81 protein-coding genes and 2 riboswitches are annotated in these 85,033 nt (G+C 63.2%); of the genes, 31 read left to right on the top strand and 50 right to left on the bottom strand.

Annotated features, from left to right (window positions below; all coding sequences use genetic code 11):
* From JHD59_RS07690 to lysC, 4 genes are all read right to left on the bottom strand, one after another.
* Positions 1-456: phage virion morphogenesis protein (locus JHD59_RS07690; protein ID WP_199153818.1), on the bottom strand; the 456-nt coding region annotated here is incomplete at its 3' end.
* A complete protein-coding gene (locus tag JHD59_RS07685) occupies positions 437-907 on the bottom strand; it encodes a phage tail protein (protein ID WP_199153817.1) in 471 nt (156 codons plus the stop codon). The genes JHD59_RS07690 and JHD59_RS07685, both read right to left, overlap by 20 nt.
* Positions 891-1,097: a TraR/DksA family transcriptional regulator gene (locus tag JHD59_RS07680; RefSeq protein WP_199153816.1), complete on the bottom strand. Its 207-nt coding sequence runs from the start codon at positions 1,095-1,097 to the stop codon at positions 891-893. The genes JHD59_RS07685 and JHD59_RS07680 overlap by 17 nt, the downstream gene beginning before the upstream one ends.
* Positions 1,090-1,350, bottom strand: coding sequence for an Rz1-like lysis system protein LysC (gene lysC / locus JHD59_RS23310; RefSeq protein WP_368671548.1), 261 nt, complete (start codon positions 1,348-1,350; stop codon positions 1,090-1,092). Before lysC ends, JHD59_RS07680 begins: the two co-directional genes overlap by 8 nt.
* Before the next feature lie 85 nt (positions 1,351-1,435).
* On the opposite strand from lysC, the gene JHD59_RS23305 reads away from it, so the two are divergent.
* The gene (locus JHD59_RS23305) at positions 1,436-1,684 is read left to right on the top strand and encodes a hypothetical protein (RefSeq protein WP_368671547.1); all 249 of its coding nucleotides are present in this window, start codon (positions 1,436-1,438) and stop codon (positions 1,682-1,684) included.
* Here the strand turns inward: JHD59_RS23305 and JHD59_RS07670 are convergent.
* The 8 genes from JHD59_RS07670 to JHD59_RS07635 form a co-directional block, all read right to left on the bottom strand.
* Positions 1,654-2,442, bottom strand: coding sequence for an N-acetylmuramidase family protein (locus JHD59_RS07670; protein ID WP_199153814.1), 789 nt, complete (start codon positions 2,440-2,442; stop codon positions 1,654-1,656). The genes JHD59_RS23305 and JHD59_RS07670 overlap by 31 nt on opposite strands.
* Entirely contained in the window at positions 2,433-2,747 is a 315-nt protein-coding gene (locus JHD59_RS07665; protein ID WP_199153813.1) for a phage holin family protein, read from the bottom strand. The genes JHD59_RS07670 and JHD59_RS07665 overlap by 10 nt, the downstream gene beginning before the upstream one ends.
* A complete protein-coding gene (locus tag JHD59_RS07660) occupies positions 2,744-3,112 on the bottom strand; it encodes a putative holin (protein WP_199153812.1) in 369 nt (122 codons plus the stop codon). The genes JHD59_RS07665 and JHD59_RS07660 overlap by 4 nt, the downstream gene beginning before the upstream one ends.
* Before the next feature lie 4 nt (positions 3,113-3,116).
* Positions 3,117-3,329: a tail protein X gene (locus JHD59_RS07655; RefSeq protein WP_103321525.1), complete on the bottom strand. Its 213-nt coding sequence runs from the start codon at positions 3,327-3,329 to the stop codon at positions 3,117-3,119.
* Entirely contained in the window at positions 3,329-3,820 is a 492-nt protein-coding gene (locus JHD59_RS07650) for a head completion/stabilization protein (RefSeq protein ID WP_199153811.1), read from the bottom strand. The genes JHD59_RS07655 and JHD59_RS07650 overlap by 1 nt, the downstream gene beginning before the upstream one ends.
* A gap of 94 nt (positions 3,821-3,914) precedes the next feature.
* Positions 3,915-4,589, bottom strand: a complete 675-nt coding sequence (locus tag JHD59_RS07645; RefSeq protein WP_199153810.1) for a terminase endonuclease subunit — start codon at positions 4,587-4,589, stop codon at positions 3,915-3,917.
* Positions 4,586-5,650 (bottom strand): phage major capsid protein, P2 family, encoded by a 1,065-nt coding sequence (locus tag JHD59_RS07640; RefSeq protein ID WP_199153809.1) that lies wholly within the window; start codon positions 5,648-5,650, stop codon positions 4,586-4,588. The genes JHD59_RS07645 and JHD59_RS07640 overlap by 4 nt, the downstream gene beginning before the upstream one ends.
* 30 nt (positions 5,651-5,680) lie before the next feature.
* A complete protein-coding gene (locus JHD59_RS07635; protein WP_199153808.1) occupies positions 5,681-6,490 on the bottom strand; it encodes a GPO family capsid scaffolding protein in 810 nt (269 codons plus the stop codon).
* 148 nt (positions 6,491-6,638) lie between these two features.
* Between JHD59_RS07635 and JHD59_RS07630 the strand changes: the two genes are divergently transcribed.
* Positions 6,639-8,405: a terminase ATPase subunit family protein gene (locus tag JHD59_RS07630; protein ID WP_199153807.1), complete on the top strand. Its 1,767-nt coding sequence runs from the start codon at positions 6,639-6,641 to the stop codon at positions 8,403-8,405.
* Positions 8,405-9,433, top strand: a complete 1,029-nt coding sequence (locus tag JHD59_RS07625; protein ID WP_199153806.1) for a phage portal protein — start codon at positions 8,405-8,407, stop codon at positions 9,431-9,433. Before JHD59_RS07630 ends, JHD59_RS07625 begins: the two co-directional genes overlap by 1 nt.
* Positions 9,434-9,610: 177 nt before the next feature.
* Here JHD59_RS07625 and JHD59_RS07620 read toward each other — a convergent pair whose 3' ends face one another.
* From JHD59_RS07620 to JHD59_RS07565, 12 genes are all read right to left on the bottom strand, one after another.
* Positions 9,611-10,384: a hypothetical protein gene (locus JHD59_RS07620; RefSeq protein ID WP_199153805.1), complete on the bottom strand. Its 774-nt coding sequence runs from the start codon at positions 10,382-10,384 to the stop codon at positions 9,611-9,613.
* Positions 10,385-10,763: 379 nt separating this feature from the next.
* Entirely contained in the window at positions 10,764-12,020 is a 1,257-nt protein-coding gene (locus JHD59_RS07615) for a tyrosine-type recombinase/integrase (RefSeq protein WP_199153804.1), read from the bottom strand.
* A gap of 157 nt (positions 12,021-12,177) precedes the next feature.
* Complete coding sequence (prmB, locus tag JHD59_RS07610) at positions 12,178-13,080, bottom strand: 50S ribosomal protein L3 N(5)-glutamine methyltransferase (RefSeq protein WP_199153803.1); 903 nt, start codon at positions 13,078-13,080, stop codon at positions 12,178-12,180.
* Between the two features lie 118 nt (positions 13,081-13,198).
* The gene (locus tag JHD59_RS07605; protein ID WP_103321512.1) at positions 13,199-14,575 is read right to left on the bottom strand and encodes a phosphomannomutase/phosphoglucomutase; all 1,377 of its coding nucleotides are present in this window, start codon (positions 14,573-14,575) and stop codon (positions 13,199-13,201) included.
* Positions 14,576-14,649: 74 nt separating this feature from the next.
* The gene (gene trpD, locus JHD59_RS07600; protein ID WP_199153802.1) at positions 14,650-15,678 is read right to left on the bottom strand and encodes an anthranilate phosphoribosyltransferase; all 1,029 of its coding nucleotides are present in this window, start codon (positions 15,676-15,678) and stop codon (positions 14,650-14,652) included.
* 13 nt (positions 15,679-15,691) lie between these two features.
* Positions 15,692-16,078 (bottom strand): lysozyme inhibitor LprI family protein, encoded by a 387-nt coding sequence (locus tag JHD59_RS07595; RefSeq protein ID WP_199153801.1) that lies wholly within the window; start codon positions 16,076-16,078, stop codon positions 15,692-15,694.
* Positions 16,078-16,647 carry an aminodeoxychorismate/anthranilate synthase component II gene (locus JHD59_RS07590; RefSeq protein ID WP_199153800.1) on the bottom strand — a complete coding sequence of 190 codons (570 nt, stop codon included), beginning with the start codon at positions 16,645-16,647 and terminating at the stop codon, positions 16,078-16,080. The genes JHD59_RS07595 and JHD59_RS07590 overlap by 1 nt, the downstream gene beginning before the upstream one ends.
* A gap of 326 nt (positions 16,648-16,973) precedes the next feature.
* Positions 16,974-18,293, bottom strand: a complete 1,320-nt coding sequence (gene brnQ / locus JHD59_RS07585; protein WP_199153799.1) for a branched-chain amino acid transport system II carrier protein — start codon at positions 18,291-18,293, stop codon at positions 16,974-16,976.
* A 97-nt stretch (positions 18,294-18,390) separates the two neighbouring features.
* A complete protein-coding gene (locus tag JHD59_RS07580; protein WP_199153798.1) occupies positions 18,391-18,540 on the bottom strand; it encodes a hypothetical protein in 150 nt (49 codons plus the stop codon).
* A 365-nt stretch (positions 18,541-18,905) separates the two neighbouring features.
* On the bottom strand, positions 18,906-20,198 hold the full coding sequence (locus JHD59_RS07575) for an MFS transporter (protein WP_199153797.1): 1,293 nt from the start codon (positions 20,196-20,198) through the stop codon (positions 18,906-18,908).
* Positions 20,199-20,233: 35 nt separating this feature from the next.
* Positions 20,234-21,403, bottom strand: a complete 1,170-nt coding sequence (locus JHD59_RS07570; RefSeq protein ID WP_199153796.1) for a porin — start codon at positions 21,401-21,403, stop codon at positions 20,234-20,236.
* A gap of 57 nt (positions 21,404-21,460) precedes the next feature.
* Entirely contained in the window at positions 21,461-22,642 is a 1,182-nt protein-coding gene (locus JHD59_RS07565; protein ID WP_103321504.1) for a M20 aminoacylase family protein, read from the bottom strand.
* A 101-nt stretch (positions 22,643-22,743) separates the two neighbouring features.
* On the opposite strand from JHD59_RS07565, the gene JHD59_RS07560 reads away from it, so the two are divergent.
* Together JHD59_RS07560 and modA are read left to right on the top strand one after the other, a co-directional pair.
* A complete protein-coding gene (locus JHD59_RS07560) occupies positions 22,744-23,643 on the top strand; it encodes a LysR substrate-binding domain-containing protein (RefSeq protein WP_199153795.1) in 900 nt (299 codons plus the stop codon).
* Between the two features lie 86 nt (positions 23,644-23,729).
* Complete coding sequence (modA, locus tag JHD59_RS07555) at positions 23,730-24,473, top strand: molybdate ABC transporter substrate-binding protein (protein WP_199153794.1); 744 nt, start codon at positions 23,730-23,732, stop codon at positions 24,471-24,473.
* 67 nt (positions 24,474-24,540) lie between these two features.
* On the opposite strand, the gene JHD59_RS07550 is transcribed toward modA, so the two are convergent.
* From JHD59_RS07550 to JHD59_RS07535, 4 genes are all read right to left on the bottom strand, one after another.
* Complete coding sequence (locus JHD59_RS07550) at positions 24,541-25,155, bottom strand: trimeric intracellular cation channel family protein (protein ID WP_103321501.1); 615 nt, start codon at positions 25,153-25,155, stop codon at positions 24,541-24,543.
* Between the two features lie 139 nt (positions 25,156-25,294).
* Positions 25,295-25,392, bottom strand: a riboswitch (glycine riboswitch).
* A gap of 4 nt (positions 25,393-25,396) precedes the next feature.
* Positions 25,397-25,483, bottom strand: a riboswitch (glycine riboswitch).
* Between the two features lie 430 nt (positions 25,484-25,913).
* On the bottom strand, positions 25,914-28,454 hold the full coding sequence (locus tag JHD59_RS07545) for a DUF3141 domain-containing protein (protein WP_233163945.1): 2,541 nt from the start codon (positions 28,452-28,454) through the stop codon (positions 25,914-25,916).
* 132 nt (positions 28,455-28,586) lie between these two features.
* A complete protein-coding gene (locus JHD59_RS07540; RefSeq protein WP_199153793.1) occupies positions 28,587-29,132 on the bottom strand; it encodes a GNAT family N-acetyltransferase in 546 nt (181 codons plus the stop codon).
* 42 nt (positions 29,133-29,174) lie between these two features.
* A complete protein-coding gene (locus JHD59_RS07535) occupies positions 29,175-30,116 on the bottom strand; it encodes a LysR substrate-binding domain-containing protein (protein WP_043629214.1) in 942 nt (313 codons plus the stop codon).
* A 106-nt stretch (positions 30,117-30,222) separates the two neighbouring features.
* Between JHD59_RS07535 and JHD59_RS07530 the strand changes: the two genes are divergently transcribed.
* Complete coding sequence (locus tag JHD59_RS07530) at positions 30,223-30,831, top strand: FMN-dependent NADH-azoreductase (RefSeq protein WP_103321498.1); 609 nt, start codon at positions 30,223-30,225, stop codon at positions 30,829-30,831.
* A 49-nt stretch (positions 30,832-30,880) separates the two neighbouring features.
* Here the strand turns inward: JHD59_RS07530 and JHD59_RS07525 are convergent, their stop codons facing one another.
* The 4 genes from JHD59_RS07525 to JHD59_RS07510 form a co-directional block, all read right to left on the bottom strand.
* The gene (locus JHD59_RS07525; protein ID WP_103321497.1) at positions 30,881-31,675 is read right to left on the bottom strand and encodes an ABC transporter substrate-binding protein; all 795 of its coding nucleotides are present in this window, start codon (positions 31,673-31,675) and stop codon (positions 30,881-30,883) included.
* A 39-nt stretch (positions 31,676-31,714) separates the two neighbouring features.
* Positions 31,715-32,545, bottom strand: coding sequence for an ABC transporter substrate-binding protein (locus tag JHD59_RS07520; protein ID WP_199153792.1), 831 nt, complete (start codon positions 32,543-32,545; stop codon positions 31,715-31,717).
* 95 nt (positions 32,546-32,640) lie between these two features.
* A complete protein-coding gene (locus JHD59_RS07515) occupies positions 32,641-33,288 on the bottom strand; it encodes an FMN-dependent NADH-azoreductase (RefSeq protein ID WP_199153791.1) in 648 nt (215 codons plus the stop codon).
* A gap of 2 nt (positions 33,289-33,290) precedes the next feature.
* On the bottom strand, positions 33,291-33,728 hold the full coding sequence (locus JHD59_RS07510; RefSeq protein WP_103321494.1) for a GNAT family N-acetyltransferase: 438 nt from the start codon (positions 33,726-33,728) through the stop codon (positions 33,291-33,293).
* 73 nt (positions 33,729-33,801) lie between these two features.
* Here JHD59_RS07510 and JHD59_RS07505 point away from each other — a divergent pair, with 73 nt between their 5' ends.
* Positions 33,802-34,269: a MarR family winged helix-turn-helix transcriptional regulator gene (locus tag JHD59_RS07505; RefSeq protein ID WP_199153790.1), complete on the top strand. Its 468-nt coding sequence runs from the start codon at positions 33,802-33,804 to the stop codon at positions 34,267-34,269.
* A gap of 18 nt (positions 34,270-34,287) precedes the next feature.
* Here JHD59_RS07505 and JHD59_RS07500 read toward each other — a convergent pair whose 3' ends face one another.
* The 3 genes from JHD59_RS07500 to JHD59_RS07490 are packed head-to-tail and all read right to left on the bottom strand — an operon-like array spanning position 34,288 to position 36,789.
* Positions 34,288-35,778, bottom strand: a complete 1,491-nt coding sequence (locus JHD59_RS07500) for an aldehyde dehydrogenase (protein WP_199153789.1) — start codon at positions 35,776-35,778, stop codon at positions 34,288-34,290.
* Between the two features lie 46 nt (positions 35,779-35,824).
* The gene (locus JHD59_RS07495) at positions 35,825-36,217 is read right to left on the bottom strand and encodes a VOC family protein (RefSeq protein ID WP_199153788.1); all 393 of its coding nucleotides are present in this window, start codon (positions 36,215-36,217) and stop codon (positions 35,825-35,827) included.
* 26 nt (positions 36,218-36,243) lie between these two features.
* Complete coding sequence (locus tag JHD59_RS07490; protein ID WP_103321490.1) at positions 36,244-36,789, bottom strand: cupin domain-containing protein; 546 nt, start codon at positions 36,787-36,789, stop codon at positions 36,244-36,246.
* Positions 36,790-37,003: 214 nt separating this feature from the next.
* Here JHD59_RS07490 and ald point away from each other — a divergent pair, with 214 nt between their 5' ends.
* The 9 genes from ald (at position 37,004) to JHD59_RS07445 (ending at position 46,758) form a co-directional block, all read left to right on the top strand.
* A complete protein-coding gene (gene ald, locus JHD59_RS07485; protein ID WP_199153787.1) occupies positions 37,004-38,128 on the top strand; it encodes an alanine dehydrogenase in 1,125 nt (374 codons plus the stop codon).
* A gap of 17 nt (positions 38,129-38,145) precedes the next feature.
* The gene (locus JHD59_RS07480) at positions 38,146-38,901 is read left to right on the top strand and encodes a gamma-glutamyl-gamma-aminobutyrate hydrolase family protein (protein WP_199153786.1); all 756 of its coding nucleotides are present in this window, start codon (positions 38,146-38,148) and stop codon (positions 38,899-38,901) included.
* Positions 38,902-39,017: 116 nt separating this feature from the next.
* Entirely contained in the window at positions 39,018-40,352 is a 1,335-nt protein-coding gene (locus tag JHD59_RS07475; protein WP_103321488.1) for a glutamine synthetase family protein, read from the top strand.
* Between the two features lie 127 nt (positions 40,353-40,479).
* On the top strand, positions 40,480-41,859 hold the full coding sequence (locus JHD59_RS07470) for an aspartate aminotransferase family protein (protein WP_199153785.1): 1,380 nt from the start codon (positions 40,480-40,482) through the stop codon (positions 41,857-41,859).
* Positions 41,860-42,039: 180 nt separating this feature from the next.
* Entirely contained in the window at positions 42,040-42,897 is an 858-nt protein-coding gene (gene motA, locus JHD59_RS07465) for a flagellar motor stator protein MotA (protein ID WP_103321486.1), read from the top strand.
* An 18-nt stretch (positions 42,898-42,915) separates the two neighbouring features.
* Positions 42,916-43,836: a flagellar motor protein MotB gene (gene motB, locus JHD59_RS07460; RefSeq protein WP_103321485.1), complete on the top strand. Its 921-nt coding sequence runs from the start codon at positions 42,916-42,918 to the stop codon at positions 43,834-43,836.
* Between the two features lie 10 nt (positions 43,837-43,846).
* A complete protein-coding gene (locus JHD59_RS07455) occupies positions 43,847-44,587 on the top strand; it encodes an SAM-dependent methyltransferase (RefSeq protein ID WP_199153784.1) in 741 nt (246 codons plus the stop codon).
* The gene (locus JHD59_RS07450; RefSeq protein ID WP_199153783.1) at positions 44,574-45,899 is read left to right on the top strand and encodes a histidine kinase; all 1,326 of its coding nucleotides are present in this window, start codon (positions 44,574-44,576) and stop codon (positions 45,897-45,899) included. The genes JHD59_RS07455 and JHD59_RS07450 overlap by 14 nt, the downstream gene beginning before the upstream one ends.
* Positions 45,900-45,966: 67 nt before the next feature.
* Positions 45,967-46,758 carry an RNA methyltransferase gene (locus tag JHD59_RS07445; protein ID WP_199153782.1) on the top strand — a complete coding sequence of 264 codons (792 nt, stop codon included), beginning with the start codon at positions 45,967-45,969 and terminating at the stop codon, positions 46,756-46,758.
* Between the two features lie 24 nt (positions 46,759-46,782).
* Here JHD59_RS07445 and JHD59_RS07440 read toward each other — a convergent pair whose 3' ends face one another.
* From JHD59_RS07440 to JHD59_RS07420, 5 genes are all read right to left on the bottom strand, one after another.
* Positions 46,783-48,027 carry a multifunctional CCA addition/repair protein gene (locus JHD59_RS07440; protein WP_199153781.1) on the bottom strand — a complete coding sequence of 415 codons (1,245 nt, stop codon included), beginning with the start codon at positions 48,025-48,027 and terminating at the stop codon, positions 46,783-46,785.
* A 2-nt stretch (positions 48,028-48,029) separates the two neighbouring features.
* Positions 48,030-48,965, bottom strand: coding sequence for a complex I NDUFA9 subunit family protein (locus tag JHD59_RS07435; protein WP_199153780.1), 936 nt, complete (start codon positions 48,963-48,965; stop codon positions 48,030-48,032).
* 33 nt (positions 48,966-48,998) lie between these two features.
* The gene (locus JHD59_RS07430; protein ID WP_199153779.1) at positions 48,999-50,888 is read right to left on the bottom strand and encodes a lytic transglycosylase domain-containing protein; all 1,890 of its coding nucleotides are present in this window, start codon (positions 50,886-50,888) and stop codon (positions 48,999-49,001) included.
* An 898-nt stretch (positions 50,889-51,786) separates the two neighbouring features.
* A complete protein-coding gene (locus JHD59_RS07425; RefSeq protein WP_199153778.1) occupies positions 51,787-54,936 on the bottom strand; it encodes an efflux RND transporter permease subunit in 3,150 nt (1,049 codons plus the stop codon).
* Positions 54,937-54,944: 8 nt separating this feature from the next.
* Positions 54,945-56,072 (bottom strand): efflux RND transporter periplasmic adaptor subunit, encoded by a 1,128-nt coding sequence (locus JHD59_RS07420; protein WP_199153777.1) that lies wholly within the window; start codon positions 56,070-56,072, stop codon positions 54,945-54,947.
* A gap of 404 nt (positions 56,073-56,476) precedes the next feature.
* Here JHD59_RS07420 and JHD59_RS07415 point away from each other — a divergent pair, with 404 nt between their 5' ends.
* Complete coding sequence (locus tag JHD59_RS07415; protein ID WP_199153776.1) at positions 56,477-57,379, top strand: LysR family transcriptional regulator; 903 nt, start codon at positions 56,477-56,479, stop codon at positions 57,377-57,379.
* A 7-nt stretch (positions 57,380-57,386) separates the two neighbouring features.
* Here the strand turns inward: JHD59_RS07415 and JHD59_RS07410 are convergent, their stop codons facing one another.
* Positions 57,387-57,830 carry a VOC family protein gene (locus JHD59_RS07410; RefSeq protein WP_233163943.1) on the bottom strand — a complete coding sequence of 148 codons (444 nt, stop codon included), beginning with the start codon at positions 57,828-57,830 and terminating at the stop codon, positions 57,387-57,389.
* Between the two features lie 138 nt (positions 57,831-57,968).
* Between JHD59_RS07410 and JHD59_RS07405 the strand changes: the two genes are divergently transcribed.
* The 3 genes from JHD59_RS07405 to copC all read left to right on the top strand — a co-directional run bounded on the left by JHD59_RS07405 (position 57,969) and on the right by copC (position 61,902).
* Positions 57,969-58,700 (top strand): redoxin family protein, encoded by a 732-nt coding sequence (locus JHD59_RS07405; RefSeq protein ID WP_103316872.1) that lies wholly within the window; start codon positions 57,969-57,971, stop codon positions 58,698-58,700.
* Between the two features lie 152 nt (positions 58,701-58,852).
* Complete coding sequence (locus JHD59_RS07400; protein ID WP_199153775.1) at positions 58,853-60,247, top strand: dihydrolipoyl dehydrogenase; 1,395 nt, start codon at positions 58,853-58,855, stop codon at positions 60,245-60,247.
* A 191-nt stretch (positions 60,248-60,438) separates the two neighbouring features.
* Positions 60,439-61,902, top strand: coding sequence for an arginine ADP-riboxanase CopC (gene copC / locus JHD59_RS07395; protein WP_199153774.1), 1,464 nt, complete (start codon positions 60,439-60,441; stop codon positions 61,900-61,902).
* Positions 61,903-61,972: 70 nt separating this feature from the next.
* Here the strand turns inward: copC and JHD59_RS07390 are convergent, their stop codons facing one another.
* The 4 genes from JHD59_RS07390 to JHD59_RS07375 form a co-directional block, all read right to left on the bottom strand.
* Positions 61,973-63,283: an MFS transporter gene (locus JHD59_RS07390; protein ID WP_199153773.1), complete on the bottom strand. Its 1,311-nt coding sequence runs from the start codon at positions 63,281-63,283 to the stop codon at positions 61,973-61,975.
* Positions 63,284-63,352: 69 nt separating this feature from the next.
* Positions 63,353-64,654 (bottom strand): nucleoside transporter C-terminal domain-containing protein, encoded by a 1,302-nt coding sequence (locus JHD59_RS07385; protein ID WP_199153772.1) that lies wholly within the window; start codon positions 64,652-64,654, stop codon positions 63,353-63,355.
* 133 nt (positions 64,655-64,787) lie between these two features.
* Positions 64,788-64,955 (bottom strand): cbb3-type cytochrome oxidase assembly protein CcoS, encoded by a 168-nt coding sequence (gene ccoS / locus JHD59_RS07380; protein WP_103316864.1) that lies wholly within the window; start codon positions 64,953-64,955, stop codon positions 64,788-64,790.
* Positions 64,955-67,384 carry a heavy metal translocating P-type ATPase gene (locus JHD59_RS07375; protein WP_199153771.1) on the bottom strand — a complete coding sequence of 810 codons (2,430 nt, stop codon included), beginning with the start codon at positions 67,382-67,384 and terminating at the stop codon, positions 64,955-64,957. The genes ccoS and JHD59_RS07375 overlap by 1 nt, the downstream gene beginning before the upstream one ends.
* Before the next feature lie 135 nt (positions 67,385-67,519).
* Here JHD59_RS07375 and JHD59_RS07370 point away from each other — a divergent pair, with 135 nt between their 5' ends.
* On the top strand, positions 67,520-68,515 hold the full coding sequence (locus JHD59_RS07370; RefSeq protein ID WP_233163942.1) for an NAD(P)H-quinone oxidoreductase: 996 nt from the start codon (positions 67,520-67,522) through the stop codon (positions 68,513-68,515).
* An 11-nt stretch (positions 68,516-68,526) separates the two neighbouring features.
* Here the strand turns inward: JHD59_RS07370 and JHD59_RS07365 are convergent, their stop codons facing one another.
* Together JHD59_RS07365 and JHD59_RS07360 are read right to left on the bottom strand one after the other, a co-directional pair.
* A complete protein-coding gene (locus tag JHD59_RS07365; protein ID WP_199153769.1) occupies positions 68,527-69,843 on the bottom strand; it encodes a hypothetical protein in 1,317 nt (438 codons plus the stop codon).
* 157 nt (positions 69,844-70,000) lie between these two features.
* Entirely contained in the window at positions 70,001-70,873 is an 873-nt protein-coding gene (locus tag JHD59_RS07360; RefSeq protein ID WP_103316858.1) for a hypothetical protein, read from the bottom strand.
* A 222-nt stretch (positions 70,874-71,095) separates the two neighbouring features.
* Here JHD59_RS07360 and typA point away from each other — a divergent pair, with 222 nt between their 5' ends.
* Entirely contained in the window at positions 71,096-72,913 is a 1,818-nt protein-coding gene (typA, locus tag JHD59_RS07355) for a translational GTPase TypA (RefSeq protein ID WP_106076415.1), read from the top strand.
* A gap of 55 nt (positions 72,914-72,968) precedes the next feature.
* Here the strand turns inward: typA and JHD59_RS07350 are convergent, their stop codons facing one another.
* Positions 72,969-73,529 (bottom strand): hypothetical protein, encoded by a 561-nt coding sequence (locus JHD59_RS07350; RefSeq protein ID WP_199153768.1) that lies wholly within the window; start codon positions 73,527-73,529, stop codon positions 72,969-72,971.
* A 258-nt stretch (positions 73,530-73,787) separates the two neighbouring features.
* On the opposite strand from JHD59_RS07350, the gene nrdD reads away from it, so the two are divergent.
* Positions 73,788-75,926: an anaerobic ribonucleoside-triphosphate reductase gene (gene nrdD / locus JHD59_RS07345; protein ID WP_199153767.1), complete on the top strand. Its 2,139-nt coding sequence runs from the start codon at positions 73,788-73,790 to the stop codon at positions 75,924-75,926.
* A gap of 7 nt (positions 75,927-75,933) precedes the next feature.
* Positions 75,934-76,380 (top strand): anaerobic ribonucleoside-triphosphate reductase activating protein, encoded by a 447-nt coding sequence (gene nrdG / locus JHD59_RS07340; protein ID WP_199153766.1) that lies wholly within the window; start codon positions 75,934-75,936, stop codon positions 76,378-76,380.
* Here the strand turns inward: nrdG and JHD59_RS07335 are convergent, their stop codons facing one another.
* Positions 76,381-78,219, bottom strand: a complete 1,839-nt coding sequence (locus JHD59_RS07335; RefSeq protein WP_199153765.1) for a hypothetical protein — start codon at positions 78,217-78,219, stop codon at positions 76,381-76,383.
* A gap of 212 nt (positions 78,220-78,431) precedes the next feature.
* On the opposite strand from JHD59_RS07335, the gene JHD59_RS07330 reads away from it, so the two are divergent.
* A complete protein-coding gene (locus tag JHD59_RS07330; protein ID WP_199153764.1) occupies positions 78,432-79,628 on the top strand; it encodes an MFS transporter in 1,197 nt (398 codons plus the stop codon).
* Between the two features lie 21 nt (positions 79,629-79,649).
* Here JHD59_RS07330 and JHD59_RS07325 read toward each other — a convergent pair whose 3' ends face one another.
* Positions 79,650-80,708 carry an NAD(P)H-dependent flavin oxidoreductase gene (locus JHD59_RS07325; RefSeq protein ID WP_368671550.1) on the bottom strand — a complete coding sequence of 353 codons (1,059 nt, stop codon included), beginning with the start codon at positions 80,706-80,708 and terminating at the stop codon, positions 79,650-79,652.
* A 52-nt stretch (positions 80,709-80,760) separates the two neighbouring features.
* Between JHD59_RS07325 and JHD59_RS07320 the strand changes: the two genes are divergently transcribed.
* The 6 genes from JHD59_RS07320 to JHD59_RS07295 all read left to right on the top strand — a co-directional run bounded on the left by JHD59_RS07320 (position 80,761) and on the right by JHD59_RS07295 (position 84,994).
* The gene (locus JHD59_RS07320) at positions 80,761-80,949 is read left to right on the top strand and encodes an ATP synthase subunit I (RefSeq protein ID WP_233163941.1); all 189 of its coding nucleotides are present in this window, start codon (positions 80,761-80,763) and stop codon (positions 80,947-80,949) included.
* A gap of 160 nt (positions 80,950-81,109) precedes the next feature.
* Positions 81,110-81,841, top strand: a complete 732-nt coding sequence (rpsB, locus tag JHD59_RS07315) for a 30S ribosomal protein S2 (protein ID WP_043624984.1) — start codon at positions 81,110-81,112, stop codon at positions 81,839-81,841.
* Positions 81,842-81,915: 74 nt separating this feature from the next.
* The gene (gene tsf / locus JHD59_RS07310) at positions 81,916-82,782 is read left to right on the top strand and encodes a translation elongation factor Ts (protein ID WP_103316842.1); all 867 of its coding nucleotides are present in this window, start codon (positions 81,916-81,918) and stop codon (positions 82,780-82,782) included.
* 91 nt (positions 82,783-82,873) lie between these two features.
* A complete protein-coding gene (gene pyrH, locus JHD59_RS07305; RefSeq protein ID WP_103316840.1) occupies positions 82,874-83,593 on the top strand; it encodes a UMP kinase in 720 nt (239 codons plus the stop codon).
* A gap of 77 nt (positions 83,594-83,670) precedes the next feature.
* Entirely contained in the window at positions 83,671-84,228 is a 558-nt protein-coding gene (frr, locus tag JHD59_RS07300; protein WP_103316838.1) for a ribosome recycling factor, read from the top strand.
* Between the two features lie 10 nt (positions 84,229-84,238).
* Positions 84,239-84,994, top strand: a complete 756-nt coding sequence (locus JHD59_RS07295; RefSeq protein ID WP_233163940.1) for an isoprenyl transferase — start codon at positions 84,239-84,241, stop codon at positions 84,992-84,994.
* The last annotated feature ends 39 nt before the right edge of the window (positions 84,995-85,033 follow it).

Raw genomic sequence — 85,033 nt, 5'->3', positions numbered from 1 at the left:
CCCCCCCCCCCCCCCCCCCCCCCCCCCCCCCCCCCCCCCCCCCCCCCCTTTTGAGTCTCGTGGGCTCGGAGATGTGTATAAGAGACAGGGGTATTGCGCCTCCCGGTGGGTGTGGCGGCTGATGCGGTCGCGCAGGCCGTATTGGTGGACGCGGGCGATGCGTTCCACTTGGCGCAGGAAACCGATCTCGACGCCGCCGGCTGTGGCCTCGATCTTGAGCCAGCGCGCGCTGCGCAGCTTGGCGAACATCTGGCGGCGGATGACGCCCTTTTGCTGGCGGAATTGCGGCCGGCGCGGGGCGTAGCCGCTGCCGTCCGGGTTTTGCTGGGCGGCGATGCGCTTTTGCTGGCTTTGGCGCAGAGCGCGGCCGATGTCGCGGGCCAGGGCGCGGCGGGCGGCCGGCGCCACCTTGTGCAGCAGGCCGGACAGCTCGGACTCAAGCCGGGCGATTGTCATAGACGGTTTCGCCCTTCACGGTGATGGTCCAGTATTCGACGCCGGCGAAAGGTTCCGCCGGCTCGCCGTAGTGGGTGGCGGTGACGTTGCCGTCCTGGCCGACTTCCACGCGGACGCCTTCGGACAGCTGCAGGGTGATCTGCACATCCACCGCCGTGGCGCTGATCCATTCCACTTCAAAGCGGAAACCTTTCTCCAGCCGTTCCGAGTTTTGCACCAGCGGCGGCTCGTTCTGCTCGATCCAGGCGCGCAATGGAATGACGAGCTGGTCCAGATGGCCGGTGAAATCGGTAATGACCAGCTTCAGCGTGTAGCGGTAGCCGAAATGCAGCCGGCCCGGCGCGGTGACGATGCCGCCATCTTCCACCAGCATGATCAGCCGTTCCGGGTTGTCGCGGAGCGCCGGCAAGGCGGCCTCGACAGCGCGGCGCAGGTCAGCGGGTTTGTTCATGGTCTTCCTGGCACTGCACGCAGCGGGTGCAGCCGGCAACGATGCGCTGGCGCGCTTCCGGTATCGGCTCGGCGCAGTCTTCGCAGTGGCTCAGGCTGGCGCCGTGGGTGAGGTGGGCGAACTGGCGGGCGAGGGCTTCTTCGCGCTGGCGTTGCTCCAGTTCCTGGGCGCGGTCGTAGAAATCAGTCATGGCGTTGTTGGCATTGGATGATGTGGTGGATCTGCGCGGCGCACTGCTCAAGCGCCGCCCGGTGTTGCTGCCAGCTGTCCGCCAGCTGGGTGTTGGTGGTCGGCGCCAGCGCCGGCAGCGCGCAGGGCGTCACCGTCGGGCAGCGCTGGATCAGCAGCGGGCGCGAAGGCGGGCTGGCCGGTGGTGTCGAGCAGGCGGGCAACAGGCTCAGGGATAGCAGCGCTAGCCCAGGCAGCAGCGGCAGGCGTGGCATGGATGGCGGTCTCCAGTTTCGTCGCGGCGGCGGCGTGTTGACGGGATAGGGCAGACAGCTGGCTGGCCAGCTCGCGGTTGGCGGCTTGCTGCTGCTGGATGGCGGCGTCCTGGGCGGCCAGCTGTTCGGCCTGGGCGCGGTTGCGTTCGGCCAGCGTGGCGCTGTCGCGCAGCGCGGCGGCCAAGCTGGAGGCCTGGCGCTGGAGCTGGCCGCTTTGCTGCCACAGGGTGTAGCCGGCCAGCAGGGCGGCGGCGAGCAGCAGGTTCAGCAGCAGGCGGCGGATCAGTGGCATCAGCGCGGCGATCATGCGGCCAGCCTTTCCGCGCGCTCGTAGGCGGCCTGCAGCTTGGCGTCGTAGAGGTTTTCTTTGTAGGCCGGGCCGTTGTAGAGCCGGGCCACTTCCGCCCATTTCTTGGCTTGCAGTGCCTTTAGCAAAGCCGGCTCGGCCAGGATGAAGCGCACGAAGGCGTCGAGCTGGGCCGGCTCGCCGGACTCCATCGCTAGGCGCCATTCGCAAGCCCCGACATAGCCCAGGCGTTGCCAGTGATAGCCCATGATCTGAAACGCGCCCCAGCTGCAAGACTCGATGGCCAGCTGTTCGCCGCCGATGATGGCCAAGCTGGCGAAGCGCGCCCACTCGGCCGCGCCGCCGGCGTAGCCGCCGCGCGCCTGGTTGCAGATGGCCGGGTATTGCGCGGCCAGGCTGTCGGCCTGTTTGCCGGCGCGCTGATAAGCGACATGGCGTTCCAGCAGAATGACGGGGCGGCCGTCGGCCAGGAAACCGCTGCCGCGCGACTCCACCGCATTGATGGCCTTGACCACGGACACGCCGACGCCCAGGCGCTCGGCGGCGTCCTGCAGATCGGCTTCGCCCAGCCGACGCGGGCCGGCTTGGCCCGCCAGCGCGGCCAGGGTTTTGCTGCCGGCGATGCCGTCCACCACCAGGCCGGCGCGGCGCTGGAAATCCGCGACGGCCGCTTCGGTGGCGTCGCCATACCAGCCATCGACGGCCAGCCTGGCGCCCAAGGCGGCGAGCCGTTGCTGCAGCGTTTGCACGTCCAGGCCGTGCGCGCCTTTCTTCATCAGAGCCATGTCTCTTTCCTCAGCAGGATGGCCAGCCGCGACTGGCGCGGGCCGCTATTGCGGAACAGCTCCACCACGTTGCCGCGCTGGGCGATCAGCGCCAGCAACAGCGCCAGGTTGATGAACAGCTGCGGCCACTCCACCAGCTCATGCCGGCCAAACAGGCGCAGCACGGCCACCGCACCGGCGGAAACGATGAGCAGATAAGCCGAAAGTGCAGCAAATGGGCGGTATTTGGACGTTCCGCGCTGAAAACCGAGCAAAACCATAGACGAAAGTCCAAGCACCAGGATGTGCAGGGCATTGAGCGTCATGGCTTGCCCCCCTTGATGCCGCGCACGGCGGCGGCCGGGTCGTCGGCCAGCCGGATCAGCCACAGCAGCACCTTGACGGCGAGGGCGGCGGCGAGCAGCGCGCCCACGCCTGGGCTGGCGTCGATGGGCAGCCAGCGCGCCAGCAGGCTGGCCACGCCGGCGGCGGCCACCAGGCCGGCCACAAAGCTGACGATGAAGAATCCCGCTTTCTTGGCCAGGCTCAGGCTGTCCGAACTCAGCACGAACACGGCCGCGCCGGCGAAAGCGCCGAGCACCACGGCGGCGTCGATGCCGGGCAGCATGGCCAAGCCGGCGACGGCGGCCAGCGTGGCGGTGGTGGCGGTACTGCTTACAGGTTCTGCCATGGTGTTAGTCCCATAGGTTGATAAGGGTTTGCGCGGGCGCGGGGTCGGCCGGTAGGTCCGGCAGCTTCACCAGCGTGCCGCTGGGCAGGACCGGGCCATGCTCGGCCAGCCCTGGGTTGTGCTGCAGCAGCTGTTCCACCACGCCGCGGGTTTTGCCGTAGACGCGCCAGGCGATGGCGTCCACGCTGTCGCCCTGCATGGCGCGGAGGGCGCGCATCAGATCAGCTCCACCGTGCAGCGGCCGACGCCCATCAGCGCGCGGAGGGCGGCGCGGGCATCGGCGCGCAGCTGGTCGGCAGTGGCGTCCAAATCCTCCGCGCGTTGGCGGGCCGCGCCGGTGGCGTCAAACGAGCGGTAGCGCTCGGCCAGGTCCGCCGCGGCGGTGGCGTAGACCGCGCGGCGCCAGCGCTGCACCAGCACCGATTCGCCGTCGATCTGTTCCGCCTCGATGTCGGCCAGGCGCAGCGCGCCGCCGGCGATCTTGACCATGCGCCAGCCGGCCAGCTCGCCATTGACGGCGGCGATGGCTTCCACCAGCGCGCCGCGCAGGCGGGCGGTAGTGACGGTGCCGTCGTAACGCATGGCGGCGCGGAAGTGGGCCGGCTCCACCTCCGGCCAGAAGCGGCTGGATGCGATGGCCGCGCCATCGGCCGGCGCGGGCGTGCTGGTGGGCGTGGCGTTGACGGTGTGGATGCTGTTGATCTGCATGGCGCTGTCCTTGTGGGTGACGGTGGAGGGGGCTTCGGCCGTTGGCCTGCGCCTGGCGTCCACCCCCTGCCGTCAGTCGCGCGGGGTCGCTCGGTTACACCTGGCCGCCGGCGGGCGGTTGGGCGCTGTTCTTGATGGCGCGCTCGATGCGCTCGATGTCCTTTTTGACGCCGACCCGGTTGTCTAGCTGCTGGGCGCGGCGCAGATGTTCCAGCGCGGCTGCCGGCGCTTGCTCGGCCAGGATCAGCCCGGCTTCCTTGAGCAGCTTGGCGCGCACTTGGTCTGGCATATCGTGCTTGTCGGTCAGCTCGGCGGCGTAGGTCAGCGTGTGCAGGTCGAATGGCTGCTGGCCATCGCGGGCGCGCTTGGCGGCGTCGGCGATTTCCTCGGCGACGACTGTGGCCGTGGTGCGGCTGAACTGGTCCGGCAGCGGCAGGCCGTGGGCCAGCGCGTATTCGGCAATGTCCAGCGCGCCGCTGTAGTCGCCGGCGTCGATGCGCCACGTCATGACCGTCATCAGCACGTCGTCAGGCTGGCCGCGCCCGCCTTCCAGCGCGCCTTCCACCCAGGGGGCGTAGTCGGGCAGCACTTCGCGTTTGACGGCCGCCTTGCCTTCCATGGACTGGATTTGCTTCAAGCGGCGCTTGTCTTCGGCCAGCTTGACCAGCATCAGCTCGTAGGCGGTGCAGTGGATCGGGCCGTCTTCCACGGCCAGGGCCGAAGCCCTGGCCGCGCTGGCCCGCAGGAAGTGGGCGCGGGCGTGGCTCATTCGGCTTTGCCTTCCTTCTTTTCTTCCTTCGGCGGCGGCAACAGCTCGATGTTTTCCACCAGGCAGCCGGCCTCGTAGCGCTCCACCACATAGGCTTCGTTGTTGCTCTCGTAGTTGGCGACTTGGTTGAATTCCGGTTCTTCGCGCAGATGGCGGCGGCGGCTGCCGTTCTGGTAATAGATGGACAGGTTGGACAGCGGGGTGATCATCATCGCGCCGGCCGGGAAGAAGGGCACGGTGACGGCCGGCAGGTTGCCGACGCGCTTCTGGCTGGTGACGACATCGGCCGCCAGTTGCTCGCTGGGCTTGTTGTCCTGGTTGACGATGGGGAAGTACTTGTCATGCAGCAGGTCGCGGCCCAGGATGACCACCAGCTCCGGGTTGCCGGCCAAGGTCGGGTCGATCATGCCGGCCACGGCGTCCATCACCAGCGCATCGAGGTTGTAGAAGTCGCCGCCCTTTTCTATTGCCCCGATCAGCACCTTGCCCGATCCCTTCTTTACTTCCGCCATCACGCGCTCCGGCGCTCTCTCGCGGTAGTGCTGCAGCCAGCCCTTGTTGACGTCTTGCAGCAGCGGGTATTTCTCGCGGTTGGTCTGTTCCGCCACGCTGATGCCGTTGAAGCCGATCATCATGCGGTCCAGCCCCTGCTGCTTGACGATGACGTCGCGCAGCTTGGTCTGGAAGTCCGGGAACTTGGCCCAGGCATCCAGCTGGACGTAAGGGATGGCGGTGTCGAATTCGGTGAACTCGCAGCGGAATTTGTGGCTGTTCAGATCGGTCAGATTGCGCGGGCGGCGTGGGTTGGTCGGCGTCACCTTGGTGCGGCCGGCGATGGTGCCGAACACGCCCAGGCCCAGCTTTTCGCCTTCCAGTTCATCGACGCCGACGACGTTGATGCGCGACAGGAATTCGCTCGACTCCTGAATGCGGGTTTCCAGCTTCTGCTGGATGGACGGCTGCACGCTGAAGGCGTTTTTCACTGCGTCTGTAGTCACGCCATTCAAGCGGGCGATCTGGTCCAGCAGTTGGGTAAAGACGTTGCGGGTTTCGGTTTTCATGCGGTGTGGCTCCGGGGAATAGGGTAGGGATCAGCAATCGGTGACGATTTCAGCGTTACCGCCGGTGGCGGTGGTGCGCGCCGGGGTGGTGGGCTGGCTGCTCAGCTTGGCTACCAGGGCGTCATGGGCGGTTTTGAGCTGGCCGTATTCCTTGCGCAGCTGCACCACGTCATCGGCGCGGGCCACGCCGCTGAATTGCTCCAGCACCTGGGCCTGGCTTTCGGCGATGGTTTGAACCGCGGCCGACAGTTCGGCGGTATCGGCGGCCTGGCGTTTGGAGAATTTGCCCAGCACGCCCTTGATCTTGTCGCTGAAGCCGGCCAGCGCGCCGGCGCTGTCGTCTTCAAATTCCAGACTGCATTCGATGGCGGCGGTGAACAGGTTGTCCGGCTTTTCCTTGCGGGCGGCCAGCGGGCTGGACTTGGCCTTGGCGCTGAATTCCAGCATCTCGCAGCCCAGGCTGGCCGGGTCGTCGGTGATGGCCAGGCCGACCAGATAGGCTTCGCCGCTGTCGGTGAAGTTGGTGTCCACCTCGATGGAGGTGTAAATCTTCTGGCGCGCTTTGGAGAGTGCGACCAGATCGTCGGTCGGGTCGATGACGGCAAACAGCGCCAACTTGCCGTCTTCTACCTGCTCCGCGCTCAGGGCGGTGACATCGCCGTAGCGCTTGAACGGGCCATCGGGCAACAAGCCCTTGAAGTGTTCCAGGTTGACGCGGGCTCCGTACTTTTTCGGGTTGTAGTTGGCGGCCATTTGCTCAATCCAGCTGCGCTCGATGTTGCGGCCGTCGGTGGTGGCGCCTTCGGTGGCGACACGGAATTTCTTTGCCTTGCTTGCCATGGTTTGCGGTCCTCGGTCGGGTGTCTGTCGTGGCGATGCGCCCATATTCCGGGCCGCGCGGGGCGGGGTCGAGCGCTGGCTGTTGTGTGGCGCGCGGGCACAACCGGCAGGCCAAGAAGTGCGCCGGACAAGCCGGCAGACTGCCGGCATGGATACTCAAACCCTTATCGCCGAGCTGGACCTCGACCCGCGCCGCCTAGCCCGCGCCTTGTATTGGCAGGGCTGGCGCGTGGCGCGCATTGCCGAGCATGTGGGCGTGAAGCCGGCGACGGTGCATAGCTGGAAGCGCCGCGACGCCTGGGACGATTCCGACCCGGCCGACCGCATCGCGTCCACCATCGAAACGCGGATGCAGCAGCTGATCCTGAAGCCGGACAAGGAAGGGAAAGACTTCAAGGAAATCGACTTGCTGGGCCGCCAGGTGGAACGCCTGGCGCGCGTGGGTAAGTACAGTCAGACCGGCCGCGAGTCGGATCTGAACCCGAACCTCGCCAACCGCAACGCCAAGCCTAAGCGCCAGCCGGAACGGAACCCGATTACCGACGAACACCAGGCGCAGTTGGTGGCGGCCTTCCTCGATGGCATGTTCGAGTATCAAAAGCACTGGTACAGGGCAGGGCAGCAAGAGCGCATCCGCGACATCCTGAAAAGCCGGCAGATCGGCGCCACTTACTATTTCGCGCATGAAGCGCTGATTACCGCGCTGGAGACGGGGCGCAATCAGATTTTCTTGTCCGCCTCCAAGGCCCAGGCTTTCCAGTTCCGTTCCTACATCTGCGACTTCGTGAAGGACGTCACCGGGGTGGAGCTGAAAGGGGAGGTGATCAAGCTGCCGAATGGCGCGGAGCTGTCCTTCCTGGGCACGAACAGCCGCACCGCCCAGGGCCGCCATGGCGATTTGTATGTGGACGAGTATTTCTGGATTCCGCGCTTTCTGGAGCTGCGCAAGCTGGCCAGCGGCATGGCCAGCCAGAAGATGTATCGCCAGACGTATTTCTCGACGCCATCCGCCATGTCCCACGAGGGATTCAAGGTATGGACCGGCGAGCATTTCAACCGCGGCCGGCCCAAGGCGGAACACATCAAGCTGGACGTGTCGCACCAGGCGCTGGCCGGCGGCGTGCGCGGCCCGGATGGCCGCTGGCGCCAGATCGTCACCATCATCGACGCGCTGGCCGGCGGCTGCGATCTGTTCGACATCGACCAGTTGCGGCTGGAGTACAGCCCGGAAGAGTTCCTGCAGCTGTTCATGTGCCAGTTCATTGACGACGGCGCCAGCGTGTTTTCGTTTGCCGCGCTGCAGCGGGCGATGGTGGACGCCTGGGCCGAGTGGGACGACTTCAAGCCCTTCGCCGCGCGGCCGTTTGGCCATCGGCCCGTCTGGCTCGGCTATGACCCCAGCCACACTGGCGACAGCGCGGCGCTGGTGGTGCTGGCGCCGCCGGCCGTGCCGGGCGGCAAGTTCCGCATCTTGGAGCGGGCGCAATTCAAAGGCATGGACTTTGCCAAGCAGGCCGATTTCATCCGCCAGCAAACCCAGCGCTACAACGTGGAATACATCGGCATCGACACGTCCGGCCTGGGCACGGGCGTCTATCAGCTGGTGAAGCAGTTCCGGCCGGACGCAGTGGCGATCAGCTACAGCGTGGAAGTGAAAACCCGGCTGGTGCTGAAGGCGCTGGACGTGATCAACAGCGGCCGGCTGGCGTTTGACGCCAGCCACAACGACATCGCCGCCGCCTTCCTGTCGATCAAGAAAACCAGCACCCCCAGCGGGCGCGGCGTTACCTTCGCCGCCGGCCGCTCCGAAGAAACCAGCCACGCCGACCTGGCGTGGGCCACCATGCACGCCCTGGCGCACGAGCCGCTAGAGGGCGCGACTTCCACCAATACCAGTTTCATGGAGATTTTCTAATGGCCAAAGCGCGCAGCCACAACCTTACCCATCAGCCGGCGACGCCGCCGGCGCCAGCCAGCACGCCGCTGGCGTTTTCCTTTGGCGAGCCGGTGCCGGTGCTGGACCGGCGCGAACTGATGGACTATCTGCAATGCGTGGACAATGGCCGCTGGTATGAGCCGCCGGTGAGCTGGGACGGCCTGGCGCGCAGCCTGCGCGCCAACGTCCACCACGCCAGCGCCTTGACGGTGAAGCGCAATGTGCTGGTTTCGACGTTCAAGCCACATCGGCTGCTGAGCCGGTCGGCGTTCAGCGCCTGGCTGATGGATTATCTGGTGTTCGGCAATGCTTACCTGCAGGTCATCACCAACCGGCTGGGCGGGGTGATGGAGCTGAAGCCGGCGCGGGGCAAGTATGTCCGCCGCGCCAAAGACCTGGCCGGGTTCTGGTGGGTGCCGGGTTTCGATCAGGAGCAGCTGCTGGCCGGCCGGGTGCTGCACTTGATGGATGCTGACATCAATCAGGAGGTGTACGGCCTGCCGGAATACCTGGCCGCGCTGCAATCGGCCTGGCTGAATGAGTCCGCTACCCTGTTCCGCCGCAAGTATTACCTGAACGGCTCGCACGCTGGCTTCATCCTCTACATGACCGACCCGGCCAACAACGAGCAGGACATCGACAATCTGCGCAAGGCGCTGCGCGACAGCAAGGGGCCGGGCAACTTCCGCAACCTGTTCATGTACGCGCCCAACGGCAAGAAGGATGGGCTGCAGCTGCTCCCGATCAGCGAAGTGACGGCCAAGGATGAATTCCTCAACATCAAGAACGTGACGCGCGACGACGTGTTGGCGGCGCACCGGGTGCCGCCGCAACTGCTGGGCTTGATGCCGGGCAATGTCGGCGGCTTCGGCGATGCGCCCAAGGCGGCCGGTGTGTTCTACGAAAACGAGATCAAGCCGCTGCAACTGCGGCTGCAGGAGGTCAACGACTGGCTGGGCGAGGAGGTGATCCTGTTTGGGGAGTATGCGCTGGCGGCGGCGGGGTGAGCTTGTGAGTTGTCGCCAACTGATAAAGTAAACCCCGCGGATGCGGGGTTTTTACATTGGACGTCAGGTACTGGAGGTCGATTGTGGGCCGAAGTGGTCTTTGAACTATGGATCGATAATGGCGGCTTCCGACCCAATCGGTCCAAATGTCTTCCCAACTACTTTATCCGGTAGGAGTCATACTGCTTGGGAAGATGCTGCTTTCTGTTTGGCTATGTACAAAAGCCAGTGCGCAAGTTGGTCGTGCAGCGACAATGTAGACTCAGGAAGTTGCCACCCCACAATCCAAAAACCGAAAACTGCGAAGATGATGGCCGTCTTCGGCTGCTGGGGCTCGTAATTGACGGTCCAAGATATCGGTAACTCGTCCTCTTCCCTAGTAAGCGCTGCGGCGGTCTTGGGTTCGATTTTCCATAACACCGGTTCTTTGAGCGAAATCGTCGACGGTTTCCAATCCGGTTGGGTGATGAAGCTGAGCATCTCACGATCTAGCGCTTGTCCATCAGGTGAATGTAGAAATTTTGATAGGTCAGGTGCCTTACCATCCCTTGCTACTGCATGCATCACCTTCCATGCAATTAAAGCAGCGTTACGTTTCAGAAGTGGCTTCACCTTCGGTGGATAGTCCTTGAAAGGGCCGTGATCAAGGGGGATCAAACCGAGTTCATTCCAGCTTTCTGGGCTATCTACGTCAGCGGGCATGAGAAGTTGTGGCAGAGTCTTCTCGAGGTCAGATCCGAACTTGCTATCGCACTCCCGGCACATCAGTTTAGGCTTGGGAAAGTCTTGGGTCGGGAGGTCTGGGCGTCCAACATAGGAGAAGGAAAATTTCTTACTTGCATTTTTCTTCTCGCCATACAGTCGCTTGCGAATAGAGTTAGGAACGACGTGGCTATCGGCATCCGCAGGCTTTGTCAAGCATTTGATACAGTTAGAATGTGTTTTGGTCATTTTCTTTCCAGATTACGAATGGGTGCAATCCTACAGTCAAGTTGACATTGGCAGACGCTCCTGCGTTACGTACCGTCAAAACGTATAGGGAAAAGCTACAAAGCAGGCATTCTTCGATGACAGCTCATGGCCAATTGTAACCATTTTAGTGCATTAGCATGTGTGCGCGGTGGGTGGGATGGGCTCCTGTCTTGCCGATCTTGAGTTGGCTACTCTCGATCTAGGTTTTCAATCCCCAGCGCGCGCCATCGAAGCCCCGCCTCGCCCCCGCGCTTCATGTGCGGGAAATCATGCACACGCACGAATGCCCCGCAAACGCCCCAGGCGTGCCGCTCGCGGCAGCTGGCAGGGTGCCGGCATTCATGCGCTTTTATGCGCGCTATGCATGCATGGCCGCCAGCAGCGTGGTGTCTCCCCCTTGTTCGACTTTGTCGAGGTAGTCGGCCCAGCTTTGTAGCATGGTCCGGCGCTCTTCCATGTATTGAGCGCGATTGTAGGCGGCCCGCACTTGGTTGGGTTCCTTGTGCGACAGCTGCCGTTCGATGGCGTCTGGGTTGAAGCCGGCTTCATTCAGAATGGTTGAGGCGGTTGCACGGAAACCATGAGTGACGACATGCCCATTCTCCGTATTTTTGCCGCTATACCCCATGCGTTCGAAGGCCTTGAGCAGTGTGGTCTTGCTCATGTGCCGGCCGCGATAGAAGAAGCTGGGGAAGACGAAATCATTTCCTTCTACGCGGTGCATATGCAACTGCCTCAGGATATCTACCGCTTGGGATGGAAGAGGGACGATGTGGGGCGCGGCGGCGGCTTTGAGCGCTCGTTTCAGCTTTCGGGTCTCCGGCGGGATGGTCCAAATGGCTTTATCCAGATCGAAGTCATCCCATTTTGCCTGGACCGTTTCACCAATCCGGGTGAAGCAGATCATAACGAGCTTGATCAAGTATTTGGTTTGCAGCGTGATGTGTTCGTTGGTGGCCAAGGCAGCCATGAAGGCTGGCAACTCCTCGCGCGTTAAGGATGGCTGTGGCTTTGTGATGGGTGTGATCAGTTCGCCAGCAAGGTCTGCTGCAGGGTTGGCTGCGGCGCGGCCTGTTTTGACCGCTCTACGCCATATGGCATTGCAGCGTTCACGGAGCCGGTTTGCTGTGTCGTGAAGTCCCTGCTTTTCAACGGACTGCAGGACGAGCAGCAAGTCCATTGCGCTGATGTCACGGATCGGGCGGTCGCCAAGCGTGGGGAAAAGGTGGATTTCCAGTGAGCGCCAGACCCCTGACGCATGAGTGGGTGCCCATTCGGCAGACATCTTGTTCCACCATTCCTGGGCGATGGCTTTGAAAGTAGAGGATGTCTCGATCAGCTGCTTGCGCGCGTTCTTCTTTTTTTGTTCACCAGGGTCTTCGCCCTGAGCCAGCAGGCGGCGTGCTTCATCTCGCTTCAGCCGCGCTTCCTTGAGCGACACTTCGGGATAAACACCCAGGGCAAGAACCTTTTCCTTGCCTGCAAAACGGTATTTCAGGCGCCAGTATTTTGCGCCATTGGGCATGACCAGCAAGTAAAGGCCTAGACCATCCGTGACTTTGACTTGTTTTTCGCCCGGTGTGATTCGGTCTATTTCCAGTTTGGTTAGCGGCATGTGTTCACCTCGGAGGAGCGGGGGTATTTCTTCAGATACCCCCTGTTATCCCCCCAAATGTACCCCGCGACACCCCCGGTTGTCACTGTTCCAGCCCGAACCGGGATGGAATGAAAAAAGCCGCCAAACCCTTGGTTTTGGCGGCTTTGCGGTCTATTTAGATTTTGGCTGAAACCAAATCTTCGCGCGTCAGCAGGAAAACGAAGCCGTCGCCGCTCTGTGTTTCCATCCACATGAAGGGCAGGGTGGGGAAGCATTCTTCCAGCATGTCGCGGTTGTGGCCGATTTCCACCATCAGCACGCCGCGCTCGTTCAGGAAATCCGGCGCGCGGCGCAGGATTTCGCGGGTGGCGTCCAGGCCGTCCTCGCCGGAGCCGAGGGCGATTTCCGGTTCGTGCAGGTACTCTTCCGGCAGCGCGTCCACTGATTCGGCGTCGACATACGGCGGGTTGGAGATGATCAAATCGTACTTGTCTTCCAGCCCTTCGAACATGTCGGTGTGGATCAAGTTGATCCGGTCTTCCTGACCGTAGTGTTCGACGTTGATCGCCGCCACTTCCAGCGCGTCCAGCGAGATGTCGACGGCGTCGATCTCGGCATCCGGATAGTGGTGGGCCAGCTGGATGGCTAGGCAGCCGGAGCCAGTGCACAGGTCCAGCGCGCGGTGCACCAGTTCCGGATGTTCGATCCACGGCTCCAGCGGTTCGCCCAGCAGCTCGTAGATGAAGGAGCGCGGCACCAGGACGCGTTCGTCGACGTAGAAATTGAACTCGCCCTGCCAGGCTTCGTTGGTCAGGTAGGCAACCGGCACTTTGTCTTCAGCGCGGCGGCGGATCAGTTCCAGCGTGCGTTCCACTTCTTCTGGCAGCAGCTTGGCGTCCAGATACGGATCCAGGGTGTCGATCGGCAGCTGCAGCGCGGACAGGATCAGATAGACCGCCTCATCGTGCGCGTTATGGGTGCCGTGGCCATAGGTCAGTCCGGCATCGTTGAAACGCGATACGGCGAAACGCAGCAAGTCGCGCACGGTGGAGAAGTGGCTTGCGGCCAATTGGTACATGACAGTCCTTTCAATACAACGGGGACATGGATGGCCCATGTCCCCTGATAGCTTGGTTCATCGGCCTGGGGCCTTTGACGTGGCTAACAAAATCCGGTGAAGCGCTTGCCGTGCCGAATCAGAATGGCAGCTTGGCGTCGGTGGCGGTGGCCAGCACGCGGCGGAAGTCGCCCTTGATGCGCTCCAGCGCTTCTTCGTTGTCTGCTTCGAAGCGCAGCACGATCACCGGCGTGGTGTTGGAGGCGCGCGCCAGGCCGAAGCCGTCCTTGTATTCGACGCGCAGGCCGTCCAGCGTGTTGACTTCCTCGGCGCCGTCGAACTGCGCCGTTTCCTGCAGCTTGGCGATCAGCGAGTGATTTTCGCCTTCCTTGGCCATCTTCAGGTTCAGCTCCGGCGTGGAGACGGCATTGGGCAGGGCGTTCAGTAGTTCGCTCGGGTTCTCCACTCGCGACAGCACTTCCAGCAGGCGGGCGCCGGTGTAGATGCCGTCGTCGAAGCCGTACCAGCGCTCCTTGAAGAACACATGGCCGCTCATTTCGCCGGCCAGCAGGGCACCGGTTTCCTTGATCTTGGCCTTGATGAAGCTATGGCCAGTGCGCGCCATCACCGGCACGCCGCCGTTCTTCTTGATCCAGGGCTTGAGCAGGCGGGTGGACTTGACGTCGAAAATCACCTTGGCCTTCGGGTTGCGCTCCAGCACGTCGGCGGCGTACAGCATCAGCTGACGGTCAGGCCAGATGATGTTGCCGTCCTTGGTGACCACGCCCAGGCGGTCGCCGTCGCCATCAAAGGCCAGGCCGAGCTCGGCGTCGGTCTTCTGCAGCGCCTCGATCACGTCCTTCAGGTTCTCCGGTTTGGCCGGATCCGGATGGTGGTTCGGGAAGTTGCCGTCTACATCGCAGAACAGCTCGCGGACTTTGCAGCCCAGGCGGCGGTACAGCAGCGGGGCGAAAGCGCCGGCCACGCCGTTGCCGCTGTCCACCACGATATTCAGCGGGCGTTCCAGCTTGATATCCGAGGTGATGCGATCGAAGTAGGCTTCGGCGATGTCTTCGGTGCGGTAGCTGCCTTCGCCTTCGGCGAGATTGCCGTCCGCGATGCGCTGGTAGAGCTTCTGGATGTCTTCGCCGGCTAGCGTGTCGCCTGCCAGCATCATCTTGAAGCCGTTGTAGTCGGGCGGATTGTGGCTGCCGGTGACCATGACGCCGGACAAGGTGCCCAGCTGGTGGGCGGCGAAATACAGCATCGGGGTGGCCACGCGGCCGACGTCGATCACGTCCACGCCGGCGGAGCGGATGCCGGCCGCCAGCGATTCGCTGAGTTCGGGGCCGGACAGGCGGCCGTCGCGGCCGATCACGATGGCCTTGACCTTGCGGGCCTGGGCTTCGGAGCCGATGGCCTGGCCGATTTGCTGGGCCACGGCGGCGGTCAGTGTCTTGCCGACGATGCCGCGGATGTCATAAGCCTTGAAAATGTCTTTGGATAGTTTGTTCATGATGTTCTGACACGGTCCATGTGTTATGTGGAGCGTAAAGCGGCGCCTCGTCTTGGGGCCGTTGCATCCAGGATTCAATGACCGAACTGTTGGGTCATCGCGATCAGTTCATTCAGTTTCTGGCGAGCCTTGCCGCTGTCCAAGGCTTCGCGCGCCATGGTAACACCATCGGCCAGGCTTGGGGCGATGTCGGCGGTGTAAATCGCCGCGCCGGCGTTGTACAGCACGATGTCGCGCGCCGGGCCGGGCTCGCCGTTCAGCACGGACAGCAGACGGTCGCGCGACTGCTCGGCCGTGGTGGCGCGCAGGTCTTTCAGCTCGCAATTCATCAGGCCGAACTCGCCCGGCTCCAGCTCGTATTCAAGAATCTCGCCGTTTTTCAGTTCGGCCACCTGGCTGGGGCCGGACAGCGTCAGCTCATCCAGGCCATCGCAGCCATGCACGATCATCACATGCTTGCTGCCCAGCTGTTTCAAGACGCGGGACTGGATGCCCACCAGGTCCGGGTGGAACACGCCCATCAGCTGGTTGTCGGCATCGGCTGGGTTGGTCAGCGGTCCCAAGATGTTGAAGATGGTGCGCGCGCCCAGTTCCTTGCGGATCGGCGCCACATGCTTCATCGCGCTGTGGTGGTTGGGGGCGAACATGAAGCCCAGGCCGATCTGATCCAGGCATTGGCCCACCTGTTGCGGAGTCAGTTGCAGATTGACGCCAAGCGATTCCAGCACGTCGGCGCTGCCGGAGCTGGACGAGACCGAGCGTCCGCCGTGCTTGGCCACGCGCGCGCCGGCGGCGGCGGCGACGAAGGCCGAGGTGGTGGAGATATTGAAGGTGTGCGATTTGTCGCCGCCGGTGCCGCAGGTATCCACCAGGTGGCGGCGGTCGGCTAGCGGCACATGCGTGGCGAATTCGCGCATCACGGTGGCGGCGGCGGCGATTTCCGAGACCGATTCCACCTTGACGCGCAGGCCGATCAGGATGGCCGCCGTCTGGGCTGGCGTCAGCTCGCCGCGCATGATCTGGCGCATCAGCGCCAGCATCTCGTCGTAAAACAATTCATTGCCGTCGATCAGCCGGTTCAGCGCGGCTTGCGGGGTAATCATGGCGGGATTCCTATCAGCTTTGCCGGCCCAGTTCGGCCAGCCTTTGCGTGTCGAGGTCGATTTCACAGGCGAGGCGGGCGAGACCGGCGCCGTTGCCGCTGGCGTAGCTGGCCTCCACCCAGCCGCAGTGCTGGCGGCGATAGGCCTCGTAAGCCTGGCGGGCGCGGCGCAATTCGCGCGCGGCGTGGAAGCGGCCATCGGTGGCAGCGTCCAGCTTGCGCATCGCGTCCAGGGTCTTGTCTTCCTGGGCTTGCAGCTGCTTGCGGATGTCGGCGTGCCGCTGCTGCAGGCAGGCGGCGATGGCCGGCGTGTCTGGCTGGCTTTGCGTGCAGTCATCCAGCGCGCCCGCCCAGGCCTGCGCCGACAACAAGGCGGCGATCAGCGGCAGCGGCAAGCGCATCAGGCGAATTCCTTCAGGAAGTTGTCCAGCATGCGGTGGCCGTGTTCAGTCAGGATGGATTCCGGGTGGAATTGCACGCCCTCGATGGGCAGGGTTTTGTGACGCACGCCCATGATCTCGCCGTCATCGGTCCAGGCGGTGACTTCCAGGCAGTCCGGCAGTGTTTCGCGCTCGATCACCAGCGAGTGGTAACGGGTGCAGGTGACTGGATTGGGCAGGCCGCGGAACATGCCCTTGTCCAGATGGCTGACCGGCGACACCTTGCCGTGCATCAGCTGTTTGGCGTGCACCACCTTGCCGCCGAAGGCCTGGCCTATGCCCTGGTGGCCCAGACACACGCCCATGATGGGCAGTTTGCCGGCGAAGTGCAGGATGGCCGGCACCGATACCCCGGCCTCGTTGGGGGTGCAGGGGCCGGGAGAGATCACCAGGTATTGCGGTTTCAGCGCTTCGATCTGCTGCAGCGTGATCTCGTCATTGCGGAACACCTTCACGTCCTGGCCCAGTTCGCCGAAGTACTGCACCAGGTTGTACGTGAAGGAATCATAATTATCTATTACGAGTAGCATAATTCGCCCAATCTATTGATTTTTAATGCACTTGCCGCAGCGTGCCCGTTGGCTTGTCCATTGGAGTGGCCGCCAGGGGCGGGCAAGGTACTGCGCCGCCATTTGGCGCATGCCGCTGCTTTGGGTGCGGCGCTGCCCTGATTTTGTGCGGCGCGAGAATTCATTACGCCTGATCTTACGGTAATTTGGCTGCCGCTGGAAACCGGCGGAGTGACGGGGCAGGCGTCAGCGCGTGATGTAGATTGCGCATGGCGGGCAGGGGGAGAAGCATGCCTGCGCGGCGGCCTGTGGGCGTTCAGCCGACCGCGGCAGGCATGGCGTCAGACTCATGGGCGCGAGGGCAGCTCGCTTGCCAGCCAACGCATGCGGCCCAGCATCACGCTGATGGCCAAGGCCAGCAGGCCGGGCAGCAGCCAACCCAGGCTCAGCGAGAAGAGCGGCAATTGTTCCAGACCATCTTGCAGCGCGGCGGGAAGCAGGCCGGCCGCCTTCAGGGCGTCGCCCAGGCTGATCAGGGACACGACGCCCAGCGTCAAGCCATAGCTGAGGGGCAGATTGGGCAAGCGACTGCGCAGCGCTTGCAGCAGCACCAGGCAGATCGCGCTTGGATAAATCAGATACAGGGCGGGCACGGTGACGCGGATCAACACATCCAGGCCAAAATTGGCGATCAGGGTCGATGCCACGGAAATCAGCGCCAGCCAGTAAGGATAAGCCAATCGCCCCGTCTGCTTGGCGAAGTAATCCGCGCAGGTGCTGCCGAGTCCCACCACGGTGGTCAAGCAGGCCAGCAGCACGATGCCCGCCATCAGCCAGCTGCCTGCGTCGCCAAACAGCCAGGCGACATAACGCACCAGGATTTGCCCGCCATTGCTCGCGCCTGCCGCGACGGGCGCGCTGGTGGCGCCCAGATAGAACAGGCACAGATACAGCAAGGACAGCAGCGCGACCGAGATCAAGCCGGCCTTGAAAGTCAAGAGACGAACCATCTTGGGTTGCGTGATGCCTTTGCCGCTTAGCGTGCGCGCAACCAGGCCGCCAAACGCCATGGCTGACAATACGTCCATCGTTTGGTAACCACTCAGCAGGCCTTCGACAAAGGCGCCGTCGACATAACTGGCGCTGGTTGCGCCCACGCCAGACAGCGGCTTCAGCATGACGCCCAGCGCGACTGCCGACAGCAACAGTAACAGCACGGGGGTCATCAAGCGGCCGACGCTGTCTATCATCTGGCCGGGCTTGAGCATGAAATAGAGTCCGATTCCATTGAACGCCAAGGCAAACAAGACGCTGCCCCAGGGCGAGTGGGCGAATCCCAGAGGCAACCATCCCATCTCGTAGGCGACATTGGCCACCCGCGGCATCGCAAACAGCGGGCCCAGAATCAGATACAACAAGCTCCAGAATACGGTCGCGGCCCAGGGCGGCAGGTCGCGCGACAGCGCCTCGCCCCGGCCCAGGCCTGCCACCGTCAGCAGGGTCAGAAAAGGCAGGCCTACGCCGGTCAGCATGAAACCCAGCGCCGCGATGGGCCAGGCCTCTCCGGCCAGATGGCCTGCCATAGGCGGAAAAATGACGTTGCCAGCGCCAAGAAACAGGGCAAACACCATCATGCCCAAGGCGGCTGTGTGGTTGCGGGACAGCATGGAAGTCTCCGGATTGTGATGCCGGCGGACCTGGAGAAGGAGGGGCATTCAGACCGGTCCCTCGCCAGGGACGTCGGCTAAATGAAAATGAGCGGCCTTATCCCTGGCTGGTATTCAGCGGGATAATAATAATCTCAACGACGCTGCGCACGGCAGGGGCCACCTGGCCGCGTTGCGGCGAAGCAGAGTGGGCATAAGCGATGGGCAGCATGGATTTACCGATTGAAAACAGATAGCGAGCACTCATTAAAACGTCTATGGCTACGCTTGGCAAGGCATGATCAGAAGATTAAACGTCTGGCATGGCGCGGCCGCGCTCAAGCCATGCTCAGGGCAGTCTGGCTTATCTCGCCCATCGTGCACAACGGCGCGGGCCTGCCCGCTCGTCATCGGGTGATGCGTCTGTCTGGGCATGGATTGGAGATTCGGCGCTTGTCCGGCAATTTGGCGCGTCGCCGCCAAGTAGCGCCGCGGCGATGTCTATTCTTGGCGGATCGCGCGGTTCAAGGTGTGCGAGCGGGCGCCGGATAGCTTCATCTCCAAGTAGACGGCCTTCCATGCGCCCAGCCCGCGATCAGCGGGCTGGGGCGTTTGGCGGGGCGGCTCATGCCGTCAGTCGGTGGCGGCTTCTTCTTTAAAAGCCAGCAACGCCAGCCAGCTGGCCGCGCTGCACGCCATGATGTACCAGGCCGGGGCGAATGGATTGCCGCTGACGCTGATCAGCCAGGTGACGATGAATTGTGCGAAGCCGCCAAACAGCGTCACGCCGCAGGCATAGATGATGGCAAGTCCGGTGGCGCGGCAGCCGCGCGGGAAGGCCTCCATGATCAGCAGGAAGCCGGCGGGACTACCCAGCGCCAGCAGTGCGGTCAGCGTCAGGGCCAGCATCAACGCGGCAGGCAGCGAGGGTGCCGCGTGCAGCAGCATGAAGCAGGGCAGCGTCAGCAGCACGCACAAAGCATTGACGGCCAGCAGCAGGGGTTTGCGTCTGGTCAGGCGGTCGGCCAGCATGCCGGCCAGCGGCGAGGCCAGCAGCAGAACCAGTCCCGCCGCGCATCCCGCCAGCAGCGCCGATGCCGGCGGTTGATGCAGCACCTTGATCAGATAGGACGGCAGGTAGTGCGCCACCACATACATATTGGCGGTGCCGCCCATGATCAGCATGCAGCCCAACAGCAGCTTGCGACGATGCTGGCGCATCAGGGCCGCCAGGCTTGGCTGCTCAGCCGGTTCGGCTTGGTGGGTTTCGTCCAGATGGCGGCGGATGTACAAGCCTACGGGCCCCACCAGCAAGCCCAGCAGGAAAGGCAGCCGCCAACCCCAGCTTTCCAGCGCTTCATGGCTGAGGAAATAGGTCAACAGCGCGCCGCTGAGCGCGCCGGCCAGCACCGCGCCGCCCTGGGTGGCCATCTGCCAGCTCACCATGAAGCCGCGCCGGTTGCGCGCGCCGGACTCCATCAAAAAGCTGGTGGCGGCGCCGACTTCGCCGCCGGCGGCGAAGCCTTGCAGCAGACGGCCTGCGACGATCAGCAAGGGCGCCAGCAGGCCTATGCTGTCGTAGGTGGGCGCCAGGCCGATCAGGGCGGTGCCGCCGGCCATCAGCCAGATGGTCAGCGTCAGTGCCGGTTTGCGGCCGGCGCGGTCGGCGATGCGGCCTATCACCACGCTGCCCAGCGGACGCATCACGAAGCCGATGCCGAAGGTGGCCAGCGCCATCAGCAGCGAGCCGTACTCGCTGTGCGACGGGAAATACAATTTGCCGATCAACACGGCGAAAAAGCTGAACACGGTGAAGTCGTACAGCTCCAGCCAGTTGCCCAGCGACACCGCGACGATGGTGCGGCGCGACGAGGCGGTGTGCATTGCCGGCGCGTCGGCCGCGGGGGCGGTCAGCGTCTTGTTCATATGAAGTTCCTCGATCTGGATAGTGACAGGCGGCTTCAGAAATAGTTGTGGTACAGGCCCACGGCGGCGCCGACGGGCGTGATCCCGGTCTGCGGCCTGCCCCGCGCGTCGGTAGGCAGCGGCTGGCCGTTCAGTATCAGGGTGGAGCCGCCCAGGTTGCGGATGGCGCCGGCGCGCGCATACAGGCCCGTGCGCTTGGACAGGTTGTAGTCGTAGCCCAGCATCAGGCCGAGGGCGGAGCTGGAGATGGCCTGTCCGTCCGCGTCGCGCGCGCTTGAAGTGTCGCGGTAGACGGCGGACAGGCGGTAGACGTGCCGCTTTTCCGCGACGATGGCGCCGGCGGTGTAGACGCGGGCGATGCCGTTTTCCTGGCGGCGCGGCACAGTGACGGTATGGGAGGCCGACAGCACCAAGCGGCCGATGTCGTAGACCGCCGCCAGGCCGTAAAAGTCATTGCGCACCGCGTCCGCGCCGGACGGCGACAGCGGCTGCCAGCTTTGGTTGAAGCTCGCGGCCAGGAACAAGGGGCCGTCCAGATGGGCCAGCATGGCGCCCCTGCTTCCCGGCGCGCGCCGGTTGGGCGAAGCGGCCTGCAGCAACTCGACGTTGAAGCCCTGGCCGCGCGGCGAAATCCATTTCGCGGCGTGCCCCAGCCGGCTGTCGAGCTGGGCGGCGCCGGGGCCGAGGTCGGCATTGGGCAACACGCCGCGCGGCGTCTGCACCGCGCCCATGCCTGCCCAGCTGTAGACCGAATGGGTGTTGACGGCGCCGAACGGATCGATGAACAGCGGCAGGCCGGCGTTGAGCTGGCGGCCCAGCCGCAGCGCGCCCCAGCGCGTGGACTCCAGGCCCAGCCAGGCCTCGCGGTTGAAGGTGATGCCGGGCGATTGCGGCGTGCCGTCATTGGCGTTGAAGCCGGCCTCCAGATTGAATTCCGTCCGCCAGCCGTCGCTTAACAGCTCGCGGCCGGCCAGGCCGAACTTGGATGTCCATTCGCCGCCGCTCTGCAGCTGCCAGGCGCGCTTGCCGCCTGCTTGCGCGTAGTTGACGCCCAGATCCAGCGTGCCATACGGGGCAACGCCGCCGTTCTTCAGCATGCCGTTGAACAGGGGCAGGCCTTGCAGGCGGGTCAGCAGGAAGGAATCGGCCCAGGCGGGCGGGGCCAGGCAGGCCGCCAGCAGGGGCGGCCAGGTGTGACGCAGCATAGCTTTCTCCTTTGTCTTGCGATGCCGGCTGTGCCGCCGGCTTGATCGCGCCGCGCGTCAGCCGCGCAGATAGCTTTCCGCCAGTCGCGCCCACAGCGAGGCGCCCACCGGCAGGGCCTGGTCGTTGAAGTCGTAGCCAGGGTTGTGGACCATGCAGCCGCCGCGGCTTTCGGTGCCGTTGCCCAGCAGCACGTAGCAGCCGGGTTTCTTTTCCAGCATCCAGGCAAAGTCCTCGCTGCCCATCATCCCTTGCGGCGGCTGGATCAGCCGTTCCGCGCCGGCTTGCTCGCGGATCAGTTCGGCCATGAAGCGGGTTTCATCGGGCGTGTTGACCAGCACCGGCGCGATGGTGCGGTAGTCGATTTCCGCCGCTACGCCGTAACTTTGCGCCTGCAGCTGGACGGTTTCATGCAGCCGCTGTTTCAAGGTGGCGTGGACGTCGCGGCTGAGCGCGCGCACGGTCAGCTTCATTTCCGCGTGTTCCGGAATCACGTTGTGCGCCTTGCCGGCGTGCAGCGCGCCGACGGTGACCACGCCGGCCTCGGTCGCCGGAATATTGCGCGCCACCAGGGTTTGCAGCGCCATCACGATGGACGAGGCGGCGACGATGGGGTCGCGGCCGAAATTGGGCATCGCGCCGTGCGCGCCCACGCCGGTGAGGCGAACATCCACGCTGTCGGACGAGGCCGCCATGGCGCCTTCTTTCAGCGCGAAGCAGCCGACAGGCAGGCCCGGCGCGTTGTGCAGGGCGTAGACGGCATCGCAGGGGAAGCGCTCGAACAGGCCGTCTTCAAGCATGGCCGGCGCGCCGCCCAATCCTTCTTCCGCCGGTTGAAAAATCAGATGCAGCGTGCCGTTGAAGCGCCGGGTTGCGGCCAAGTATTGGGCGGCGGCCAGCAGCATGGCGGTATGGCCGTCGTGGCCGCAGGCGTGCATCTTGCCAGGCTGGGTGCTGGCATAGGAGAGGCCGGTCGCTTCCTGGATGGGCAAGGCGTCCATGTCGGCGCGGATGCCGAGCGCGCGTGATCCTGCGCCTGCGCGCAGCGTGCCCACCACGCCGGTCTTGCCGACGCCGGTTTGCACCTCATAGCCCCATTCGCGCAGCTTGGCCGCGACCAGTTCGCTGGTTTGCTGCTCCTCGAACCCCAGCTCCGGATGAGCGTGTATTTGGCGGCGCAGCGCGATGAACTCGTTTACCTTGCCCAGGATTTCCGGGAGGATGAAGGGATCGTTTGCCATGGTTTGCTTTCCGTTGATGTGAGGGTGCCGAACCATGCTAGGCAAAACTATTTGCGCTGAATAAGCACAAATATTGATAGCCATAACCATGAGTTATCCACGTGAGTCAACTCAAGCAACATCAACTGCGGGCCTTGGTCGCGGTGGCGGATCACGGCAGCATCAATGCGGCCGCGCGCGCGCTGTACGTCACGCAGCCTGCCATCACCAAGGCGCTGCGCGAATTGGAGACGGAGCAGGGCGTGCCCTTGTTGCTGCGCAACTCCTGGGGCGTGACGCTGACAGAGGCCGGACAGACGCTGCTCGGCTATGCGCGTCTGGTGATACGGGAGCTGGAGAGGGCGCAGCAGGAAATGGATCGGCTGCGCTCCGGCCGCGAGAGCAGCCTGCGCATCGGCCTGACCCCGCTGGCCGGTTTCGAGATTTTGCCGCAGTCGTTTGCGGCCTTTCGGCGCGCCATGCCGCAGGTGCGGGTGGATTTCCTGGAGCAGGATGGGAAACAACTGCTTGAGGGCCTGCGCAGCGGGCAGCTGGATTTCGCGCTGGGTGCCTTCTCCGCGCCGCCAGACGATCCATTCGTGCGGGTGGAGCGGCTGTGCGAATCCCCATCCGGCTTTGCCGTCCGCGCGGAAAGCCCGTTGCGGCATGCCACCGCGTTGGCGGAATTGCGGCAGGCGGAGTGGCTGCATACTGATCAGAGCGGCCAGTACGAAAGCTTTGTGCATGGCATGTTTGCGCGCGAAGGACTGGCGCCGCCGGAACGAGTGACTTGCTGCACGTCCAATGTCTTGCTGTGCGGGCTGCTGATGACGATGGATGCCGTGGTGCCGATGTCCAATCAGGCCTTGCAGGCCACTCTGACGGCGCAGCGTTTTGTCGAGCTGCCGCTTAAGCAGCGGCCGCCGAGGCTGAGCCTGTTGCTCTTGGTGCGGGAGGGCGCGCTGCTGAGCCGGGCCGCGGAATGGTTCATCGCCCGCATTCGCGAGGCGCAAACCGTTTGAATCGGTTTCGGCCATGCCGACTTTGGGTCTTTTTTTGTTCGCAACGCATGCCCTATGCTGAATCGTGAAGTTTCAGGGAGCGCATCATGCCGAAGATATTGGCGGGGTGCCTGCTGGCCTGCGCATGGGCCTTTGCCCATGCCGCGCCGGTCACGGTGGCCGCCGCCAGCAATACTGAGCCGGCGCTGAATGAGATCGTCAAAAAATTCACGGCAAAGACTGGCGTAACGGTAAAGGTGGCTTATGGTCCCGCGGTGGCGCTGGCCTCGCAGATTGCCAATGGCGCCGCGTACGAAATCTACATCTCGTCCAGCGACGAATATACCCATAAGCTGCAGATGCAGGGGCGCTGTCTGGAAGAACCGCGCATCTTTGGTTTGGGTTCCCTGGTGCTATGGTCGCTGGCGGCGGATTTTCATGAGAGCGGCTGGCTGGAGTGGCTGCGCCAAGGCAGAGGCAAGATCGCGCTGCCGGATCCCGAGTCCAGCATTTATGGCCAGATGGTTTTATACAGCTTGAATCATTACCAACTAGCGGAACGCCTGCGCCCGCGTTTTGTCAGGGCGCCGGATGTGGCCCATGCCGCCGAAATGGTGGCGTCCGGCAAGGTGGCGGGCGGTTTCGTTTCCAAGTCTCAGGTGCTGGAGCGCTCACGTTTGGGCAAGGGGCATTGGGTAGAGATTCCGCCGGATAGTTACCCGACTATCCGGCAGACGGTGGCGCTGCTGACGCCGGCGGCAGGCCATCCGCAAGCCCGGCAATTGTTCGATTACCTTTTCAGTCCCGAATCGCAGAAAATCTGGCGCGCGTATGGCTATGCCAAGCCGTGAGGCGCGAATCATGAGCCATGGCTTGCGATGCGTGATGCAAAACACCCCGCGAAAGCGGGGCGGGGTGTCAGTGATGATCGTGGCGGTAGGCGAAAACCGGCAACTGCCACTCGCGCCACAGCGCGGTCATTCGCAGCGCCAGGCCGAAGGCGAAGCTGGCGGCGATGTTCCAGTCGTGAGCAACCTCCAGCGCGTTTAATCCCAGGTAGAGAATGGCCACCAAGAGCGATACGCTGGCATACAGCTCGCGACGGAACACGATGGGCACGCGATTGCACAAGACGTCGCGCAGAATGCCGCCGGCAATGCCGGTGATCATGCCGGCCATGACCACGATGACCGGGTGATAGTGCATGCCTAGCGCCACATCGCAGCCGATGATGGTGAAAGCCACCAGGCCCAGCGCATCCAGCACCAGGAATAACCGGTTCAGATGGCGCATGAAGCGCGCGGCCAGCACGGCGGCGATGCCGCCGGCCACCACCAGCAACACGTACTCCGGGTGTTGCGTCCAGCCTATCGGGTAGCGGCCGAGCACGATGTCGCGCACGGTGCCGCCGCCCAGCGCGGTGAGGAAGGCGATGACGGTGACGCCGAAGATGTCCATGTGGCGGCGGCCCGCAGCCAGCGCGCCGGTCATCGCTTCCGCGGTGATGGCGATCAAATAGATCAGGCTCAGCATGGCAAGCTCCCGCGCGCGGTGGCGGCGGATTGGCGTGAAAAAGGGAAAAGAGCGTCTACTGGCGCGGCGGGCAAAAGCGCGCGGCCGATGGCGGGTGCGGACAAGGCAGTCTCCTGGGTGGATTCCGGGTTGCGGAACAGCCTCTCCCCTTGTCCTTTTACCTGAGAGTTGCATGGCCGGCGGCCACTTGCCCCTTCGGTGGACCGCTCGCGGCGGCCTCTCTCCAATCGGCTTGAATCAATGGTGCACTGCGGTACTGCTTGCCTGAGCGATTATGGGAGTTTGCGTCTTCGGCGGGGGCGGCGCCCCTCTCTCCCGCAGCGCGTCAAATATTAGCCATTGCTGTTTTAATAGTCAATATTTAGAACCTATTGATGATCATTTTCCTGCATGGACCAATTGCGGCGGAGGGATGGCGCAGAGTGGATGGGATCAGTAGAAGCGACGCCAGGGGCTGTTGACGTTTGGTGAGTGGATCGCGTTTGAGCCGATTTGGACCGGAGGCAAGGACTGGGCAAAGCGGCCTCCGGCCCAAAGCGGCCAAACCCGCAGGGCCGGGTGCCTTTCGCGCCGACTCTTCGTTGTTCCGCGCTGGCAGAGAATGACTATGCGGCGCGCGAAACGCCTCGATTCGGCGCTAAATGCGCTCCGGCGCGACCGCTCACCAAACGTCAACAGCCCCTAGCCAAACCTGCGAAAGCGTTTGAGGTGGGTTGGCGATAAAACCGGAGCGCCTGTCGGCGCCCCGGCATGGTGCGTCAGGAGTCCTTCTGCTGCTTGGCGGCGGCAGCCGGCTTGACGGTTTTGACTGCGGCAGGCGCTTGGCCGTTGGCCTTGGCCGCGGGCTTGCGGGCTGGCGCAGGCTTGGCTGGCGCGGCAGCTGTTTGAGCCTCGGCTTTTACGGTTGGGGCGGGATGGGCTGCGCCTGGCTTGGTCGCCGGTTTGGCCGCCGCCGGTTTGCGCGTGGAGGTGGTCTTGGCTGGCGCCGGCTGGATTTCAGACTTGGCCGTCGGAACGATAGCTTTGGCGGCAGGGGACTGAGCCGGAGCCGGAGCCGGCTTGACTGCAACCGTTTCCGTCGCGCGAGGGGCGGCCGGCTGAATCGCGGCCTTGTCCAGAATGGCCTGGCGGTCTTGTTCGGACAGACCAAGCACATTCGCCGCCTGTTCCAGCCGTTGCTGTTGCTCCGCAGGAATGTCATGGCGATTCACCAGCAGCAGGTCGCGCACCAGCATCCAGGCCTGGTGGCGGATGTGCTGGTCGGGCAGCAGCGTGCTCAAGCCGTTCAGCGCGCGCTGATGATCGGCACGCACCAGGGCGACCTGTTTGCGGACGGTAGCCTTCAGCTGCATCAGCGTCAGCGGATATTCGCGCTGCACGCCGCGCATGGTGCGGCGGATGGCGTTGAACGGCCGTTCATCGATGACGCCCATGCCGATGCCGACATAGACCAGCAGCCGGATGAAGCCATCAGCCAGCGTGCCTTGTTCGAAGCTCGGGTCCAGCGCCTCGCGCTTCAGGCGCGCCAGCTCGCGGCTTTCCCAGGTGAGCGCCTGCTTGCGCTCTTCGCCGGCGGGCTGCACGCCTATCAGCGTGGCCAGTTGCGGCGATTCGTAAATCCCGCGGAATAGTTGTTCCTGGGCGGCGTCGCGCAGGTCGCGGTAATGATCCAGCGACTGGACGATGAAGTCAGACATCCGCTCCTGCCACTGCCACAGCGGATTGTCCGCGGAAACCGGGCGGCGTTGTTCGCGCACCTTGGCGGCGAGTCCGGGCAGCCACCACAGCCAGGGGTTCTTCGGCGAGATCAGCGTGCGTTCGAAGCGGGCGGGATGCAGCTCGCGCAGCAGGCGGGCGCTGGCCTCGTTGCTGAAGGCGCGCACCACGGGGGACAGATAGCGGTCGTACACGCCCTGGTTGATTTCGGAGACGCGTTTCACCACCTCGAAAGCCTGCTCGTCTTCGCGGCCGTCATCCAGCGCCAGGATGTCGGATACATCGCGGGCTTCGAAACGGATGATGTAGCGGCCTTCGATGTATTCCTGGCCCGGCGCGTCCGGGGCGATGTCTTCGATGATGGCTTCGTACAGGCCGGGCGCCAGCACGTCGATCAGGTCCAGCGCGTTGGCGAACTCGCTGTGCTCCTTGTTGGCCACGCCGGCGGACACGAAGATGCCGAGGTGCCCCACTTTGTTGTGCAGGCAGTAGACGATGGTCTGCTCGTTGTTGCGGATGTCCTCGACGCTGTCGTACAGGTCGGCGATCCAGTTCAGCGCCTGCTGCGGCGGGGTGATGTTGTCGCCCCAGGAGGCGAACACCATGATGGGCGAGCGGATGTTGCGCATGTCCACGCGCATCGTGCCGTCATGGCTGGTGATCTTGCCGTGGACCAGATCGTTGCCGACGAACAGCTTCTGGGTGATCCACTCCATCTCCACCTTGTTCAGCAGGTAGTGGCCGCCCCACCAGCGTTCGAAATCGAGATAGCGTTGCGGCTCGGTATCCACCTTGGAGTACAGATTGTAGGACTTCTTCCAAAGGGTGTTGGCCGGGTCCAGCTTCTCGAAGTTTTCCACCAGATGGGCGCCGTCGAAGTGGCCGTTGCCCAGGTCGCCGGCCAGCGAGGCGCTCCAGGTGCCGCCGTTCAGGCCACCGGCGTAACGCATGGGGTTCTTGCCGCGCACGCCGGCCCAGTAGGACAGCGGCGAGCCGGCCAGCAGGATCGGGCCAACCAGATCCGGCGCCACCGAAGCCAACATGGCCAGCGCCCAGCCGCCCTGGCAGTTGCCGATGACGAAGGGCTTGCCGTCGCTGTTCGGGTGCAGTTCGTTGACGCGCTTGAGGAAATGGCCTTCGGCCTTGGCCACGCTTTCTATGGTTTGGCCCGGCACAGGTTGCGGGAAGAACATCACGAAGTAGCAGGGATGTCCCTGCTGCAGCGCGATGCCGATTTCGCTGTCCATCTTGAAGCCGCCAATGCCGGGGCCGTGGCCGGCGCGCGGGTCGATGACCACGAAGGGGCGCTTGGCCGGATCGGTGGCTGGGCTGCCCTCCGGCGGCTTGATCGCCGCCAGCGCGTAGTTGGCCGGATCGGGCAGCTCGCGCGCGTCCATGATGATGGTGTAGTCGAACACCAGCACCGGCGGCTTGCCGCTTTCACAGTGTTCCAGATAGGTGGCGCCGCGCTGATACAGCGTGTCCCAATACAGAACACCGCGCTGGCAGGCGTCCAGCCAGTAATCAAACAACGGTTGGGCAAACGGGATTTTCCCGTCTCGAACTGCAGTAGTTGACCACATTGCAACCCCTTGCGTTTTGATGAGTGGAAACGGTGTGCGGCCAAGGCAACGGCCTTGGCTGCCACTGTACTCGTTATCTGCTGCAATGCAATAAATGCGAATGGTCTTGAGGCGATGTGTGGCGCGCAGCCATCAGCTTGTTGCACTGCAACTATTGTTTCGAGTGGCAGAGGTCGACAGAGTTTCCAGCGATTTGACCATCACCACGCTGCGATAGGCTTTGTCCGGCCATTGCAGCGGGGCTTCCACGCGGTAGCCGCGCCGCTGATAGCGGCGGACCAGGTGGGTGGCGTCCTGGGCGGTATCCAAGCGAATGGCGGCGCAGCCTTGCGTTCGCGCCCAGTTTTCCGCCGCGTCCAATAGTCGTTCGCCCAGGCCGTGGCCTTGCCATTCCGGCGCGACGGCCAGTTGCGACAGCACGGCGCCGTCGGGTTGTCGGAATTGCAGGCAAGGCGAGTTGAGTCGGGCGCGATGCACCGTGACGGTGCCGGCCAGCTGGTTTTGGTGCCAGGCCAGCAGGCAGTGGCCGCCCTGGATGCGGCGGCGGGTCACGTCGGGGCTTTGATCCACCGCGGTGTAGCGCAGCCCCATCGCGGCCAGTTGGGCGTAGGCGTGGTGCAGCAGATCGGTCAATTGTTCTATCGAATCGGATTCGGTTAAGGGTCGCAGCGTGAACATGGGAAGGTTTCTTCAGGGGGCGAGACCCTCATGAAGCAAGCGTCATGCCTGGTGGAGATGGGGCCGTCCCCAGTCGCCGGCCATTTCCTCGCTGATCAGGTCTTCCGCGATGAAGTCCAGAAAGGCGCGGACGGCCGGCGACAGGCCGCGGCGGGTAGGGAAGGCCGCATGCAGGATGCCCCAGGGAAAGTCGTATTGCGGCAGAATATGGCTAAGCCGTCCATCGGCCAGCGCTTGGTGGCAGACATTGGTGGGCAGCGCGGCGATGCCGATGCCGGCGATGGCGGCCTGCAGCAGCACGATCATGTCGTCGGTCATCAGTCGGGGCGCATCGATGTGAATGGTGTAGGTCTGGCCGACATTGTCCAGCAGCACCCACTGGCCGCGGCCGTCCGGCCGGCTCATCGTCAGCGCGGGCAGCGCGGCCAGCCGCTCTGGCGCTTGCGGTTCGCCGTGCTTTTCCAGGAAGGCGGGGCTGGCCACCAGGATGACCCGGCTCTTGCCCAAGGTGCGCACGACCAGGCTGGCGCTGTCTTCGATGACGTTGCGCACCCGGAGCGCCACGTCCACCCCTTCCTCGATCAGGTCCACCCTGCGGTTGGTGGCCTCCAGCGCCACCCGCACCTGAGGGTGGCGCGCCAGAAAGCGCGGCAGCGCGGCGCTGAGCATGGTCTTGGCCAGCAGTTCCGGGCAGCTGACCCGTATCAGGCCGCGCGGTTCGGCGCTGCTTTGCAGGATGGTCTCATCGGCGGCCTCGGCTTCGGCCAGCATGGCCTGGCAGCGTTGATAATACTGGCTGCCGATTTCCGTCAGCGACAGGCGGCGCGTAGTCCGTTGCAGCAGGCGCACGCCCAGGCGGCTTTCCAGTTCCGCTACCCGCCGCGACAGCGTGGACTTGGGGATGCCCAGCACCCGGGAGGCCGCCATGAAGCCGCCGTGCTCCACCACTTTGGCGAAGTACATCAGATCGTTCAGGTCTCGCATGATTGTCTCGCTGGTGGAACAATGTTTCCGATTTTAGCAGTCTAGTTCGGATTGTTGCTCGTGCTTATCATGCACACATCTCCACCGCACCGCGAAAGACCCGAATATGAAACTGCTGCATCTCGATTCCAGCATCCTGGCCGACAACTCGGTTACCCGCGAATTGTCCGCCGTAGTGGCCAACACGCTGCGTCAGCGTCACGCCAATGTCGAAACCATCTACCGCGATCTGGCGGCCAATCCGATCGCTCACCTGTCCGGCGAAATCGTCGGCGCGCGTTTCGTGCCGGAGACGGACTGGACGCCGCTGCAGCGCAGCGAGGCTGCCTTGACCGATCAACTGATCGAGGAGTTCGTCGCAGCCGACGTGCTGGTGATCGGCGCGCCGATGTACAACTTTTCCATCCCGACTCAGTTGAAGAGCTGGATCGACCGCGTGGCCGCCGCCGGCCGCACCTTTAAGTACACCGAGAACGGCGCGGTGGGTCTGGTGCCCAACAAGAAGGTGATTGTGGTGTCCGCCCGCGGCGGCGTGCACAGCGGCGAGCAGGGCAGCCTGATGGACTTCCAGGAAGATTATCTGGTGAAGGTATTGGGTTTCCTGGGCGTGAGCGACGTCGAAATCATCCGAGCCGAGGCCATCGGCATGGGTCCGGACAAGCGCGCCACGTCGATCCACCTGGCGAAGGAAGCCATCGCCAAGCTGGCGCTGTAACAGCCAATGCAAAGCAGGCCCGGCGCATTGCAGCCGGGCCTGCTTGCGTCTAGTCCAACGGCAACTTCAGCGCCTGCTCCACGCTGGGCTCGGTCAGGTAGCGCCGCATGATGGCGCGCAATGTGCCGTCGCGGTACATCTTGCGCAGCTCGTCCTGCCACAACGCGGCGGCTTGCTGGCTGAAGCGCGCCTTGCTCAGCACGATGCTGCCCGCGGTGATTTCGCTGTCCGGGAAAAAGTCGTGCACCGTCACCTGCTGGGCGGCCTGATGGCTTTGCAGCCAAGGATCGAAGCTGATGGGGTGGCCGAAAGAGGCCGTCACCACGCCGCTGCAGACCATTTTATACAGATCGTCCTCGTTGGCGGCGGTGACAATCTTGTGCTGTTGCGCCAATCCATCCAGAAACTTGTCTTCGGCCGGGCTGTGGCGGTAGCCGCGCACCATGCCCCAGCGCAGGTCCGGCAGCTTGAGCAGCGCATCCAGCGTGGAGACATTCACGCCGCGGTGCAGCAGCACCAGATTCTTGCTGTGATGGTAGACCACCATCCACAAATAGCGTTGTCGCTCCGGCGTCACGGTGGTGGAACTGCCGATGTCGGCCTGGCCTATCTCCAGCAGCTTCAATACGCGCAGCCGCGGATAATCGCCTTCGCTCTGGATGGGGCAATTCAGCCTGCGGGCCAGTTCGTGAAGGATGTCCGGATCATAACCCTTGCCCAAGTGATAGGCGACGCCGAAGTTGTAATAGGCGATGGTCAGCGGACCGCCGGGACAGGCGGGGTTGGGAGTCGATTGAGCGGTAGCCAGCCAAAGCGAAAGCGCGCAGCCTGCAAGCAGTTTCATCGATCACTCCGTGTAGACGAGATGACATTGCCGTTCTTTTCAGTCTAGCGGCAACTGCATCATTTGCTTGGCGGCCCCTTCGCTGAGGTGGCGCCGCAGGATGTTGAGCAGGCTGTCATCCTGATACATTTTCTTTAGCTCCAAATGCCAATGCTCGGCCGCCTCTTGCGAAAACCTTGCCTTGCTCAGGGCCAGGCCGCTGGCGATGGTTTCTCCGGACGGAAACAAATCCACCACGAGGATGCGTTTGGCGACCTGCGGGTCGCGCAGCCAGCGCCCGTAGCTGGTGGGCAGCGAGAACGCGGCGGTCACGATGCCGTCGTCTAGCATGCGGAACAGATCGTCTTCGTCATTCGCCATCACCAGTTTGTTTTCTGCCTTCATCTGCGCCAGCAATTGATCCTGCTGCGCACTGTGTCGGTAGCCGCGTATGGCGCCCCAGCGCAAGGCCGGGTCGCGCAATAGCTCCGGCAGCGCGCGCGCATGGATGGACGGATGCAGCAGCACCATGTTTCGGGTGTGGTTGTAAGGGAAGATCCAGGCGTAGGCCAGCCGATCCGGCGTGGCCAGGGTGGAAGTGCCAAGGTCGATCTGGCCGCTTTCCAGCATCTTCAGCGCGCGCAGCCGCGGCAGCTCCGTTTCGCTGGCTATTGGGCAATGCAGCCGCCGGGCCAGCTCGCGCACCATGTCTACGTCGTAGCCGTTGCCGTCGCGATAGGCGACGCCGAACTTGTAGAACCCCACGCGTAGCGGGCCGTTGGGGCAGGCCGGATTGGGCGCGGCGTGGCTGGGGAGGGCCAGCAGGCACGAGGCCAGCCACGCCACGGCAAGGTTAGAGCGAATGCGATTCAGCGAGGCGATGGCGTGCATGAGTCCCGAACCCGTGCGGCGACCTGTTCCGTGCCCATGGGATGCGGGCACGGCGATGCCGCGTTGTTATTCCTCGCTGATTATAGTCAAGCCGATTACGCTGTCGCGCGATAAGCCGCGGCTGCGTTGTGGTAGCGTCTGGACTGCCGCTCCACCCATTGTTCCGTCGCCTGGGCTGCCGCTAGCAAGGCTTTGTCGCCGCGTTTCAGCGATTCCAGCTGCAAGATGGATACATCGTTCAGGCCCATGGTGGCCAGCGCGCAGCGCAGATACGGCGTCAAAAAGTCGGGCTGCCAATCCGGTTTGGACTGCATCGGCCCGCCGCTGGCCACGATGACGAAAACGGGCCGGTTGTTCAGCAGGCCGTGTTTGCCATCCGGCCCGCCGCGGAAGGTTCGGCCGGGGCGCATCACCAGGTCCAGCCAGACTTTCAGCGCGGCCGGCACGGTAAAATTGTGCATGGGCGTGGACAGGATTAAGCAGTCGCAGGCCTCCAGTTCGGCAATCAGCTGTTCTGATAGCGCTAACGCCTGCCGTTGCGCATGGTTGCGCGCGTCTTCGCGCATCAGACTGGCTTCGACAAACTCCCGGTTGATGGCATGGAGCGGCAGCAAAGAGAGATCGCGCTCGATAAGGGCGGGCGAGCCGGCCTGCGCCAGCCGCGCGGCCAGCAGCTTGCCGGCCTGGAGGCTATGAGAGTCGGCGCCATTTGGGCTGGCGTTGACGTGCAGAATGCTTGGCATGTTCAGTCCTCGCTTAGTGGCTGCATAAAGCGCAAGGCGGTGGCGACCAGGCCCTGGCGATAATAAAAGCGATGGCCCAGGGTGTTGGACATCGGCGTGTCCAGCAACAGCTTGGCGCAACCATGGCTGCGGGCCAGCTGTTTCAAATGGTTCATCAGGGTTTCGCCCAGGCGTTGGCCGCGGCAGCGTTCATCGGTGACGAGGTCGTCCACATACATGTGCCGGCCATGCACCAGGTTTTCCATGGGACGCCAGCCGGCCAGGGCGGCCAGCTCGCCGTCGCGGTATAGTCCAAGCAGCCGGTAGCCTTGACGGGTCTGGCGCTGCCAGCGCGCGACCAGCTCATCGGCATCCATGAGGTGGGGGCGGAATTGCCGCATCAGCGCAAAGCTGGCGCGGACTGTTTCTGCGGTGTCAATGTCACGGATTTCAAGACGCATGGCTGGTGTCCTGTCGGTATCGTGGTTAATATCAGAGTTCTTACATCATGCAAAATATCAGAGCTTTGATATTATGATCAAGTCATCAAGGGCGGCGTTGCCGGAGCCGGGCGAGGGCAAGCGCGGCGAAGACGGGCATATAGGCTATCTATTGCGTCAGGCCGCTGCGGGCCAACATTTGCGGATGGAGCGCGCATTGGCGGATTTGGGCGTGACGCCGCCGCAGTTCGTGGTGCTGACGATGCTGGCGGCCTATCCCGGACATTCCAATGCGGATTTGGCGCGGCTGGCCTTGCTGACGCCGCAAACCGTCAGCGTCATCGTGGCGAATCTGAAAAAAGCCAGCCTGGTGGAGGCCAGACCGCATGCCAGCCATGGCCGCATCGTGCAATTGCAGTTGAGCGCCAAGGGGGAGGATTTGCTGATGCAAAGCAAGGCGCGGGTGCGTGAGCTGGAGGCGCGCATGCTGGAGGGATTGTCGGCAGTGGAGGAGCAGACGATACGACGTTGGTTGGCGAGGCAGGCTGCCGGCCAGGACTGAGCCTGGCCGGCGAGCAGCTTACAGCTTGATCAGGGTGCTCTTCAGTTCGGTGTATTTTTCCAGCGCATGCAGCGATTTGTCGCGGCCGTTGCCGGATTGCTTGTAGCCGCCGAACGGGAAGTTCATGTCGCCGCCCTCGTCATAGCAGTTGACCCAAACCGTGCCGGCGCGCAGGCGGCGCGACACTTGGTGGGCGGTGCTGACGTCGGCAGTCCATACCGCGGCCCCCAGGCCGTATTCGGTGTCGTTGGCGATGCGGATGGCTTCCTCGACATCATCGAAGGTGATGACCGACAGCACCGGGCCGAAGATTTCCTCGCGGCAGATGGTCAGGCTGTCGCTTGGGCAGTCGAAGGCCGTCGGCTCGATGAACAGGCCCTTGTCGGCGTGGGCCGCCTTGCCGCCCAGCAACAGGCTGGCGCCTTCGCTCAGACCTTTGTCGATATAGCTCAGCACCTTGCGGTACTGGATATCGTCGACGATGGCGCCCATCGACGTGGCCGGGTCCAGCGGATCGCCCGGATAGTAGCCGGCGGCGGCCTTTTTGAATTCCTCCAGAAAGCGCGCCTTGATATCGCGATGGACCAGCACGCGGGAGCCGGCGGTGCACATCTCGCCCATGTTGTAGTAGATGGCGCCGGCCGCCGCGCGCGCGGCGCGGGCCAGGTCCGGGCAATCCGGCAGGATGATGTTGGGCGACTTGCCGCCCAGCTCCAGCCAGGCGCGTTTCAGATTCGATTGCGCGGCGTAGCCGGCGATCAATTTGCCGACAGCGGTGGAGCCGGTGAAGGCCACGCAGTCCACGTCCATGTGCAGCGCCAGCAGGCGGCCGACATCCCCGGCGCCGGGCAACACCTGGAAGATGCCGTCCGGGATGCCGGCTTGCTTGGCCAGCCCCGCGACGCGGATGGCAGTCAGCGGCGATTTTTCCGATGGCTTGACGATGACGGCGTTGCCGGCGGCCAGCGCCGGGCCGAACTTCCAGCTGGCCATCAGAATCGGGAAATTCCACGGCACAATGGCGGCCACCACGCCGATCGGTTCGCGCGTCACCAGGCCCAGCAGCTTGGGATCGACCGGCGCCACTTCGCCGCCGATCTTGTCTATCGCCTCGGCGAACCACTCCACGCAATAGGCCGCGCCAGGCACATCCACCGTGGTGGTGTCGCCGATGGGTTTGCCGGCGTCCAGGGTTTCCAGCAGCGCCAATTCGTCGGCATGTTGGCGGATCAGCGCGGCGAAGCGTTTCAGAATGCTGCCGCGCTGGCGCGGCGCCAGTCCCGACCAAGCGCCGGAGTCGAAGGCGCGGCGCGCCGCCTTGACCGCGGCTTCCACCTCGGCTTCGCCGCAATGGCTGATATCGGCCAGCTTGGCGCCGGTGGCGGGGTTGACGCAATCGAAGCGTTTGCCGTCGGCGGCCTCGCGGTAAGCGCCGTCAATGAAGGCGCGTCCTTCTATTTGCAGTTCTGCAGCAAGTTGTTTCCAGTCAGCATGTGTACTGCGGGACATGGGTTTCTCCTCTTGTGTGGTGCTGCTTTGCGGTTGTGGTGCGGATTCAGGCGGAAATAGGGCTGCAAAGTTCGATCAGCGTGCCGTCGGGGCTGCGCAGGTAGGACACGGTCTGGCCCCATGGTTTCTGGCTTGGCGCCGCCAGTTCCACCGCCCCGCATGCCAGCGCGAGTTGATGCGCGGCCGCCACCTGTTCGGTGACCAGACCGATTTCCATGCCCAAAGGCTGGGCGGTGTCGCTGGCGCGCACGTGGCCGGCGGGCAGGTTCATCGCCGCTAGTTCGTGGCTGGCGAAGGAAAGGGTGGTGTCGCCGGTGTCCAGCTCGCCATACGCGCCGGATTCATGCAGGAATTTCTGTTTCAGGCCGAATGCCTGCTCGAAGAAGCGCAGCGAGGCCGCGACATCTGGAACGTAAACGATGGTGTAACCCAGCTTCATGCACTTCTCCATATGTTTGCAGCGAATCAGAAGGTTGGCGGCGAGCTGGCGCTCACCACTTCGCAGATGTCGTCGCCGACGTTGCGGAAACGGTGCGGCAGTTTGCTGTCGAAGTAATAGGCATCGCCCGGCCCCAGCACCCGGCTGTCTGCGCCTACGGTGACTTCTATGCTGCCGCGGATGACGACGCCGCCTTCCTGGCCTTCATGCATCAGCATGTCCGGGCCGGTATCGGCGCCGGGGACGTAGCGCTCGCGCAGGATGGCGATGTCGCGCTTGTCATGGCCGGTGCCGACCAGCATCAGATTGATGTCCTCGTTGCCGAGATTGGGCAGCTCATCCGCCTGGTAGAACACGCGCGGCTGCGCGGGTTCGGCGTCGAAGGTGAAGAATTCCGCCAGCGTGATCGGCAGGCCTTCCAGTACTTTTTTCAGGGAGCTGACGGACGGACTAACCCGGTTTTGCTCGATCAGCGAGATGGTGCCGTTGGTGACGCCGGCTCGTTTGGCCAGCTCTCTTTGCGACAAGCCGAACCTTGTCCTGACCATTCTCAAGCGCGCGCCGACATCCATTCTTCCTGCTCCATCAGTATGTTAATAATTTTAGACATTATGCGGCATTGTACCGCACCGACGGGGAAACCTGCTTGCTGCGTCGCAAAATCAAATATCTTTGCAAGGGTGAGGTTTTATAGTCAGAATCAGTTTGAAAGGGCAAGCGCGATGTGAATTTTCTTAAACGGCTGTTGCCAGTTTGCCCATGAACCAAATGAGTTTGGAGGCGACTATGTTGATCGGCGTTCCGAAGGAAATCAAAAACCACGAGTATCGGGTGGGTCTGACCCCGTCCGGTGTCCGCGAGTTGGTTGCAAACGGGCACAAGGTACTGGTGCAGACCCACGCTGGCTTGGCCATTGGCTTTACCGACGAGCAGTACATTCAAGCCGGCGCTTCCATCGCCTCCAACGCGGAGGAAGTGTTCGAGCGTTCTGAAATGATCGTCAAGGTCAAGGAGCCGCAGCCGGTGGAGTGCCGGATGCTGCGTCCCGGCCAGGTGCTATTCACTTATCTGCATCTGGCGCCGGATCCTGATCAGACCAAGCTGCTGATCGAGTCTGACGCCATCGCCATCGCTTATGAAACGGTGACCGACGAGCGCGGCGGCCTGCCGCTGCTGGCGCCGATGTCCGAGGTGGCGGGGCGTATGGCTATCCAGGCCGGTGCCCATGCGCTGGAAAAAGCCCAGGGCGGCCGCGGCGTGCTGCTGGGCGGCGTGCCGGGCGTCGCCCCGGCCAAGGTGGTGGTGATAGGCGGCGGCGTGGTGGGGCTGAACGCCGCGCGCATGGCGATGGGCGCCGGCGCCGACGTGACCATTCTGGATAAGTCGCTGACCCGCCTGAAAGAGATAGACATGGTGTTCGGCGGCCGCATCAAGACCCTGATGTCCAACGGCGCCAATATCGACGACAGCATCCGCGACGCCGATCTGGTGATCGGCGCGGTGCTGATTCCGGGCGCGGCGGCGCCGAAGCTGGTGACGCGCGCCATGCTGAAGACGATGAAGCCTGGCGCGGTGCTGGTGGATGTGGCCATCGACCAGGGCGGCTGTTTCGAAACCAGCCGGCCCACCACCCATCAAGACCCGATCTACACCGTGGACGGCATCGTGCACTATTGCGTGGCCAATATGCCGGGCGGCGTGGCGCGCACCTCGACCCAGGCCTTGACCAACGCCACGCTGCCGTACGCGCTGGAGCTGGCCAACAAGGGTTGGCGCCAGGCCTTGCTGGATAATGCCCACCTGCGCAACGGCCTGAACATCTGCCGCGGCCGCGTCGCTTACCAGGCGGTGGCGCAGGATCTGGGCCACGCCTACGTCGATCCGATCGAGGCCATCAAGGCCGCCAGCTGAACAGGAGCCGCACTGCCATGTCGCAAGCCATCATCGGTATTCCCTGCGATCTCAAAACCATAGGCCTGCTGCCGTTCCACGCGGTAGGCGACAAATACATCACGGCTGCGGCCGGCGGCGCCGGGGGCTTGCCGCTGCTGATTCCCGCGCTCGGCGACGAGGACTTGTTGCGCGCGACGCTGCAAACGCTGGACGGCGTGCTGTTGCCAGGCTCGCCGTCCAATGTGGAGCCACACCATTACGGCGGTCCGGCCAGCCGCGAAGGCACGCTGCATGATCCCAAGCGCGACGCCACCACGCTGCCGCTGATCCGCATGGTGTTGGAGCAGGGCATTCCGCTCTTGGGCATCTGCCGCGGCTTTCAGGAAATCAATGTGGCGCTGGGCGGAGAGCTGCACCAGCATGTGCAGGAGCAACCCGGTCTGAGCGACCACCGCGAGGCGGAAAGCGACGATGTGGCCGAGATGTATGCCCCGGCGCATGCCGTCAGCTTTGTCGAGGGCGGCTTGCTGGCCGGGTGGACTGGCCAGCGCGGCGCGCAGGTGAATTCCTTGCATCAGCAGGGCATCAAGCGCTTGGCGCCGGGCCTGGACGCCGAGGCGCACGCCGAGGACGGCCTGGTGGAAGCCTACCGCATCCGAGGCGCCAAGGCCTTCGCCTTCGCCGTGCAATGGCATCCGGAATGGCGCTATTGGGAAAATCCGCTGTCGCAGGCGATATTCGGCGCCTTTGGCGAGGCTTGTCGAGCCAGGAGAGCGCAACGAGGCAAGTGATGGGGCAGTAACCGCGCGCGGGCCGATGAACCCCGCGCGCGTTTTGATGACTCATAAGAAGCACCTCCCGATCCAGAGCCGCAGTCAGCGGCCGGGGAGTCTACAGAGGAAGCATTATGAATCACCAGATCAATGAGTGGTTGCGAGAGCACCGTATCACCGAGGTGGAATGCATCGTGCCGGACATGACCGGCGTGGCGCGAGGCAAGATCGTTCCGAAGGACAAATTCGTATCCGACCCGGAAATGCGCCTGCCGGAAGCGGTGCTGATCCAGACGGTCACCGGCGATTATCCAGACGACAGCATGCTGGATCTGACCGATCCCGACATGGTGCTGGAGCCGGACCCGAACACGCTGCGCTATGTGCCGTGGGCGGTGGACCCGACGGCGCAGCTGATCTACGACTGTTTCCGCGCCGACGGCACCCCGGTGGACGTGGCCCCGCGCAATGTGCTGAAGCGCGTGCTGGGCTTGTACGACGAGATGGGCCTGGAGCCGGTGCTGGCGCCGGAGATGGAGTTCTATCTGTTGTCGCCGAACCCGGACCCGGACATTCCGCTGGCGGCGCCGGTGGGGCGTACCGGACGGGCCGAGTTTGGCCGCCGCTCTTACTCCATCGACGCCGTCAACGAGTTCGACCCGCTGTTCGAGGACATCTACGACTATTGCCATGCCCAGAACCTGGAGGTGGATACGCTGATTCACGAGATCGGCACCGCCCAGATGGAAATCAACTTCCTGCACGGCAACCCGCTGGAGCTGGCCGACCAGGTTTTCCTGTTCAAGCGCACCGTGCGCGAGGCGGCGTTCCGCCACAATATGTACGCCACCTTCATGGCCAAGCCGATGGAGAACGAACCAGGCAGCGCCATGCACATTCACCAGAGCGTGGTGGACAAGAATACCGGCCGCAATGTGTTCTCCAATGACGACGGCAGCCCGTCAGACTTGTTCTTCCACTTCATCGCCGGCATGCAGAAATACATTCCGCAAACCATGCCGCTGTTCGCCCCTTACGTGAACTCATTCCGTCGTTTGTCTCGCTATACCGCGGCGCCGACCAATGTCGAATGGGGTTACGACAACCGCACCGTCGGCCTGCGCATTCCGCATTCGTCGCCGGCCGCGCGCCGCATCGAAAACCGGGTGCCGGGCGTCGACGTCAATCCGTATATCGCCATCGCCGCCACGCTGGCCTGCGGCTATCTGGGCATGACCGGCAAGCTCAAACCGTCCGAGCCGCGCCAGACCGACGCCTACGAGTTGCCCTATCAATTTCCCAACAGTTCCGAGGAGTCCTTGCAGCAGCTCGCCGGCTGCCATGAGATCGCCGAGGTGCTGGGTCCGCGCTTCGTCAAGATGTACGTCGGCATGAAGGAGAAGGAGTTCTCCGAATACTTCCGCGTGATCAGCCCGTGGGAGCGCAAGTTCCTGCTGCTGCACGTGTGATGCGGGAACCGTCAGGGTACGGTTAGAATCGCAGCGATGGACAGGACAATTGAATAAAACGACGCCCCAGGCGCAGGAGAGGCGGACCGCTGGTTCGCCTTGTCGGAGAAAACAGGAAGGAAGTGTTATGCAGAACCAACGTACCACCAGCCAATTGCGCGAACTGGATGCCGCCCACCACCTGCATCCGTTCACCGATACCGCATCCCTCAACCAGGCCGGCGCGCGGGTGATGACGCGCGGCGAGGGCGTGTATCTGTGGGATTCCGAAGGCAACAAGATCATCGACGGCATGGCCGGCCTTTGGTGCGTCAATGTCGGCTATGGCCGCAAGGATTTCGCCGAAGTGGCGCGGCGCCAGATGGAAGAACTGCCGTTCTACAATACCTTCTTCAAGACGACCCACCCGGCTGTGGTGGAGCTGTCCGCCTTGCTTTGCGAAGTGACGCCGGCCGGGTTTGATCACGTGTTCTACACCAACTCCGGCTCGGAGTCGGTGGATACGATGATCCGCATGGTGCGCCGCTACTGGGATGTGCAGGGCAAGCCGGAGAAGAAGACGCTGATCGGCCGCTGGAACGGCTACCACGGCTCCACCATAGGCGGGGCCAGCCTGGGCGGCATGAAATACATGCACGAGCAGGGCGATCTGCCGATTCCCGGCATGGCGCACATCGAGCAGCCGTGGTGGTACAAGTTCGGCAAGGACATGACGCCGGACGAATTCGGCCTGGTGGCCGCCCGTTGGCTGGAGGAGAAGATTCTCGAAATCGGCCCGGAAAAGGTGGCGGCGTTTGTCGGCGAACCCATCCAGGGCGCAGGCGGCGTGATCATCCCGCCGGCCAGCTACTGGCCGGAAATCGAACGCATCTGCCGCAAATACGATGTGTTGATCGTCGCCGATGAAGTCATCTGCGGTTTTGGCCGCACCGGAGAGTGGTTTGGTCATCAGCGCTTCGGCTTCCAGCCGGACATCTTCACCACCGCCAAGGGCTTGTCCTCGGGCTACCTGCCCATCGGCGCCGTTTTTGTCGGCAAGCGCGTGGCCGAAGGGCTGATCGCCGGCGGCGACTTCAACCACGGCTTCACCTATTCCGGCCACCCGGTCTGCGCCGCCGTCGCCCACGCCAACGTGGTGGCGTTGCGCGATGAGGGCATCGTTCAGCGCGTCAAGGATGATATCGGCCCTTATCTCCAGCAGCGCTGGCGTGAAACCTTCAGCCGTTTCGAGCATGTGGACGACGTGCGCGGCGTCGGCATGCTGGGGGCGTTCACCCTGGTCAAGAACAAGGCCAAGCGGGAGCTGTTTCCGGACTTTGGCGAGGTCGGCACGCTGTGCCGCGATATCTTCTTCCGCAACAACCTGATCATGCGCGCCTGCGGCGACCATATCGTTTCCTCGCCGCCGCTGGTGATGACGCGCGGCGAGGTGGATGAAATGCTGGCGGTGGCGGCCCGCTGCCTGGAGGAGTTCGAGCAGACGATCAAGGCGCGCGGATTGGTTTGATAGCGGCTATGCTGCGGGGGCGGGGCAGTATTTTTTGCGTCGCTTCCCGGTTTTACAGCGAATGAGGCGGGTTGGTACAATTCCACCCGCTTTTTCTATTATTTCTATAATGAATTGCAAAAAGGCATGCTGTAATACAAACAACGGCATTCGGCTACAAAACAAATAGGGACTTGACGCATGTTCGTCGGAATCGGGTACATCATCATTCTGGGTTCGGTGCTCGGAGGCTTCATAGCCGCAGGGGGCCATGTCGCCGCACTTATCCAGCCGCTGGAATTCGTGATGATCGGCGGGGCGGCTGCCGGCGCATTCGTCGTTGCCAATGGCGGCGCGCCGCTGAAAGCCACCATGAAGGCGCTCCCCACCGTGTTCAAGGGCAGCCCATACGGCAAAGCCTTCTACATGGATCTGTTTTCCCTGCTGTTCGAGATCCTGACCAAGGTGCGCAAGGAAGGCCTGATGTCGATCGAGGCCGATGTCGAGAATCCGGAGTCGAGCCCGGTGTTTGGCAAATATCCCAGTATTTTGCATGACCATCATGTCGTAGAGTTCATCAGCGACTACCTGCGGCTGATGGTGGGCGGCAATCTGAACGCCTTCGAGATCGAAAACCTCATGGACGTGGAAATCGAGACTCACCACCACGAGGGCGAAGTGCCGGTGGCGGCGGTCAAGAGCCTGGGCGACGGCCTGCCGGCCTTCGGTATCGTCGCCGCCGTGATGGGCGTGGTGCATACCATGGAATCGGTGGGCGCGCCGCCGGCCGAGCTGGGCATGCTGATCGCCCACGCGCTGGTGGGTACTTTCCTCGGTATCTTGCTGGCCTATGGCTTTGTCGGCCCCTTGGGCACCATTCTGGAACACAAACTGAATGAAGGCACCCGCGTCTACCAGACCATCAAGGTGACATTGCTGGCCAGCCTGAACGGCTACGCGCCGCAGGTGGCGGTGGAGTTCGGCCGCAAGGCGCTGTCGTCGATGGACCGCCCGTCCTTCAAGGAACTGGAAGACCACGTCAAGTTGACCAAAAAATAAGCCGGGCAGGGGATAGAGATGGCGGACGAATCGCAGCGACCCATAGTCGTCAAGAAAATCAAGAAAGGCGGGCACGGCCATCACGGTGGCGCCTGGAAGATCGCCTACGCCGACTTCGTGACGGCGATGATGGCGTTCTTCCTGCTGATGTGGCTGTTGGGCTCGGCTTCGCAGGGCACCCTGAACGGCATTTCCGAATACTTCAAAACGCCGCTGAAGGTGGCGCTGGCTGGCGGAGCGGGCGCCGGCGACGCCACTTCGGTGATCAAGGGCGGCGGCAACGACATCACCAAGCAGGCCGGGCAGGTCAACAAGGCTGGCGCCAGGCAGGTGGAGATCATGCAGAAGCAGCAGGAGCAGGCACGGCTGAATGAGCTGCAGCAGAAGATCCAGCAAACGATAGACAACAGCGTGCTGCTGAAGGAATACAAGAACCAGCTGAAGCTGGAAATGACGCCGGAAGGCCTGAAGATTCAGATCGTGGACGAGCAAAACCGGCCAATGTTCGACTCCGGCAGCTCGCGCATGTTGCCGCATACCCGGGCCTTGTTGCAGCAATTGGCGATGGACTTGAATCAACTGCCCAACAGGATCAGCATCTCCGGCCATACCGATGCCACGCCCTTCTCCGGCGGGCAAGGCGGCTACAGCAACTGGGAGCTGTCGGCGGATCGCGCCAATACCGCGCGCCGCGAGCTGATCGCCGGCGGGCTCAGCGAGAGCAAGGTCATACGGGTGGTTGGGCTGGCTTCGGCTATTCCGCTGATCAAAAGCAATGTGTTCAGCCCAGAAAACCGCCGCATCACCATTGTCGTGCTGAACAAGGAAGCTGAAACTTCCATTCTCAACGACGGTTTCAAACCGCAGATGAACCAGGAAGTGATAGGCGGCCCGGCAGACGGCCAGCCTGCCGGAAGCCAGCCATCGGCTTCGCCGTGAGGCGCGCGGCATGAGGCGATTGCGCCACGTATCGCAGCAGCTGTTGGCCGCCCTGGCCGCCTGGGTGTTCATCGCGCCCGGGCTGCACTTGGAGGCTTGGGCGCTGTTGCAGGGGCTGCTGGCCGCCTTATCGTCCATCGCATTGCGCCAGCCGGGCTGGCAGCGGCTGGCCCATGGCTTGTTCGTGCCGGCTGTGGTATTGATGAGGCAGCTGGATATCGCGCCGGTCTGGTATCTGGCGGCTTTGCTGGCGACATTGGCGTTGGGGCGCAATGCGCTGTTTGAGCGTGTGCCGCTGTATCGCTCCGGCGCGCTGGTCGCGCAGCGGCTGGACGACGTGCTGGCGCAGCAAAGCCGGCTGCTGGAGGCGGGGTGCGGCGATGGCCGGCTGGCGGTTCGTCTTGCCGCCCTGCGTCCGGATTTGCGCGTGCTGGCGCTGGAAAACGCGGTAGGCGCTTGGTCGCTGGCGCGCTTGCGCTGGTGGAGCGCCGGGAGGCCTGCCGGGCTAGACATAGGTTGCCGCAGCTTTTGGAAAGAAAACTGGGGGAATCATGATGCGATCTACGTTTTTTTGTCGCCGGAGCCTATGCCTCGGGTCTGGCGCAAGTTTCTGGATGAGGGCCGGCCAGGCAGCCTGCTCATCAGCAATACGTTCTCCGTGCCGGACATCGAGCCTGACGAACGCCTGCCGCTTGATGGACCCCTACAAAAAGAACTTCTAATCTGGCGCCACCCACATGGATCTGAATAACTGGACGAAAACCATTGCCGAGCAGCGATGGCCGATTCTCCCCGAAACGCTGGTCGAGGTGCGTGATGCCTGCGCCCGGCACAGCGATCTGATCAACTTCACCTACCTGGCCAATCTCTGCCTGTCTGATCCGTTTCTGCTGCTGGACCTGTTCCGGGTGGTAGGCAATTCGCGCGCCTTGCAGCGCAACGAGTCTATCCCCGCCGTGGAGCCGACGCTGCTGCTGATGGGCCTGGAGGCGGTGGTCACGCGTTTTAATCGCCTGGAGGCCCTGGAAGCGGCTCCGGGCAAGCTGGACGCAGAAGTTTATGAAGCGGTGGGCGACTGGATGGGGCGCAGCCGCGTGGCGGCGCTGCTGGTGAAGGAGTGGCTGTCCATCATGGGCGATCTGAAAGTCGAGGATTGCTTTGTCTCGGCGCTGCTGTACAACTTGCCTGGCTGCATCTACATGATCCAGCGCAACAGCCTGCCGGACAAACCGCTGCTACAGGAAATGTCGGAGGTCTTCGACGCCGATTACGCCAAAATTCTGGCCGCTTTCATCAAGGCCATGCCGCTGCCGGCAGGCTTCAATCAGCTGCTGGGTCCAGGCGCGCCAAGCAAGCGGCGGCAATTGCTGAAGCTGGCCATCGCCACCGCTAACTCTCTGGAGCATGGCGTGACCCGCAGCACTTGGCTGGTGGGCGTGGACACCGCCGCCAAGCTGATCAACTGCACGCCGGAGCTGGCCTATCAATCCGTAGTGCATGCAGTATTGAATGTGGCCCGGCATCCGCATGTCGCCGGCTATACCTTCCCCGCCCGCGCCTTGCTATTGCTGCCGACGGAAAGCAAGAAGATGGAGATGAAAAAAGCGGCGGCGCTGTCCAGCGGAGATCAGCTGGAAAACGCCATTCGCGAATCCATCCGCTTTTTGGCTAATGACTTGAAATTCGAGCGTGTGCTGTATTACCACTATGAACATGACGGCCATCTGCTCAAGTTGCGCTACCAGGTCGGGGTGCCGTCGGAAAGCCCGCTACGCAAGCTGCCGCTGGAATTGGAGCCGGGCAGCTTCTTCGGCGTATTCACCAGCAAGCCGCAAAGCTTCCATGCGCCGGCCGCGGTGCGGCAGCAGTTGACGCGGCGCTACGACGACGAGTTTTTCCGCCATGTCGGGGATCAGGAATTCGCCTTGATGACCCTGTTTGGCGGCCAAAAACTCAGCGGCGTGTTCTATGTCGACAATGCGGTCAGCGGCCGCTCGATAGACGATACGACCTATCATCGCTTCAAGGACCTGGTCACCCGGCTGACGATGATGCCGCAATGATGCAAGAAGGCGGCGGGGCGGGTAAACTCTGCCCCTTCGCTTTTGTACAGCCAGACAAGAATATCCCATGCCTTACATCGCCAAATCCATCACCTCTCCGCATAACGACGAAGTCAAGGCGCTGGCCCGTCTGGTCCAGCACAGCCGCGACCGCCGCAAGGAGGGCGTGATGGTGCTGGAAGGCATCCATCTGGTCGAATCCTGCCTGCAAGCAGGAGGCCGGCTGGCGCGGGTGTATCTGAACGAAGCGGCCGCGGCCAAGCCGGAAGTGATCTCTCTGCTGAATGGCCTGCCGGCGGACACGGTGGTGGTCACCTTGCCGAAGCCGGTGATGGCGAAGGCGACGGCGCTGTCCAGCGCGTGCGAGCTTTTGGCCTTGTGCGAGCGGCCGCTGCCGCCCGCGCCGCATGCCGACGCGCCGCGCGTTCTGCTGGAAGACATCCAGGATCCGGGCAATCTGGGCACCATTCTGCGCAGCGCCGCCGCTGCCGGCGTCTACGATGTGTTTTTGTCCAAGGGCTGCGTCGATGTGTTCTCGCCCAAGGTGCTGCGCGCCGGGATGGGCGCGCACTTTGCGCTGCGCATCCATGAGCATGCCGATCTGGCCGAAGAGCTGCGCCGTTTCGCCGGCCGCAAGCTGGTGACCTATCTGGAAGGTTCCCGTTCGCTGTACGGCCACGACCTGACCGGCGCGGTGGCCTTTGTGTTCGGCAACGAGGGCGCCGGCGTCAGCGAAGCCTTGTTGCAACTGGCTGACGACCGCATCCGCATTCCCATGCCCGGCCACGCCGAGTCGTTGAATGTGGCGATGGCGGCCACGGTATGCCTGTTCGAGCGGGTGAGACAGCTGCAGCCTTGAGTGAGCCGCAGGGCGAGTCGCCTATCAGCCTGACGTATCGTCGCGCTCCCGGCTTTGCCAGTCACGCTTGCCGGCCGCGATAACCGCTATGCGCGCGGCGTCTATGGTGGCCGGAATGGCGGCCTTGTCCGCGCAGCCGGCGGCGATGGCGCCGGCGTCTATCTGCAGCGCCGCTTCCAGCAGGGTCTCCAGATAGGCTTTTTGAGGGTACGGCGCATCCTCAAAGTGCAGCCGGCCGCGGGCGTCGGCCAGACAGGCGTCCAGCATCAGGCGGAAACGTTCGGGTCGGCGCAACGCATCGCATTCCTTGAACAGCCGCAGCACCGTGTCGGGACGCAACTCGAAGGCTTGATGCACCTTGGTGTGATGCACCAGCGTGATGTGGGCCAGGTCTCGGCAGTCGCTCGGCACCCGCAGCCGGCGACAGAGTTCCGACAAGGGCGCGATGCCGCGCATCTCATGGCCGATATGGCGCGGCAGCACGTCGGGCGGCGTCAATGCCTTGCCCAGGTCGTGCCCCAGCGCGGCAAAACGCACCGTCAACGGCTGTTTTTGCGAAGCGGCGTAGTCCAGCACGCGCAGCGTATGGTCGCCGCAGTCGATTTCCGGGTGATAGTCGGCGCGCTGCGGCACGCCGAACAGCGCGTCCACCTCCGGCAGAATGCGCGCCAGCGCGCCGCATTCGCGCAGCACCAGCAGCATCCGCGACGGCTTGTCCTCCATCAGGCCCTTGGCCAGTTCCTGCCATACCCGCTCCGCCACCAGCGCGTCGGCCTCGCCGTCGTCCACCATCTGGCGCATCAGCGCCATGGTTTCCGGCGCGACGGCGAAGTCGAAGCGGGCGGCGAAGCGCGCCAGCCGCAGGATGCGCACCGGATCCTCGGCGAAAGCCGGGCTGACGTGGCGCAGCAGGCGCGCCTTCAGATCTTCCTGGCCGCCGTATGGATCGGTCAGGCTGCCGTCGGCGGACTCGGCGATGGCGTTGATGGTGAGGTCGCGCCGCGCCAGGTCTTCTTCCAGCGTCACATCCGGCGAGGTGTGGAAGGTGAAGCCGTGGTAGCCTTTGCCGACTTTGCGCTCGGTGCGCGCCAGCGCGTATTCCTCCTGGGTTTCCGGATGCAGGAAGACCGGGAAGTCCTTGCCCACCGGGCGGAAGCCCAGTTCCAGCATTTGCTCGGGCGTGGCGCCCACCACCACCCAGTCTCTATCCTTGACCGGCAGATTCAACAGGCGGTCCCGAACGGCCCCGCCCACGGTGTAGATTTCCATGCTCAACGTCCGGCCTTTTCTCGATAGCAGGAAGCGATGAAATTGCTGTCGCGACCGGCCAGCCAGCCCGGCGCCAGCGCGGATAGCGCGGTGGGCTCGAAGCCCAGCAGCGCGGAAGGGAAGGGCTGGTCGCTGACATTATCCCACTGCAGCGACCTGACATTGTCGCGGCTCATCAGCGTGGGGCCGGGCAGGCATTCCATCAGCGCGCCCTGCAGCATCGCCAGGCTGTTCGGCAGGCCGATCACGGGCCGCGGATGGCCGCTGAGCCTGCCGGCCAGCTGCGCCAGTTCGGCCAGGGTATAGATTTCCGGTCCGGCCAGATCCAGCCGGAGTCCCGCAGTTTCCTGCCGCGCCAGGCAGGCGCTGACCGCGCCGGCCACATCCTCCACCCATACCGGAGCCATCCGGCAATGCGCGCCGGCCAGCGGCAACACGGGCAGCCGTTTTTGCAGGTCGGCGAACAGATTGAGAAAGGCGTCGTCCTGGCCGAATACCACCGATGGCCGCAGTATGGTCCAGACCAGCCCGCTGTTTTCCACCGCCAGTTCGCCCAAGGCCTTGGTCTGCTGATAATCGCTGGGCGCATCCTGCGCCGCGCCCAGGGCGCTGATGTGCACCAGGCGGCGCACACCCGTTTGCTTGCAGGCGGCGACGATCTTTTCCACCAGCTGGACATGCGCCTTCTCGAACTGGGCGCGGCTGCCGTGCAGGATGCCCACCATGCTGACCACGGCGTCGTGGCCGGCGATCAGCTCGGTCAAGCGGGCCGGATCGTGGACATCGGCCGATGCCAGCTCGACCGACGGCAGCACGCTGAGCGCCGGCAGCGCCGCCTTGCGGGTGGCTACCGTCAATCGATGCCCTTGTTCGGCCAGCCTTGTGGCGATATGCAGGCCGATGAAGCCGCTGCCGCCTATCAGACAGATTCTAGACATGTTGGCTCCCGTGTTGTGTTGCCCAGGCTGCGCTTAGCGCGCCGGGATCATGCCCATCCGGTTTTTCAGCGAGATGTTGGCGTGACCGAAAGTGCTGGAATAATAGGCCGCGTTGGCCATGACTTTTTGCACATAGTCGCGGGTTTCGCTGAACGGTATGGTTTCCGCGTAGATGGTGCCGTCCAGCGGGCGGTCAGCCTGCCAGTTGCGGGCGCGGCTGGGGCCGGCGTTGTAGGCGGCGGTGGCCATCACCTGATTGCCGGACAGATTGTCCAGCACATAGCGCAGATACCAGGTGCCGAGCTGGACGTTGGTTTCGATATCGTTGACGGCGAAGTGGGCGAGGCCGATCTTCTTGGCCGCCCATTTGGCCGTGGCCGGCATCAGCTGCATCAGGCCGGAGGCGCCCACGCCGGAACGCGCCATGGTGATGAAGCGGCTTTCCTGGCGGATCAAGCCGTAAACCCAGGCGTCGTCGATATCCAGCTGGCGGGCGTACTTTTGCGTGACTTCGCGGTAGGGCGTCAGATAGCGCAGCGAAAAATCGTGCTCTTCCTTGGTGCGTTCCGCGCTGTAGATGGCCATGTCGTAAAAGCCTTCCTTGCGGGCGATCTCGGCGGCGGCCAGCAGCTCCATGTCGTTGCGGCCGCGCATCGCCCAGCGCCATTCGCGTTGCGCGTCGGTGCGGAATTCGGGCTTGGTGTAGATTTCGGCCACGTTCAGCAGCGCCAGCGAGCGGCGAATCGCCGGGTCGGCTTTCAGTTTGTCGACGTCCGCGCTGCTCGGCGTGGTCTTGCTGGCGGAGGCGGACAGGCTGTTGCCCAGTTCTTCCAGCGACAGCAGCGCGTAATAGCTGTGGCCCACGCTGGCCTGGCTGAGCAGCGGGCTGGCTTCGGCCGGCTTGCCCAGCTGCTTCAGCGAGCGGGCCTGCCAGTAGCGCCAAGCCGGTTTGCTGGAAACGGTTTTGGGCATGCGGCGAATGATGTCATCGAGTTGCGCCCACTGTTCCAGCCGCAGCGCGGCGCGCGCCCACCATTCCCATTGATCGGTGGTGAGCTGGCGCGGATCGGCCTTGGCGAACCATTGCAGCGCCTGTCCCGCTAGTTGTTTGCGGGCGGACAGCAGGGCGAGTTGGCCCCAGCCGAAGCCTGCGCGATCCGGCGTCAGGTCTTTTTCCACCCGCGTCAGGTAGGATGCGCCGCCGTCTAGATCGCTCTTGGCCTTGCGCACGATGTCGTACAGGATGGCTTCCTGGCCGCCCGGCGTGGCTGGGCTGGCGTTGGCCGGCTTGTTCAGCGCCGCGTTGTCGAGCGGCAGCTGGGTGTCGGAGGCCAGTTGCCGGGCTTGGGTCAGGAAGTTGCCGGCCAGCAGCAGGCGCGTGCGCCGCCACAGCCAGTCCTGGTCCAACGCGCCGCGGGCATAGGCGGCTTCGATCAGCCGGGTGCAGCCGTCCGGTGCCGGTTTGCTGTCGAGGAAGCGGTCGAGGTCGTCCAGCTTTTGGCCCTGGCGCAGTTGGTAGATCTGGCCGTAACAGGTGGATTCTTCGTCGCGGCCTTCCTCCGGCAGCTTTTTCCACTCTTCGGCGAAGGCGGTCCAGTTCTCGCGCAGACCCAATTTCTTGACCCATTCATTGCGGATGCGCTCGGGCATCAGGCCTTCCTGCACTTGGGCCAGGAAGCGCAAAACCTGGGCGTCGTCATTCTTGTCCAGCGCCTTCCAGGTCAGCCAGTAAGCCGGGTAGTCCTTCAGCGGATAGCCGGCTGGCAGCTTGTCGCCCAGACTGGCCAGCTTGGTCTGGTCATTGGCTCGGTACGCATCGCGCGCGGCGATCAGCGTATCGTCGGGGCCGGCGAAGGCGGAGAGAGGGGCGGCCGCCGCGATCGCCAGGAGGGTCAGGCGTATGGAGGTGGTCAGGACTTTCATGTGGGTCGGTGTCTTTTTGTTCAAAGCCCATCCTGGCCGGATAGGGTTTGCATGTTGTTTGGGTTGGGGGCTTCGCCAGACCAACCGCATTTCTCATAGAGACAATTCGGGCGATGTCGGTTCAGGCTTTGTTGCCACGGCAATGACTTGTCTATGGTCCCCTGCGGCCATCTTTACATCCAGACGGCCGCTTTGAAGTTCGGTATGTCGATTCGAATGCGCCGACGCTAGGGGCTGTTGACGTTTGGTGAGCGGTCGCGCCGGGATGCTTTTTGCGCCGAATCGAGGCGTTTCGCGCGCCGCATAGTCATTCTCTGCCAGCGCGGAACAACGAAGAGTCGGCGCGAAAGGCGCCCGGCCCTGCGGGTTTGGCCGCTTTGGGCCGGAAGCCGCGTTGCCCAGCCCTTGCATAGAATGACTATGCGGCGGACTGCGCGCCTTGCTTCCGGCCCAAATCGGCTCAAACGCGATCCACTCACCAAACGTCAACAGCCCCTAGTTTGGCCATATAAAGATTCTTTTTCGACACCCAGTAATTTAAAGCATTTTCCGCTTTGCAGCCAGACAAGGCCGCGGCGAAGTAGCCTAACTGCGAGTTTTTCTGATATTTCAAGTGAATTGCCTGGGGCGCGTGGTCTGATGTCGCGCATTGGGGGGCGGGCCTCATTCTGCGAGCGATGGTTTGAGGCGGCGTGGCGGCGATGGAGTGGTCTATCGACGTGAATATAAAGCCCGTGATGGGGCTTGGTATTTTGGGGCGTTTGGGGTTGGAAAAATACGATGATGCGCGGGGCGCCGATTTCAGTCTGCCTGCAGATATTCGATGGCGAGGATGTGCGTGAGCGGGCAGGGCGGCCGCCGGTATCGGCTACAGGCGGCCGCGAGGGTGCGGGCTTTTTTAACGCTGGCCTGATCCGCCGTTTTCGGCAGGTGCCATCTCAACCGTTTGGCGAGGTTTGCGGCCGCGCTGCATGATCAAGATGAAGAACAGCGGAATGAAGAAGATGGCGATGAAGGTGGCGGCCAGCATGCCGCCTATCACCGGCGTGCCCAGCGAGTGCCGGCTGGCCGCGCCGGCGCCGCTGGAGGTGAGCAAGGGCACGCACCCCAGGATGAAGGCCAGCGAGGTCATGACGATGGGGCGAAAGCGCAGTCGCGCCGCCTCGCATGCCGCTTGCGACAGCGACATGCCTTCCTGGTATTTCATCACCGCGAACTCCACGATCAAGATGGCGTTCTTGGCTGCCAGGCCTATCAGCGTCACCAGGCCGATCTGGAAGTAGACGTCGTTGTTCATGCCGCTCAGGTAAACGGCAAGCAAGGCGCCGAACAGCGCAAACGGCACTGCGCTCACGACCGCCAGCGGCAGGCTCCATTTCTCGTATTGCGCCGCCAGGATCAGGAACACCATCAGGATGCCGAAGGCGAAGGCCATGGCGCCGCTGTTGCCGGCCAGTTTTTCCTGATAGGCGCTGCCGCTCCATGCCAGGGTATAGTCTTTGCCCAGGGTTTGCTCGGCCACTTGCTCCAGCGCGGCGATGGCTTGGCCTGAGCTGACGCCGGGCGCCGGCTGCGCCATGATCTTGGCGGCGTTGAAAATATTGAAGCGGTTTACCAGCTCCGGGCCGAAGCTGGGCCGGATGGTGACCAGGCTGGTCAGCGGGATCATGGTGCCGTCATCGGAGCGCACGTGCACATTGCGGATGTCTTCGGGGCGGGCGCGGAAATCGGCCTCGGATTGCAGCTGCACTTTGTAGGTGCGGCCGAATTTGTTGAAGTCGTTGACGTAAAGCTGGCCGAAGGTGGCGGACATGGCGTCGAACACGTCGTTGATGTTCACGCCCAGCGCCTTGGTTTTTTCCCTATCCAGATCGATGAACTTCTGCGGCACATCGGCGCGGAAAGTGGTGCTGACCGAGGCGAACTCTGGCCGTTTTTCCGCCGCCGCAAGAAAGCGCGTGGTGGCTTCGCTGAGTTTGCGCGAGCCGCTGCCGCCCCGGTCCTGCAAGAAAGCCTCCAGGCCGCCCGTGGTGGACATGCCGATGATGGGGGCGGGAGTGAAGGCGCGGATGACGGCCGCCTGAACCGATTTGCCGCGCGCCATCGCCCAGGCGGCGATGCTGGCGGAATCCTGCCCGGCGCCTTTGCGCTCATGCCAGGGCTTCAGGGTGACGAAGCTGGTGGCGTGATTGGACTGTTTTGAGCTGGACAGGATGTCGAAGCCGGTAAAGGTGGTGACATTGGCGATATCGGGGTTCGACAGCAAGACCTTGTCGAACGCCTCGGTCACCTTGGCGGTGCGGGTCAGCGCGGCGGCGTCCGGCAGCGCCACGCTGACAAACAGGCTGCCCATGTCTTCGTCCGGGACCAATGAGCCGGGCACGCGCGTGAACAGCAGGCCGGTGGCCAGCAGCATGGCGGCGAACAGTCCCAATCCCAGCCCCCGGCGGCGGTTGAGGAAGGCGACGCCGGTGACATAGCCGAAGGTGAGCCGGGTGAAGGCGCGGTTGAACCAGGCGAAAAAGCGCGCCGGTTCATGATGTCCCGGCTTAAGCAGCAAGGCACACATCGCCGGGGTCAGCGTCAGCGCCACAATGCCGGACAAGATCACCGAGATGGCGATGGTGATGGCGAACTGTTTGTACATCACGCCGGTCATGCCGCCCATGAAGGCCACTGGCAGGAACACCGCGCACAGCACCAGCACGATGGCCACCACTGGACCGGAAACTTCCTGCATCGCCAGGATGGCGGCGTCCTTGGCCGAGCAGCGCTGCTCGCGCATGATCCGTTCCACGTTTTCCAGCACCACGATGGCGTCGTCCACCACGATGCCAATGGCCAGCACCATGCCGAACAGCGTCAGCAGATTGATGGAGAAGCCCAGCATGATCATGCCGGCGAAGGTGCCGATCAACGATACCGGCACCGCGATGCAGGGAATCAGCGTGGCGCGGAAGTTCTGTAGGAACAGGTAGACGATGGCGAAGACCAGCACGGTCGCCTCCAGCAGCGTGGAGACCACCTTTTCGATGGAAACCTGGATGAACTGGGTGGTATCGAAGGGGATGGCGTAGTCGATGCCGGCCGGGAAGCGGGCTTTCAGCTTCTCCATCTTGGAGCGGATGGCCGCGGCCACCTCCAGCGCGTTGGCGTTCGGCTGCAGATAAGTGGTGATGCCCACGGCTGGCTTGCCGTTGCGCATGCCGATCACGTCGTAGTCGTTGCCGCCCATCTCCACCCGCGCCACGTCCTTGACGCGGATCTTGGAGCCGTCCGGCTCCGAGCGAATGATGATGTCGCCGAATTCCTTGGGGTCCGCCAGCCGGCCTTTGGCGTTGACGGTATAGGTGAAGTTGATGGCCTGGTTGGTGGGTTGGGCGCCGATTTTGCCGGCGGCGAACTGGGCGTTCTGCTCGCGCACCGCCCGCGTCACGTCGGCCGGCGTCAGCGCCAGTTGCGCCAGGCGGTCTGGGCGCAACCAGATGCGCATCGCGTAATCCGTGCCGCCCATCATATTGACATCGCCCATGCCTGGAATGCGCTTGAGCTCGTCCATGATGTTGAGCAGCGCGTAGTTGGCCAGGTAGTTGCGGTCGTATTGGCCATTCGGCGAGCCGATGGAGATCACGCTGAGCACGGAGGTGGATTTCTTGCGCACGGTGATGCCCTGGCGCTGCACTTCCTCCGGCATCATTTTCATCGCCGCCTGCACCCGGTTATTGACGTCGATGGTCGCCTGGTCCGGATCGGTGCCCACCTTGAAGTAGACGTTGAGGCTGAGCTGGCCGGTGGACGAGGCGTTGGACTGAAGATACAGCATGTTCTCCACGCCGTTGATCTGCTGCTCCAGCGGCGCGGCTACGGTTTCGGCTATGGTTTCCGGCGTGGCGCCGGGGTAGCTGGCGCTGACCGATACCACCGACGGCACGATCTGCGGATATTGCTCAATCGGCAGCGCGCGCATGGCCGCCAGACCCGCCAGCGTGATGATGATGGCGATGACGCTGGCGAAGATGGGGCGGTGGATGAAGAATCTGGAAAACATGTCGCCTCCTATTTGCCGGCCTGGGCGATCGGCTTGACCATGCTGCCCGGCGTGGCCTTCATCAAGCCATCCACGATCAGGCGCTCGCCGGCGGCCAGCCCGGATTCGATCACCACCTCGCCGCCGCTTTGCATGCCCAGCTCCACGGGATGCGCGGCTACCTTGTTGTTCTCGTCAACGGTCAACACCATGTTTTCGGCTTGCGACTGGATGATGGCGGACTCCGGCACGGTGATCACGTTCTGGCGGGTGCCCAGATCCAGCAGCACGCGCACAAACTGGCCAGGCAGCAATTTGCCGTCCGGATTGGCGAAGATGGCGCGGCTGCGGATGGTGCCGGTGCGCGGGTCCACGCGGTTGTCGTGGAAGTTGAGTTCGCCGGTCAATGGATATTCGCTGCCGTCGGCCAGCAGGATGCGGACCCGCGGCGCGTTTTTGGGCGCCGCGATGTCGCCATGGTTGACGCCGTGTTCGTAGTCGAGCCGGTCCTGCTCCGAGATCGAGAAGTTCACATACATCGGATCGAGTTGCGAGATGGTGGTCAGCGGCTCGGCGGCGTCGACCCGGATCAGGCTGCCTTCCGATTGCACTTGTTTGCTGGTCATGCCGGAAATGGGCGCGGCGACATGGGTGTAGTCAAAGTTGAGCTGCGCCTCCTTGACCTTGGCGTCGGCGGATTGTTTGGCGGCGCGCGCCTTGTTGTAGGCGGATACGGCGTTGTCGTAGTCCATCTTGGAAACGGCGTTTTCCTTGAACAGCGGAATGATCCGGTCGCGGTCGGCGGTGGCCTTGTCCAGCGCGGCTTGTTGTTGCGCTTGCGCGCCTTTCGCCTGTTCCAGCACGGCCTGGTAGGGCGCGGGGTCGATCTGGAACAGCACTTGTCCCTGTTTTACCGGCTGGCCTTCCGTATACGTGCGCTTGAGCAGAATGCCGCCGACGCGGGCGCGTACCTCCACATCGCGGAATCCGGCGGTCTCGCCCACCAGCTCCAGGCGCAGCGGGACGCTGTGCGGGCGTACCGTTTGCACGGTGACGGTAGGAATCTCCGGTTCGGATTTGGGCTGCGAGGGCGCGCAGGCGCTCATGAGCGGCAATAACAGGCCAAGCCATAAGGGACGTAGCAGTGGGTGGTGCATGTGATGGAACTCCTGTGCGGGCGGATGCCGCAGATGCTGCGGGTACGGATGGGCAATCAGGCGGTTGTGTATGGACGCATGAATGAAGCAGGCCGGCCTAAGCGCCGCTGACAAACGCCTGATCCTTGTCGGCGAGTCTTGGCTCAAGCGTTTTTCTAGGTTTTGTCAGCGGCGCTAACTGTGTGGGGCATTGGTTTGAATCATGAGGTGAGCGTGTATTGAGCTGAAGTGTTGTGGTGCATATTATTGTGAAAAAAATTGAATTATTAATTTGTTTTAATATTTCATGTTTCTTTAATAAAATCCATTTTGTCCAATGTTTTTAAGCGGTGCTTGAATTTTATTTTCTATATCCGGTCGAAAAAAGCGGAAATGATAGAAGTTGAAATTCAAGGAATTTGAATATGAAGATTTCGCTCGAGGCATTGACGGCGCTGGATGCGGTGGCGCGGCACGGCAGTTTCGCCGCGGCGGCGGAGGCTTTGCACAAGGTGCCGTCTGCGCTGACCTACACCATGCAGAAATTGGAACAGCAGCTGGGGATCGCCATTTTCGACCGCAGCGGCTACCGCGCGCGCTTGACTCCCGAGGGGGAAGTGCTGCTGCGGGACGGACGCCGGCTGCTGGATGCCGCCGACCGTCTGGAGCGGCGGCTGGCACTGTGCGCCGAGGGCTGGGAGGACGAATTGCGCATCGCGCTGAGCGGGGTGACGCCGATCGATACCCTGGTGCCGCTGATTCAAGAATTCGACGCCTTGGGCACCGGCACCCGGCTAAGTTTTGCCCGCGAAATTTTCAATGGCACCTGGGACGCGCTGCTTGATGAACGGGCCGATTTGGTGATAGGCGCGCCGATGCAGGTGGTGCCGGATGGTTGCAGCTGCCGCGAGATCGGCCAGATGGACATGTTGCTGCTGATGCGGCCAGATCATCCGCTGGCGGCAGAGCAAGAGCCGATCGGGCGCGAACAGTTGCGCCGCCATCGTCTGATCGCCATCGGGGATACCGCGCGCAATATGCGGGGTCGCGCGGCCGGCATGGAAGAGGGACAGGAGCTGCTGCTGGTCTACAGCAATTCGGCCAAGCTCAGTCTGGTGCTTGCCGGTCTGGGCGTGTGCTACCTGCCTAGAGAGTGCGTGCGCCAGCACCTGGCCGCGGGCGAGCTGGTTTCGCGGCGGGTGGAATCCGCCCGTCCGATGCCGGCGGCTTGCTTCGCCTGGCGGCACGGAAGCGGCGGCAAGGCTTTGCGCTGGTTTGTCGAGCGGCTTGAGCCATGGGCGGCGGCCCATGGCCGCGGCGCCGGGTGAGCGGCGCTTAGGCGCTTTGGTAAAACTCGATTGGCAAGCCGTCTGGATCGGCGCAGAAGAAAAAATGCGCGCCGGTATATTCGTCCACTCTGAGCGCTTCGCAGGCGACGCCGCTCGCCTGCAGATAGCTGCGCGCGGCCGCGGCATCGGCGCAGGCCAAGGCCAGGTGGCGCAGGCCGCAGGCTTCAGGCCTGGTGGGGCGGGGCGGCGGCGACGGAAAGCTGAACAATTCGATTTGGGCGCCTCCCGGCAAGGCCAGGTCCAATTTCCATGACTGCCTCTCTTCCCGCCAGTTCTCGGCCACGATCGGCAACCCAAGAATGCGATGGTAGAAGTCTCGCGAGCGCTGATAGTCGGAGGCGATGATGGCGACGTGGTGCAGGCCGTGGATATGCATATCGATTTGGAAGGATGTGTGTTCGATGCCGATGCTGCAGCGCCGTCGGCCCATGGCAGCCTGTCGCGCGCGTAGCTCATTAGGAAAAACAATCAGAATTCTTGCAACAATCAATTAGACGAATTTTATCATGGCTATCAGAATGCACTCACCGATAGTTAACAACCGCATCACCCCGCTAAGGAGATAGCCATGCTGCAAAACCGTGAAGGCCAACGCGTACCGAACGTGACTTTCCGCATCCGCGAAAACAACGAATGGAAGAATGTTACCACCGCAGAACTGTTCGATGGCAAGACCGTCGCCGTGTTCTCGCTGCCGGGCGCGTTCACCCCCACCTGCTCGTCCACCCACCTGCCGCGTTTCAATGAACTGGCGCCTGCCTTCTTCGCCAACGGCGTGGATGCCATCCTGTGCGTATCGGTCAACGATACCTTCGTGATGAACGAATGGGCCAAGGATCAGGAAGCCAGTAATCTGGTGATGATTCCGGACGGCAACGGCGATTTCACCGAAGGCATGGGCATGCTGGTGGACAAGGCCGATCTGGGTTTCGGCAAGCGCAGCTGGCGCTACTCCATGCTGGTGAAGAACGGCGTGGTGGACAAGATGTTCATCGAGCCGCAAGAGCCGGGCGATCCGTTCAAGGTGTCCGATGCCGACACCCTGCTGAACTACATCAACCCGACGGCCAAGAAGCCGGATCAAGTGGTGGTGTTCACCAAGGTCGGTTGCCCGCACTGCGCCCGCGCCAAGGCCGTGCTGGCTGAAAACGGCTACGACTTCGTAGAAGTGCCGCTGGACAACAAGATTCGCGGCAAGGTGCTGGGCGCCGTGTCCGGCGCGATGACCGCCCCGCAGGTGTTCATCAACGGCCAGCTGATCGGCTCCGCCGACGAAGTGGAAAAGCGCTTCGCCAAGTAAGGTTGAACTGACGTTCGTTGCCGGCGGCTTCGGGCCCTGACGCCGCCGGTCGCTTTGGGCCGGTACTCCTGCCGGCCGTTTTTTCGCCGGGATGCGGGACGGCATGCGCGGCGTGTCGTGCCGCATCCCCGCCAAATAAGAGGATACAGACCATGAAAACCATCCATATCGACGTTGCCGTCATCGGCGCCGGCACCGCTGGCCTGGCCGCCTACCGCGCCGCCAAGGCGGAAGGCGCCTCCGCGCTGATCATCGAAGGCGGCCCCTACGGCACCACTTGCGCCCGCGTCGGCTGCATGCCGTCCAAGCTGTTGATCGCCGCCGCTGAAGCGGCCCATCACGCCCGCCACACGGACATGTTCGGCGTGCATGTCGATGGCGAAGTCCGCATCGATGGCCGCGAGGTGATGGCCCGGGTGCGCGGCGAGCGCGACCGCTTTGTCGGCTTTGTGGTGCGCGGCGTGGATGGCATTCCGGCCGAAGACAAGCTGCGCGGCTACGCCCGCTTCATCGACAACACTACCTTGCAGGTGGACGACCACGCCATCGTCCAGGCCAAGCGCGTGGTGATCGCCACCGGCTCGTCGCCGGCCATTCCGGCGCCGTTCCAGGCTTTTGGCGATAGGCTGATCGTCAACGACGACGTTTTCGATTGGGAAGACTTGCCGCAAAGCGTGGCGGTGTTCGGCCCGGGCGTGATCGGCCTGGAACTGGGCCAGGCCTTGTCCCGGCTGGGCGTGCGGGTGCGCGTGTTCGGCGTGGGCGGCGGCGTCGGTCCCTTGTCCGATCCGGCGGTGCGCGATTACGCCCGCCAGGCCTTGCAGGATCAGTTCTACCTCGATCCGAGCGCCCAGGTGCTGGAAATGGCCAATGAGGGCGACGCCGCTCGCATCCGTTATGTGAACCTGGATGGCGAAGCGGTCGAGGAGCGTTTCGACTATGTGCTGGCGGCAACCGGCCGCACCCCGAATGTGCGGGGGCTGGGGCTGGAAAATACCAGCGTGCAGCTGGATGCGCGCGGCGCGCCGGTGTTCGATCCGGAAACGCTGTTGTGCGTCGGCGCCCCAGTGTTCATCGCCGGCGACGCCAACAATATCCTGCCGCTGCTGCACGAGGCGGCCGACGAGGGCAAGGCCGCCGGTTTCAACGCGGCGCGTTATCCCGGCGTGACGCCGGGCCTGCGCCGCTCGCCCATCGCCGTGGTGTTCTCGGACCCGCAGATGATGATGGTGGGCCGCCGCTTTGCCGATCTGCCGAAAGGCAGCTTCGTGGTGGGCGCAGTCAGCTTCGAGGATCAGGGCCGCAGCCGGGTGATGGGCATCAACAAGGGATTGCTGCATGTGTATGCGGACCAGGCGACCGGCCGCTTCCTCGGCGCCGAGATGATAGGCCCGCGCGCGGAAAACCTGGCCCACTTGCTGGCCTGGAGCCATCAGCAACGGCTGACCATTTCGCAGATGCTGGACATGCCGTTCTACCATCCGGTTATAGAAGAAGGACTGCGCACCGCCTTGCGCGACGCGGCGGCGAAGCTGGTGCGGGACTGAGCCGGGTGGGCGTCCGCCTGTTTGATGCAAGCCCCCGGCCCGCGATGGTTTTTGCCATCGCGCGCTTTTCTCATGGCGCAAGACGCGGTTCGAAGCCTTTGGCTGCCAGCTTTCTGGTGATTGTTTTTTGCAAGCGCCGGTTTGGGCATTGCATAAAAATGCACGCTCAATGATATTGGAGCCGAGGCCAGATGCGAGTAGAAAACCATTCCCCGTCTTTGTCGAAGTTGAACCCGCCGGAGGCCGGCTCCGGCGATCCGACGGCGATCGGACGCCGCCTGAGCGGCATCCGCTGCGCGCCGTTGCCGCCCGTCTCGGCCGCCAGCGACGGCGAGGCCGCTGCCGCCGGAAAAATCGGCGCCTTTCTGCGCAAGGCCGTGGCGGCGCAGTCCTATGGTCTGATGTTCGCGAACGGCAAGCTGTTCGAGGCGACCGGCGACGCATTGGAAAAGCGCGGGCAATACGGCTTCAGCGCCCTGCAGCGGCTGGGCAGCCTGTCCCGGCACAATCTGGCGGCGGTTGAGGCCAGACTGGGCGCGCTGGACTCCGCCGAGCGCGGCCTGAAGGAACGCATCATGACCGGCGTCTGGCATTTCCGCCACCAGTCCAATGCGGCGCTGGACGACGGCAAGACGGCGGCGATCGCGTCCAATCATCTGCTGGCCCGGGAATCGCGGTCCTCGGGCGGCAATACCTTCGCGGGCGACAAGGCGCGGTTGAGCAATCATGACTTCGTGTTCTTCGGCGTGGAGTTCTCCGGGCAGGACAAGCAAGACAAGCCGTTGAATCATAAGCATAGCACGATGGACTTCGGCGCGAACGCCTACGTCGTCTCCGATACGCTGCCGGCATGCCGCCATGGCTACCTGACCCTGACCGACCACTTCTTCAACCGGGTGCCCGGCGGGCGCGAGGCCGAGCATCAGGATTTCGTCGGCAGCTTCCCGCAGATGGGGGCGGAGACGGGGCGCTGGATTCACGAGGGCAAATACCGTCAGAACGCCCCGATATTCAACTCTCGCGACATGAAGGCCGCAGTGGCGTTGCACCTGATCGAATTTCTGCGCGACAGCAAGGACGAGGCCTTCAAGGCCTATGTGTTCGACCAGGCCATGCAATCCGGCCCAGCGCTGGACCGGGTGCTGAACAGCGTCTTCCAGGCCGAGTTCCATATCCCGCGCCTGATGGCGACGACGGACTACGCCAAGCACTCGTTGCGTCCCATGCTGCTGGAGGAGGCGGTGGACTCGGTGAATCTGCCGGCATTGTCCGGTCTGGTCTCGAGCAAGGGCGACGCGGTGACGGCGATGTGGCACGCCATCTATAAAGGCAAGGACGCGGTGGCGGCCCACCTGCTGGACAACTGGCGTTTCGAGGCCAGCGATTTTGCCAGCACGCCGCTCGGCTCTTTCCGTGAACTGAACTATGCGCTGAGCGAGCATGGCGCCAGCGTCTATATCCTGGACCAGTTCCTGTCCCGCGGCTTGGCAGAGGTGAACGCGCGGTTCGAAGTTGTGAACAGCGGCGACACCATGCTGGACAATGCGGTCATATGGGACAATAGGGAAATGGCAGCGGTGCTGATCAAGCACGGTGCCGACCGGAACTTGCTGTCGGAGTGGAATAGCGGAAAACTTGACGCCTTGCTCGCCTAGCGCGGCGAGGTTGGCCGGATGAAAAACCGTCCCGGGTCCGGAACGGTTTTTTCGACCGCAGGCGCGACGGCTATTCGTTTCGCAGCGCCCGCAGCCAGTCCAGGCGCTGGCGCCAGATCACCGGCGCGCACCAGGCCAGGTGGGCGGTGGCCAGCACATTGAGCAAGGCAGCCGCCAGCAGCAGCATGGAGATGCTGTCGTACCACTTCAGCATCAGCGCGCTGCCGATGGCCGCCGCCACCATGTAGAAGCCGTTGATGATGTTGTTGGCGGCTACTGCCTGCGAGCGAAATGCGTCCGGGCTGCCGGTTTGCAGCCAAGTGTACAGCGGCACGGTGAAGAAGCCGCCGAAGAAGCCCAGCAAGGCCACATCGACGATGCTGCGCCAGCTGCCGGGGCGCGACAGGTATTCTGTCAGTGTGGCCAGCTGGCCTTGGTAATGCGGCATCGCGCCCAGGGCCAGATCGCCGCCGAACACTGTCATGCCGGCGCTGCCCAGGAGCACGATGCCCAGCTGCAATTGGCCGTGCGATACCTTGGCGCAGGCCATGGAGCCGATGCCGATGCCGATGGAGAACAAGGCCAGCAGCAGGGTGTAGACATCGGCGTCGCCGCCCAGATGCAGCCGGGTGAAGGTGGGCAGCTGGGTGGTGTAGATCGCGCCCATCAGCCAGAACCAGGAAATGCCGAGGATGGCGCAGCGCACATCGTGGATTTTCCAGGCTTGCCCTACCAGTTGCACCGAATCGCCGATGAAGTTCCAAGACAGTTTCAGGTGCGGCGCGCCGGCCGGCACCGAGGGCATCTTGGCGCTGCTGAAATAGCCGAGCACGGCAGTGGCCAGCAGCGCGGCGATGATCATCAGCACGCTATTGTGCGTCAGCATGCTGCCCAGCAGCTGGCCCAGCAGAATGGCGAGGAAGGTGCCCATCTCGATCAGACCGGTGCCGCCCACCAGTTCGTGCTCGCGCAGATACTGCGGTAACACCGAATACTTCAGCGGACCGAAGAAGGCGGAGTGCGTGCCCATCAGGAACAAGGCACCCAGCAGGATGGCGGCCGATTGCAACAGGAAGCCGGCGCCGGCCAGCAGCATGATGGCGATTTCCGCCAGCTTGATCAGCCGGGCGATGCGCGCCTTGTCGAAGCGCTCGGACAACTTGCCCGCGCTGGCCGAGAACAGAAAGAACGGCAGAATGAAAATGCCGGCGGCCAGGTTGACCAGCTGCTCCGGCGGCAGCCCGGCGGTAGTCAGGCCGTGAAAGCTGATCAGCACCACAATGGCGGTTTTCAGCATATTGTCGTTGAAGGCGCCCAAAAACTGGGTGCCGAACAGCGGCAGGAAACGCCGGGTGGCGAAGAAGGAGAATTCGGATTTCATGGAGCCGTTCATGAAAAAGGCGGGAACCGCATGCTAACGGATTCCCGCCTGCTTGTCAGTGGCGCCGGTTTACGCCAGCGACAGCCACAGGCCGGCCGTGGAGGCGGTCATGAAACCGGTCAGTATCGAAGCCAGCAGCGCGCGCATGCCGATGTCGGCCAGCTCCTGCTGCCGCGACGGGGCCAGCGAGCCGATGCCGGCCACGCAGATGCCCACGGAGGAAAAGTTGGAAAAGCTGGCCAGAGCGAAGGTGGAGATCATCACCGTGCTGGGCGACAGCGAGCCGGCCGCCTTCATCTTGGCCAGGTCCAGATAGGCGATGAACTCGTTCAGCACGATCTTCTGGCCCAGCAGGCTGCCGACGCCCAGGGTCTCGTGCCAGCCTATGCCCATCAGGAAGGCGCAGACGCGGAAAGCTTGGCCGGCCAGGTATTGCAGCGTCAGGCCGTCGAACATGCCGCCGGTGGCGGCGCGGATGGCGCCGTTGACGCCCAGCAGTTCGCCCAGGCCATCCTTCACCGCGTAATTGGCCAGCGCGATCAGCGACACGATGGCCAGCAGAATGGTGGCCACGGCGGCGGCCATCTTCATGCCGTCCAGCGCGCCGGACACCACGGCGCTGACGAAGTTGCCGCCGGTCTTTTCCTGCTCGGCCGTGAGCTTGTTGCTGGAAATCTCGGCCGGGCTGGTTTCCGGGAACATGATCTTGCAGAAAGTGGCGGCACCGGCAGCGTTCATGCAGGATGCGGTCAGCAGGTATGTGGCGAAGCGCGCCTGCTCAGCCGGGTCGGTGCCGCCGAGAAAGGCCACGTAAGCGGCCATCACGCCGCCGGACAGCGTGGACATGCCGGCAATCATCACGCAGGCCAGCTCGGAGCGGGTCATGTGCTGGATGTAGGGCCGGGCCAGCAGCGGAGCCTCAGTCTGGCCTAGGAAGATGTTGGCAGCGGTCACCACGCTCTCCGGGCCGGACAGGCACAGGCTGCGCTTCATCAGCCAGGCCAGGCCGTTGACCACTTTCTGCAAGATGCCGAAGTGGTATAGCAAGGCGCTGAAGGCGGAGAAAAAGATGATGACCGGCAGCACGGTGAAGGCGAACAGGAAACCGAGCTTGCCGCCGGGATGAGCCAGGTCGCCGAAAATGAAGCGCGCCCCGTCGCCGGAGAAGCTCAATACCTTGGCGAAGCCGCTGCCGAAAGCGGAAAAGCCGGCGTTGACCGCGGGCAGGTAGTTGATCGCCAGGAACAGGCCGCTGGGAATGGCCAGGCCGATCAGCACGGTGCGCCAGTTGATGGCGCGGCGGTTGGTGGAGAAAGCGAAGGCTGTGCCGACAAGGAGCAGCATGCCGGCCAGGGCTTGTATGGTATTCACGGAGACGCCTTTAAAACTAGCAGGATAATGATTTGCTAATGCTTAAAGACGCGGCATTCTACAGCAAGAAACCGCCGGCCATAAAGGGCGGCGGTCGATTGCGGCGCATTTTACCCGGATGGGTAGCGCATCGTCATTCCGGCTTGTCGTCGCTATGCGGCGTGTCGTCGTCCATCAGGATGCGGTGGGCCGGGCCTTCCATGTCGTCGAATTGGCCGGCGCGGGTGGCCCACCAGAAAATCGCGCCGATGACGAAGGCCAGCACCAGGCTGAGTGGAATGAGCAGATAAAGGCTTTCCATCAAGGTTTCCGTTGGGTAAGGCGCAGGGCGTTGCCGACCACCAGCAGCGAGCTGAGCGCCATGCCCAGGCTGGCCAGCCACGGCGTGACATGGCCGGCGATGGCCAAGGGCAGCGCCACCACATTATACCCCGCCGCCCACAGCAGGTTTTGCCGAATCACCGTCAGCGCCCGCCGGCCCATGGCGATGGCCTGGTCTATCAGCAGCAGCTGGTCGGCGATCAACACCATGTCGCCGCTGGCGCGGGCGACATCGGTGCCGCCGCCCATGGCGATGGAAACGTCGGCGCGCGCCAGCACCGGGGCGTCGTTGATGCCGTCGCCCACCATCAGCACGCGCCGGCCCTGGGCCTGCAGTTGGGAAACGAAGGCCAGCTTGTCCTCCGGCGCGGCGCGGGCGCGCCAATCCGCGATGCCCAGCTCTTCAGCCAAGCTGGCGACGGCGGTTTCGCCATCGCCGCTGAGCAGATGCACGGCCAGGCCGCGCGCGCGCAGCTTGTGCGCCAGCGCGGCGGCGTCGTCTCGGCAGCTGTCGCCGATGGCGAAGCAGGCCTGCACGCCATCGCGATTGGCCAGCAGCACGTGGCTGCAGTCTGGATGCCAGTTTGTCTGTTCCGTTACCGGCTGGTTCAGCCAGGCGGCGATGAACGGCGCCGATCCCAATCGCCATTCCTCGCCGTCAATCCTCCCGGCGACGCCGTGTCCCGGATGATTGGCCGCGGATTGCAGAGCGGGCAGCGCGAGGCCCTCCGCCGCGGCGACGATGGCTTGCGCCAGCGGGTGTTCGGAAGCCTGTTCCAGCGCCGCGGCCAGCGCCAAGGCCTGTGTGCGCGGCAAGGGGCCTTGCGCATCGCGCAGCCGCATCTGGCCGTGCGTCAGCGTGCCGGTCTTGTCGAACACCACGTCGGTGATTTTCGCCATCGCCTCCAAGGCATGGCCGCGCGTGGTGAGCACGCCTTGCGCGGCAAGGTTGCCGCTGGCGGCGGTCAGCGCAGCCGGGGTGGCCAGCGACAGCGCGCAGGGGCAGGAGATCACCAGCACCGCCACCATGATCCACAGCGCGCGGTCCGGATCGATGACATGCCAGCCGATATAGCTGGCCGCCGCGGCCAGCAGCAGCAGCGCGACAAACCAGCTGGCGAAGCGGTCCGCCAGCACCGCCAGCCTGGGTTTTTCCGACAGCGCCTGGTCCAAGAGCCGCACGATGCCGGCCAGCCGGGTGGCGGGGCCGACCTGTTCCACCCGCATCACCAGCGGGCTGGCGGTGTTGACGCTGCCGGCGATCAGCGCATCGCCGGGCTGCTTGGCGATGGGCCGGCTTTCGCCGGTCAGCAGCGATTCGTTGCTGGCGCTTTTGCCGTCCAGCACGGCGCCGTCGGCCGGGATGGTTTCGCCGGGTTTGATCAGGATGACGTCGCCGGGGCGCAGGCTGGCGACGGTGGCTTCGTGGCTGTCGCGGCTGTCTGGCCAATTCGCCAGGCGGTGGGCGAAGGCCGGCACCAGCTTGACCAGGCTTTCGCTGGCGGCGCCGGCCTTGCGCCGGGCGATGCCTTCCAGATAGCGGCCGCCCAGCAGCAGAAACACGAACATCGACACCGAGTCGAAATAGATGCCGTGCTCGTACTTGTGGATCAGCGCCCAGAAGCTGGCGAAGAATGCCGTGAGAATGCCGATGGTGACCGGCGTATCCATGCCCATGCGGCCGCGTTTCAGGTCGCGCCAGGTATTGCGGTAGAACGGCAGGGCCGAATACAGCAGCACCGGCAGCGTCAGGATGAAGCTGGCCCAGTGCAGCAGCCACAGGAAGTCCGGGGCGATGTCGCCGTCCGGCGCCAGGTAGACCGGCACCGCGTACATCATCACCTGCATCATCGAGAGCCCGGCCACCCATAGCCGGGTCAAGGCCTGCTTGCGTTCTTTTTGCTGCAGTTTCTCCTGGCGCTCGGCATCGTAGGGGTGGGCGCGATAGCCTATGTCCGCCACCGCCTGCAAAATGGCGGACAGCTGGATGCGGCTGTTGTCCCAGCGCACGCGGGCGCGCTGGGTGCTGTAATTGATGTCTACCGACAGCACGCCGGGCAGTTGGCGCAGATGCTGTTCGTTCAGCCAGATGCAGGCGGCGCAGGTGATGCCTTCCAGCATCAGCGCCGCTTCGCGCTCTTCGCCGTCGCCGCGGTGGACGAAGCTTTGCTGCAGCTCTTCGGCGTCGTATAGCTTGATCTGCTCCAGCACGGCGGACGGCAGCGCCTCGGCGCGGGCCGCTCCTTCGGTCCGGTGCTGGTAATAGTCGGCCAGACCGGACTGGATGATGGTGTTGGCCACCGCCTGGCAGCCGGCGCAACAGGCCGCCTCTTCTTGCTGGCGGTAGCGGATGGGGAAGCGGGCGCCGGCGGGGACGGGCAGGCCGCAATGGAAACAGTTCTCGCTCATGACGAGGGATTGTAATCAATGCTGGCCCGGATTGCTTGATCCAGCTCATAGGCTGTCCAGTCGCGGCGCTTGCATTGTCCGGCATTGGCCGCATCTGTCCGTCATTGAGCGCAAGCCGACGAAAGGATGGAAATCATGATGCAGGCAGTGGTGCAACACACGCCCGGCGGCGTGGAAACGATGGCAATCGGCGAGTGGCCGCGTCCGCAATGGGCGCCGGGCAAGTTGCTGGTGCGGGTGATGGCGGCCGGCGTCAACCGCGCCGACCTGATGCAGCGCGAGGGCCGCTATCCGCCGCCGCCTGGCGCCAGCCCGCTGATGGGCCTGGAGGTGGCCGGCTGGGTGGAGGAGGCGGCGGACGGTTCGGCGTTCCAGCCTGGCGACGCGGTATTCGGCCTGGTGGAGGGCGGCGGCTACGCCGAGTACGTGCTGATGGAGGAAGCGCTGGCCATCGCCAAGCCGGACGAATTGTCCTGGGTGGAGGCCGCCAGCCTGCCGGAGGCCTGGATGACGGCCTGGTTCAATCTGGTGGAAAAGGCCCAGTTGCAAGCCGGCGAGCGCGTATTGGTGCATGCCGGCGCCAGCGGCGTGGGCGCGGCGGCGATCCAGCTGGCGAACATGCTGGGCGCGACGGCGTTCGCCAGCGCGGGCAGCGCGCAAAAGCTGGCGTTCTGCCGTGAGATGGGCGCGCGGCAAGTCTTCAATTACCGCGAGACGGCGGCATTTGGCGATCTGGTCAAAAGCTGGGGCGGGGCGGATGTGGCGCTGGACCCGGTGGGCGCCAGCTATCTGGCGGAGAACCTGCAGGCGCTGAATCCGGATGGCCGTTTAGTGAACATCGGCCTGATGGGCGGCTTGAAGGCGGAGCTGGATTTCGGCCGGCTGCTGATGAAGCGCATCAGCCTGATAGGCTCTACGCTGCGACCGCAGCCCTTGGCGGTGAAGGCCAGGTTGGCGGCGGCGCTGCGCGAGCGCATTCTGCCGGCGATCCTCGACGGCCGGCTGCGCGCCGTGGTGGACAGCAGCTATCCCTGGACCCAGGTAGCGGACGCGCATCAGTATATGGCGGAAAACCGCAACCTGGGCAAGGTGGTGCTGACGATGTTTCCCACCCAGGCCGGGGAGGCCTGAGCGGGTATGGTTTAGCCGTGGGCCTGGTTCAGTCGGCGGGCGATGATGTCGTGGTTCAGCCATAGCACCGGGGCGGCCGGCTGCGCGGCTTCGCCGAACATCAGCGCGCCGCTGGCTTCGATCACCAGGCTGCTGAGGTGGTCGGTGATCAGCGCCTTGGCGTCGCGGTGCATGGCGACGATGGATTCGGAGGTGCCTATCATCACTTCCGCCAGTTCCGGGCTGTTCGGCATCGGCCAGGCGGCGAAATTGCGGAAGCCGCGCATCACTTCGTCATTATTCAGCGTGTCAAGCTTGCTCAGCACGTCTTCCAGCGCGCAGCCGTCCTGCAGCAACGCGGCGCAGGCTTGCCATTGCGCGTCCGCCCAAGCGCCGGCTTGCTCGCGCTTCAAGGCGCGCAGCAGCGCCAGCAGCGGCAGCTCCACGCCAACGAAGATGTCGGACGAATTGGTGCGGATTTCCGGACAATTGAACACCGTGGCTTTGACGCCGTTTTGCCAGGCCGCGCGGGCGATGTTTTCCAGCCGCATCTTGGCGTAGCCCTGGGTGTAGTTGGTATAGGTCTGCCACTGGTATTCGCCGTTGATCAGAATTTCGGTGCCGTGATAGCCATAGGCTGTGTAGCGCGCTTGGCCGCCGGATGATTCCAGGCGCTGGCGCAGCTTGGCGCTGCCGTCTATCAGGTGCTGGAAGGTATTGGCGGTGACTTCGTCGAAGTTCTGCAGGATCAGCTTGCCCAAATCGCTGCCCAGCAGCGCTTCGGTGGACAGGAAGCGTTCGCCGCGGCCCTTGTAGACGCGGTTGGCGATGGCCAGGAATACCTTGGCTTTGGGAATGCCGCCGGCCATGGTGTGGGCGAACAGCACGTTGCGGCCATCGGCGATCATGCCGTCCAGCTGCGCCATGGCCTGCGCCACGCCAGCCTGAAAGCGGGCGACGCCGATCTGGCGGCATTTTTCGATGTGTTCCCAGTCCAGCTTGTCATCCTGCCAGGTCTTCAGGCTGAGCGCGGCCAGCAGCTGGGTGGGCGTGGCCTCGCCTGCCGGCGCGTCCTGGTCGAAACCGGCCATCAGCGGCACGTTGATGATCTTGCCGCCCAGATTGGCCTCCGCTTCCGCCAGCTCTTGTTCGTTCAGCGGGCGCAGCTGGTTGTTCTCGTCGCGGCGGCCCACGGTCATGCCGATGATTTCCATGCCGGCCTTGCGCGCCTCGTTGATCAGGCCGTTGGCGTAGCCGCGGCCGAACAATTCGCCGAACAGGACGAATACGTCGCCGGGACGGAAGAGGGTGTGTTGCGGGAGTGTGCGCAGGGCGGTGGCTTCGGTCATGTGATCGATCTTTCCGGATTGATGGCGACTTGCCGCGCTAATGGCGGGCATGTTGCGAGTGTTTTAGTGTGATTGCTCGAAAATGGCGTGCATGATACCCGAAACGGCTTCTCATGCGCGCCATTTCGACGCGGCGGCGGACTCTGCCGCCGGCATGTCACGATTGCAGCGGCGACAGCGCTTCGATCAGCGCCACTTCCTGGGCGTAGCTCAGATTCTTCAGTTTGCCGAGCAGCGCCTCGCTGTCGATCTGGAACTGTTGATCCAGCTCGTCGTCGATGATGCGGGCTTCCACCGCCAGCCACACGCCGCGGCAGGAGGCCGCGCTGTCGAAGTGGATGCCGGCGATGACGCCGGCGATCAGGCGCAGTTCGTCGTCGCTGAACAGGCGCGACAGCAGCGCTTGCTCGCGGCGGACGATTTCGGCGTAGCGGTCGCAGATCTGCTGCACGCGGTCGGCATCGCCGTAATGGGCGGGCTCCTCGTGGGTTGGCGCGGCGCCGCCATGATGGAACCAGGCCTCGATCAGCGGACGCAGCTGAGGCAAGTCCTCATGCCAAACGCGCGACAGGGCCTCGCGAAATTCCGCGTTGTCGGTGAAGGACAGCTCGTCGAAGGGCATGGCCGGCAGCACGTTTTCGTCCAGCGTGCGCTTGCCCACCCAGATGCGGCCCTCGTCGTCCAGCCGGGCTTCGCCGCGCCAGACCGCCTGTTCTTCGGTGGCCAGATTGTCGACGTGGATTTCCACATACGGCAGCGGCACGTTCTGCCCCTCGTCCTCGGTGACGAAGCGCAGGGTGATGTCGAACAGGCCGTGCTTCAATACTTCCAATAGTTGCAGGCCGCCGGCGTGGCCGGCCAGGATGTAGCGATCGTCATTTTCATAAACGGCCACTTCTTCGGGATGGGCGGCCGGATGGATCAGCTTGGCGCGCAGCGCGTCTGCCAGTTCGTTGGCGTCGTTATGGTGGATGTCGAAGCCGGTGCGGTAGGCTTCGCGCTCATGCCACAGAGCGTTCCAGTCGTACATGTTGGGAGTCCTTGGTGTTGCCGGATGGCCGGCAGTGTAGCGCCAAAAGCCGATGGCGACGAGTCGGCCGAGCTTTCGGCCTCAAGTTTTTGCCGCCGCCGTTTATTAATGGAGAAACTATAAAACTATCATTTGTTTTTACCGAAATTTTCTTGGCGCTGGGCTAGCATGCTATAATCTTTCGATTTTTCTGTTTTCAGAATTCCAGCCGAAACGCTAAACATGACCCGACAAATCCGCAACATCGCCATCATCGCCCACGTGGACCATGGCAAGACCACCCTGGTTGACCAATTGCTGAAACAAAGCGGCACCTTCCGCGAAAACCAGCATGTCGACGAACGCGTAATGGACAGCAACGATCTTGAAAAAGAGCGCGGCATTACCATTCTCGCCAAAAATACCGCCATCAACTACGAAGGCGTGCACATCAACATCGTCGACACCCCGGGACACGCCGACTTCGGCGGCGAGGTGGAGCGGGTGCTGGGCATGGTGGACGGCGTGGTGCTGCTGGTCGACGCCGTGGAAGGCCCGATGCCGCAAACGCGCTTCGTGACCAAGAAGGCGCTGGCTCTGGGCCTGCGTCCCATCGTGGTGATCAACAAGATCGACCGTCCGGGCTCGCGTCCGGACTGGGTGGTTGACCAGACTTTCGACCTGTTCGACAAGCTGGGCGCCACCGACGAACAACTGGATTTCCCGATCATCTACGCATCGGGCCTGTCCGGTTTCGCCAAGCATGAGCTGGATCAGGAATCCAGCGATATGCGTCCGCTGTTTGATACCGTGCTGTCCCACGTGCCGACTCCGGCCGGCAGTGCCGATGCGCCGCTGCAGCTGCAGATCTCCGCGCTGGACTACTCCACCTATACCGGCCGCCTGGGTCTGGGCCGCGTGCTGAACGGCCGCATCAAGCCGGGTCAGCAAGTGGTGGTGATGAACCACGAAGAACAGGTTGCCACCGGCCGCATCAACCAGGTGCTGGGCTTCAAGGGCCTGGAGCGCGTGGAAGTGCCGGAAGCGGAAGCCGGCGACATCGTGATCATCTCCGGCATCGAGGATATCGGCATCGGCGTGACCATCTGCGACAAGGACCAGCCGGTTGGCCTGCCGGTGCTGTCCGTGGACGAGCCGACCCTGACCATGGACTTCATGGTGAACACCTCGCCGCTGGCCGGCACCGAAGGCAAGTTCGTGACCTCGCGCCAGATTCGCGATCGCCTGAACAAAGAGCTGCTGACCAACGTGGCGCTGCGCGTGGAAGATACCGGCGACGCCGACGTGTTCCGCGTGTCCGGCCGCGGCGAACTGCACCTGACCATCCTGCTGGAAAACATGCGCCGCGAAGGCTTCGAAATGGCTGTGGCCAAGCCGCGCGTGGTTTACAAGGAAATCAACGGCCAGAAGTGCGAGCCGTATGAAAACCTGACCATCGACCTGGAAGACGATCACCAGGGCGGCGTGATGGAGGAAATCGGCCGCCGCCGCGGCGAGCTGACCAATATGGAATCGGACGGCATGGGCCGCACCCGGCTGGAATACCATATCCCGGCGCGCGGCCTGATCGGCTTCCAGTCCGACTTCATGACCATGACCCGCGGCACCGGCCTGATGAGCCACGTGTTCGACGACTACGCGCCGGTGAAGCCGGATCTGCCGGGCCGTCACAATGGCGTGCTGATCTCGCAGGAAAACGGCGAAGCTGTCGCTTACGCGCTGTGGAAGCTGGAAGATCGCGGCCGCATGTTCGTGTCCCCGGGCGACAAGCTGTACGAAGGCATGATCATCGGCATTCACAGCCGCGACAACGACCTGGTGGTGAACCCGGTCAAGGGCAAGCAGCTGACCAACGTGCGCGCCTCCGGCACCGACGAAGCCGTGCGCCTGACCACCCCGATCAAGCTGACGCTGGAATCGGCCGTGGAGTTCATCGACGACGACGAGCTGGTGGAAATCACGCCGAAGTCCATCCGCATCCGCAAGCGCTACCTGCAAGAGCATGAGCGCCGCAAGATGGCCAAGATCGAAAGCAACTGATCAGGTTTTACAGCTTGGCATGAAACAAGCCCCGCGCAAGCGGGGCTTTTTTTCACTACTGGCGTCCGCTCAGCGCGCTGTTCATTTTGTCGTACAACTGGCGATAGACGGCCTGGTCGCTGCATAGCTTGGTGCGTGAGTTGCCGTTGCTGTCCCAGATGGTCTGGCGGATATGCGCGCGCAGCAAGACTTGGCCGGCTTGTCCACCTGGGCGCAGTGTCAGCAGGGTTTCCGTGGTTTGGTGGTCGGGTTTGCCGGGCAGCGGAAACTTCAATTTCAGGATGCCGCGTAAAATTTGTCGCGACTGGCTGATCAGCACCTCATCCTTTTCCGCCCGGATCAGGCCGTAGTCGGCGTCGACTTCGATGCGGTTGTATCCCAGCGTTTCCAGCGCCTTGCGTCCCGCCTGCAGCGCCGAGGCCGCGGTCGCGCCTTCCAGGCGCGTATCCCGCACTTGCAGGTAGCTTTGGTTTTCTTGGGCGGAAGGCTCGATGCGGAGTTGCGTCGAGCTGTAGCGCAGAATGTTGCCTCCCTGGCCCTGAACTTGTTCGTTATCGGCCGCCAGACTGTGCGCACTCAGTGCGGCCAGCAGATAAAACATGGCAATGCGGCGCATGGCTTTGCTCCGTTGAATATTGTCATGCACTTTAGCGGCGATTCCATGCCATTGGTGTTTCATATTGTGCGCATCATCATCGATCGCCGTGAAATCACAATATATTGATCAATGGCAAATTCTTTCCCCATATTTTGAATAAAAAGCCGGGCAGCGCCTGGTGGATTTCGCCACAATAACGTCCGTTGCGGAGCCGGCGCGCGACGGTGCGCGCCGATTTCCGTTTTCCGACGATAGAACTGTGGAGGAGGGGCGACGATGCTTCAGGTGCGCAAGCGCGATGGCGCGGTGGTGGAATTCGACATCGGCAAGATTGCCAATGCTTGCCGGCGGGCGGCGGCGGCGGCCGGCCATGCGGAACCGGCCGGTCTGGCGCTGGAAATCGCTGCGCAAGTGGAGCGCGAGTGCCGCGAATTGGCGCGGGATGGCCGTCTGGACATTCCGGCCATCCAGAAGCGGGTGGAGGATGCGCTGATGCGGCGTTATCCGGAAGTGGCGCGGGTCTATATCGAGTACCGCCATGACCGCGACACCGTGCGCGCCCGCGGTTCCGAGCTGCACGCCAAACTGATGGGCCTGGTGCACAAGACCGACGAGGAGGCCACCACCGAGAACGCCAACAAGGACGCCAATGTGTTTCCGGTGATGCGCGACCTGATGGCGGGCATCGTGTCCAAGCAGTTCGCCGGCAACTTCCTGCCCAAGGATATCCTGGCCGCGCATGATGATGGAGACATCCATTTTCATGATCTGGACTACTCGCCGTTCCTGCCGTTCACCAATTGCTGCCTGGTGGATTTGCAGGGCATGCTGGAGCAGGGTTTCCGCCTGGGCAATGCCCAGATCGAGAGTCCCAAGTCGATAGGCGTGGCGTGCGCCGTCACTGCGCAGATCATCGCGCAGGTGGCCAGCCACCAGTACGGCGGCACCACCATCCCGAATATCGATCAGACGCTGGCGCCGTATGTGCTGAAGAGCTATCGCAAGAATCTGGACGTGGCCAGGCAATACGCCATCCCCGATCCTGAACGTTACGCCCGCGAGCGGACGGAGAAGGAATGTTACGATGGCATTCAGGCTTGCGAGTATGAGATCAACACCCTGTTCAGCTCCAACGGCCAGCAGCCGTTCGTGACTTTCTCCTTCGGCATGGGCACGGCTTGGGAGGAGCGCATCATTCAGCAGTCCATCCTGCGCGTGCGCATCAAAGGCCTGGGCAAGGAAGGCATCACGCCGGTATTCCCCAAGCTGGTGATGTTCATCGACGATGGGATCAATCTGAAGCCGTGCGATCCCAATTACGATATCAAGCAGCTGGCGCTGGAATGCACCTCCAAGCGCATGTATCCGGACATCATTTCCGCCGCCTTGATCCGCCAGACCACCGGCTCTTCGGTGCCGGTTTCGCCCATGGGGTGCCGCAGTTTCCTGTCGGTGTGGCGCGACGCGTCGGGCCGGGAGGTGCTGGATGGCCGCAACAATCTGGGCGTGGTCAGTCTGAATCTGCCGCGCATCGCCATCGAGGCGCGCGGCGATGCCGAGGCGTTTTGGCGCTTGCTGGAGCCGCGTCTGCAGCTGTGTTTCCGCGCGCTGATGCTGCGCATCGAGCGGCTGCGCGGGGTCAAGGCCAATGTGGCGCCGATTTTGTACACCGAAGGCGCCTTCGGCATGCGGCTGCAGCCGGACGAGGACATCATGCGTTTGTTTGAGGGCGGGCGCGCCTCCATTTCCCTGGGTTACATCGGCCTGCATGAGGTGGGCGTGCTGCTGTTCGGCGCGCATCCGGCTGACAGCCGCGAGGCTCAGGCATTCCAGCGCCAGGTGGTGGCGCGGATGAAGGAAGCCGCCGCGCAATGGCGGCGCGAAACCGGTTTCGCCTTCTCCTTGTACTCCACGCCCAGCGAGTCCTTGTGCCATCGCTTCTGCAAGCTGGATAAGGAGAGGTTTGGCAATATTCCCGATGTCACGGACAAGGGCTACTACACCAATTCCTTCCATCTGGACGTGTTCCGCAAGGTTGACCCGTTTGAGAAGATAGACTTCGAAACCGGCTTCGCCGAGCTGGCCAACGGCGGCCATATCACCTATGTCGAGCTGCCGAACATGCAGCACAATCTGAAGGCGCTGGAAGCGATCTGGGATTATGCCTTGCAGCGCGTGCCGTACTTCGGCAGCAATACCCCGGTGGACTCCTGCGGCCAGTGCGGCTTCATGGGAGAGGCCGTGGCCGACGCGGCGGGGTTTTGCTGCCCGCAATGCGGAAACCGCGACAGCGCCTCGCTGTCGGTGACGCGCCGGGTGTGCGGTTATCTGGGCAGTCCCAATGCCCGGCCGTTCAATGCGGGCAAGCAGAAGGAAGTGATGCGGCGCGTCAAGCATTATGGCGGCGAGCATTGAGGTAGCGATGAATTACGACCGCTACTACACCTGCGATTTGCTCAATGGCGAAGGGGTGAGGGTGACGCTGTTTGTCACCGGTTGTCCGCATGCCTGCCCAGGCTGCCACAACCCGTCGACCTGGGACCGCAAGGCGGGCCGGCCTTTCACGCCAGAGGTGCGCGATCAGTTGCTGGCGCATTGCGCCAAGCACGACGGCCTGAGCCTATCGGGCGGCGATCCGCTGCACCCGGCCAATCGCGGCGAGATTCTGGACTTGTGCCGGCGCTTCAAGGCCCGCTATCCGGACAAGGATATCTGGCTATGGACCGGCTACCGGCATGAGGAAGTGGCTGAGCTGGATATTCTGCGCTTCGTCGATGTGCTGATAGACGGCCGCTACCGCCAGGACTTGCCGACCAGCAAGCCCTGGCGGGGGTCGGATAATCAACGGCTGATCAGGTTGAACGCTTGATCAGGGGCAGTTGTTGCTGCCGCTGACGCAGCTGACGTAATTGCTCTCGAAGCCGAGATTGCTGCGGTCTCGTCCGTACAGCGCGAGCATCTTGTAATCGCTGGCGGCCAGCGTCAGGCTGGACAGGTTGAAGCTGGCGCTGCCGGCGCTGCCAAGCTTGCCGCCCAGGTCGATGTGGACGGGATTGTCGCAGCTGCCGCTGTTGCAGAATGAGGCATCATGCGGGACGACGGCATTGTCGCCGGTCCAGGAGAAGCTCAAGGTGTTGCCCTGGGCGCTGGCGTAGTTGGCCAAGGCGCTCTGACTGGCGCTGTCCAGCGTCAGCCAAGGCAGTGTCGCCAGCTGAGACGATTGCGGCGGCACGCCATCCACGCGAGTGAAGACGCTGGTGATCAGGCTGCCGAAGGCATTGTCGGAGTACAGGTCGATCTTCACTTGCCGTCCGCGCTGGAAGAAGGCGGAGATCAGCGCATCGCCAGAAGCGAGGTTGCCATTATTGAAGCCGTCCAGGCCCAGCCATGTGCTTCCGCAACTGCTGCCTTGCATGGTGAGCCAGGATTGGCTGGTGCAGCCGGCATTGCTGAGCGTCGCGATGGGTGTGCTGTCCCAGCCGGTGCCGGCGGCGTTGCGTTGATAGACCTTGGCGGACTGAATCACGTTGCTGGCGCCATTGGCGCCGGTATGAATCTCAAAAGAAATCGCGCGGTAATAGCTGGGTTGTGGATTGCTGACGCCTACTCGCAGCGTGCGCTGCACATTGGCGTTGACATGGATTTCATAGGGCGATGCCTGGCCCAGCAGTTTCCATGCCGTTGCGCCGTTGCGCAGCACCACCGCCATTTCCGCGCCTTCCTGCACTGTGCTGCCGTTGATGACGTCGAAGCCGACCGTGCAGATTTTGTCGCTGCCGGAGAAGTCGCAATCGCGCAGGGTGGGGTTGGCGACGCTGCCGCCGAGCAAGCCGCCTTGCGACAGGAAGCCGCAGATTTGCGAAGCGAAATTGCTGGTATTGAGCGTTTGCTGGTTGATGCTGAGTGTGAACTGAGGATCCAGCAGGCCGACGTTGTTGTTCAGCACGGCGGCGCAGGCGCTGGCGCTGCTGCTGCCGGCGGCGCTATTCAATGCCGAAAATATCTGGCTGATGCTGGTCAGGTCCAAGCTAAGCCCATTGAGCAAGGTGCTGTCGCTCAAGCTGCCGGATTGGCTGCCGCTATTGTCCACGTAGAAGTTGCTGCTGCCAAAGCGCCCCTCCAGCTGTACGAAGGTATGGCCGTTATTGGTCCCGGTATTGGCGGCGATGGCGTCCAGCACCTTGTCCATCCCGGTGCGATTGGCGCTGAAGGCCGTGGTGGTGAGGTCAGCGCCGCTATTGAGGCCGGATGCGGTCAGGACTTGAGATAAAGCGCCCTGCAGTGTTTGCTGGCTGCTGCTGAGCGCGCTGGCGGATGGCGCGCCGGCGGTCATGATGTTGGCGGCGTCGCTGCCGCTGGCCAGCGTGACCAGGGCGGTGGTCAACGACGTGACATTGGCGGTGCCCGCGCTTTGGGCGACGGCGTAATGACAGGTGTAGACCGCGTTGACCAGGCCGCAGGCCTGCAGTCGGAAGGGCGCGGTCAGCGCGCTGACGTCCAGGTTGCTGTAGCTGCCATCGCTATTGACGCTGACGCTGGCGGTCTGGCCATTGGCGCCCAGCACCGTCAGCGTGGCATTCTGCATCGGCGCGCCTACCGCCACGGTTCCGGACAAGCTGCTCGATCCTGAGCCGCCGCCGCTACCGCCGCCACAGGATGCCAGCATGAAGCAGCATCCCAGCCAAAACCATGCAGCTTGAGCCTTCATTGCATTTCTCCTTTGCGGTTTGGCCGGCAACGGCCAGTGTTTTCAGACTAGTCAAAAACCATGTTAGATGCATGGCGGATTGCCGTTTGCCGTCTCTTAGGTGTTTCGCTGTTTTAGTTTGTTGCGATTTTTTGCGCTGCCCCTGCGCGTTTGCTTGATTCATTTATCATGAGCTGGATGGTCCATCGAAAATAATGAAGGAGGAGCGGGCAATGGCTTGGACGAAAGCGCAAAGGCAAACGGTGTTCGCCTGCTATCTGGGCTGGACGCTGGATGCGTTCGATTTCTTCTTGATGGTGTTCGTACTCAAGGATATCGCCCGCGAGTTCGGCACCGATATCGAGGCGGTCAGCTGGGCGACGATGCTGACGCTGGCGGCGCGGCCGATAGGCGCGTTGATATTTGGCCGGTTGGCGGATCGATTCGGCCGGCGTCCGGTGCTGATGGCCAATATCGTGCTGTATTCCGTGCTGGGGTTTTCCTCGGCCTTTGCGCCCAATCTGATCGTGCTACTGGTGCTGCGCACGCTGTTCGGCGTGGCGATGGGCGGAGAGTGGGGCGTGGGTTCGTCGCTGACGATGGAGAGCATACCCAAGGAATCGCGCGGCTTCGTCTCCGGCCTGCTGCAGGCTGGTTATCCCAGCGGCTACCTGCTGGCGACGCTGGCTTTCGGCCAGTTGTTCGAGCATATAGGCTGGCGCGGCATGTTCATGCTCAGCCTGTTGCCGGCATTGCTGACCTTGTACATCAGGCGCAATGTGCCGGAAAGCCCCAGTTGGGAGGCCGCGCGCCATCACGACAAGCCTGGCCTCCTGGAGACCATAGTCGCGCAGTGGAGGCTGTCGTTGTACGCCATCGCGCTGATGACCTGCTTCAACTTCTTTTCCCACGGCACGCAGGACATGTATCCGACTTTCCTGCGGGTGCAGCACAAGTTCGATCCGCATACGGTGCAGATGATAGGCATTTGCCTCAATGTGGGGGCGATTATCGGCGGCTTGTCGGTCGGCGCGCTGTCGGAAAGGATAGGTAGGCGCAACGCCATTACGTTGGCGGCGCTGTTCGTGCTGCCGGTGCTGCCGCTGTGGGCTTTCTCCAGCACGCCGCTGATGCTGGCGACCGGCGCCTTTTTGATGCAAATCGCGGTGCAGGGCGCTTGGGGGGTGATTCCGGCGCACCTGAACGAAATCTCGCCGCTGGCGGTGCGCGCCACCTTTCCCGGGCTGGTCTATCAGCTGGGCAATCTGCTGGCATCGGTCAATAGTCCGATGCAGGCGCACATGGCCAAGACCAATGGCGGCGACTATGGGCTGGCGATGGCCATCGTCGCCGGCTTGGTGGCATTGGCCATCGCGATATTGATCCGCTTCAGTCGCGAGCGGCGAGGGGAGTCGATGTCGGCGCTGTAACCGTAGCCCCGGCTTTTTCAATCACAACTGGGCCAGTCGCGCGCGGCAGGCTTGCGCCTCGTCCATGATGCGGGCAAGCAGTTCGGCCACCGTCGGCACATCGTCGATTAGGCCCTGGGCCTGGCCTATCAATTGCACGCCCTTTTCATGGTCGCCGTCCTGGATGGCTAGGCGGATGGATTCCGTCGCGGCGCCGAACAGTGCCAATTGGCGCAAGGCTTGCGGCTGGCTCAGCATGCCGCCTATCGCCACCTTCATCACGGGCATCCCCATGCGCCGGGCGACCGCGCTGGCGCGGAAGGCGGCCGGTATCAGTCCCAGTGGTTTGCGGCTGGCGCGGCGCGCGGCGGGGGTGTCCATCATTCGGCACCAGAGTCCGTCGAAGTTTTTCGAATACAGCGTGTCGGCTACGCCGCGCTGCAGCACCATGTCCTTGGTGTTGGCATGCACCGGGCTTTCCCGCGTCATGGCGAGCCGGGTGCCCATGGCGACGGCGTCCGCGCCCAGCGCCAGCGCCGCGATGAGGCCCTCGCCGCCGGCAAAGCCGCCGGCGGCGACGATGGGTAGCGAGCTGGCGCGCCGGATCGCCGGCACCAGCACCAGCGAGGTGACGCTGCCGCCGTGCGCAGCTGCCTCGTGTCCTGTCACCAGCAAGGCGTCGGCCCCGCATTTTTCCGCCGAGACGGCGTGCTTTTCCGTGACCACCGTCGCCAGCACTTTGCCGCCGTAGCGGTGCGCCGCTTCGGCGATCCAGTCGCCCTTGCCCAGCGAGTAGTTGATCACCGGCACCTGTTCTTCCAGCGCGACCCTGGCATTGTCGGCCGCGCCCGGCATCATCAAGGTGCAGCCGACGCCGAAGGGCTTGTCAGTCAATTCGCGGATGCGGCGGATGGCGGCCCGGGTGGCGTCGGCGGAGAGCGGGCCGGTGGCGAGGATGCCCAGGCCACCGGCATTGCCGACGGCGGCGACCAGTTCCGGCGTGGCGATATAGCTCATGCCGGGGCAGAGCAGCGGGCGTTCAATGCCAAACAGGTGGGTGATGGCGGTGTGCATGATGGCGGCCGATGGCTGGTTTACAATGACGCCTTATTGTTGATGTATTTTTCCTGAAATTCAAACGATTGTTTTAATTATGATGCTGATCGTGCTGATGGCCTGGTTATATGTGGTATTGATGCTTGCCGTAGCGCAGGATTCCGTGGCAGCCGGATTGGCTGTCGGCTTCCTGCTCGGGGTGCTGCCAACCTGGTTTGTCGCATGGGTGGTACGCAACAAGCTGCGCCGCCGCCGCGCGGAGCGAGAACAGGGACGGAAAGCTTGAGGCGGAAGGCTTTCCGGTGCTAGAATCTTGCGTCCTTGCCATATCGGCTGGGATTTTAATCAAAACTACGCACATCCGCGCCAAAGGGTGCCCGGCGGAACCAGTTTCCAGAACGGGTTGTCTGCGCGGATGGAGGCTTAACCCTTTTAGGAGTTTTTGCATGTCCACCAACGTTACCATGCGTCAAATGCTTGAGGCCGGCGTTCACTTCGGCCACCAAACCCGCTTCTGGAACCCGAAGATGGCCAAGTACATCTTTGGCAGCCGTAACAAGATCCACATCATCAACCTGGAAAAGACCCTGCCGCTGTTCGTAGAGTCCCAGGAGTATGTGCGTCGTCTGGCTGCCAACAAGGGCACCGTGATGTTCGTGGGCACCAAGCGTCAAGCGCGTGAGATCGTACGTGAAGAAGCTGCCCGTTGCGGCATGCCGTTTGTCGACCACCGCTGGCTGGGCGGCATGCTGACCAACTACAAGACCGTGAAGCAGTCCATCAAGCGTCTTGAAGAAAAGCGCGCCATCCTGGAATCCGCCGGCGAAACCGGTTACAACAAGAAAGAACTGCTGGACCTGCAGCGCGAAGTTGAAAAGCTCGAGCGCTCGCTGGGCGGTATCAAGGATATGAAGGGCCTGCCGGACGCCATCTTCGTTATCGACACCGGCTACCAGAAGGGTACCATCGTCGAAGCCAAGAAGCTGGGCATTCCGGTGATCGGCGTTGTTGATACCAACAACTCCCCGGACGGCATCGATTACGTGATCCCGGGTAACGACGACTCCAGCCGTGCCATCCGTCTGTACGCTCGCGGCATCGCCGACGCGGTACTGGAAGGTCGCGCGCACTCTCTGCAAGAGATCGTCGCTGCTGCTGAAACGGCTCAGGCCGAGTAAGCGGACCAAAAGGGGCGCAAGCCCCTTTTTTTGGACCCGATCATTTACGTAATCCAAATTATTAGGAGTGAAGCATGGCGGAAATCACCGCAAAAATGGTTTCGGATCTGCGCGTGGCCACCGGCCTGGGCATGATGGAATGCAAGAAGGCTCTGGTTGAGGCTGAAGGCGACTTCGCCAAGGCGGAAGAAATCCTGCGCATCAAGTCCGGCAACAAGGCCTCCAAGATGGCCGGTCGCCTGGCTGCCGAAGGCATCATCGGTTCCTACGTTGAAGCTGGCGTGGGCGCGCTGGTGGAAGTGAACTGCGAAACCGACTTCGTGGCCAAGGACCCGACCTTCGTCGCCCTGGCTACCGCCGCCGCCAAGGCTGTCGCCATCGCCAATCCGGCCGATGTGGAAGCGCTGGGCGCGGTTGAAGTGGACGGCGTGCAAGTGGAAGAAATCCGCAAGGCCGCCATCGCCAAGCTGGGCGAGAACATGACCATCCGTCGTTTTGTTCGCTACCAGACCGAAGGCGCGATCGCTACCTACCTGCACGGCGCGAAGATCGGCGTGATCGTCGACTACGCTGGTGCCGAGCAAGTGGGCAAGGACGTGGCCATGCACATCGCCGCTTCCAAGCCGCTGTGCGTGTCCAAGGATCAGGTTCCGGCCGAGACCCTGGAGCAAGAGCGCAAGATCTACACCGCTCAGGCTGCCGAATCCGGCAAGCCGGCCGACATCGTCGCCAAGATGGTGGAAGGCCGCGTGAACAAGTTCCTGGCCGAAGTGACCCTGCTGGGTCAGCCCTTCGTCAAGAACCCGGATCAGACCGTTGAAAAGCTGCTGGCCGAACAAAAGGCCTCGGTGAAGGCGTTCGCCATGTTCGTGGTGGGCGAAGGCATCGAGAAGAAGGTAGTGGATTACGCCGCTGAAGTGGCTGCCGCCGCCAAGCTGTAAGCCTGGCGCTACCGCTGTACCGACGGCACCCTGCATGCAGGGTGCCGTTTTGCAAACTGAAATACCATAAACCGCCAACACCGAGGACATCATGAGCCAAGTTCCTGCCTATAAACGCATTCTGCTGAAACTTTCCGGCGAAGCCCTGATGGGCGATGACAGCTATGGTATCAACCGCGCCACGATCGAGCAGATCGTCGGCCAGATCAAGGAAGTGGTGGAGCTTGGCGTAGAGGTAGGCATCGTCATCGGCGGCGGCAACATCTTCCGCGGCGTGGCGCCGGCGGCCGCCGGCATGGACCGCGCCACCGCGGACTACATGGGCATGATGGCCACCGTGATGAATGCGCTGGCGCTGAAGGATGCCATGACCAAGGTGGGCCTGATCGCCCGCGTGCAGTCCGCGCTGACCATGCAGCAGATCGCCGAGCCTTATGTGCGCGGCAAGGCCATGCAGTACCTGGAAGAGGGCAAGGTCGTGATCTTCGCCGCCGGCACCGGCAACCCCTTCTTTACCACCGATACCGCCGCCGCGCTGCGCGGCATGGAAATGAACGTCGACATCATGCTGAAGGCCACCAAGGTGGACGGCGTGTATACCGACGACCCGAAAAAGAACCCGGATGCGGTGCGCTACCAGACCCTGACTTTCGACGAGGCCATTTCGCGCAATCTGAAAGTGATGGACGCCACCGCCTTTGCGCTGTGCCGCGACCAGCAGCTGAATATCAAGGTGTTCAGCATCTTCAAGAACGGCGCGCTGCGCCGGGTCGTGCTTGGCGAAGACGAAGGCACGCTGGTACACTGCTGAGTTTGAAAATTGCTGAAGGCGAAAACGGCAATGGCCGTTTTCGCCTTGTTATTTGAAGTTTCGATTGGGAGTGCGACATGATTAACGAGATCAAGAAATCGGCCGAACAAAAAATGCAGAAATCGCTGGAGGCGTTCAAGAACGACTTGGCCAAGGTTCGTACCGGCCGCGCCCACACCGGTATTCTGGATCATGTCATGGTTGACTACTACGGCAGCGATGTGCCGGTGAATCAGGTGGCCAACGTCACGCTGATCGACGCGCGCACCATCGGCGTGCAGCCGTGGGAAAAGCCGATGCTGGCCAAAATCGAGAAGGCCATCCGTGATTCCGATCTGGGCCTGAACCCGGCGTCCATGGGCGAAGTCATCCGCGTGCCGATGCCGATGCTGACCGAGGAGCGCCGCAAGGACCTGATCAAGGTGGTGCGCGGCGAGGCCGAAGGCGCGCGCGTGGCCGTGCGCAATATCCGCCGGGACTCCAACACTGAATTCAAGAATCTGCTGAAGGACAAGACCATCACCGAGGACGACGAGCGCCGCGGCCAGGACGAAATCCAGAAGCTGACCGACAAGTACACCGCAGAAATCGACAAGATGCTGGCCGCCAAAGAAGCCGATCTGATGGCTGTGTAAGGGGCTGCTCTTGTTTTCCGCATCCTGGAAGGATACGCCGGAGGGGCGCGAGCCGCCCCGGCATATCGCCATCATCATGGATGGCAATGGCCGTTGGGCCAAGAAGCGTTTCCTGCCGCGCGTGGCCGGCCACAAGCGCGGACTGGACGCGGTCCGCGAGATCGTCAAGGCCTGCAAGGAGCTGGGCGTCGGCTATCTGACGCTGTTCGCGTTCTCCACTGAAAACTGGCGTCGGCCGCAAGAGGAAGTCAGCTTCTTGATGGAGCTGTTTCTGCGCGCGCTGGACAATGAGGTGGAGCGTCTGCATGGCAACAATATCCGTCTGAAGGTGTTGGGTTCGCGCGAGCGGTTCAGCGCCGAGCTGTGCGAACGCATCGATCGCGCGGAGCAGAAAACGGCCGGCAATGACGGCTTGGTGCTCAGCATCGCCGCCGATTACGGCGGCCGCTGGGATATCGTGCAGGCTGCCAACCAGCTGTTGCGGCAGGGCGCGACTGAAATCACCGAGGAGGCCCTGAGCCGCCAGTTGACGATGTCTTGGGCGCCGGAGCCGGATTTGTTCATCCGCACCGGCGGCGAGCAGCGCATCAGCAACTTCCTGCTATGGCAGCTGGCGTATTCCGAGCTGTACTTCACCGATCTGCTGTGGCCCGATTTCGATCGCGCGGCGCTGGAGCAGGCCATTTCTTCCTACTGGCAGCGTGAACGGCGCTTTGGTCGCACCAGCGAGCAACTGCCGGAACATTTGCGCCGCGACCGACCCTAACCTTTCATGCTCAAAACGCGTATTCTGACTGCGCTGGTG

The organism is Chromobacterium sp. ASV23, assembly GCF_016428945.1.
In the GTDB taxonomy this organism is placed as follows: Bacteria; Pseudomonadota; Gammaproteobacteria; order Burkholderiales; family Chromobacteriaceae; genus Chromobacterium; species Chromobacterium sinusclupearum.
This window is presented reverse-complemented; position numbering and strand designations above follow the sequence as displayed.

What these genes read in the sequence shown, in the direction of transcription:
- JHD59_RS07685 (WP_199153817.1), bottom strand. Translation starts at nt 907, where the DNA reads ATGAACAAACCCGCTGACCTGCGCCGCGCTGTCGAGGCCGCCTTGCCG.
- JHD59_RS07680 (WP_199153816.1), bottom strand. Translation starts at nt 1,097, where the DNA reads ATGACTGATTTCTACGACCGCGCCCAGGAACTGGAGCAACGCCAGCGC.
- lysC (WP_368671548.1), bottom strand. Translation starts at nt 1,350, where the DNA reads ATGCCACGCCTGCCGCTGCTGCCTGGGCTAGCGCTGCTATCCCTGAGC.
- JHD59_RS07670 (WP_199153814.1), bottom strand. Translation starts at nt 2,442, where the DNA reads ATGGCTCTGATGAAGAAAGGCGCGCACGGCCTGGACGTGCAAACGCTG.
- JHD59_RS07665 (WP_199153813.1), bottom strand. Translation starts at nt 2,747, where the DNA reads ATGACGCTCAATGCCCTGCACATCCTGGTGCTTGGACTTTCGTCTATG.
- JHD59_RS07660 (WP_199153812.1), bottom strand. Translation starts at nt 3,112, where the DNA reads ATGGCAGAACCTGTAAGCAGTACCGCCACCACCGCCACGCTGGCCGCC.
- JHD59_RS07655 (WP_103321525.1), bottom strand. Translation starts at nt 3,329, where the DNA reads ATGCGCGCCCTCCGCGCCATGCAGGGCGACAGCGTGGACGCCATCGCC.
- JHD59_RS07650 (WP_199153811.1), bottom strand. Translation starts at nt 3,820, where the DNA reads ATGCAGATCAACAGCATCCACACCGTCAACGCCACGCCCACCAGCACG.
- JHD59_RS07645 (WP_199153810.1), bottom strand. Translation starts at nt 4,589, where the DNA reads ATGAGCCACGCCCGCGCCCACTTCCTGCGGGCCAGCGCGGCCAGGGCT.
- JHD59_RS07640 (WP_199153809.1), bottom strand. Translation starts at nt 5,650, where the DNA reads ATGAAAACCGAAACCCGCAACGTCTTTACCCAACTGCTGGACCAGATC.
- JHD59_RS07635 (WP_199153808.1), bottom strand. Translation starts at nt 6,490, where the DNA reads ATGGCAAGCAAGGCAAAGAAATTCCGTGTCGCCACCGAAGGCGCCACC.
- JHD59_RS07630 (WP_199153807.1), top strand. Translation starts at nt 6,639, where the DNA reads ATGGATACTCAAACCCTTATCGCCGAGCTGGACCTCGACCCGCGCCGC.
- JHD59_RS07625 (WP_199153806.1), top strand. Translation starts at nt 8,405, where the DNA reads ATGGCCAAAGCGCGCAGCCACAACCTTACCCATCAGCCGGCGACGCCG.
- JHD59_RS07620 (WP_199153805.1), bottom strand. Translation starts at nt 10,384, where the DNA reads ATGACCAAAACACATTCTAACTGTATCAAATGCTTGACAAAGCCTGCG.
- JHD59_RS07615 (WP_199153804.1), bottom strand. Translation starts at nt 12,020, where the DNA reads ATGCCGCTAACCAAACTGGAAATAGACCGAATCACACCGGGCGAAAAA.
- prmB (WP_199153803.1), bottom strand. Translation starts at nt 13,080, where the DNA reads ATGTACCAATTGGCCGCAAGCCACTTCTCCACCGTGCGCGACTTGCTG.
- JHD59_RS07605 (WP_103321512.1), bottom strand. Translation starts at nt 14,575, where the DNA reads ATGAACAAACTATCCAAAGACATTTTCAAGGCTTATGACATCCGCGGC.
- trpD (WP_199153802.1), bottom strand. Translation starts at nt 15,678, where the DNA reads ATGATTACCCCGCAAGCCGCGCTGAACCGGCTGATCGACGGCAATGAA.
- JHD59_RS07595 (WP_199153801.1), bottom strand. Translation starts at nt 16,078, where the DNA reads ATGCGCTTGCCGCTGCCGCTGATCGCCGCCTTGTTGTCGGCGCAGGCC.
- JHD59_RS07590 (WP_199153800.1), bottom strand. Translation starts at nt 16,647, where the DNA reads ATGCTACTCGTAATAGATAATTATGATTCCTTCACGTACAACCTGGTG.
- brnQ (WP_199153799.1), bottom strand. Translation starts at nt 18,293, where the DNA reads ATGCTGTCCCGCAACCACACAGCCGCCTTGGGCATGATGGTGTTTGCC.
- JHD59_RS07580 (WP_199153798.1), bottom strand. Translation starts at nt 18,540, where the DNA reads ATGAGTGCTCGCTATCTGTTTTCAATCGGTAAATCCATGCTGCCCATC.
- JHD59_RS07575 (WP_199153797.1), bottom strand. Translation starts at nt 20,198, where the DNA reads ATGAACAAGACGCTGACCGCCCCCGCGGCCGACGCGCCGGCAATGCAC.
- JHD59_RS07570 (WP_199153796.1), bottom strand. Translation starts at nt 21,403, where the DNA reads ATGCTGCGTCACACCTGGCCGCCCCTGCTGGCGGCCTGCCTGGCCCCG.
- JHD59_RS07565 (WP_103321504.1), bottom strand. Translation starts at nt 22,642, where the DNA reads ATGGCAAACGATCCCTTCATCCTCCCGGAAATCCTGGGCAAGGTAAAC.
- modA (WP_199153794.1), top strand. Translation starts at nt 23,730, where the DNA reads ATGCCGAAGATATTGGCGGGGTGCCTGCTGGCCTGCGCATGGGCCTTT.
- JHD59_RS07550 (WP_103321501.1), bottom strand. Translation starts at nt 25,155, where the DNA reads ATGCTGAGCCTGATCTATTTGATCGCCATCACCGCGGAAGCGATGACC.
- JHD59_RS07545 (WP_233163945.1), bottom strand. Translation starts at nt 28,454, where the DNA reads ATGTGGTCAACTACTGCAGTTCGAGACGGGAAAATCCCGTTTGCCCAA.
- JHD59_RS07540 (WP_199153793.1), bottom strand. Translation starts at nt 29,132, where the DNA reads ATGTTCACGCTGCGACCCTTAACCGAATCCGATTCGATAGAACAATTG.
- JHD59_RS07535 (WP_043629214.1), bottom strand. Translation starts at nt 30,116, where the DNA reads ATGCGAGACCTGAACGATCTGATGTACTTCGCCAAAGTGGTGGAGCAC.
- JHD59_RS07530 (WP_103321498.1), top strand. Translation starts at nt 30,223, where the DNA reads ATGAAACTGCTGCATCTCGATTCCAGCATCCTGGCCGACAACTCGGTT.
- JHD59_RS07525 (WP_103321497.1), bottom strand. Translation starts at nt 31,675, where the DNA reads ATGAAACTGCTTGCAGGCTGCGCGCTTTCGCTTTGGCTGGCTACCGCT.
- JHD59_RS07520 (WP_199153792.1), bottom strand. Translation starts at nt 32,545, where the DNA reads ATGCACGCCATCGCCTCGCTGAATCGCATTCGCTCTAACCTTGCCGTG.
- JHD59_RS07515 (WP_199153791.1), bottom strand. Translation starts at nt 33,288, where the DNA reads ATGCCAAGCATTCTGCACGTCAACGCCAGCCCAAATGGCGCCGACTCT.
- JHD59_RS07510 (WP_103321494.1), bottom strand. Translation starts at nt 33,728, where the DNA reads ATGCGTCTTGAAATCCGTGACATTGACACCGCAGAAACAGTCCGCGCC.
- JHD59_RS07505 (WP_199153790.1), top strand. Translation starts at nt 33,802, where the DNA reads ATGATCAAGTCATCAAGGGCGGCGTTGCCGGAGCCGGGCGAGGGCAAG.
- JHD59_RS07500 (WP_199153789.1), bottom strand. Translation starts at nt 35,778, where the DNA reads ATGTCCCGCAGTACACATGCTGACTGGAAACAACTTGCTGCAGAACTG.
- JHD59_RS07495 (WP_199153788.1), bottom strand. Translation starts at nt 36,217, where the DNA reads ATGAAGCTGGGTTACACCATCGTTTACGTTCCAGATGTCGCGGCCTCG.
- JHD59_RS07490 (WP_103321490.1), bottom strand. Translation starts at nt 36,789, where the DNA reads ATGGATGTCGGCGCGCGCTTGAGAATGGTCAGGACAAGGTTCGGCTTG.
- ald (WP_199153787.1), top strand. Translation starts at nt 37,004, where the DNA reads ATGTTGATCGGCGTTCCGAAGGAAATCAAAAACCACGAGTATCGGGTG.
- JHD59_RS07480 (WP_199153786.1), top strand. Translation starts at nt 38,146, where the DNA reads ATGTCGCAAGCCATCATCGGTATTCCCTGCGATCTCAAAACCATAGGC.
- JHD59_RS07475 (WP_103321488.1), top strand. Translation starts at nt 39,018, where the DNA reads ATGAATCACCAGATCAATGAGTGGTTGCGAGAGCACCGTATCACCGAG.
- JHD59_RS07470 (WP_199153785.1), top strand. Translation starts at nt 40,480, where the DNA reads ATGCAGAACCAACGTACCACCAGCCAATTGCGCGAACTGGATGCCGCC.
- motA (WP_103321486.1), top strand. Translation starts at nt 42,040, where the DNA reads ATGTTCGTCGGAATCGGGTACATCATCATTCTGGGTTCGGTGCTCGGA.
- motB (WP_103321485.1), top strand. Translation starts at nt 42,916, where the DNA reads ATGGCGGACGAATCGCAGCGACCCATAGTCGTCAAGAAAATCAAGAAA.
- JHD59_RS07455 (WP_199153784.1), top strand. Translation starts at nt 43,847, where the DNA reads ATGAGGCGATTGCGCCACGTATCGCAGCAGCTGTTGGCCGCCCTGGCC.
- JHD59_RS07450 (WP_199153783.1), top strand. Translation starts at nt 44,574, where the DNA reads ATGGATCTGAATAACTGGACGAAAACCATTGCCGAGCAGCGATGGCCG.
- JHD59_RS07445 (WP_199153782.1), top strand. Translation starts at nt 45,967, where the DNA reads ATGCCTTACATCGCCAAATCCATCACCTCTCCGCATAACGACGAAGTC.
- JHD59_RS07440 (WP_199153781.1), bottom strand. Translation starts at nt 48,027, where the DNA reads ATGGAAATCTACACCGTGGGCGGGGCCGTTCGGGACCGCCTGTTGAAT.
- JHD59_RS07435 (WP_199153780.1), bottom strand. Translation starts at nt 48,965, where the DNA reads ATGTCTAGAATCTGTCTGATAGGCGGCAGCGGCTTCATCGGCCTGCAT.
- JHD59_RS07430 (WP_199153779.1), bottom strand. Translation starts at nt 50,888, where the DNA reads ATGAAAGTCCTGACCACCTCCATACGCCTGACCCTCCTGGCGATCGCG.
- JHD59_RS07425 (WP_199153778.1), bottom strand. Translation starts at nt 54,936, where the DNA reads ATGTTTTCCAGATTCTTCATCCACCGCCCCATCTTCGCCAGCGTCATC.
- JHD59_RS07420 (WP_199153777.1), bottom strand. Translation starts at nt 56,072, where the DNA reads ATGCACCACCCACTGCTACGTCCCTTATGGCTTGGCCTGTTATTGCCG.
- JHD59_RS07415 (WP_199153776.1), top strand. Translation starts at nt 56,477, where the DNA reads ATGAAGATTTCGCTCGAGGCATTGACGGCGCTGGATGCGGTGGCGCGG.
- JHD59_RS07410 (WP_233163943.1), bottom strand. Translation starts at nt 57,830, where the DNA reads ATGGGCCGACGGCGCTGCAGCATCGGCATCGAACACACATCCTTCCAA.
- JHD59_RS07405 (WP_103316872.1), top strand. Translation starts at nt 57,969, where the DNA reads ATGCTGCAAAACCGTGAAGGCCAACGCGTACCGAACGTGACTTTCCGC.
- JHD59_RS07400 (WP_199153775.1), top strand. Translation starts at nt 58,853, where the DNA reads ATGAAAACCATCCATATCGACGTTGCCGTCATCGGCGCCGGCACCGCT.
- copC (WP_199153774.1), top strand. Translation starts at nt 60,439, where the DNA reads ATGCGAGTAGAAAACCATTCCCCGTCTTTGTCGAAGTTGAACCCGCCG.
- JHD59_RS07390 (WP_199153773.1), bottom strand. Translation starts at nt 63,283, where the DNA reads ATGAAATCCGAATTCTCCTTCTTCGCCACCCGGCGTTTCCTGCCGCTG.
- ccoS (WP_103316864.1), bottom strand. Translation starts at nt 64,955, where the DNA reads ATGGAAAGCCTTTATCTGCTCATTCCACTCAGCCTGGTGCTGGCCTTC.
- JHD59_RS07375 (WP_199153771.1), bottom strand. Translation starts at nt 67,384, where the DNA reads ATGAGCGAGAACTGTTTCCATTGCGGCCTGCCCGTCCCCGCCGGCGCC.
- JHD59_RS07370 (WP_233163942.1), top strand. Translation starts at nt 67,520, where the DNA reads ATGATGCAGGCAGTGGTGCAACACACGCCCGGCGGCGTGGAAACGATG.
- JHD59_RS07365 (WP_199153769.1), bottom strand. Translation starts at nt 69,843, where the DNA reads ATGACCGAAGCCACCGCCCTGCGCACACTCCCGCAACACACCCTCTTC.
- JHD59_RS07360 (WP_103316858.1), bottom strand. Translation starts at nt 70,873, where the DNA reads ATGTACGACTGGAACGCTCTGTGGCATGAGCGCGAAGCCTACCGCACC.
- typA (WP_106076415.1), top strand. Translation starts at nt 71,096, where the DNA reads ATGACCCGACAAATCCGCAACATCGCCATCATCGCCCACGTGGACCAT.
- JHD59_RS07350 (WP_199153768.1), bottom strand. Translation starts at nt 73,529, where the DNA reads ATGCGCCGCATTGCCATGTTTTATCTGCTGGCCGCACTGAGTGCGCAC.
- nrdD (WP_199153767.1), top strand. Translation starts at nt 73,788, where the DNA reads ATGCTTCAGGTGCGCAAGCGCGATGGCGCGGTGGTGGAATTCGACATC.
- nrdG (WP_199153766.1), top strand. Translation starts at nt 75,934, where the DNA reads ATGAATTACGACCGCTACTACACCTGCGATTTGCTCAATGGCGAAGGG.
- JHD59_RS07335 (WP_199153765.1), bottom strand. Translation starts at nt 78,219, where the DNA reads ATGAAGGCTCAAGCTGCATGGTTTTGGCTGGGATGCTGCTTCATGCTG.
- JHD59_RS07330 (WP_199153764.1), top strand. Translation starts at nt 78,432, where the DNA reads ATGGCTTGGACGAAAGCGCAAAGGCAAACGGTGTTCGCCTGCTATCTG.
- JHD59_RS07320 (WP_233163941.1), top strand. Translation starts at nt 80,761, where the DNA reads ATGATGCTGATCGTGCTGATGGCCTGGTTATATGTGGTATTGATGCTT.
- rpsB (WP_043624984.1), top strand. Translation starts at nt 81,110, where the DNA reads ATGTCCACCAACGTTACCATGCGTCAAATGCTTGAGGCCGGCGTTCAC.
- tsf (WP_103316842.1), top strand. Translation starts at nt 81,916, where the DNA reads ATGGCGGAAATCACCGCAAAAATGGTTTCGGATCTGCGCGTGGCCACC.
- pyrH (WP_103316840.1), top strand. Translation starts at nt 82,874, where the DNA reads ATGAGCCAAGTTCCTGCCTATAAACGCATTCTGCTGAAACTTTCCGGC.
- frr (WP_103316838.1), top strand. Translation starts at nt 83,671, where the DNA reads ATGATTAACGAGATCAAGAAATCGGCCGAACAAAAAATGCAGAAATCG.